At 58.9% G+C, this 108726-nt stretch carries 69 protein-coding genes, 1 tRNA gene and 1 pseudogene; 43 read left to right on the top strand and 28 right to left on the bottom strand.

Annotated features, from left to right (window positions below; genetic code table 11):
• Nucleotides 1-534 (bottom strand): carbohydrate binding family 9 domain-containing protein (locus F4Y00_02115; protein ID MYE03759.1); only part of this gene is annotated, 534 nt, incomplete at its 3' end.
• Between the two features lie 250 nt (nt 535-784).
• On the opposite strand from F4Y00_02115, the gene F4Y00_02110 reads away from it, so the two are divergent.
• Nucleotides 785-3124 carry a carbohydrate binding family 9 domain-containing protein gene (locus F4Y00_02110; protein ID MYE03758.1) on the top strand — a complete coding sequence of 780 codons (2340 nt, stop codon included), beginning with the start codon at nt 785-787 and terminating at the stop codon, nt 3122-3124.
• 83 nt (nt 3125-3207) lie between these two features.
• On the opposite strand, the gene F4Y00_02105 is transcribed toward F4Y00_02110, so the two are convergent.
• The 3 genes from F4Y00_02105 to F4Y00_02095 all read right to left on the bottom strand — a co-directional run bounded on the left by F4Y00_02105 (nt 3208) and on the right by F4Y00_02095 (nt 11570).
• The gene (locus F4Y00_02105; GenBank protein ID MYE03757.1) at nt 3208-4737 is read right to left on the bottom strand and encodes a SusD/RagB family nutrient-binding outer membrane lipoprotein; all 1530 of its coding nucleotides are present in this window, start codon (nt 4735-4737) and stop codon (nt 3208-3210) included.
• Nucleotides 4738-4789: 52 nt separating this feature from the next.
• Nucleotides 4790-7999, bottom strand: a complete 3210-nt coding sequence (locus tag F4Y00_02100) for a SusC/RagA family TonB-linked outer membrane protein (GenBank protein MYE03756.1) — start codon at nt 7997-7999, stop codon at nt 4790-4792.
• A 184-nt stretch (nt 8000-8183) separates the two neighbouring features.
• On the bottom strand, nt 8184-11570 hold the full coding sequence (locus F4Y00_02095) for a VCBS repeat-containing protein (protein ID MYE03755.1): 3387 nt from the start codon (nt 11568-11570) through the stop codon (nt 8184-8186).
• Nucleotides 11571-11846: 276 nt separating this feature from the next.
• Between F4Y00_02095 and F4Y00_02090 the strand changes: the two genes are divergently transcribed.
• The 6 genes from F4Y00_02090 (at nt 11847) to F4Y00_02065 (ending at nt 22191) form a co-directional block, all read left to right on the top strand.
• Nucleotides 11847-12926, top strand: coding sequence for a class I fructose-bisphosphate aldolase (locus F4Y00_02090; protein MYE03754.1), 1080 nt, complete (start codon nt 11847-11849; stop codon nt 12924-12926).
• A gap of 58 nt (nt 12927-12984) precedes the next feature.
• Nucleotides 12985-16569 (top strand): hypothetical protein, encoded by a 3585-nt coding sequence (locus F4Y00_02085; protein ID MYE03753.1) that lies wholly within the window; start codon nt 12985-12987, stop codon nt 16567-16569.
• Nucleotides 16570-16703: 134 nt separating this feature from the next.
• A complete protein-coding gene (locus F4Y00_02080) occupies nt 16704-17906 on the top strand; it encodes an SGNH/GDSL hydrolase family protein (protein MYE03752.1) in 1203 nt (400 codons plus the stop codon).
• A 1-nt stretch (nt 17907) separates the two neighbouring features.
• A complete protein-coding gene (locus F4Y00_02075; protein MYE03751.1) occupies nt 17908-21384 on the top strand; it encodes a c-type cytochrome in 3477 nt (1158 codons plus the stop codon).
• A gap of 146 nt (nt 21385-21530) precedes the next feature.
• Complete coding sequence (locus tag F4Y00_02070) at nt 21531-21815, top strand: hypothetical protein (protein MYE03750.1); 285 nt, start codon at nt 21531-21533, stop codon at nt 21813-21815.
• Between the two features lie 76 nt (nt 21816-21891).
• Nucleotides 21892-22191 (top strand): hypothetical protein, encoded by a 300-nt coding sequence (locus tag F4Y00_02065; protein MYE03749.1) that lies wholly within the window; start codon nt 21892-21894, stop codon nt 22189-22191.
• A gap of 176 nt (nt 22192-22367) precedes the next feature.
• On the opposite strand, the gene F4Y00_02060 is transcribed toward F4Y00_02065, so the two are convergent.
• The 5 genes from F4Y00_02060 to F4Y00_02040 are packed head-to-tail and all read right to left on the bottom strand — an operon-like array spanning nt 22368 to nt 32845.
• On the bottom strand, nt 22368-25541 hold the full coding sequence (locus tag F4Y00_02060) for a T9SS type A sorting domain-containing protein (GenBank protein MYE03748.1): 3174 nt from the start codon (nt 25539-25541) through the stop codon (nt 22368-22370).
• Nucleotides 25223-26464 carry a hypothetical protein gene (locus F4Y00_02055; GenBank protein MYE03747.1) on the bottom strand — a complete coding sequence of 414 codons (1242 nt, stop codon included), beginning with the start codon at nt 26462-26464 and terminating at the stop codon, nt 25223-25225. The genes F4Y00_02060 and F4Y00_02055 overlap by 319 nt, the downstream gene beginning before the upstream one ends.
• A gap of 13 nt (nt 26465-26477) precedes the next feature.
• On the bottom strand, nt 26478-27530 hold the full coding sequence (locus F4Y00_02050) for a PorV/PorQ family protein (GenBank protein ID MYE03746.1): 1053 nt from the start codon (nt 27528-27530) through the stop codon (nt 26478-26480).
• Nucleotides 27531-27545: 15 nt separating this feature from the next.
• Nucleotides 27546-29696, bottom strand: a complete 2151-nt coding sequence (locus tag F4Y00_02045; protein MYE03745.1) for a hypothetical protein — start codon at nt 29694-29696, stop codon at nt 27546-27548.
• Nucleotides 29697-29704: 8 nt separating this feature from the next.
• The gene (locus tag F4Y00_02040) at nt 29705-32845 is read right to left on the bottom strand and encodes a TonB-dependent receptor plug domain-containing protein (GenBank protein MYE03744.1); all 3141 of its coding nucleotides are present in this window, start codon (nt 32843-32845) and stop codon (nt 29705-29707) included.
• Between the two features lie 278 nt (nt 32846-33123).
• Here F4Y00_02040 and F4Y00_02035 point away from each other — a divergent pair, with 278 nt between their 5' ends.
• The 7 genes from F4Y00_02035 (at nt 33124) to F4Y00_02005 (ending at nt 48285) form a co-directional block, all read left to right on the top strand.
• On the top strand, nt 33124-34980 hold the full coding sequence (locus tag F4Y00_02035) for a family 10 glycosylhydrolase (GenBank protein MYE03743.1): 1857 nt from the start codon (nt 33124-33126) through the stop codon (nt 34978-34980).
• A 195-nt stretch (nt 34981-35175) separates the two neighbouring features.
• Nucleotides 35176-37104 carry a T9SS type A sorting domain-containing protein gene (locus F4Y00_02030; protein ID MYE03742.1) on the top strand — a complete coding sequence of 643 codons (1929 nt, stop codon included), beginning with the start codon at nt 35176-35178 and terminating at the stop codon, nt 37102-37104.
• A 71-nt stretch (nt 37105-37175) separates the two neighbouring features.
• Nucleotides 37176-40007, top strand: coding sequence for a TonB-dependent receptor (locus F4Y00_02025; protein MYE03741.1), 2832 nt, complete (start codon nt 37176-37178; stop codon nt 40005-40007).
• A gap of 40 nt (nt 40008-40047) precedes the next feature.
• The gene (locus F4Y00_02020; protein MYE03740.1) at nt 40048-43506 is read left to right on the top strand and encodes a hypothetical protein; all 3459 of its coding nucleotides are present in this window, start codon (nt 40048-40050) and stop codon (nt 43504-43506) included.
• Between the two features lies 1 nt (nt 43507).
• On the top strand, nt 43508-44548 hold the full coding sequence (locus tag F4Y00_02015) for a UPF0164 family protein (GenBank protein ID MYE03739.1): 1041 nt from the start codon (nt 43508-43510) through the stop codon (nt 44546-44548).
• Nucleotides 44549-44559: 11 nt separating this feature from the next.
• A complete protein-coding gene (locus F4Y00_02010; protein ID MYE03738.1) occupies nt 44560-46293 on the top strand; it encodes a hypothetical protein in 1734 nt (577 codons plus the stop codon).
• Between the two features lie 165 nt (nt 46294-46458).
• A complete protein-coding gene (locus tag F4Y00_02005; GenBank protein ID MYE03737.1) occupies nt 46459-48285 on the top strand; it encodes an AAA family ATPase in 1827 nt (608 codons plus the stop codon).
• Between the two features lie 72 nt (nt 48286-48357).
• On the opposite strand, the gene mazG is transcribed toward F4Y00_02005, so the two are convergent.
• Nucleotides 48358-49212 (bottom strand): nucleoside triphosphate pyrophosphohydrolase, encoded by an 855-nt coding sequence (gene mazG / locus F4Y00_02000; GenBank protein MYE03736.1) that lies wholly within the window; start codon nt 49210-49212, stop codon nt 48358-48360.
• A gap of 513 nt (nt 49213-49725) precedes the next feature.
• On the opposite strand from mazG, the gene F4Y00_01995 reads away from it, so the two are divergent.
• From F4Y00_01995 to F4Y00_01915, 17 genes and pseudogenes are all read left to right on the top strand, one after another.
• On the top strand, nt 49726-50187 hold the full coding sequence (locus F4Y00_01995; GenBank protein MYE03735.1) for a single-stranded DNA-binding protein: 462 nt from the start codon (nt 49726-49728) through the stop codon (nt 50185-50187).
• 3 nt (nt 50188-50190) lie between these two features.
• Complete coding sequence (locus F4Y00_01990) at nt 50191-50676, top strand: nucleoside 2-deoxyribosyltransferase (GenBank protein ID MYE03734.1); 486 nt, start codon at nt 50191-50193, stop codon at nt 50674-50676.
• 14 nt (nt 50677-50690) lie between these two features.
• Nucleotides 50691-51536, top strand: coding sequence for a site-specific DNA-methyltransferase (locus F4Y00_01985; protein MYE03733.1), 846 nt, complete (start codon nt 50691-50693; stop codon nt 51534-51536).
• Between the two features lie 53 nt (nt 51537-51589).
• Entirely contained in the window at nt 51590-52357 is a 768-nt protein-coding gene (locus F4Y00_01980; protein MYE03732.1) for a creatininase family protein, read from the top strand.
• Between the two features lie 229 nt (nt 52358-52586).
• On the top strand, nt 52587-53858 hold the full coding sequence (locus tag F4Y00_01975) for an HlyC/CorC family transporter (protein MYE03731.1): 1272 nt from the start codon (nt 52587-52589) through the stop codon (nt 53856-53858).
• A gap of 74 nt (nt 53859-53932) precedes the next feature.
• Nucleotides 53933-55414 (top strand): amidophosphoribosyltransferase, encoded by a 1482-nt coding sequence (locus tag F4Y00_01970; GenBank protein MYE03730.1) that lies wholly within the window; start codon nt 53933-53935, stop codon nt 55412-55414.
• A gap of 119 nt (nt 55415-55533) precedes the next feature.
• Nucleotides 55534-56727, top strand: a complete 1194-nt coding sequence (locus tag F4Y00_01965; protein MYE03729.1) for a DUF1214 domain-containing protein — start codon at nt 55534-55536, stop codon at nt 56725-56727.
• Nucleotides 56711-57991, top strand: coding sequence for a sulfotransferase (locus F4Y00_01960; GenBank protein ID MYE03728.1), 1281 nt, complete (start codon nt 56711-56713; stop codon nt 57989-57991). Before F4Y00_01965 ends, F4Y00_01960 begins: the two co-directional genes overlap by 17 nt.
• Before the next feature lie 16 nt (nt 57992-58007).
• Nucleotides 58008-59018, top strand: coding sequence for an SDR family NAD(P)-dependent oxidoreductase (locus tag F4Y00_01955; protein MYE03727.1), 1011 nt, complete (start codon nt 58008-58010; stop codon nt 59016-59018).
• Nucleotides 59015-60022: an SDR family NAD(P)-dependent oxidoreductase gene (locus F4Y00_01950; protein ID MYE03726.1), complete on the top strand. Its 1008-nt coding sequence runs from the start codon at nt 59015-59017 to the stop codon at nt 60020-60022. Before F4Y00_01955 ends, F4Y00_01950 begins: the two co-directional genes overlap by 4 nt.
• Entirely contained in the window at nt 59904-60476 is a 573-nt protein-coding gene (locus tag F4Y00_01945) for an SRPBCC domain-containing protein (protein MYE03725.1), read from the top strand. Before F4Y00_01950 ends, F4Y00_01945 begins: the two co-directional genes overlap by 119 nt.
• 307 nt (nt 60477-60783) lie before the next feature.
• Nucleotides 60784-61872: pseudogene (locus F4Y00_01940) on the top strand (DUF1549 domain-containing protein).
• A 93-nt stretch (nt 61873-61965) separates the two neighbouring features.
• Nucleotides 61966-63396, top strand: coding sequence for a DUF1553 domain-containing protein (locus tag F4Y00_01935; protein MYE03724.1), 1431 nt, complete (start codon nt 61966-61968; stop codon nt 63394-63396).
• Between the two features lie 18 nt (nt 63397-63414).
• Nucleotides 63415-64884, top strand: a complete 1470-nt coding sequence (locus tag F4Y00_01930; GenBank protein MYE03723.1) for a DUF1501 domain-containing protein — start codon at nt 63415-63417, stop codon at nt 64882-64884.
• A 112-nt stretch (nt 64885-64996) separates the two neighbouring features.
• Complete coding sequence (locus F4Y00_01925; protein ID MYE03722.1) at nt 64997-66037, top strand: proline racemase; 1041 nt, start codon at nt 64997-64999, stop codon at nt 66035-66037.
• A gap of 15 nt (nt 66038-66052) precedes the next feature.
• On the top strand, nt 66053-67036 hold the full coding sequence (locus F4Y00_01920) for a hypothetical protein (protein MYE03721.1): 984 nt from the start codon (nt 66053-66055) through the stop codon (nt 67034-67036).
• Nucleotides 67037-67176: 140 nt separating this feature from the next.
• Complete coding sequence (locus tag F4Y00_01915) at nt 67177-68982, top strand: DUF262 domain-containing protein (protein ID MYE03720.1); 1806 nt, start codon at nt 67177-67179, stop codon at nt 68980-68982.
• Between the two features lie 940 nt (nt 68983-69922).
• Here F4Y00_01915 and F4Y00_01910 read toward each other — a convergent pair.
• From F4Y00_01910 to F4Y00_01895, 4 genes are all read right to left on the bottom strand, one after another.
• Complete coding sequence (locus F4Y00_01910; protein MYE03719.1) at nt 69923-71317, bottom strand: hypothetical protein; 1395 nt, start codon at nt 71315-71317, stop codon at nt 69923-69925.
• 109 nt (nt 71318-71426) lie between these two features.
• Nucleotides 71427-71915, bottom strand: coding sequence for a hypothetical protein (locus F4Y00_01905; protein MYE03718.1), 489 nt, complete (start codon nt 71913-71915; stop codon nt 71427-71429).
• 21 nt (nt 71916-71936) lie between these two features.
• Entirely contained in the window at nt 71937-73196 is a 1260-nt protein-coding gene (locus F4Y00_01900) for an ImmA/IrrE family metallo-endopeptidase (protein ID MYE03717.1), read from the bottom strand.
• 68 nt (nt 73197-73264) lie between these two features.
• The gene (locus F4Y00_01895) at nt 73265-73525 is read right to left on the bottom strand and encodes a thermonuclease family protein (protein MYE03716.1); all 261 of its coding nucleotides are present in this window, start codon (nt 73523-73525) and stop codon (nt 73265-73267) included.
• Between the two features lie 443 nt (nt 73526-73968).
• On the opposite strand from F4Y00_01895, the gene ggt reads away from it, so the two are divergent.
• Nucleotides 73969-75648 carry a gamma-glutamyltransferase gene (ggt, locus tag F4Y00_01890; GenBank protein MYE03715.1) on the top strand — a complete coding sequence of 560 codons (1680 nt, stop codon included), beginning with the start codon at nt 73969-73971 and terminating at the stop codon, nt 75646-75648.
• A gap of 21 nt (nt 75649-75669) precedes the next feature.
• Here the strand turns inward: ggt and F4Y00_01885 are convergent, their stop codons facing one another.
• Both F4Y00_01885 and F4Y00_01880 read right to left on the bottom strand, forming a co-directional pair.
• Nucleotides 75670-77115, bottom strand: coding sequence for a T9SS type A sorting domain-containing protein (locus F4Y00_01885; GenBank protein MYE03714.1), 1446 nt, complete (start codon nt 77113-77115; stop codon nt 75670-75672).
• A complete protein-coding gene (locus F4Y00_01880) occupies nt 77112-78314 on the bottom strand; it encodes an ATP-binding protein (GenBank protein MYE03713.1) in 1203 nt (400 codons plus the stop codon). The genes F4Y00_01885 and F4Y00_01880 overlap by 4 nt, the downstream gene beginning before the upstream one ends.
• A 375-nt stretch (nt 78315-78689) precedes the next feature.
• Here F4Y00_01880 and F4Y00_01875 point away from each other — a divergent pair, with 375 nt between their 5' ends.
• The 3 genes from F4Y00_01875 (at nt 78690) to F4Y00_01865 (ending at nt 83032) form a co-directional block, all read left to right on the top strand.
• Nucleotides 78690-79652 carry a hypothetical protein gene (locus F4Y00_01875; GenBank protein MYE03712.1) on the top strand — a complete coding sequence of 321 codons (963 nt, stop codon included), beginning with the start codon at nt 78690-78692 and terminating at the stop codon, nt 79650-79652.
• Nucleotides 79653-79731: 79 nt separating this feature from the next.
• Nucleotides 79732-81501, top strand: a complete 1770-nt coding sequence (locus F4Y00_01870) for a hypothetical protein (protein ID MYE03711.1) — start codon at nt 79732-79734, stop codon at nt 81499-81501.
• Nucleotides 81502-82174: 673 nt separating this feature from the next.
• The gene (locus tag F4Y00_01865) at nt 82175-83032 is read left to right on the top strand and encodes a hypothetical protein (GenBank protein ID MYE03710.1); all 858 of its coding nucleotides are present in this window, start codon (nt 82175-82177) and stop codon (nt 83030-83032) included.
• Nucleotides 83033-83053: 21 nt separating this feature from the next.
• On the opposite strand, the gene F4Y00_01860 is transcribed toward F4Y00_01865, so the two are convergent.
• Nucleotides 83054-85750 (bottom strand): carbohydrate-binding protein, encoded by a 2697-nt coding sequence (locus F4Y00_01860; protein ID MYE03709.1) that lies wholly within the window; start codon nt 85748-85750, stop codon nt 83054-83056.
• A gap of 335 nt (nt 85751-86085) precedes the next feature.
• Here F4Y00_01860 and F4Y00_01855 point away from each other — a divergent pair, with 335 nt between their 5' ends.
• The 4 genes from F4Y00_01855 to F4Y00_01840 all read left to right on the top strand — a co-directional run bounded on the left by F4Y00_01855 (nt 86086) and on the right by F4Y00_01840 (nt 91687).
• Nucleotides 86086-88098, top strand: a complete 2013-nt coding sequence (locus F4Y00_01855) for a glycoside hydrolase family 3 protein (GenBank protein ID MYE03708.1) — start codon at nt 86086-86088, stop codon at nt 88096-88098.
• 65 nt (nt 88099-88163) lie between these two features.
• Nucleotides 88164-89990, top strand: coding sequence for a Na+:solute symporter (locus F4Y00_01850; protein ID MYE03707.1), 1827 nt, complete (start codon nt 88164-88166; stop codon nt 89988-89990).
• A gap of 27 nt (nt 89991-90017) precedes the next feature.
• A complete protein-coding gene (locus F4Y00_01845) occupies nt 90018-91208 on the top strand; it encodes a glycosyltransferase (GenBank protein MYE03706.1) in 1191 nt (396 codons plus the stop codon).
• 80 nt (nt 91209-91288) lie between these two features.
• A complete protein-coding gene (locus tag F4Y00_01840; GenBank protein ID MYE03705.1) occupies nt 91289-91687 on the top strand; it encodes a co-chaperone GroES in 399 nt (132 codons plus the stop codon).
• A 255-nt stretch (nt 91688-91942) separates the two neighbouring features.
• On the opposite strand, the gene holB is transcribed toward F4Y00_01840, so the two are convergent.
• A complete protein-coding gene (gene holB / locus F4Y00_01835) occupies nt 91943-93136 on the bottom strand; it encodes a DNA polymerase III subunit delta' (protein ID MYE03704.1) in 1194 nt (397 codons plus the stop codon).
• 210 nt (nt 93137-93346) lie between these two features.
• Between holB and F4Y00_01830 the strand changes: the two genes are divergently transcribed.
• Nucleotides 93347-93420: transfer RNA gene (locus F4Y00_01830), tRNA-Met, on the top strand.
• Between the two features lie 94 nt (nt 93421-93514).
• On the opposite strand, the gene F4Y00_01825 is transcribed toward F4Y00_01830, so the two are convergent.
• Nucleotides 93515-94684 carry a patatin-like phospholipase family protein gene (locus F4Y00_01825; GenBank protein ID MYE03703.1) on the bottom strand — a complete coding sequence of 390 codons (1170 nt, stop codon included), beginning with the start codon at nt 94682-94684 and terminating at the stop codon, nt 93515-93517.
• Nucleotides 94685-94823: 139 nt separating this feature from the next.
• Here F4Y00_01825 and F4Y00_01820 point away from each other — a divergent pair, with 139 nt between their 5' ends.
• On the top strand, nt 94824-95225 hold the full coding sequence (locus F4Y00_01820) for a DUF1761 domain-containing protein (protein ID MYE03702.1): 402 nt from the start codon (nt 94824-94826) through the stop codon (nt 95223-95225).
• Nucleotides 95226-95361: 136 nt separating this feature from the next.
• Here the strand turns inward: F4Y00_01820 and F4Y00_01815 are convergent, their stop codons facing one another.
• The 7 genes from F4Y00_01815 to F4Y00_01785 all read right to left on the bottom strand — a co-directional run bounded on the left by F4Y00_01815 (nt 95362) and on the right by F4Y00_01785 (nt 105747).
• A complete protein-coding gene (locus tag F4Y00_01815) occupies nt 95362-96597 on the bottom strand; it encodes a NupC/NupG family nucleoside CNT transporter (GenBank protein ID MYE03701.1) in 1236 nt (411 codons plus the stop codon).
• A gap of 160 nt (nt 96598-96757) precedes the next feature.
• Entirely contained in the window at nt 96758-97162 is a 405-nt protein-coding gene (locus tag F4Y00_01810) for a hypothetical protein (GenBank protein ID MYE03700.1), read from the bottom strand.
• A gap of 242 nt (nt 97163-97404) precedes the next feature.
• Nucleotides 97405-99270 carry a hypothetical protein gene (locus tag F4Y00_01805; GenBank protein ID MYE03699.1) on the bottom strand — a complete coding sequence of 622 codons (1866 nt, stop codon included), beginning with the start codon at nt 99268-99270 and terminating at the stop codon, nt 97405-97407.
• A 70-nt stretch (nt 99271-99340) separates the two neighbouring features.
• Nucleotides 99341-100954 (bottom strand): hypothetical protein, encoded by a 1614-nt coding sequence (locus F4Y00_01800; protein ID MYE03698.1) that lies wholly within the window; start codon nt 100952-100954, stop codon nt 99341-99343.
• Nucleotides 100869-101954: a twin-arginine translocation signal domain-containing protein gene (locus F4Y00_01795; protein MYE03697.1), complete on the bottom strand. Its 1086-nt coding sequence runs from the start codon at nt 101952-101954 to the stop codon at nt 100869-100871. The genes F4Y00_01800 and F4Y00_01795 overlap by 86 nt, the downstream gene beginning before the upstream one ends.
• A 2-nt stretch (nt 101955-101956) precedes the next feature.
• Nucleotides 101957-103408, bottom strand: coding sequence for a DUF1501 domain-containing protein (locus tag F4Y00_01790; GenBank protein MYE03696.1), 1452 nt, complete (start codon nt 103406-103408; stop codon nt 101957-101959).
• Nucleotides 103409-103416: 8 nt separating this feature from the next.
• The gene (locus F4Y00_01785) at nt 103417-105747 is read right to left on the bottom strand and encodes a DUF1553 domain-containing protein (GenBank protein MYE03695.1); all 2331 of its coding nucleotides are present in this window, start codon (nt 105745-105747) and stop codon (nt 103417-103419) included.
• Nucleotides 105748-106055: 308 nt separating this feature from the next.
• Between F4Y00_01785 and F4Y00_01780 the strand changes: the two genes are divergently transcribed.
• Both F4Y00_01780 and F4Y00_01775 read left to right on the top strand, forming a co-directional pair.
• A complete protein-coding gene (locus F4Y00_01780) occupies nt 106056-106538 on the top strand; it encodes a helix-turn-helix transcriptional regulator (GenBank protein ID MYE03694.1) in 483 nt (160 codons plus the stop codon).
• A 119-nt stretch (nt 106539-106657) separates the two neighbouring features.
• Nucleotides 106658-107026 (top strand): hypothetical protein, encoded by a 369-nt coding sequence (locus F4Y00_01775; protein MYE03693.1) that lies wholly within the window; start codon nt 106658-106660, stop codon nt 107024-107026.
• A 202-nt stretch (nt 107027-107228) separates the two neighbouring features.
• Here F4Y00_01775 and F4Y00_01770 read toward each other — a convergent pair whose 3' ends face one another.
• The gene (locus F4Y00_01770; protein MYE03692.1) at nt 107229-107816 is read right to left on the bottom strand and encodes a hypothetical protein; all 588 of its coding nucleotides are present in this window, start codon (nt 107814-107816) and stop codon (nt 107229-107231) included.
• Between the two features lie 67 nt (nt 107817-107883).
• Nucleotides 107884-108201, bottom strand: a complete 318-nt coding sequence (locus F4Y00_01765) for a hypothetical protein (GenBank protein ID MYE03691.1) — start codon at nt 108199-108201, stop codon at nt 107884-107886.
• Nucleotides 108202-108726 lie beyond the last annotated feature (525 nt).

Below are 108726 nucleotides of genomic sequence, written 5' to 3'. Positions count from 1 at the left end.
ACCTCCACCGCCACCCGGCCCGCCGCCGGTTGTTCCGGTTCCTGTCTGGAGCGCATCGAATTGAACGCCGGCCGCATTCACACCAAAAACATAGGCGGTGCGCCGGTCGAAATAAGCATCCACAGCTACCAGAAACCAGTCTGCCCGATTGAAATCGTCCCGCCGCCCCAACGCCCTTTCAATAGCCCCCGGCTCCTCGTCATGGAGCAATGCTCCGACGTAGAGATTATTCGCCCCATACAAGACACGAACTTCCGTTTCCTGAAATGCCGGGGCGCCGTCCACAGGTTCGTATTGCCTGAAACCGGATACGGCGACGGCCCTTTGCCAGATTGCTTCGTCCAGTATGCCGTCGAGGGCAATCTCTTCTTCGACAAACAGGGCCTGCATGACGCCCTCGTTTTCCCGCTCCAACGGAGGCGACGGCGCACTCGTCTGGGCTGAAACCTCAAGGGCGGGCAGCAGAGCGCAGGCGGCGAACACGGCCGCAACGAATGCCGAAACATGTGGGAAAATCAGTACATCACGTTGCATGAAAACACAGTTTGAACGAAAAAAGCCTGATATACCCTTGTATATACCCTGTTAGATGCACAACCTTCCCGGGAAAAGCTACGGCAGGCACAGAATACACAAGAGTTAGACCCCAAACACCTGTTCCGTATTCCATGAGCGGCAAAAAACACATATCCAGCTGTGTTTGCGTTATATTTTATAATTGTATTTCCTGTATTTCCGGCTTTTATCCGCACCTTTCTTCTCTGATCCTTTCCGGCTACCCTCCATGCACTACAGGATGCGCTTCGCAAGCCGTGCAATGCTCGCGGCCCTCTTCTTTCTTCTGACCTTGCCCCTTGCGCTTCCCGCCACGGCGCAGCAAGCGGAACAGACGGGCGCCTACGCTGCCAATAACAGCACAGCCGATAGCGCTCCGATCAGCGCCCCGGCAATACGCGCGGTTAAGAGCAACAGCGACACCCTGCCCGTCCTCGACGGCAATGTACTGGGCGACCCAGCCTGGTCCGACATCGAACCTGCCACCGGATTTATCCAAATCACCCCGAACGAGGGACAACCGGCTTCAGAGCAGACCGCAGTCCGCATCCGGTACACCGAACAAACCCTGTACGTCGGGGTCGTGTGCTACGACCGCGACCCGTCGCAGATCATCGTGTCGGACAGCCGCCGGGATGCGGATCCTCAGGAGGCCGACAGTTTCAGTCTCATTCTGGACACGTACCGCGATCGCCAGAACGGATTTATTTTCGGGACAAATTCCGCCGGGGTCGAATACGATGCACAGGTAACGAATGAAGGCCAGAACAGCGGGCGGTTCTCCCAGGGCCCGCGCAACCAAAGCGGTTCGGGCGGCGGGTTGAACGTCAACTGGGATGGCGCATGGACAGTCCACACCGAAACGGGAGCGTACGGATGGAGCGCCGAATTCGCCATTCCGCTGCGCACATTGCGCTTTGCGACCGGAGAGAATCAGGCGTGGGGCATCAACTTCGAACGCCGCATCCGGCGCCGGAACGAAACCGCCTACTGGGCCCCGCTTCCCCGGCAATACACGCTCACGCGGGTTTCGCTGGCCGGGACGCTGGAAGGTTTGGACATCCAGGCGCCGCGCAATCTGCAAATCATCCCGTACGCGCTTGGACAAGGCGCCCGCACCACCGACTCCTCGGAGTTGCCAACCACCTCGGAATACTCAGACCCGGAAGGGGACATCGGCATAGACCTGAAGTACAGCGTAACCCCAAGCATGACGCTCGACGTCACGTACAACACCGATTTTGCGCAGGTCGAGGTGGACGAACAACAAATCAATCTGGACCGCTTCAATCTTTTCTTTCCGGAAAAACGGCCCTTCTTCCTGGAAAACGCCGGCGTGTTTTCGGTGGGGGCGCCGGGGCAGATCGACCTTTTCTTCAGCCGGCGCATCGGTATCGGCGCGGGCGGCGTAGCGGTACCCATTCTCGGCGGCGCCCGCCTCTCCGGCTCCATGGGCGACTACCGGATCGGGGTGCTCAACATGCAAACCCGGCAACTGGGCGGGGAGGAGATTCCGGGGAATAACTTCAGCGTGGCGCGCCTCAAGCGCGAGTTTCCGAACCGAACCTTCGCCGGCGTGATTGTTACCAACCGACAGGGTGTGGGCGATCTGGCGACCGAGAACGATTACAACCGCGTAATTGCGCTGGACGGCCAGCTCGGTATCGGACAGTACGCCTTCGTATCGGGTTTCGGGGCGTTGTCGGCAACGCCGGATATGTCGGGGAGAAACTATGCGTTCCAGACGGTGGCCAACTACAATTCCGAAGCCTGGATGCTGAACGCAGGCTATACCGAAGTAGCCGACAACTTCAACCCGGAACTCGGTTTCATGCAACGGACATCCGCCTACCGGCGTTTTAGCGGCCTCGTTTTTTACCGGTTTCGTCCCGATTACCTCCGTTTTCACGAATTGCGCCCGCACGTCAGCTACTATGGTTATTGGGGCTTCGACAGAGTGTATGAAACAGGTTTTCTGCACATCGACAACCACTGGGAATGGGAAAACGGCTGGGAAATTCACACAGGCATCAACTTCACCACCGAAGGCGTCCGGAATGCTTTTCAAATCAGTGAGGGCGTGTGGGTACCGAGAAAATCGTACCATCACCGGGAAGCCATGATCGTCGGCATCACGGACGAGAGCCTTCCGCTCAGCCTGAGTACCCGGGTTATTGCGGGAGGATTTTTCGGGGGCGATCGCGTTACGATCCTGTCCACCATCCGCGCACGGGCCGGGGATGCATTCAACACGGAGATCGGCCTGAGTCAAAACTGGGTGGACCTGCCGGGCGGCAAATTCACCGCGAATCTCGTGCGTACCCGGCTTTCGTATTCCTTTACCCCGCGCATCTACCTGCAAACGCTGATTCAGTACAACAGCGCAGCAGAACTCTGGTCCATGAATCTGCGGTTCGGGTGGCTTCAGTCAGCGGGCACGGGCCTGTTCATCGTCTTCAACCATACGTCCGACTATGACCTGGACAGGGAATTCGGCGCCTTCGACCCGGAATTCACAGACCAGGCGATCATTATAAAATACTCGCGGCTGCTGAACGTGCTGCGGTGAGATAAAGGCGATATAAAAATGCCGGGGGCGCAACAGAGCGCCCCCGGCATTACGATAACACAAACTACGAACGCCTGTGTGAGCTACTTATCCCACCAGATGCGCGTAGTGAACTCGTCCGGACCCTGGCGGGATACGGCGGCTGAATAATTCTCCGGATTTGCCACGGCTTCCGCTTCCCGGTAACGCAAACGCCGGGGAATGGTGCCCCCGGTCACATTGCCGGGATATACCACAGGGGTCAATTCCGGATACCCGGTCCGCCTCCAGTTGGCATACCCCTCATATTCGTTCAACAGCGTCGCCGCCCAGATCTGTTCGTTGATTTGCCGCATGCCGGAGCCCCCATCGTAGGGATTGGCCGCAAGGTATGCATCGATATCCGCGTCGGAAATGGCCGCTTCCGCGCCGTACATGGACAGGTACTGCATGGCGGCGCGCACGCCGTTGGCGTAATGGGTCGCCGGATCCCCGCCATGCCAGCCCCGAACCGCCGCCTCGGCCTTGAGCAATTCCACCTCGGCATAGGTCATAAAGAACATGGGGTCGTCCCACCCCTGAATAACCGGGTTGGGCTGCATATACACATCCATGCCGCACGGGCTGGCGCCGCCGTCGCAGGAAACCCAGCTGGGATCGTTCTCGATGCCGTTCACCGGATCCGATGAGCCTGCGGCCTTGCCGTTGGGCATGCCCACCGGATCGGCGCCTGCGACAGGAATGGTGCCGTACACTTCGAGACGCGGATCGCCATACGCCACCATCCAGTCCACGAAGAATTTGGACAGTCTCGGCGAACGATCGGCCAGGAACACCTGTCCGTTTCCGTTTCGCCATCCGGATGGATCGTTATGCGGCACATAGGCAATATCGTCGTTGCTTTCCATGGTGCCGCCCGAAATGGCTTTGCTTACCCAACTCTGGGCGGCTCCGGGATCTACCTTGACCAGCCGCATCCCCAGTCGAAGCATGAGCGAATTGGCCAACTTGCGCCATTGGTCCACATTCCCCTGGTACATGAGGTCGCCATTCCCGTACGTGGGACCGCCCGGATTAAGCCCCGCAGCGGCAGCCTCCAGCTTCGCCAGCATGTCGGCGTATATTTCGCTCTGGGGATCGTACTTCGGCTGCGTAATGTCTTCGATAAAGCCCTTGCCCGCTTCGGAGTACGGAACGTCGCCGTACAGATCGGTCAGCCGGTGGTACATGATCACCCGCACAATCTGGGTGATGTGATGCATATTGGCCTGTTCAGGATCTTCACCGGTCTGCAACAGCAAATCCTCGACGTTCCTGGCGATGTTGGGATAATACCGGTCCCACATTGCCGCGGAATACGAACCGATATAGGTATACTTATCGCCTGCCCAATAGCCGGGTAAGGTGGCGAAGTGCTGAATCATTACCGAACTGTAGATCAGGTTCGTCCGCCAGTTTTCGTAGCGCTCGCCGCTGATCCTGAGCTGGATGTTCGTCAGTTTGAAGTTCGGATCAATCTGACTGGCTTGCGTCGGGTTCACGTTCATCTCCTCGAACCCGCTATCGCACGAGGCCAAAACCAGCAGGCAAGGAATCAGCAAGATGCCCGAAAAGAACTTCTTAGGGTTGGTCATGAATCTATTCTGGTATAGCGTGATCGGATAGCTTGGATACAGCCTCACGTTATTACAGCCTCACATTGACATTGAAGCCAATGCTGCGCGTCTGCGGAACGCCGGAGTGCTCCAGGCCGATGCCTTGGTGCGTGTTGTTGAAAATGGACTCCGGATCGAGGTTATCCACGTTGCTGTAAAGCAGCCAAAGGTTGCGGGCTACCAACGAGACCGTAGCAACCTTGATCGGCGTGTTGACGAGCAACCGCGCAGGCAAGCGATAACCCAGGCTCAACTCGCGGAGTTTGACGAAACTGGCGTCGTATACGAATTCCTCCCCGATGGTGCCGCCCCCAATGCGGGCCCAGTAGGTCTGGGGACTTACCCGGACGGTGTTCGTATTGCCATCGGCGTCCACGCCTTCGCCCACGATGAAGCCTTCCTCGCGGCCCTGGATCGTGTTCTTGTGCAAACCGTTTGCGTAACCGGCGCTATTGGTGACCGAGAAAATATCGCCTCCAAAGCGCATATCGATCAGCATGCCAAGGCGCAGCCCTCTCCAGCGCAGCGTATTGCTAACGCCTCCGAGCAGGTTGGGCGTGCCATTGCCGAGCACGCACAGATCGGACGTTCGCATGGGCAGCCCGTCGGCGTCGTGTACGATGGCGCCCGTGGCGTCGCAATCGGAGGCGTCAGGGCCGGACGGCACGTTCTGACGCAGGTACTTGCGGCCCTTGATGGAACCGTACGGCTCACCCACATCCGCCGTCACGAAGTTGCCGCGATGGCGGCTTTCCCCAAGCACGAGCGACGTCTGCCCTTCGATCAAGTCCACCACCTCGTTGGTGTTGCGCGAAAGGTTCACGTCCAGATCCCAGCGCCAGTCCCCCGTGCGATACGGCGTCGTGGTGAGCAACAGTTCCACGCCGCTGTTCTTGATCTCGCCGGCGTTGATACGCTGGCTTCCGAAACCGGAGGCGCTCGATATGGTCGTCGAAAGAATCTGGTCGATCGCGGACTGGGTATAGTACGTAAAGTCCACTCCCAGACGGTTGTCCATGAAGCGAATATCGAACCCGCCCTCGATACCTACGGTGGAGGAGGGCTTGAGAGTGGCCAGCGGAATCTGGCCCTGGGCGATCGCGCCGCGCGGCTGTCCAAGATGGCTTCCCGACAAACCGTAGGTCAACGCCAACTGATACGGATTGGTGTCGCCCCCGACTTCCGCCCAGGATGCTCTCAGCTTACCGAAACTGATCCAGTCCGGCAGATCCAGCGCATCCGAAAACACGAAACTCCCGCTGATGGACGGATAGAAATACGAGTTGTTGTCGATGGGCAGCGTGCTGGACCAGTCGTTTCGGGCCGTGGCCGTCAGGAAGAGGTAGTCGCTGTAGGAAAACTCTGCCGATCCGTACAGCGAATTGATCTGCTTCTCGTTAAAGCCGTACCCGTGGGAGCGCGTGTTCTGGTTGGTTACCGCTTCGAGGCCCGGCACGTTGAATCCGCCCCCTCCGCTGAGGGTCAGGTTCTCCCGGTTCCGGTACAGGATATTGCCGCCGACCGTCGCCACCAGTCCGATGTTTCCGGGAAGAGAACGGTCGATATTGAAAAGAAAATCGGTGTTGATCTCCGTGATGCGGAATTCCTGCTCGTTTTGACCACCCAACGGGCTGAAGGCCGTGCCCCATGGCGTAATGCCCGTACGGCGCGTGGCGTAGGTATCGCCGCCAAAGCGACCCGTCAGCGAAATCCAGTCCGCAAACTTGTAGGTCAGGGAGGCGAAACCAATGATCCGGCGATCTTCATCCGACGAAGTGAACTGGTGAGCCGCCCAGTAGGGATTTTGCTGGTAGATGTTGTCGAACAGCCCGCGATGCAGCTCGCTGCCGTCCACATCCGTTCCGGGATCCGTGCACGCTTCGTCCTCGGGCGGGCATTCCATCGTGGTTACGTCCACATTCGGCGCAAGTTGATACACCGAATAATTCGCGTTGCCCGGCGAATCGCTCAACCGCGGTCGGTTTTTTACATACTCGCGCACGAAGTTGAGTTTCGCGTCCGCGCTCAGTCGAGCGCCGAATTGCGACCCGCCACGCATGGAAAACGAGGTACGGGACAGCCCTGAATTGGGGCTAACGCCCTGGTTTTGCAAATGCGAGAATCCGAGACGCAGCGAACTGGTCTCGGTCGCCGTCGTAAGCGCAAGGCTGTTCGTGGTGGTAAGGCCCGTGTTATAAAAACTGTTGATGGCGTCGGCTGCCCGGCTGTACGGCTGATTGCTGCCGTCCCAGCTGACTACGCTGGAGCCGTCCAGCCGCGGACCCCAGGCCCGATCGACCGTGGCCAACGCTTCGTCCACGGAACCCGGCTTCTCCCCCGTCCATCTTCCCTCGCCCGTTTCACTCATGTTCCCCTGGCCATACTGATTTTGCCAGTCCGTGTTAACGAGCACCGACTCGAAGGTGGTGTTGCTGGAAAACTCGACCCCGAGGCCGAGACCGGGCGTTGCGCGTTTGGTCGTGATCAAAACAACCCCGTTCTTGGCGCGCGAACCGTACAGCGCAGCGGCGGAAGGCCCCTTGAGCACCGATATATTCTCGATGTCGTCCGGGTTAATGGAGCCGATGCCGTCGCCGCCATCCGAGCCGCCCCACATCCCGGCGGACCCGAGCGTGGAATTGTCGATGGGCACGCCGTCGACTACATACAGGGGCTGACTGTCTTCGCCCAACGACGACACGCCCCGGATAATCACCCTGCTCGATCCCGCGGGACCGCTTGCCGGTTTGGAAACGAGCACGCCGGATACCTTCCCGGCCAGCGCGTTCGCGACATTGTTCTCCCGCACTTGCCGCAACTCCTCGCCGGAAACCTGGCTCACGGCATATCCGAGCGCGCGCTCCTGCCGCTCGATGCCGAAGGCGGTAACTACCACCTCCTCAAGCAATTCGATGTCCTCGGCAAGTTGCACCGTCAGATCGACTTGTCCGTTCACCGGCACCGTCTGGGTAACGTACCCCACGAAAGAAAAGACCAGCGAGGCATTCGCATTGGACACCGTTATTCCGAACGTACCGTCTACGTCGCTGACGGCGCCGTTCAGGGTGCCCTCTTCAAGAATGTTCACGCCAGGCAGCGGCGCGCCGTCTTCGGCATCCAGCACAATGCCGTTCACGGTATGGACCTGTGCATTCGCCGTATGGACCCCCGGAAGCAAAAGCCCGGCGGATAGCAAAACGCATAGTACTGACCAGGTTCGGAAAGCATAGGTAACTTTCATGGCGAGAATGGATATCGTAGGTAAGGAGGTTACAACCGGATAAGCAGGACCAACAGACGCGATCTGGAAAACCGGAAAAGGCTCCTGTTGATACAAGGCTATAAGTAACACTTTCCCACAGAAAAATCAACTACCCTTGCACTCATTTCTCTCTAAAGTTGAATTTCTTTTTATGTTATCGTTATCAGCGAACGGCAGGCACCGGATCGGACACGAACACCTCCAAGGCCGCGTCATTCTGCGCAACAACCACAAGCGGATCCGTTGCGGTGATGACGCGAACCATGTCACGCACCACCCCGGGCGTTAAAAAACCGCTCCGGGACGCTGGAACGCTTTCCCAGGTCATCGCTCCGCGATTCAATAAAAGAAGCCCGCGCCCCCCATTGTAACGCCCCCATTGCACCCGCGCCTCGAAAGCATTTCCGGCAAGAAGCATATCCATTTGTCCATCGCCGTCCGCATCTTCGAAAAGGATGGCATGCACCGGGGCAAACTGCGCTTCAAGAGGCAATTCCCGAACCTGGAACCGGCCTTCCCCGGTGTTCTCGAAGATGCTGCTTGAAAAGCGGGACGCCTCCAGCGTGACCACGGGCTCCACCTCGGAAAAAACATCCTCCAGTGTGGCGCGGGCATACGAGGCATAGTCAGGGAATTGCCGGGCAAGCAACGGAATCTCCTCCAGCAATTCGTCTCGCCAGGGGACGGGATGCCTTTGCTCGCCGATGTAATATCCCATGACGAATTCGGAATGCCCGTCGCCGCCGAAATCCGCGGAATACACCGCGGCGGGTTGGTCCGGACCGGCCTGCATCTGCGCATTCAACCCTCTGTTGCCGGCAACCAGATCGATATCGCCATCGCCGTCCAGATCTTTCGCACTCAGGACATTCCACCAGCCTGCCGTACCGGCGAGACCTGTTTCGGAAACGGGTATCTCAGCCCATTCTCCGGTGTACCGGAATGCCCGGATCGGCATCCATTCTCCCGCCAGAAGCAGTTCGGCGCGCTGATCTCCATCTATATCCGTCCACAGCGCGTCGGTCACCATCCCCGGCGCCTGCAACCCTTCCGGCGTGACGTCCACGAACGTTCCTCCCGTATTCTCCAGGAGATAACTTGGCGGAGCAAGCGGGTAGCGGCCCGGAAACGCCCGCCCGCCTGCAAAAAGGTCGAGATCGCCATCCGCATCGAAATCGTGCGCCGCTACTGTACCTCCGCTGGTGTGTAAATCGGGCAAGGCTTGTTCGTCATAGACGTACCCGCCCGCGCCGTCATTGACGTACAGGCGATCCTGATAAACCGACATATCCTCCGCTTCGAACGATCCGCCGCTGACCACATACAGGTCCTGGTCGCCGTCGCCGTCCGCATCCAGAAAGAGCGCGTCCGTATCCTCATAGCCGCTATGCGCTTCGAAAGCCGCGCCCGGACTCCGGCGAAACGATCCGTCGGGGCGCTGAAAAAAGAGCGCACCGGACTGGCCTCGCGCCCCGCCTGCGAATACATCCTCCAGACCGTCCCCGTCCGCATCGCCGGCCGCCAATGCAGGCCCCTGGCGCGACAACATATGCGGGAGCAGGCGCTCGCGCTCGAAATCGACGAACGGATTCTCTTCATGGACGAACTGAAGTCCGCGGGCGTCCGGCGCTTCCATGAAGAATGGAGGGACCTGCAAGGCTTTCTGTGCATCCGGCGCCTCGAAATCGGCGTCCCGGCGATGCAGCGTCACCGTTTGATTCGCCGGCACGCCCTGCATCCGCTGGCGCGCGCCGTCCGGCCAGATCACCTCGAGATCAACCTGCTCCAATGCGCCCAGACCGAAAAAAAACACCGGCTCCACGGACGACAAATACCCCCGCACCGGGTTCATTTCCCGGTAAAAACGCTGTCCTTCCCCCGTTGCCGCGACCACAGCGCCGATCCCGAACCGGTTGCCTTCCGGGCCTTCAAGGCGAACCTTCAAATAATGCCCCGCGGCAAGACGGTCCGCATCGTTGCGATAAACAAAGGCTTCCGCATTGATGTTGTTGACCGCAAGGTCGAGATCCCCATCGCCGTCCAGATCGGCGTACGCCGCGCCGTTCGACAAGGTACCCTCGCCCATGCCCCAGTCCCGCGTCTTGTCCGCAAAGGCGATCCCCGATTCGTTTCGATAGATATAGTTACTCAACAGGGTGGAAGGCATTTGCCGAACCATTTCCAGCGAAGACAAGGCTTCCCCCCGGGCACTCGCCTCCGTGTATGCATTCACCAGCGTGACCCGAAGAAAATCGAGATCCGTGTAGTCGCGCATATAGCCATTCGTGACGAAAAGGTCGTTACGGCCATCGAGATCGAAATCGGCCAGCAACGCCGCCCAACTCCAGTCGGTATTCGAAACGCCCGCGATTTGTCCGATTTCCGCAAAAGTCCCGTCTCCCCTGTTCAGATGCAGCATATTGCGCATATACTGCTCGTGAAACCCCTTATTCCGAAAGTCTTCGTAAAACACATGATCTTCCGGCCCCTTCAGCACTTTCTGCCGGAAATGATCTTCGGCCAGCATATCCAGCGTCACGATATCGGGCAACGCATCGTTGTTTATATCGGCAATGTCGGCGCCCATGGACGAGTAGGACGTATGCGTCAGAAACGAGCGTACGGATTCGGTAAAGGTCCCGTCCCCGTTGTTCACGTACAGGTAATCATCCTCGATATAGTCGTTGGAAACGTAAAGATCGGGCCAGGCGTCCCGGTTCACATCGCTAACGATCACGCTGAGCCCAAACCCAAGGGGATTGCCGATGATGCCCGCCGCTTCGCTCACGTCCGTAAAAGATCCGCCGTCGTTCCGGTACAGTTTGTCGCCGGCAAGGGAGTCGCGGCTACTCCGCATATACTCCACATCGAAGCGGCTCAAACGCCGGATCGAATGATTCAGCAGATACAAGTCCAGGTCGCCATCCCGGTCGTAATCGAACAGGGCCGCGTGGTTCGAATACGCAGGATCGTCCAGGCCGTATTCCGCCGCTCGTTCGGTAAACGTCCCGTCCCCGTTGTTGACGTACAACGCGTTCCGGCGGCGATCCGTGCTCACCCGGCCCGATTTGCACACATAGATGTCCAGATGTCCATCCCCATTGACATCCCCCATCGTCACGCCGGTCGTCCAGCCGGATTCGCTTGCAAGACCCGCCTGCTCCGTGACGTCTTCGAACACCAGATCCCCCCGGTTGAGATACAGACGATCCTGATCGATGTTGGCGGAAAAATACAGATCGGGCAGGCCATCGCCATTCACGTCGCCAGCGGCCACACCCGCCCCATTGTAGAAGTATTCGTACTCCAGCACATTGAACCCTTCTCGCTCTTCGATCCTGTTCGTGAAGGCGATGCCCGTTTCGGCGGCGGACAATCGCGCAAAGAGCGGAGCAGCGACCTCTTCGTCCACAGGGCCGCCGCATGCACTAACCAGGCACAAAAGAAATGAAAGCGGAACAATGCCCTTCATGCGGAGCGCAGCCGTGGACCGGATCGTAAAATCGCAGCCGCGAACAGGGACCTTGGGGTGCGCATTCGAACAAAACATCGGGCCCGGGATATCCTGCAAACTCGCGGTCAACCGCACGTTTATGTTTTGAGAGAAGGCGCGCCCCAAGGTCCTCGCCCATGCGGATTTAATCAGAGGTTCCTTAAGACACAAACGTATTGCAGCGTATCCGGTTGCAATGCGACCCCGGTAGAGCGTAGCGCCGCGAGCGCTATATACCCCCACAATTCACACACAAAAAACGCCGGGTGAAGTATCTTATAGACTTGTTTTTTTGCCCGGATTCTTCCAAACCTTCCTTGTTCCGATCCCGTCATGAGTGACGTACTTACCGCCCGCACCGCCGAAATTCTCGGCGAAGAAGCCGCCCATCTGCTCGACCACGAGTGCACCACTATCCCCAAAGAGCATTTGCATCTGCCGGGACCTGACTTCGTGGACCGCGCATGGCTGGGTTCGGACCGCAAGCCGCGCGTGCTCGGCGCCATGCAGCAGCTTTTCAACACGGGGCGGCTCGGCGGCACGGGATACCTGTCGATTCTTCCGGTGGACCAGGGGATCGAGCACGGCGCCGGCGCATCGTTCGCCAAAAACCCGGCCTATTTCGATCCCGGGAACATTGTCGAACTCGCTATCGAGGGCGGATGCAATGCGGTGGCTTCGACGTTCGGCGTCCTGGGAGCCGTGGCGCGCAAATACGCACACAAGATTCCGTTCATCCTCAAATTCAACCACAACGAACTGCTCACCTACCCGAACACGTACGACCAGATTCTCTTCGCACAGATTGAGGATGCGTACGAAATGGGTTGTGTAGGCGTGGGCGCCACGGTGTATTTCGGCTCGGCCGATTCCAACCGGCAGCTTCAGGAAGTCTCGGAGGCCTTCTCTGCAGCGCATGAACTCGGGATGACGACCATTCTGTGGTGTTATGTCCGGAATTCCGCCTTCAACCAGAACGGCGTGAATCATGAATCCAGCGCCGACCTGACGGGACAGGCCAACCACCTCGGCGTAACCATCGAAGCCGATATCATCAAGCAGAAGCAGCCGGAGCAGAACGGGGGGCTGAAAGCGATGAATATGGGTGCATCGAGTTACGGTAAGCTGGATGAGCGCATGTTCACCGAACTCTCGAGCGACCATCCCATCGACCTGACGCGGTACCAGGTGGCGAACTGCTACATGGGGCGGTGCGGCCTGATCAACTCGGGCGGCGGTTCTGGTAAAAACGACTTGCAGCAAGCCGTACGGACCGCGGTCATCAACAAGCGCGCCGGCGGCATGGGGTTGATTTCCGGACGCAAGGCCTTCCAGAAACCATTGCATGAAGGCGTCGAGATTCTGAACGCCATCCAGGATGTATATCTTGACGAGGACGTAACGATCGCATAGGCCGCCGAAAACCACCGAAGCGGTTCCGGCAGCACGTTCCCGATATTCTTCCGATCTCATGACCAGGCGCCCAAACGCCTCGTTCCTTCCCCGGTTCACGGCAGGATCTGCCGTCCTGCCGGCTATTGCTGTTGCTGTCTTTATCGGGGCATGCGGCGGCCCGGACCTTCCGGAACCGGATTCCGAAACGTATCGCGAGACCGTCTCCGCCTTCTATACGGGGCTGGCGGCCATTGAATCGGGGATCGACCGGCAAGGTGAGGAAAAACTGCTGGAGGTAACGGAACTGGCGCCGGGAGAACCCGCCGCATGGGTCAATCTCGCACTGCTCGCGATGCGCCGGAACGAATATGCGCTTGCCTCGGAGTACCTCAGGGAAGCGCAAAGCCTCGCACCGGAGAACAGCGTCATATATCTTCTGCTCGGTCTGTTCGAAAAAAGTCAGGGCAACGTCACGGAAACCGCTCTCCACCTGCGGGAAGCCGTGGCGCTGGATTCGACGAATGCCAAGGCGTTGTATGCGCTGGCCGAACACCTGACGGATACCGGGAGCGACGAGGCGACGGCCTTGCTGGATGTGCTCCTGAAGGTGTACCCGGATAATGTGGCGGCCCTGCTCCGCCGCGCCGGTGCGGCAGCGGCTTCCGGCGACGCCGATGCATTACGGAACACGCTGGCGCATATCGAAACCCTGTCCGCGTCCTGGCCGGAAGAAGCCCTCGAACAACTGGCCGGCGCCAGGGCAGCGGGTTCCGATCCGGACGCGCCCGACTTCGCCGCAGCCACCACCCATATCGCTTTTCTGCGGAATGTGCTCCTGCGGGTTTCCTCGTACCGCCAGGACCTGCGGGCCATCCAGACGCCTGCCGAACAGGTAGGCGATCTCGTGACCGGCTTCCTTCGATTGTCGGCCCCGCCCCCCGCTATCGCCCCCCGCGACGAGCAGCTGACATTCACGCAGCAGGCGCTGTATGCCGAGGGTGGTCCCTGGCGCAGCATGGCTGTTTTCTCGCCGGCGGCAGGCCTCGATGGAAACACCGACGACATCGAAACGAATGTGCCCGGCATTGCGCTGGCCATTGCCAACGACCACACGGTGCACCTTCCAAACGACCAGGTGCTCGATTTTCCCGGAGGGGGCGCAGCGCCCGGACCGCATGGCATTGCCGGCATCGATTACGACTACGACTTTACCATGGACCTCGCACTGGCCGGAGCAGGCGGTTTACGCATTTTCCGGCAGGACAGCACAGGGACATTTGCGGAAACGACCTCGCAATCAGGGTTGCCTGCGACTATCCTTGACGCCTCATTGGCCGGCGTCTGGGCTGCCGACCTCGATCTCGAGGGCGACGTCGATCTGGTGCTCGCCCGCAACGAAGGCGCCAGCCTTGCCCTGCGAAACAATGGCGACGGGACGTTCGCACCCCTGGATCTTTTTGGGGACGTCGAAGCGTTGCGGAGCTTTGCCTGGGGAGATTTCGACGGGGACGGAGACCCGGACGCCGCGTTGGTGGACGCAAACGGAACGTTGCATCTTTTCGCCAACCGCCGCAGTGGGCTTTTCGAGCGGCAATCCTCAGAAACGGAACCCCTCCTCGCCCTTGAAGCAGCGGACCTGAACGGCGACGCTACCGTTGATCTTGCAGTGCTGCAAACGGATGGAACGATTCTGCAGCTTGCGACCACCGGAGAAGATGCAAGCGCCGTATGGTCTTCGGAAGAAATCGCTCGCTGGGAAGACATGCCTGCCGGCATTGCCCCCGGCGCCGGACAGCTTTTCACCGTGGACCTCGACAACAACGGCGGACTGGACCTCGTCGCGGCCACCCCTGCGGGCGCCCGCATCTGGCTGCGAGACGCGGACGAATCAAACGGCGGGCACCGGGGCGGAATCCTCCACCCGACGGATCACGCCATCCCTGCACACCTCTTTGCCGTCGCGGACCTGTCCGCAAACGGGCGGCTCGATCTGTTGGGATTTTCCGAAGAGGGACAGCCTGTACGGCTCGAGAACGAGGGAAGCATGCCCTACCACTGGAAACAGATGCATCTGCGCGCCGCCGAAGCAGTGGGCGACCAGCGCATCAATTCGTTCGGGATCGGGGGCGAGGTGGAAATCCGGGCCGGTTTGTCTTTCCAGAAGCAGGTCATTCAGGGTCCCGTCGTGCATTTCGGACTGGGTACGCATGCCGTCGCGGACGTGGCCCGTATCGTGTGGCCCAACGGCAGCGTACAGGCCGAGTTCGATCTGCTTTCCGGGGAAGTCGTACTCGCGCAGCAGCGGCTCAAGGGCTCCTGTCCGTGGCTTTTTGCATGGAACGGGGAGCGCATCGACTTCGTCACCGATTTCATCTGGCGTTCGCCGCTGGGGCTCAAGATCAACGCCCAGGAAACGGCGGGCGTCATGACCACCGAGGACTGGGTCAGGATACGCGGCGATCAGCTGGCGCCCCGCCCCGGCGAGAACGGAGCGCCCCCCTGGTACGACGTGCGCATCACCGCGGAACTGTGGGAAACGCATTTCTTCGATCATGTTTCGCTTCTGGTCGTCGATCATCCCGACGATACCGAGGTCTACATAGACGAGCGGTTCGCCTTCCCTCCCCCTGAAATGAAGGTGCACGTAACCGCAAAACCCCATCCGGTCACACAGGCATGGGACGATCTGGGCAATGACGTGACCGACCTGCTCCATGCGGAGGACGGGCGGTACCTCGCCACGTTCGGACACGGGCAGTACCAGGGCGTCACGCGGGATCACTATGTGGAACTGACGCTTGAAAACATTCCGGAAGATGCATCGCAGCAGGGGCCGATCTGGCTCGTGGGCTCCGGCTGGATTTATCCTACGGACAGTTCGATCAATGTAGCGCTCGGACAAGGATCGCATGTCCCCCCGCAGGGCCTGCGCCTGGAAGCCTTCGACGGAAACGGCGGCTGGCGAATCATCCATCCCAACCTTGGCTTCCCCGCCGGCAAGACCAAAACGGTCCTCATAGACATCACGGACGTTTTTTCGGACGGGCATGAAGCCAGTGCGCCGAATACTCCCGACAGTGTTCGCCTGCGCCTGCATACGAATCTCGAAATTTACTGGGACGCCTTTGCATGGGCCGTCGGCCGGCCCGATGCCGAGACCATGACCCGGCGTTTGGCCCCTGATGCGGCAGACCTGCGCTACCGGGGCTTTTCGGAAACGTACGAAGCGGATATCTTCTCGCCGGAACTGCCCGTCTACGACGAATTGGCCGCAACGGGTCAGGTCTGGCGGGATCTCGTCGGGTATCACACGCGGTTCGGCGATGTGCGCGAACTGCTCGCAGAAGTGGATGACCGGTACGTGATCATGAATGCGGCCGACGAAATGGCTTTCCGGTTCGAGGCCCCGCCGCCTCCGCCGGAAGGATGGACACGCGATTTCGTACTCATCGGGGACGGGTGGGTGAAGGACGGCGACTACAACACGGGCTTCTCAAAAACCGTGCTGCCGCTCCCCTCCCATGACGACGCGGCCTACGCCACGCCTCCGGGAAGGCTCGAAGACGATCCTGTGTATCGCCGCTTCCCGGACGACTGGGCAAACTATCACACCCGGTACGTCACACCGGAACGCTTCCACGAAGCGATGCGGGTGGAATAAGTCCGGTGGGATTGGGGCTATCCGGTTCCGGAAAAACGCCGTCACATCGCGCGGCCTGCGGGATACTCATCCTGTCCATTCCCTATCGCCGTATTCTTTTGCCGACCTGCGCCGCAACCTGTATTTTAGGCCGCATGAAACCACTGCGTACGTTTGCGGCGGCGCTTCTTATCGGAGCACTGCCTTCCCTGGTGATGCCCGGACCTGTCAGAGCGCAGGATCCGCCCCGCTTCGCCCTGCAAGACGGCGACCGCGTCGTGCTCGCGGGCGACGGCCTCATCGAACATGCCCAGCATTTCGGTTATATCGAGGCCGCGCTCACAGTGCGGCGGCCCGGCCTGACCTTCCGTAACGTCGGCTGGAGCGGCGACACCGTTTCCGGCGAGGCGCGGGACCACTACACCCATCCCCCTACAGGGTTCGACCACCTTGTGGAACAACTGACCGCCCCGCAGCCCACCTTGGCTGTGCTGGCGTACGGCGGCACGCTGGCCTTCGAAAACGACGACGCCCTGTCCGAAGCGGTCGACGGGTATCATACGCTCCTCGATACACTGGCCACCCGGGGCATACGCTGCGTACTCGTCTCTCCCATCCCGCATGACGAGCATATGTCGCCCAACCCGAACGTAGCAGTGCTGAACGAACAGCTTGCCGCCGTACGGGACGCCTTCAGAGAGATCGCTTCCGTACGGGAGTGCGGATGGGTCGATCTCTTCGACGCGATGGCGGAGGAATACGAGCACGCGGCGCAGCAAGGCGGCAGCCTCACCGGGAACGGCATGCGGCTGAACGAAGCCGGGTACCGGATGCTGACCCGCCGCCTCATCAAGGCGATGGAACCGCTGCATCCAGACCTTTCCGCCGATCTTGCGCTGGACATCGACTCCGGGGAAGTGACTGGCGGAACATCCTACGGAAGCAGCGAACAAGAAACCGGTGTCTATGCGATCGTCCCAAACCGCCTGCCTTACTCCTGGGAGGCCCGGAACGTAGTCGTCACGGGGCTGTCAAGGGGAACGTACCGCCTGACGGCGGGAGGACAGACCCCGGCCGTCGGCCCGGCCCGCGCATGGCAGGAAGGCATCGCCGTACACTATCCCGCAGAAACCGAACAACTGGCCGCCCTGCGCCGCGCCATCGTCGACAAGAACCGGTTGTATTTCCGCCAGTACCGCCCGCAGAACGAGACCTACCTCGTGGGATTTCGCCAATACGAACAGGGACAGAACGCTCCGGAACTCACCGAACTGGACCCGATCATTCACGAAAAGGAAAACGAGATCGGCAGGCTGCGCATGGCGCGCCCGCTCGTTTTCACGCTGACCCGCGAGTAACATGCGACGATTTCTTCTGGCCGCGGCCGGCCTTGTGATCGCTCCCTCGCTGGCTGCACAGCCCAACCTGACCAATATCCCGGATCCCGATCCTGCCGCCCAGATGGCTGCGCTGCACGTAGCGGAGGGATTCGAAATCAATCTCTTCGCCTCCGATCCCATGATCGACCCGCCTATCCAGATGGCGTGGGACGAACGGGGGAGATTGTTCGTGGCGACCAGCGCATCCTACCCGCAGCCCGTCCCGGGGCAAGCGGCCAACGACAAGATATTCATCCTGGAAGACACGGACGGCGACGGGCAGGCGGACCGCTCCATCCTGTTCGCCGACAGCCTGCTCACTCCCACGGGCGTGCTTCCCGGCGACGGCGGCGTATATGTGGCCAATTCCACGGAAATCCTGCACCTGCGCGACACGGACGGCGACGGACGGGCCGACCGCCGGCGCGTGGTGCTTTCGGGATTCGGCGCGGACGACACCCACCATATCATCCACCGCTTTTTGTGGGGGCCCGACGGGCTGTTTTATCTGAATCAGTCTGTCTATATATACAGCCACATCGAAACGCCCTGGGGCGTGCGCCGCCTCAGGCAGGGCGGCATCTGGCAATTCGAACCCTCCACCCTGAAACTGAATGTACTGGCGCGCGGCATGTGGAACTCGTGGGGATACGATTTCGACCGGTGGGGACAATCGTTCGCGACCGACGGCGCCGGCGGCGAGGGGGTGTATTTCATCTTTCCCCACGCGGCTTATCGGCCCGCCTACGGGGCCGAGCGCACACTCACAGGCCTGAATCCCCAGCAGCCCAAATTGTCGGGGCTGGCATTCCTCTCCGGAAGACATTTCCCCGACTCCCTGAGCGGCCAACTCATCACCAGCGACTTCCGTGCCAACCGGGTCAAACGCTTTGCGCTGACGGAGGACGGCAGCGGCTTTCTCTCCGAAGAGCAGGAGGACCTGATCTGGACGGATCACGTGGCGTTCCGGCCTGTGGACGTCAATGTGGGACCGGACGGGGCCCTGTATCTCGCCGACTGGTACAACCCGATCATCCAGCACGGCGAGGTGGATTTCCGGGATCCGCGGCGCGATCACAAGCATGGACGAATCTGGCGCATCACCGCCAAGGAGCGGCCGCCGCTGGAAGTGCCGGCCCTGTACAATGCATCGGTAGAAGACCTGCTGGCGGCGCTCCGCGCGCCGGAAGACTGGACGCGGCGGCAGGCCAAACGCCTCCTTCGCGAACGCGGCGCCGAAGTGGTCAAACCGGCGCTGGACGCGCATGTGCGCCGGATCGAACGCAATGCGCCGGGCGCCGCCCATGAACTGGTGGAAATACTCTGGACATACCAGGCCATCGGGGACATGGATCCGGACCTGCTCCGCGAAACGCTTGAGCTGAAGGATCACCGGGCACGAGCCGCCGCCGTGCGCGTACTGGGGCATTTTCAGGATCAGATCCCCGACACGGATGCATTGCTGGCCACATTGATCGAAGACGAACACCCCCGCGTGCGCAGGGAGGCCGTGCATGTACTGGGCGAACGGGGTATGGTCGGCGGCGCCGAAGCCGGAGCCCGCGCCGCACCCGTAGCGCTGCGGGTCCTTGACCGCCCCATGGACGATTTTCTGGATTACGCCTTGTGGCACGCTATCCGGAGGCTGGAACCGCACTGGATGCCGCGTTTCCAGGAAGACAGCACCTTTCTCAGTGCAGACCTGCGGCACATCGCGTTCGCCTTGCAGGCGGCGGAGGCGCCGGAAGCGGCGGCGCGCCTTGCGGAGCATTATGCGAATGGGGACATCCCCGAAGACATGACCGCAAGCGCGCTGGAAGCCCTTGCGGAGCGTGGAGCAACCGGAGAAATGGAAACGATTCTCGAGCTTGCGGTCCGCGAAGAAATACGCGGAGAAAATGGCGCGGTCGAGCACCTCGACGCGCTGCTGACCGCCTCGGAGGACGAGAATCGCCGTCCCGCCGACGTAACCGACCGGCTACGGATACTGCTCGCACACGAAGACCAGGAAATCCGTACGCGGGCGGCCCGCCTTGCCGGGGCATGGGGCGAAACGACGCTCATATCCTCCCTGCAAGACCTCGTGGAAGAAGAGGACGAAGCCGTGCAGGAAGCGGGACTGGAAGGCCTCGCCGCATTGCGGGACAGTACCAGTATCGCCTGGCTCGTGGCGCTCGTCGAAGATCCGGATCGCCCGCAGGCGTTGCGTCTCGAAGCAGCACGGCTCCTGCCTGCCGCCGATATCGATAAAGCCGCTTCGGTCGCCGTCTCTTTTTTGAATGCGGCGACGGACGATACAGACCCCTGGCCACTCTTCAATGCGTTCCTGATGCAGGAAGGAGGCCGCGACGCCCTGACGGAAGCCTTGAACGAAGATACGGGCGGGACAACGATTCCGGCGGCCTTTGCGCAGGAAGGATTGGACCGCATCCGGGGACGCAACAACAGCTACGCACCGCTCCGGGAGGCTTTTCGGGCCTCGGGGGCTGTCTCCACTGCACCCCGGGTTGATCCGGACCTGGGCGGCTGGGCGTTACAACGCCTCCATTACGATGTGAAAGGAAAAGGCGACCCTGCCCGAGGCGAAGCGCTCTACGGGCGGCTTCAGTGCGCCAGTTGCCATGTTATTGGCGGAGCCGGCGGGCTCGCGGGCCCGGATCTGTCGGATATCGGCGTGACGGCCCCCATCGACTACCTCACCGAATCCCTGCTGAGACCGGAGGATGCCGTCAAGGACGGGTATACCCTCGTGCGCATCGTATATACGGACGGCGGGATCATGATAGGAAACCTTGTCGGCGAAACGGATGCGGAAGTGCTTGTCCGCGACGCCGCGGGCAGCGTGGAGCGCATTCCGAAAAGCCGTATCCGGACGCAGGAAATCATTCCGGGATCGCTCATGCCGGCGGGGCTTACCGCATCGCTCGACTACGACGAATTCGTGGACCTGGTGGCCTTTCTGTCTGCACTGGGCGAAGAGGGACCGTACCGGGCGCCTGCATCGCCGGAAGACGAACAGACGGTCCGGCGCTGGCGCGTGCTGCAACCCTCCGACGAGGCCGCCGAAGGAATGCGGCAAACGGACGCCTCGTTCGCCGTAACCGCGCAAGGCGTGGCGTGGATGCCCATGCACAGTACAGTGGCCGGGAACTTGCCCCTCGCGGAACTACCTGAAGTGGGCGGATACAGTGTGGCTTACTTCGAGGTGGATGTCGAAACGTCCGGCCCGCTTGCATTGGCCGTGCATCTCCCAAACGACAGGCCGGAGGGACTATCGGCCTGGGTAGACGAACAGGCAGCGTTCCTCAGCGAAGGACGGATCGAATTCGTCGGCGAGTCGGGACGGCGCCGCATTACGCTTGCCATGGATCGCGCGCAACATGCGGAAGGCGCTCTGCACGTGAAACTGCTTACGGGCTCCGGAAGCGCAGAGGCATCCTTGGTAAAGGAATGGTAGGGAATGAAGTTATGTTCGGGCCGACAGGGTGTCTATAGAATAATCGCGGCAAAAAATTGCTTTTTTATCCCTTGCCCCTGAACAAGCCCGCTCGATGCTCGTAACTTATTACGCAAGAGCAAAACGGGAAGTCGGGGGATAATTCCATGGCCCATACGATGGAGTATCAGGAACTGCTGAAGCGCTTCGATATATTCGAAACCCGCTTCGATATATTCGAAACCCGCTTTGATAAACTTGAAACCCGTTTCGACACATTCGAAGCCCGGTATGCTACCAAAGAATTTGTCCGGGCAGAGATCGCCGAAGTCCGGGTAGAGGTCGCCGGAATCCGCACGGAAATCAAATCGGTCGAGAACCGACTGCTGAACCGGGTCTCTGTCGGCGCCATTTTGATCATAGCCGCCATCATAGGCGGATATTTCGTGTAAGGGTATCAAGGGAAATGCCCGCCGCGGCTTTTCTGCCTGAAATTATAGAACCAAAGACGGTAAGCCTGCGAAATCCATGACTCCGCCGGTTTCTATATATGAGATGTTCTCGCACATTCTCGTTGCCGCTGGTTTCATAACAACGACCGGCTCCATCGTGGCGGGTGGCGTTCTTCTTGGGCTGCTTGCATGGTTTGCCAGGAATGCGATCGACAATCAGGATACGCCGCGACGTTTGAGCGTTGTTGAACAGGATATGAGAGAGATAAAGCGCGATCTCTCAGACATAAATGCCAACGTCAAGGTTTTACTTGAGCGCACTCCTCCGCTTCCCGGGCAAACTATCGCTGGCAAAAAATCCACCCGATCAGAGTAATGAACCGGGTTTCCTGCGGCGCCATTTTGATTATCGCCGCCATCATAGGCGGATATTTCGTGTAAGGGTATCAAAAAAACAGCAAGAATGCAGCACGTAAAAAGGCCCTTCCCCGCAAGAGGAAGGGCCTTTCTTTATCCTTGCGAACAAGGATTAGATGATGGCGGGGTTGCGCATCACTTGATAAGCACCATCTGCTTCACCTGCCGGAAATCGGGAGTCTCCAGCGAGTAGAAATAGACGCCGCTTGCCGGCTGCGCCCCGGACGCCGTGCGTCCATCCCACTGCACCCGATACCTTCCGGGTTGCTGCACCGTCCCATTCACCAGCGTCGTGACGACGCGCCCCAGGCTGTCGAAGACGCGCACGGTAACCGTAGCGGCCTCCATGACCTCATACTCGATGGTGGTGGAGGGGTTGAACGGATTCGGGTAGTTCTGGTGCAGTACGAACCGGTCGGGCAGTTCGAATGGTTCGTCTTCCGTACCCACCGGCTCCATTCCGGTAGCCTCCAGCACGACGATTATCGGTTGGCCCGGATTGCTGGCGTACAGGTTCGTCAGCACGATCTCGTTGTGGCCGTCGCCGTCGAGATCGTCGGAAATGCGAAGCGGATAATAGCGTTCGACAAGTCCTCCTTCATCCGCCGAGTTGACCATCTCGGTCCAAGTGTAGCTCGTCGAGTCGGCGGGGCTTCCGGAACCGTTGTACTCGATGCGCATGACGGTCTCGGATGTACCGCTTGTGGCCACCACATCGAAATTACCGTCGCCGTCAATGTCGCCGATATCTCCTCCTCTCGCTCGAGACGTAGGATCATAGACGCCCACTTCCATGAAGCTGGCTCCCGTGATCGTGGACACGTCGTCCACATTATCCAGATAGTACAGCCGCCCGTTCGTCATGGGCGCGAGCAGTTCCATCCGTCCGTCGCCGTCCGCATCGTGGAACAGCAACTTGTTGGAATTGAACGAGCCTGGATCGTTCCGGTCGTCCGCCGAGTTGATTTCCGCTTCGAGCCGGTACGCATCGGCGCCGGTCGCCTCAACGATGGCCCACGAGAAATTGTCCCAGGTGTTGACCCAGATTTCCATGGCGCCGTCGTTGTCGAAGTCGATCGCATCTACATCGTAAACGCTCCCTCCTCCCAGCACCTGATTGCCGAGTTCGAACTCGATCGTGAAGGTGGCGAAACCGTCAATGCCCGCGTTCGGCGAAATGATGACCAGTTCACGATTGCCGCCCGTTCGGGACGTCGTGGCCAGTTCCTGCGCCCCGTCCCCGTCGAAATCGCCGATGACAAAGCCGGAAGGACGGAAATCCGCCGAACCGTCCCGCTCGTAGCCGTATTTCACGGTCGGCTCGTCAGGAAACGTCTTGTCGGCGTTCTGTTCGAAGATGAGCAGGTCGTCCGCCGCGTCGTTGATGGTCGGCACGCCGAAATAAATCTCATACAGGCCGTCCTCGTCAATGTCGCCATACGCAACGGGGGGCAGCGAATTGGAGGGTTCGTGCGTGAAGTGCCACACGTACTCGTAGTTGTCGTTGCCTGCGTTTTCATACAGGACCACGTCGAGCATGCCCGGATCCGGACCCTGGGGCGCCAGGGTTTCGTCGGTCGTGAACAGGATTTCCTTGTTGCCGTCTCCGTCGAAATCCATGCCTGTCAGCACGCTGCGGGCGCCGAAACCCTGCGTGGCGTCATCCTGATCCGGATAATGATCGAAGATATCCGGGTGATCGCGAGGATCCAGTGTCCAGGCTACCCGTACGTCGGGCGTGGTATTGATCTGAATGGACGACTTGCGCACGAATTTTTGCACGGAGGGGGGTATTTCGTTGAACTGGCATATATACGCCGTATTCCCGTCCGGGGAGAAAGCAATACCTCTGGGGCGCCCGTCCTTCCAATCCGGTTTGGTGTCTTCCCATTTGATGCTGTCGAGTGCCGTGGGAATCATGTCCACGGCAAGATCATCGATATCGAACGCGTAATGGGTTTGTATCGACCAGGACGTTGCGACAGAGTCACCGTTCGCATCTACGTAGGTGTTCGCCGGATCGTTTGGCGAACCGGCCCCCACCCACAGATTTCCAGCCGGATCGAAGCCGAACGACTCCGCGGAAACCCCCGGAATCACTGTGCCTAAGGAATCATACGCCGAAAACTCGTCGGGACGAGCGTATTCGGTGACTCCCCTGTTCGTATAACCCGCCCAGAAGATGCGGTGCCCGTCCGGAGAAACCGCAAAGTCACGCGAAAAACCCGGAGCGGCATCTACCGCATTGCCCACAATGGACAAATCGTCCGGATTCAGCATGATGATGGGCTGGGCAGGACATACAGCAGCCACGAAGATATTGTCGTTACTTGCGGCAGCCTCGGCGAGCGAACAAAAATCTTCAAAACGATTTTTGGCAAGCGCTACGCCCGTTTTGTAGTCCAGCTTGTACAGTGTTTTCCACTGGGATACAAGAATATTCCCATCCATATCCGTGGAAATGCCGCGTCCGCTTTTGCCCTCCCAGGCACTCCCGGTCCAGAAACCGCCCAGCGTATCGTCAATGGCCCCATCGCCTGAGGACACGAACTTGATGGGCGACAAGTCGGACACCGTGCCGTCCGCATTGAACACGTAAATGACACGAGTCGGTTGCCAGGCATTGTCCATCTGGGGAACCTGCACGCTGTCCTTGGCGCCGAACGGCTGTACCCAGATCTTTCCGTCCGGGTCCACAGCGACACCATGCACGCTGCTCCACTGAAGCGGATTTCCGTCGGCGTCTTCCGGACCCGCAGAAGATACGATGCCGTCGTAAGTCCATTGCCCGAAAGCCGTTGCCGGAACAAGCAGGACCACAAAAAGAGATAGTAGAAGTCGTTTCATCGTGAAAGGTGTGTAGGTGACTGAGGATGCTCTATGTAAAAAGTACAATTTGCTGTAATTACGTCGCAAGGCAGACAAGAAACCCCTCTGCCCGCATAATTGCAAACGCATACAGGTATTTACTGCATATAGCAAGGGAATTTTTATTCCGCCGCTTCCCGGCGCGTATTGATCCGGAGCAGACCCGGAGGCGTCGTATCCGTTCTTCCCTGCACCATATACAGGTTGGGAGAAGCGCCCCATGCGAACGCGGTCGCCGCCGGCATAAACAAGCCCGGATATAACACGTCCGCCTGGCCGTTCGGGGCTACCAGTAGCACGGGTTCCGCCGCGTTCGTACCGACGAACAGATCGCCGTTCGCAGCAAAGGCGAGCGCGAGCGCTTCCGCGCCGGTTTCTCCGGTCACATCGAAGTACAGTTCGGCTTCGCCGGCGCGCCCTCCGGAGACAGGCCAGCGCCATATTCCGCTGGCGTTATCCCGCGTGGCGGCCGCGTACAGATACCCTTCGAAGAAACGCAGGGCGCGCACGTTCGCCTCGAAAGGAAACGCTTCCACCGACTTGTCCGCGGCGATGCGGTAGATGTGGGCGTTGTTGCCGCCGGCCCACAGGTTGTTTTCCGGATCGAACGTAATCGCCGAGAGCCTGACGGAGTTGTCCGGAATCACGCCCCAGACCTCCTGTCTTCCTCCTTCCACGAATCGAAACACTGCGCGCACCGAGCGCACCGTGTACAGCATATCATCCGCACCGTACGCCATGCCCGTCCATATAAAGGTCGATTCGACGAACGGGCTGCGGGAACCGTCTGGCGCCATACGCAGCACTCCTACGGAGCGGTTGTCGGAATTCATGGACACGTACAGGTTGCCCGCAGGATCGGAAGCAATGGAAAACGGTTCCTCGAAGCCGGCGATATCGCCGAACGGCTCGACCGCGGCTTCGAGCCGGTAGGCAATGCCATTGCTGTAATTTTCCGCGCCCAGTACCGCCACCCGGACCTCGATGTCGGCGCCGGGCGTCGCGGGCGCCTTCACCTGAAGGCGCGTGGCCGAAGCCTCCAGCACCTCGCCGCGCACCTCGTTGAAATACACCAGGTTGTCCGAAGCCTGCGCCGAGAAGTTGCTGCCGTCGATCGTTACGACATCCACTCCGGCAAGCGCAAAGCCTTCGGGAGAGATGGAGGTAATGGCGGGATCAGGCGCCGAAGCCCTGTCCGGGTCGTACAGGCTGGGGGCAGGCCCGGAATCGCACCCCGCAATGACAGCGCCCAGAAGAAGAACCGCGATCCATGCATACAGTCGCCCGGCCGGTATGCATGGTATGCAAACCGGTTTTCTGCCAGAACGGTTGCTAGGGCGTGGCGCCGCGGATCCCGGGTTCATGGCACGCAGAGCGTTAGATGGACAACGAAAGGGAGATTCGGTGCACGGTGGAAAAAATATCGAAGGTGGTGGCGGAGTAATCCGCCGCGAAACCGCCGTTTCCGAACAAGCGCTGTACCCCGACACCGAGCGTGACGCCCTGTACATCCGTCGGAAATATGTATCCGGCCCGCAAGGAGAACGTTTGCAGGAACGAATATTCGCCGCCCACCTTGATCTGTTCGGAAAAATCACGCGGGTTGGACGCATCGAGAGAGATGCGCAGCGCATGCATTTTTCGGTTCCGCGCGCCGACCACGTCCCCTGTTCCCGCCCCGGTCAGCAAGTCCATGACATCCATCGAGACACCGATAGCAAGCGTAAGGGGCAGCTGAAAACTCTCCTCCTCGTACGATATTTCCTCCGAGAAATTTCGGGCGTTGACGGCAAAATTCAGACTGCGAAATCCGGTTTTGTACAGTACGCCGAAATCGAAAGCGTACACGCTGGCGCTATTATCGGAGCGAACGTATTCGTTTCCCCCGGCCGTAGCGTAGCCGGTAATGCTTTCGGCCAGATTCTCGGCAGCGTATTTGATCTGGCCGCCCACGGAGAAGCGATCACTCAAGGGCCGCGCGTACCCTAAGCCGAAAACCCAGGACGTGGGATTGAACGTACCGATGTCGAGAAATCCCTGGTCGTTATCGAACCGGATCGTTTCTTCGAGGTCTCCAAAATCGACACTCATAAAGGAAAAACCGAACACGCCCAGGCGCCCCCCACCGGGCCGGAGAGACAGGCTCCCGGCGTAATACTCGATCCCGGCAATCCACTCGGTGGTCGCCATCGATACGCTAACGAACGAACGCTGCCACGCCATGCCGGCCGGATTGTAGAACAGGTTCTGCCCATCGCCTTCCATCGCCGTCATGGCGTCGCCGAGGGCGGCGGCCCTCGGGCTGGGCGAAAAGCTGAGGAATTTCATGCCGGTCTGGGCAATTTTATCCTGCTGGGCGTGCGCACAGGGCGCGAACGCCGAAAAGACGAGCATGCAGCATCCGATAGCGATGAGTACCGATCCTTTCATGGCGTCGTGGCCTCTCTAACGGATGATGACGAACTTTTTGATCGCCCGCTCGCCCGTTTCCGTGTCGGTTATGACCGCGATATACAGTCCGGTGGCAACGATCTGACGGGACGCAGTGGTGTGATCCCAGAATTCGTCCCCGCTGCCGTCGGTGTGCTCGATGCGATCGACGAATTCCCCGAGCGTAGTGAATATTTCTATGATGCACTGCCCGGGAATGTTAAAGAAGGCCAGCTTATCGGTCTGGTCCGGGAATCGTACATCGGGCGAGGAAGCGATGTTGAACGGATTCGGTACAATCCGTATGTCGGACAACATTTCCCCGGCCGGACGTTTGAGCCGCGTGGGCGTGTAGGTCTGGGAAAAATAGCGGCTGCTCCGCAGCGGACCGGAGGGCGTAAGCCCGCTCGTATCGCCGGATTGGCTCACTCCCACGATGTAGTAATAGTAATCGATGCCCCGTATGGGGGTCGTGTCATCGAAAGAAGTGTCGCCGCTTCCGGCCGTGTGGATGAGCGTGTACGTGCTGTCGAAGCGCCCCCGGGCCCGGTAAATTTCCCAGCTTTCCGGCAGGGGTTCCGAAGCGTAAGGCTGCCAGGAAAGCGAAATACGGTCACCCCCGCCGTTTACTTCGAATTGAGCAGGAGGCGCCGGCGGACGCGGAATCGCATAGCCCGAGTTAAAATTGGCCTGCGCTCGCCGGAACATCTGAAAGAGCGAATCCCGGCTGGTGAAAACCCATTCGTTTTTCGTCATGGAATGGACGGAGCCGTCCACTTCGTAGGAAATCGCCAGATCGTCGTTGGCGCCCGATTCGTTGTAGGCCCGTCCGATGGCGATGTTGGCCTCCCGGCTGAGGCCCGCCGCCCCTTCCGCGATAACGATACGGACGCTTTCGCCGGGCCCCAGCGTATAGGGGCCGTATCCGTTCGCATTGGAAAATCCGCCGGGCGTCCCCAGAGAAGGATCAGCGGTGGGACTCAGAAACCCGTCCATACCGGAAGGCTCCACCACATCGGCATGGCGCGGAGACCGGTGCCCACTTGTAATGACGCCGTATTCCACCTCCATTTTCGCCGGATTGAACGCGTCGTTCTGCGACGTGTAGGGATCGTCCGAACCGACCCAGGTGGTCGTGGTCGGCTGGCTGGTATCGTCCGACGGATCGGAGGGCGACGTGTCCGCATGCAGCGTAACCACGCCAACGAACTGGGAAGCACCCAGACGTCCGAGCGTGTCAGTCGGCGCAATGTTCACCGCCGGCAAGGCCTGGGGCAGAATCGGGCCGCCCAGGTTATCATACGCCGTAAAGGCAGGAAATTTGCCGTGCCACACAAACTGCGCCCGGAAATCTTCCTCGGGTGGGTCGGGCTTTACGCCGTCGCCGCGCGTATCCAGCATGGCGTTCAGACCCCAACCGGTGCCGTTACCGATCACGTAGCGGGTTTCCTTCGCTACGGACAAGCGCCACTGGTAAAAGAAATACACCCCTTCAAGCGTCTGGTTAGGCAATTCGATGTCGGGGTCGCCGTCCGTATTCCCCGTATTCGTGAAGGTATATTCGAACACATGATAATTGTCGTGATATTCCTGGCTGAACTGCATGATTTTGCGTTCCATCGTAATGCCGAGAAGCGTGTTCGCCTCGTTCACGATCATCACATCGGGGAGCTGCTCCGGATCCACATTGTCGTTGGCCATTTCCGCTTCCGGTATGGAAAGGGCCCCATCCACGAACACCGCCGGAGGATCCCGGCGGCTTATCATTTCGAAACGCAACGGGAAAAATTCCCCGGAGCCTGAAACCCGGGGGCCGACATGCACCACGCGCGCCGGATACGTGGTGCCCAATTCGTCCGTTACGTTGGCGGCTGCGATCCATAGCGACTTGGCCGCCTGCATATCGGTAAAGCGGTAGATGCCGGGCCAGCGCAGGCCGTCCTGCTGGGTTCCTACGAAGCCGCACCCTTCGCATTCGCTCCCGATCTCGGAATACCAGTTGTGCATGGAGCCTGCGGACAGCCACTTGTTCGCAAACTGGGCCTGGGCTCCGTGCATCCCGCCCGCAAAGCCCAATGTGAGGAAAGCCAGACCGGCCGCACCGAGGTATATTCGATGCAGTCGGCTGCCTATGCCTAATTTGTAATGTATTGCCCGGTGTTCCATTGCAGCGGCTACAGCGTGATCCGGATGCCCCAGTAAAAGTCTCTGGGGTTCAGGAACGTCAAATAATTCTGATTCGGCATGTCGATGTACGCTTTGCTATCCAGCGCGTCATCGACCTTTTGCTGATCGGCAGGAGCCCACGCGCCATTCCGGTATTCGATCCAGCTTCTGGAATCGTATTCCCAGTAGATGACGCCGGGATCGGGCGCCGTCACGCTCGTGCGCTCAGGAATGCGTTGCATGGGCTGAAAGGGCGTGTCGTAATCGCGGTATGCGCCGATCTTGTCCTTGCCCGGAATGTTGGTGCTGTAATCGTCCGATTCGGGCAGGTGCAGCGACCGGAGATAGGCATTCTGGTCGTTGCCGTTCACAAATCCGGAAAACGACAGCGTCTTGCGATTGAGCAGATTGAAGACATCGACAAAAAACTGCGCCCGCCGCCCTCTGATATCGAACTGTTTCGAAAGACGCAGATTCAGGTTCCAGGAATCCCGGAACGAGACATTGTTCAACACGCCCGGGACGGCGCCTCCTCCCGTCCAGGTATATTTGCTGCCTTGTTGCCAACTGCCGATAAAACTGGCCCGCCAGCCGCCCAGGGGGTAAAACGCGCCCAAATCGGGCCCGAAGTCGCGGGGCGAAAGGAAATCGATATTCAAGCGCCCGTACGGTCTGGGCACGGGCCGGGAAGAAGCGCGCCGCCGCTCTGTGTCGCTTTCCTCGAATTCCCGCTGCGCCGTCGGGTTTTCGAAATTGCGCCGGAGACCGAAATACCCCGAGGTGAAAACCATGTAGGTATAGTTGACGAATCCCTGCACCCAGCGCCCGCGCGTCCGTGAAAGCGTAACCTCGAACCCCCGGATGTCTTCATAGGAGTTAGGTTCCGTTACGTCGTAATTGACCTGTCCGTCACGGCTGATATATTCGACCAGGTAGGGTTGCAGCGATACGTCCTTGTAATACCCGGCCAGACGGGCCAGAAACTGATCGAAGAAAGCCTGTTCGTATCCGAGTTCGTACGCGATCGTCTTCGGTAATGGATTGTTGGGGTTCGCCACCCGGCTGATTTGCCCGGTTTCCGTAAAGGGGCGAATCAGATAAATATTGTTGGGATCGGGAAGCGACCGGAAGTGTCCGTAATTGAAAAACAGTTTGCTGACGGCTGTCACTGGAAACGAGACTCCCATGCGGGGACTCAACTTGACGAGTCGGGCGGTCGGCTCCTTCGCAAGCAGTGAATCGATCTGAGAGGCGAATCGGGCCGAAAACGCATTGGTGAACGGATCGTCATAGGTAATCCAGTCTCCCCCCGCATTGAAATAATCGAGCCGCAACCCGAGGTTGGCGATCATTCCCCGGAATTCGAGTTTGCTCTGGGCGTAGGCAGCGCCCCGTACAGGGGTCTTCTCCCAGGTCGAATGCGAGTTGCCGCTGGGAAGAAATGCGTCGAACCGCCCGTAATTCACGCGGGTATCGGCGAGATTGAATTCCAGCCCCGTTTTCAATTGCAGAAAACGGTTCAACTGGCTCGTGTAATCGCCCTGCAGATTATAGGTGATGACGCGGCTGCTGTCGCGGGCATTGCTCATGCCGACGCCGGTCCTCATGCCGTCCACGCCGAAGGTGGGCTTGGGCTGGAAACCGAAAGGCGCTTCGTCGAAACCTACACCCCCGAACGTTACGACAGGCGTTTCGTCGCGCAGCGGACCGGGATTGGAATCGTAGTGGGATCCAAAGGTGTTGAATCGCACTTCGTAGAACGAAGCATTGCTCAATAAATGCGTGAATTTGGCGCCGGCCATCCACGTGTTCACCGTTGTGGGACCCCAATAATCGGTCGAGAAGGTGCGGGAATCAATAAAACTGACCCGGTTCAGTTGTGCGGCGATGCTGGAAGCCGAGCGGAAGATACCCGGCTGTCCGGCCCGGCTGCTCGCCGTGCCTGTGGTGCGCCCCTGCAAGCCTTCCACCGTCAATTTCATGGTGGGAGAAATGTTGCTTGTCAACTTTATGTGACCCGTATGCGCCCGGAACCGATCGGTGTGAAGCGGGATCAGGTACATATCCTGATCGGTTCGGAAAGAGGCATAGAAACGCAGGTCGCCCAGTGATTTTCCAACGATCGGAAGCGGACCGCCCACACCCACGTCTATGTTGTAGTCCGGCGTAACGATCTCCATTTCCTTCCGGTGCTGCCACAGAAACGCTTTCTGAAGCGCCTCCGGCGTCAGGTCGTTGTCGGGGTTATCGTCCCGCAGCAATTGATCGGATACGGCGACCCACCCCTCGAAATTGGGATATTGCTGCTGGGTGGCTTCATCCCATGCCCCGCTTTCCGTGCCAAGCCAGGCCACATCCGGGTCCATAAACGGACGAATCCAGTAGGCATTCAGGTCGTCGGCGCGGGCGCCGAAGTGTTTCTGGGCGGGAGGACTGTAGCGAACGATGGCGTCTACTTCATACCGGTTCGGGTTTCCTTCCCTGGTGATTACGTTGACGACTCCGGAACGCACGTTGCCGTATTCGGCATTGAAACCGCCGGTTTGGACCTGCACTTCCTGCACGGAAGTAAGGCTGATGTTGGTGAAGGGCGCATTATTGCGTTCGTCCCGGAGGCCGAGGCCGTTGACCATGAAGGCCAACTCGTCGGAGCCGCTTCCCCGCACGGACAACCCCTGTACGCCGGCCTGCAATCCCACTACGCTGGATATACTGGAGACGGGCAGCGCCTCGATCTGGTCCGAAGATACGTTCAGCTGACTGTTGGACACGTCGGCCTGCACGACGGGAAGATCGGCGGTGACCACCACCTCGTCGAGCCCGACAGCGGCCTCGCTCAACAGGAAGTCGATGACAGTCGTCTGGTCGATGTTGACCCGAACGTCCTGTATCGTTTGCGGCGTGAAACCGATAAAGGAGCCCCGGAGCGCATAGGTCCCGGGCGAAACATTCAGAATGACATAATATCCGTCGGCGTCCGACGCCGCTCCCCGGACCGTGCCGTCGATCACTACATTGGCTCCCGGAATCGGCTCTCCGGCCACGTCAGTGATACGCCCGGCGATTTTGCCGGATTGTGCAAGAGATGCTGAAGTGGTCAGGAGCGCCAGAAGTACGCTCAGCAGAAAGGAAGGAAGATAGTTCTTCATGCCCTTGTCCTTTCCGGGTCTACGTGGGTGTTTTTCCGGTGCGTATGGCGGTAAGAGACAACACCCCAATCTTTTTACGGGACGGATCGGCTCTTGTTACAACAGGAGTTACAATATAGCAGCGTTAACGAGATATACAACCCCGCCTGAATCATTCCATTTCGTCCATTAATTTTTCGAATAAACGTGCCGCCATGGGGCATGAATAAAGAAGCGCCGCCGGATATTTTTTGATATTTTTCGCGCACTGCCCGCCCAAACAATCCGGCACGCACGCCATGCTTTCCCGAAAACATATTTCCTGCGTCGCGGCGGCATTCCTCCTTGCGCTCACCGGCGTGTTCGTGCAGCCCGCATCCGCCCAACCGGCTCCAAAGCACGAGTTCCGGGGGGCATGGATCGCTACGGTCATCAATCTCGACTGGCCAGGTTCGCGCGGCACCTCTATAAGTAATCAACAGAAAGCGCAACTCACTACCATGCTGGACAAACTGAAGGAAGCAGGCATCAACGCCGTCTTTTTTCAGGTGCGGTCGGAGTCCGACGCCATGTACGAGTCGCCCTATGAGCCATGGTCCTACTGGCTTACGGGCAGGCAAGGCGTCCCTCCCAATCCTTTCTACGATCCCCTGACCTTCGCCGTAGAGGAAGCGCACAAACGCGGCATGGAACTGCATGCCTGGTTCAATCCCTATCGGGCCGTGCGCGGTTCGGGATATACAAACCATGCCTCGCACATCTCGGTGCAACATCCCGAATGGACGCTTACAATCGGGAGGCTGACAGTGGCAAACCCGGGATTGCAGGAGGTGCGTGACCGCATTGCCACCATCATTGCGGATGTGGTCCGGCGCTACGACATCGACGGGGTCCACTTCGACGATTATTTCTACCCGTATCCGCCCAACCAGATCAGGTCGGAGGACCGGGAAACCTTCAACAACGACCCGAGAGGATTTACCAGTATCGGCGCCTGGAGACGCGATAACATAGATCTTTTTGTGGCCCAGGTAGCGGACAGCGTGAACGCGATCCGTCCGTCCGTAAAATTCGGCATCAGCCCCTTCGGCATCTGGAAAAACGGGGTTCCGTCGGGCATCGTAGGGCTGGACGCGTATAACGTGATCTTCGGCGATGCAACGGCCTGGCTGGAAGCCGGAACGGTGGACTATATCGTCCCGCAACTCTACTGGGCATTCGGGGGCGGACAGGATTACGCCAAACTGGCGCCCTGGTGGGCCGCCCGCACCCGGGAAACGAATCGTCATCTGTACACCGGCCACGGCCTGTACCGGGCTGACAGGGCCACCTTCAGCGGCAATTTGTTTTCGACCAGCGAGGTGCCCCGGCAAGTCCGCTTTAATCGCGCCCGCGACGACATTCAGGGAAGCGTGTTCTTCCGGGCGAAAAACATCAGCGTCTTTTCGTCCAGGGGTTTTGCGGACACGCTGCGTACGAATCTATACTATACCCCGGCGCTCACACCGCCCATGGATTGGAAAGATATGTCCGCGCCCGATGCGCCCGGTACGCTGACATCCGCGAGAACCGGCGCAGACGAAGTAGTGCTTTCCTGGACGGCGCCCGCATCTTCCATGCCCGACGTGCGGCGCTACGCGGTGTACCGGGTACGTTCTCCTGCGCCCCCGCCCACCGCCTTTGCGATCGACGACCCGAACAACCTGATTGCCGTGACAGGGGAAACGTCCTTCACGGATCGTCCCGAAATGCTTGCCGGTGCGGATACTCTGCATTATTTCGTGACGTCGGTCAGCGCAAATTCCATCGAAAGCGCGGCAAGCAATGTGGTATCCCTTGACTCCGACCCGACCGGGGTGGAAACCGAAAAGCCAGAAGCGTTCGCCCTCTTCCAGAGTTACCCGAATCCGTTCCGGGAAACGGTGGAAATCCGGTTTTCGCTGCGGCAGCCTTCCCCTGTAACCCTGCGCATATACGATGCGCTGGGCAGAGAAGTCGCGGGGCTATCCGAGGGGAAATGGATGCCGGAGGGGCTCCATACCCTGCGTTGGGACGGCCGGGATGCGGCAGGGCGCTCCGTCGCTTCCGGCGCATACTACTATGTGCTCGATGCCGGAACACACCGGGCCTCGAAGGGAATGATCAGGGAGAGGTGACCAGGGTGGCAGCCCTTGCCGCGACAATACGTTCACTTCCTTTCCGGAATTTCCGCACCCTTTCTACTCCACCGATCCGTGGAAGTGGAACCCACCCGAAGGTAACATCTTGAAAACATGGGCGTCTCTCGCTACCTTATTGCGTTTGTAAATGCTACGCTCGTTCACCACCCCATCTCCGATCCATAGAGCCGCATGAAATTCGCTACTGCTTTCTTTTCATTCCTTTCCCTTCTCGTCCTGCTCGTTACTGGCGCCGGGGCAGCCTCGGCGCAAAACCTCGAATACTACTTTTCACCGGAAGGCAGCGCCTTTTCGGATCCCTTTGCCCCGGGTGTTCAGAACGGCGCCCGCGGGCTTTCCGGACCGTTCGACCTGGACGGAGACGGCAAGATCGAAATTCTGGTAGCCCAACACACTGCCGGAGGCCGGATTCATGTCATCGAAAATCAGGGGATGGATTCCTGGGAGCACGTTTACTCGACTGCCCTCCTCGACTCCACGAACTTTGATCGGAATGCGCGATACGCTACGGGCGCAGATCTGGACGGAGACGGACGGGGAGAAATCGTCTATGTGGCCGGATCGGATTATAGCAGCGACAACGCTGTGCTGACCGTGGGGGCATATGTGTGGGAATACGATGGACAAGGCTCGGATCATTACGGCGATTTCCCGGCAGCCATAGGCAATTTCTATGAACTCGACGGCCTTTCATCGGCCAATGCGCGCGCCGAGAACATGACGGCTCTCGACATCGACAACGACGACCGGCAGGAACTGCTTATCCCGGCAAACGGACCAAACACCCATGACGTGTTCTATGTGCTGTCCCTCACAGGAGATATTGAAACGGGACAGGCCGAAAACACCTTTGTGACCTGGAACATCGAATCGAGAGTGAACGCCCGCGACGAGGCGAATCTGCTGGGAGGCGGGAGTCCCAACGCCATACTTGCGGGTGACATGAACGGTGACGGTATGATGGATATCTCGTACCACCCATGGAACAACTACAACTTCTTTAACGGCACGGTAACCGGACCGGATACGGTGGTCCTGCCGGACGCCTCTACGCCCAATCCTTTTCTGCAGGCAACCGCCGGAATCGGCGACCATGCAGCTCTTTTTGGGGGAGTAATGGGCGATATTGACGGTGACGGCAACGATGAGGCCTTTTATACCAGGTGGCCCACCGGGGGCATCTCGGTAATCGACTATGACAACGACCAGAGCGTACTTTCGATTACAGAAAATGAATTATTCCTTGATGTCATCACAGATATCGGATGGGGAGGCATAGCCCTCGGCGATCTGAATAAGGATGGCAACATGGATGTGCTGGCGGGCGGCTCCGGGTACACCGCGGCCAGTTTCATGCAAAACGAGCCGTCCAATTTTCTGCATTTTGCGGCATACAATGGCGGCGACCCGACCAGTTCCGCCAGTTATACGTTGCATCTGATCGACACAAGCACCCCTATCGACTCGACGGGCTTCAACCGTGTCCACCGTGATTCGCTGGGCACAATGAGCAGTTACTATGAGGTAGCGCGCTCGAAACAAGGACGCACGGGATCCGACGCAGAAGACCCCGTCTTCCCGTCCGGCGTGGTCTTCCTCGGAGATGCGGACGGCGACGGTTTCCACGAGGTCGCCCTTTCCTTCCAGGGCATAGACGACAGCCTGCAGGTAATCGACGAGGTGTTTAACGTCAACTCGAACGTATTCGAGCGCACCGTGCGGGAAACCGTACCGGCCCCTGTGCGCGCTTTTGTACGCATCTACGAATTCGATGAGAGTTTCGTCGTCTCCGTGGAAGAGGATCCAAACACCCTTCCCACCGGCTTCGAGCTACACGAGAACTATCCGAATCCGTTCAACCCGAGCACGACCATCGGATACTCGATCCCGTCCGAAACGAATGTAACCGTGCGCGTATACGACATTACCGGACGCATCGTCAAAACGCTGGTCCACGGACAATCGCACGCCCCGGGTACCTATGAAATAATCTGGGACGGGACAGGCGACGGAGGCCAAACCCTGGCCAGCGGCACGTACTTCTATAGCCTGGAATATCTCGGACGCCGCGACGTCAAGGCCATGATCCTCCTCAAGTAACCCTTCCTGCATCGGGGCCTTCCGAACCTGTTCGGCAGGCCCGGCGCTCCCTTCCTCCCTACGCCGGAAACATGCGCAAGACGATCGGCTTCCCCTTTCTCTGTGTAGCGTTACTTCTCGCAGGACTCGGCGCGACGTCTCCTGCATACGGACAGGGAAAAATCGCCGGGCAGGTGACCGACGCCGGAAACGGCGAGCCGCTCATCGGCGTGAACGCCGTCATCGAGGGTACGACGCAAGGCGCCACCACGGACGCCAATGGCCACTACGTCATTCTGAACGTGCGCCCCGGCGAATATACGCTGGCCTTTACCTACATCGGGTTTGCGCGGCAGGTGGTCCAGGAAGTGCAGGTTTCCTCGGACTACACCACGCGTATCGACATCGAGATGGCGGAAGAGACCATCGAGGGCGAGGAGATCGTTGTCGTCGCCGACCGCCCCCTCATTCGCAAGGACCTGACGTCCTCACGAAAAACGACCATCGCCGAGGAAATCGAACTGTTGCCCGTAGAAGGTTTCTTCGGCGTCCTCGCTACCCAGGCGGGCGTCACGCAGGGACCCGGCGGCGCCTTCCACATTCGGGGAGGACGCTCCAACGAGATCGCCTATCTCGTCGACGGCATGTCGGTGGGGAATCCCTTCAACACGAACGGCCTCGCCACCGAGGTAGCAGCCGACGCCATCCAGGAAATGACCGTGATCTCGGGCGCCTTCAACGCCGAGTACGGAAAAGCCATGTCGGGGATCGTAAACCTCGTCACGAAGGAAGGCGGCGATTCCTTCGAAGGGTCCGTCAGCGTCTACGGCGGCGATACGTTCACAGGCGACAAGGCAGCCTACGGCACGCCCGATGGGCAGGACCTGAACGTATACGTGCTGGAAGGCTCGCTGAGCGGGCCGCTTTTTTCAGACAGGCTGCGGTTCTTCGTTTCCGGACGCCGGGATGTGGACCGGGGCCATATCTACGGATGGCGCCGCTTCCTCCCCTCCGACTCGGCGAATTTCAATGCGGACCTCGACCGTCTGGCCATGATCCAGGAATATCTTCCGGACTACGACGGCCCCAACTGGTACTACGAAATGCACGGACGCCCGTGGTGGAAATACGCAGCGGATACCACACAGGCCCTGCCGAACGAGCTTGTCTCCCTGAACCCGCGAGAGAGTTTCAACATCCTCGGAAAGATCACCTTCCGGCCCTTCCGGGGCACCAAGATCGAATACAGCCACCTGCGCGACGGCGTGCGGCAAACGCCTTTCGATTTCAGCTACCGGTATAATCCCGACGGCAACTCGCCCTACAGGGATCATAGCTGGAATCATGCCCTCCACTGGACGCACACGCTCAACGACCGGTCCTTTTACACAGCCCGGTTCTCGTACGCAAAAAACCGGTTCCGGCAGTATCTGTACGAGGATCCGCTGGATACCCGCTACGTCGTGGATCGCGACGGCATTGGCCAGGGAAACATGATCGGTTTTCCGGGAACCAACTTCCTGTTCGCCGGAAACGAAAAATCCCATATCTACGAGGATGCGGCGTCGCTGCGCGCGAAGCTCGACTTCACCCGCCAGTTCGGCCTGGTGCACGAGGCCATGGCAGGCCTGGACGTGGAATTACACACACTCGACCGGGAGAATTTCGTGGTCCTGTACGACGGCAACCGCTACCGCAGACCCACGGTAGTGGACATCGATAACCCATCACGGGACAAGTACGGCTGCACGGAATTCCTGAGTGTCGAGGGAGCGTACGAGGGCTACGACTGCGCGGAGCAGAACGCTACGCATCTTGCCGCCTACATCCAGGACAAACTGGAATTCACCGACTTCATCGTCAATGCAGGGATCCGCGCCGAGCATTTTATCCCTAACGGGCGATACATACCCGACCTGCTCGATCCGCAGAACGAACCCGAAGACGCCAGCCCCAAAACGATGGTGCTGCCGCGCATCGGCGTATCGTTCCCCATTACGGCGCGCGGCATCATCCATTTTTCCTACGGACATTTTGCCCAGATGCCAAGGCTGCGCAATATGTACATCAACCCGGAATTCGAATTTCCGGTGGGCAGCGTACCGACCTTCGGGAATGCGAACCTGCGCCCGGAGCGCACGGTGCAATATGAGATCGGCCTGCAACAGCAGCTCACCGAAACGCTGGCTTTCGACCTGACAGGCTATTTCAAGGATATCCGCGATTATCTGACGCGGCGTACGATCCGATACAGCACCATCCCGGGTGAAGACGTATACGGCATCTACACGAACCAGAATTACGTGAACGTGAAAGGCGTGACGTTCGCGCTCACGAAACGGCGCTCGCGCAACGGCCTGCTGTCGGCGAATCTCGACTATACCTACCAGATCGCCGAGGGAGACAACGACAACCCGAATGCGGCCTTCTTCAATTTTCTGTCCGGACGGGAAACGGAACTGGAAATCATTCCGACGGACTTCGACCAGCGCCACATCATTTCATCGGTCGTGACCGTTTCGCGGCCCGCCAGTTGGGGTATCTCGTTCATCGGACGATTCGCCACGGGATATCCGTATACGCCACTGATCATCGACGCGAACATCGACGATTTGCCGCGCAGCGGTCGCAAACCGACGCAATTAAAACTGGATGCCCGGATTTTCAAGACGTTTACCGTAGGACGTCTCGACCTGCGCGCCTTCGCCAAGATTTTTAATGTGCTGGACATACGCAACGAGGTGTTCGTGTTCAACGACACGGGGCGCGCCTCCTATTCGTTGAGCGAGGAACTGAACCGGCACGCCACATGGCGCCCCGGCTACGGCCTGCCCGGCGTACCCACCCTCGACGACTGGGAAACCCGGCCTCAATATTTCTCGGCCCCGCGCGAAATTCGCGTCGGCGTAACCATCGCCTTCTGAGCACACGAACCGCACTCCCGCGCAAGCAAACGCCACCGACATGCCCTTTCGCACGCTCTTCCTTGGCTGCCTGACCGCCGGCTTTCTTCTGCTCCCCGCAGCGCATAGCGCCCGGGCACAGCAGGTAGAGAGCCGTTCACGGGACTGGTCGTACCGGGAAGTCGGCCGGTGGCTGGAGCGGCTCTCGGTATCGGGCTCTCCGGCGGCAAACAACGTATGCCCGGACTTTACGAACCGGCGTGACGCCATCATGAACGGCAACAAGATCACGACCCAGATCACCAACTTCGGGTCGATCTCCTCGCCGGGCAATACAATTACCGATATCGTGTGGAACGGGTTGGGCTACGGGTACGAGTTCGGACCGTTCGTGGGCGCCGAGATCGTCGATCCGAACCGGGAAGACCCGCAAAGCGTGCCGAAACGCGACGAGAACGGCCGGATCGTTCTGGATGCGGCGGGTGATACAGTGTATGTGATGCATATCGTGTCCGACGGCCTCGCATCCAATGGAGGCGAAATCTCCCCGGACGGTAGGGAACGCTGGGGCTGGCAACCCATTCCCTGCGCTCAACCGGTGGGCAGTTTCGCAGGGATTCAGGTGGTCAATGCCGAATCGAGACTGATCCCGACGAGCGACGACCGGGACAAGGATCTCGACGGCAAGCCGGACCCGTGGCCGGAAGACTGGTACAACGTAAACCTCGCCGAATACGTGTGGCCCGGCGCGCTCCAGCAAGGGGCTTCCAATGCGGACAAGGAAGCCCTGTACTTCATGAACGACTACTCGAACAGGGAATACGCGTACCTGCCGTTTCCCGGCGATTCGACCCGCAAAGGCCTTGGGCTGGAGGTCGAAACACGGCTCTATCAGTGGTCTAACCCGCTGGCGGAAGACGCTATTTTTCTCGTCTACAAAATCACGAACAAGAGCGAGAAGAATCTTGAGCGGGTCCGCTTCGGCATGTGGGGCGATCCGCATGTCGGCGGCCCGAGTGACTGGCACGACGACCTTGCCGACTTCGATACGGACCTGAATATGGTCTACGCCTGGGACGACGACGGACGATCCGACGTGGCCGGGCGGCCGCCGGGCTATTTCGGGTACAAGTTCCTCGAAAGCCCCGGACGAGGCCGCGAATGCATCGACGGCAGCGGCGCGGATGCCGCCACGTGCGAAGCGTCCGGAGGCACGTTCTTTCCGGGGGACGGCGTGGACAACGACGGAGACGGCATGCTGGACGAATCATGGACCGACGGGCTCGACAACGACGAGGACTGGGACCCGGAAACGGACGACGTAGGAATTGACGGCGTGCCGGGCACGGGAGATCAGGGCGAAGGGGACGGCATGCCCACCGCGGGCTCCCAGTTCGATATCACCAAGCCGGGCGAACCGAACTTCGAATTCACGGACATCGACGAAAGCGACATGATCGGGCTTACGTCGTTCGCTTCCCCCCCATTCGGGGGCAACAATATTTCCAACGATCAGCGGGTGTGGGGCTTTGTGGAGCCGGGACGCTTTGACGACATCCCCACCGAACCGGGCGACTACGTATTCATCTACGGGGCCGGGGACTTCCCGCTGCGCGCCGGTGAAACGAAGCGTTTCTCCATTGCGCTCCTCGTAGGCGAAAATCTCGAAGACCTGCGCCTGAACGCCCGCACGGTACAGCAGATTTACGATGTAGGGTACCGGTTCGCAAAGCCGCCCCGAAAACCGCTCGTGCAGGCCGTACCCGGGGATAAAAAGGTGACGCTGTACTGGGGAACGCGGTCCGAGGACACCATTGATCCGCTCACGCGAGAGGCGGATTTCGAGGGGTATGTGATCTACCGCTCGACCGACCACGAATTTGCCGATCAGCAGACCATCACAGACGTAAACGGTACGAAATTTCTTTTCCGCCCGCTCACCGACGAACGGGGCGTCGAGGCAAAGTTCGACCTCGATAACGGGGTTACCGGGCCTTCGCCCATTCCGTTCGCCGATCGCGGCATCGCCTACGACCTTGGAGACGATACAGGGCTGTTTCATACCTACGTGGACTCGAACAACGTACGCAACGGACAGACCTATTACTATGCGGTCAGCGCCTACGACCGGGGCTATGCGGGCAACGACGTACAGGGATTCTCCGGCGGCATCCCCCCCACGGAAACGAGCAAGACCATCACGTACAACCCCACGACGGACGAGTATGTCTTCGATGTGAACGCCATGGCCGTCGTACCCCGTCCGCCGGCAGCGGGGTATGTGGCGCCTTCCATCCAACTCGATCATACGGAGGGCGTAGCTACCGGCGACCTGGAGATCGTGATCGTGGATGCGCCGGCTATAGCGGACGGCAACCCGTACCGGATCGACTTCGACAAGGATGGCGCCAGAACGGTCTACACGGTAACCAACGAACTCCCGCGTACGGTGACCGTGACCGCACGGCCGGGACAGTTTTCCGGACTGGGTCACAAAAATATCGTCGCGGATTCCTTCACGCTGCGCACGGAGGACGGGCGCATGCTGGAGGCCGGTTCGGAATATGTGCTATATCCCGAGGCAGGATCCGTCGAAATCCTGTCCGATGCGAATATCGAGGCTTTCCAGAGACTTGTCGCCTCGTTCCTGTATGCACCCATCTACCAAAGCGGCCTCCTGCAAAAAGAGGAAGGCAACCCCGTCTTCGAAGGACTGCATGTGTTCATACAGGATCACGTCCTGGAGATCGACGCCGAACAGACAGGGTGGACCCAGGGCAATGCCATGTTGCCGTTCGAAGTACGGGTGGCCTCCGCCGGACCGGGGCGGCGCGGACAACCCAGCGATTACGAGATACGGTTCGACGACGCCACTGTCATGCAGGCCTTTGTGACGAATCTGGACCTTCCCTTCGAAATCGTCAATCTGACCAAAGCGAACGAGTCGATCCGGGCATTCGTGCCGGACGCCAATCGAAACGGAGTCTGGGACCTGAATGAAGCCATCATTTTCGTGGAAAACATTGACGGACGCGACCTTGCCACCTGGCAGGTCCGCTTCCCGGTGGAGGCAGGAGGCGATGCCGAACCGCCCGGCGCCGGAGATGTGTTTTTCATCCGAACGAACAAACCGTTCGCCGACGAAGATACCTATACGTTCCGCACGGCGGCCGCCGGATCGGACCCCGCTCTGGCCAGGGAAGCGTTAGACAATATCTACGTGGTGCCCAATCCCTACGTCGCCACGAACGAGATCGAACCCAGAAACCCGATTGCAAATACCGAACGGGGCGACCGCCGGCTGTATTTCGCCAATGTGCCGAAAGAATGCACGATCCGCATCTACACGCTCGCCGGGGAACTGGTCGATACGATCGAACACAGCAGTGCGGTGGACGACGGCAAGGTCTTCTGGGACCTGCGCACCCGCGACAACATGAACATCGCCTACGGCCTCTACATCTTCCATGTGGATGCTCCGGAGGGATCGGCTATCGGAAAATTCGCCGTCATAAAGTGACATGAGATATTTCGCTGCGATAGCTGTTCTGCTGATGCTGCCCCTCGAAGTGCGGGGGCAGGAGAATGCCTCGGCGCCCCGAAACGAGACCATTACGAAAACGGGCTCGACAGCAGCGCAATTTCTGAAAATCGGCGTGGGCGCCCGGCCCATTGCGCTGGGCGGCGCGTTTGTCGCACAGGCGAACGACCTGTCGGCAATGTACTGGAATCCGGCGGGCCTCGCGCTGCTGCCCGGCGCCTCCGTGCAGTTGGCGCACACCCGGTATCTTGCCGACATCGCGTACAACTTCGCTGCTTTCGGCACATCGCTCGGCAATGTGGGCACGCTGGCCGCTTCGTTGATCTATCTTGATTCCGGGGATATGCTCGTGCGTACGATTGCACAGCCGGAGGGCACCGGGGAACGTTTCAAGGTGCAGAACTACGCAATCCAGGTGTCGTACGGGCGATCGCTGACGGACCGCTTCTCCATCGGCGGAAGCTTCAAGTTCATTCAGGAACGCATCTGGCACAGCACGGCGTCGTCCATTGCCCTCGATGTGGGTACGCTGTTCACGACGCCCTATGAGCGGCTGCGCCTCGGCGCCAGTTTCTCGAACTTCGGGCCCAAGATGCAAATGAGCGGGCGCGACATCGTGTTCAGTACGGACCCGACGCCAAATCAGGGCGGTGTGGTGGAGATCGTCAATTCCGAATATCTAATGGATCGGCATCCGCTGCCGCTCCTGTTTCGGATCGGCCTGTCCTGGGACGCGTTACGGACCGCGAGTCATACCATCGCGCTTTCCACCGACGCAACCCACCCGAACGACAACTACGAATACGTAAACTTCGGCGCAGAGTACGACTTCCGGAACCTGATCGCATTACGGGCGGGCTACCGTAACCTGTTCGAAGCAGACAGCGAACAAGGACTTACTATGGGAGGAGGTCTGAATCTTCGTATCGACAGGGCGCTCCGCGTCCGCATCGATTATGCCTGGGCGGATTTCGGGCGCCTCGAACAGACGCACTGGTTCACGGTCGATCTTGGATTTTGAGACGATCTTTTATGCGGCATCCCGCCAGGACACTCCGGAAAAAACGGCTGCGCGCGGATAGCTGCCGTGCACTGTCATTGTGTATGGCCGTCGTGCTGGGATGGATGGGATGGACCGCAGCCTCCGTGCCCGCCGCCGCACAGCAGGCATCTTCCCTGTTCGCCGATCTCGGAACCGACGCCGTAACGCTGGCGCCGTCCCCTCTCTCCAAAACGGGAGAACCGGCATGGGTCACCGAACCCATCCCCGCCGAGGCCACCGGCTTCGTCGTACAGGGCACTACTTCAGACCGAAATCTGACCGGATGGGTGCGCTTCGAAAACGGTCCCTGGCGCGCGCTGCGTGTCGTGTTTTCGGCCACCGGAGATACGTTCTTCGCCGGTTTTCACGGAGATGATGTGTTTACGGCGGGCCGGTTCGAGATCCGCTTCGAAACGCGGGCGGCCGTTCGCCTCGCCGCTGCGGGCGTCTTCGATAACCGCCAGGATGCGGACCGGGGGGAAGCCGTCGAGAAACGCGAAGGAGAACGGGGCGATCAAGGGGAAGCGCCCCCCGAAGAAACCGGCGAAGTCCGTCTGCAGAAATCGGGCATCATCCTCCCGCCCTTCATGTACGACAGAAAGGCATGGAACGCCGATCCCTTCCGGGGCAATCCCGTGGCGCTGGCCCGCCCCAATTACCGGAACATGGCCTTCCACCATGCCGCCGGTTTCTGGGCTACCACGCACGAAGAGGGACTGGAGCAACTGAAAGCCATCCAGAACCTGCACCAGAATATCCGGGGATGGAGCGACATCGGATACCATTTCGTACTGGACCAAAGCGGCCGGCTCTACCAGGGTCGGCCCTTTTTACGGGGTGACGCCTCGCTCGATTCCGTGCCCCCCCTGGCGATGGGCGCACATGTGGGCGGCCACAACACCGGAAATATCGGGGTGTGTATGCTGGGGTGCTATCATCCCCCCTATATCGCCCGGTGTATAGACACGCTGGCGCCGCCCACCTTCGATTCGCTGGCCGTCACCTTTTCGTTTCTTTCCGAAAGTTACGGGGTTTCGCCGGACAACCTGCGCGGACACGGCCAGTTTCCCGGCGCGGCTACGAGTTGCCCGGGGGAAAACAATCTTGCCATCTTCGATGATCTGGTCGAGCGCATCCGCACCCTGCTCGTAACGGGCAATGCCCCGCTCGGCCGCGCCGCGCTTGCCGTCCGGAGTGATGAAGACGGCGTGGTGCATCTGTCCTGGGAATTTCTCGATGCCGGCAACATCGCCGGCTATCGCATAGAGCGTGTGGAAGGTCCTGCTTCCGTGGTTATTTTCGAGGGGGACCAGTTGCATCCAGGCGATTTCACGGATGGGGGCGCGACCTGGTCGGGGCAGATATCGTACCGGCTCTATGGCCGCTCGGCAAGCGGACGGGAACAGTTGCTGGCTACGGTCGCCGCAACGCTCGAACGCCCGGAACGCCATGTGCTCACCGAGAACTATCCGGAACCGTTTTTCCACACCTCGACCATCCGGTATTATCTGCCCCGGGACGGCATCGTCCACCTGACCGTGTTCGATGCGCTTGGACGCAGCGTGGCGAATCTCGCCGAAGGAGCTGCCGAGAGCGAAGGGTGGCATCATATTCCCTTCGATGCAACCCGACTCCCGTCGGGTACGTACTTTTATCGTTTACGGATAGAAGGTTTTTCCGGCACGGCCTACGACCAAACGCATTCGCTTGTACGGATACGGTGAGTTCCGGCAAAGTCGCGCCCGTTTTCCAAGCCCTGTCCGAAGGCGCCTCCAAAGGTACACAGGCCCGGACGCGAGACCATGACCGATCAAAGCCACACGCCTTCTCCGGTGGAACGGCAGACCCCCGAATCCGGGGAGGCGACGGAGCATTCGTCGCCGGAAGGAATGCTGCGCAACGACGCTCCCCCAATCGAAACACCCGCCGGAACGGACCAGGCTTCCCTGCCCGACACCTGGTCCCGATATCCATCCTGGGCCCGTGATCTTGCGCGCAAGTACCTCACGAAGACGCTCACGCAGTTCATCCTGTACGGCAATGTCCGCGATCTCGTCCCGGGAGAAACCGAAGAAGGAAAGCCCGGATACGCCCCGCTTCGGGAATTTCTGATAAACGACCTGTTTGCAGCGCGGGACGTGGTCATTTTTTACGACCGTTCCGCTGGCATCCACTTTGCCGACGCCGCATCGCGAAAAGACTTCCACCGGGCCGTTTCGGGGTACGACGCCATTTTCGGCACCGATTATGCGCGCGCCCTCCCAAGAGACCCGGTCCGCGTGTTTTCCGTGCTGGAAAATTATTTTCGCACCCGCCTTGCCGACGGCCTGCGCATTGCCTGTATCGTGGATTTTGCGGAAACCATCGTTCCGATGGCCGAGGCTTCCATGTATTCCGCCGAAGATCGGAACGCGCTCGTGTTTCTCCAGAAATGGGCGCACGACCCCCTCTTCCTTGAAGGCGACTTCACCCTCTGCCTCATTGCGGAAAACCTCACGGACCTGAACCGGCAACTCGTGCAAAGTCCGTACACGGCGGAAATACGGATTCCCATGCCGGACGAAGAAGCCCGGCACGCCTTCGTGCGCTGGTCTCTCCTCGACCGGGCAAATATCTTTGCGCAACATTCGGAGGTCTCCCCGGAAGCCGTAGCCCACCATACCGCCGGACTGGGCTATATCCAACTCCGCACGATTCTTGCCGACGTGCTCGAAAACCGCACCCTGCTGACGTTCGAGGCGCTTTCCAGCATGAAAAAGGAGTTCATCGAAGCGGAAGCATACGGTATGCTGGAATTCGTGGAAACCGAACTCACGCTCGACATGGTGGCGGGGCACCGGGAAGCGAAGGCGCATCTCCGGCAGGCTGCCGACGCGTTGCGGGCCGCCCGCCCGGATGTGCTGCCTATGGGGTATCTGGTCAGCGGTCCCGTGGGAACGGGCAAAACCTTCCTGATCACCTGCTTTGCGGGCGAGATAGGCATCCCGATGGTCACGCTGAAAAACTTCCGCTCGCAGTGGCAGGGCGTCACGGAAGGCAATCTCGAAAAGATTCTCCATCTGCTCGAGGCCATGACGCCGGTGGCGGTAATGATCGACGAGGCGGACACGGCGCTCGGCAACCGCGACGCCCAGGGCGACTCGGGCGTTTCCAGCCGGGTATTCGGGCAGATCGCCACCTTCATGAGCAACCCGTCGCACCGGGGGCGCATTCTCTTCTTCCTCGTCACGGCACGCCCGGACCTGATGCCCATCGACCTGAAACGACAGGGACGCGCCGAAGAACACATCGCTCTTTTCTACCCGGAAGAGAAAGAAGAACGAGAAGAACTGCTCCGTGTCACCATGCAGCGGACCGGCGCCCGGCTGGACATGCGCGACATACCGGATGTACTGCTTGACAGTGACCGCCCGTTCAGCGGAGCAGACATGGAGGCGCTGTTTACGCGGGCAAAGTTCCGGGCGGGCGTGCAACGGACAGAAGACGGTATCGTGCTACCGAGCATGGCGACGGGCGTATACCCCATTACAAAAAAGATTCTCGAAGAAGCCGTACGCGATTTCATCCCGCCCGCCTACCCTGAGGAAGTGGAGTTGCAAACGCTGGTAGCGGTACTGGAATGTACAAGCAGAGCCCTGCTGCCCGAAAAATATCAAAAGATGGAACGGGCAGCCATCATCCGGCGCGTGCAGGAATTGAAGCGGCTTGTGGAATAACAGGTTGATCGGATTTCCGCCGCCAAATGCCCGGGTCGGCTACAAGGACGGTCAAGCCGAGCCGCTGCCGTCTTACGCATCCAGTCCCTTCGCCTCCTCCCAGAAGGCATCCATTTCCGTCAGGTCAGCTTCGGCAGGGGTCCGGCCCGACGCCGCCAGCCGCTCCTCGATATGCCTGAAGCGCCGTACGAACATATCGTTCGTACGGGAGAGCGCGTTTTCTGCATTGAGGCCGCTCATCCGCGCATAATTCACCAGGGCAAAGAGCACATCGCCGAACTCGCGCTCCCTTTCTTCGGGTGAAACGCCCGGGGCGTCCACCTCCGCAAATTCCCGGATCTCCTCGACGACTTTCTTCCAGGCATCCGCCCGCTCCGGAAAATCGAACCCCACGCCGGAGGCTTTTTGCTGGATGCGATGCGCCCTGAGGAGGGCGGGGAGTTGCCGGGGCACCCCCTCCAGCGCCGATTTCTTTGCCCCCTCCGCCAACTTGATCCGTTCCCAATTACGCATCACCGATCCCGAATCTTTCACCTGCGTATCCTCGAACACATGCGGGTGGCGCTTCACCAGCTTCGCGGTTTCCTTGCGGATAATGTCCGTGATCGAAAACCGCTCGTCTCCCTCGGCAATCACGCCATGAAACGCCACATGCAGCAGCAGGTCGCCCAGTTCCTCGCACAACCCGTCCAGGTCTCCTTCGTCGATCGCCGAAACGGTCTCGTAGGCCTCCTCGATCAGCAGGTGCTTTACGGATTCATGGGTCTGCTCCCGATCCCAGGGGCAATCCCGCCGCAGTTGCCGGACAATCGCGGAAAATGTGGCATACGCCGCCTGCTCTTCCTCGTCCGGCGTAAACGCAGGGTCAACGATGTGGTCGTATGCGTTTTTTTTCGTGGAGACTTTTTTCGCGGGAACCGAGGGCATATGTTCTTTGTACATATATTATTACCGGGACAAGGATACTCCCGATTATACGGATCGGCGTGTGCAAAGGATGCAGATGCTACAGGATACTCTGATCAAGACCCCTTCCCTCAGCGCTCCGCGTTCGTGCGTAAATGACGTCATGATTGCATCGTTAAAATCAGCGGATTCGGTGCGCCGCGGACAGAACGCACCCTTGGGCGGGCTGGGGACAGGCGTACACGATGTGGACAATTACCCGGTTTTTCACAAAATGTACACCGGGCGCGGAGGGCCAAGGCTTTTATCCACAGCCTGAAACGCTACGTGTCCAAAAAATGTGCGTAACTAATCGCCATGATCTCCGACCTTGTGCGTAACGTAGAGGTTCGGGATGCCCTTGCCCGAGCAGAGTATCCTTATAAAATTCGTTTCGGGGGTTATGTTTAAGGACAGCGCGGGTCTATAAGCACGAGCCTGCAACCACTGTGTCGTCGCCGGCATCGTACTCACTATACATACAGAGGTAGTCTTATGGCATATGCCATCAACAAAGTCATTCTGATTGGAAATCTGGGGCAGGACCCGGAAATGCGCTACACCGGAAACGGGACGCCGGTATGCAACATGCGGCTGGCAACCACCGAGCGCTACAAGGACGCAAACGGCGAAATGGTCGAGCGGACCGAATGGCACAACATCGTAGCCTGGGCCCGTCTTGCGGAAATCTGCGGCGAATACCTGCGAAAAGGATCCAAAGTGTATTTCGAGGGGCAATTGCAGACGCGCTCCTGGGAAGACCGTGACGGTAACACACGCTATACGACGGAAGTCCGCGCCCGCGAAATGATGATGCTCGACTCGCGGGGCGAGAACGGGTCGGGAGGCGGTTTTTCCGGAGGGGGAGCGAATCGATCCCGGAATGCGGCGGCCGCAAGCAAAGCCCCCGTCGAGGATACGGCAGGGTTCGAACCGGACGACGATCTCCCGTTCTGATCCATGCCGGAACGCGCCCGCAAGACGCTGTATCTCGCCAACCCCTACGGATTCTCGGCGCAGCAAAAGGCCGGACCGCTGGCTGATCTCGCGGCCGCGCTGAACGAAGCCGGTGCGGAAGTGTGGGAGCCCTTCGAACGCAACAATCAGATCGACTTCAGCAAGGAAGGCTGGGCCTACGAGGTAGGACAGGCCGATGTGCGGGACGTGCGCGAAGCCGACGGGATATTCGCTGTGGTAAACGGATGCCCCCCGGATGAAGGCGTCATGGTGGAATTGGGTCTGGCCATTGCCTGGGGCAAACCGACGTTTCTGTTCCGGGACGACTTCCGGCGCTGTACGGACAGCGAAACCTATCCGCTCAACCTGATGCTCTTCGCAGGGCTTCCGGCCCGGGGATGGGAACGCTGGTGGTACACTTCCATGGAGGAGATCGCCGACCCGAACAAGGCGCTGGTTCCGTGGCTGCGCGGAGAAACGTCCACCTGATACGAAACGTGCGGATGCGGGTGAACGGGCAGGACACACCGGTCATGGAATGCAAGGATAACCTTGCATTCATGCGGGAACTCGACGACGAGCAGATGAAACTGATCGTCACGTCCCCTCCCTACAATCTCGGAAAATCCTACGAAAAACGGGCGCCCCTGAAAGAGTACCTGCACCGGCAGGATCGCGTCATTTCCGAGTGCGTGCGGCTCCTGCACCCCTCGGGCTCCCTGTGCTGGCAGGTCGGAAACTATGTGGAGCAGGGAGAAATTATCCCGCTCGATACCGTGCTGTACCCCCTCTTCCGCAAGCATGATCTGAAGATGCGGAACCGCATCGTGTGGCACTTCGGGCATGGCCTGCATTGCTCGAAGCGGTTCTCCGGGCGCTACGAAACGATCAACTGGTGGACCCGGAGCAACGATTATACGTTTCACCTGGACCCGGTACGCATTCCGGCCAAATATCCGAACAAGCGGCATTTCAAGGGACCGAACATCGGGCGGCTTTCGGGCAACCCGAATGGTAAAAATCCCAGCGATGTGTGGCTATTCCCCAACGTCAAGAGCAATCACGTGGAAAAAACGATCCACCCCTGCCAGTTTCCCGTTGAACTGGTGGAGCGGCTCGTACTGTCCATGACCGATCCGGGCGATGCGGTTTTCGATCCGTATATGGGCGTTGGATCGTCGATCATCGCAGCCCTGATGCACGGCAGAAAAGCATACGGTTGCGACATCGTGCCCGAATACGTGGCGATCGCCCGCGAGCGGGTTCAGGCGCTGCACGACGGCACGCTCCGCACGCGCCCCATGGGGAAACCCGTGTACGATCCCGGCCAACGGCATAGCGGGCAGTGAAAAGCGTTATCCAAAGACGCTTATATTCTTCTCCGACGAACCGCCTTGCCCTTATGTCCATTCGCCCGTACATCCTTGCCGAAACAAACTGGAAGTCCGTTCGGCAAACCACATACGATGTGGCGGTCCTGCCCTGGGGCGCAACGGAAGCGCACAATTATCACCTGCCCTACTCCACCGATGTGGTCGAATGCGATCATATCGCCGCCGAGGCAGCGCGCAAGGCATGGGAAACCGGCGCCAACATCATTGTCCTGCCCACGATTCCTTTCGGCGTCAATACCGGGCAACTGGACATAAAGCTCGATATGAACCTCTACCCGAGTACGCAGGCCGCCATTCTCGGGGATGTTGTCGATGCGGTATCGCGCACCGAAATCCGGAAACTGCTTATACTCAACGGCCACGGAGGCAACGATTTTCGACAAATGCTCCGGGAAATCGGCGCCGCGCATCCAGAGATGTTTCTGTGTGAAATGCACTGGTTCCGGATTATGAACCTTGCGGAGTATTTCGAAATGCCGGTGGATCATGCCGGTGAAATGGAAACAAGCCTTATAATGTACCTTTGCCCTGAACTGGTGCTTCCGCTCGAAGAAGCCGGCGACGGTGCAGAGCGGCGGTTCAACATCGAGGGGTTACGGGAAAAATGGGTCTGGGCCGAACGACAGTGGTCGAAGGTAACCGACAGTACCGGGGTTGGAGACCCTTCGCGGGCCACTCCGGACAAGGGCGCTCGATTCTTTGACGATGTGACCACGAAAATCGCGGCGTTCCTGAAGGAACTGGCGGACGCCGATCTCGACGACCTGTACGAATAACCGACCGCCCCCGCTTGCTCCCGCATGACCTGCCTCACGCCTCCGCACCCGTTATTCCTGCGCGAATGTATGCGCAAATCCCTACTTTTCCATCTGTCATCAGGAACTTGCCGCCCCTCCGTTGGACCCTGACACTGCTTCGTTATTCATTCTCCTGCAGAACGCGCCTGTATTGCTGAGCGGGACATTCGTGGCCGCCTGCATAATCGCGCTGCTTGTACTCCTCCTGATGTCAGCGATCTTCTCCGGCTCGGAGGTAGCGCTTTTTTCGCTCACCGGCTCGGCGAAAGCATCGCTTGCGGAAGCGGGCGACCGCGCATCGAGGCGGGTGCTGAAACTTCTTGAACGCCCCCGGCGGCTGCTCATCACGATTCTGATCCTGAACACGGGAGCGAACGTGGCCGCCGCCATCGTAGCCGCCCTGTTGACCGCCAGGATCGCAACGGCAATGGGCTGGAGTTACGCCGTCACGGTCGTTCTGGAAGTCGTGGTGCTGACCTTCATCATCCTCGTCATGAGCGAAATCACGCCGAAATTGCTCGCGGTTCGCCATGCCGGGGCCTTCAGCCGGGCGGTTTCCGGACCGCTGGCGGCACTGCATCGCATCCTGTATCCCCTGTCCGGCTTCCTGGCCCGCTCCACACGATTCATGCGGGAGCGCCTTGAAACCGAAGGAACGCGCATCTCTCCGGAGGATCTGAAAACGCTCGCCGATGTGGGAGAGGCGCACGGCACCCTTGAAGAAGAGGAAAAAGAACTCATTTACTCGATCGTGGAGTTCGGGGAAACGTCCGTGCGGGAAATCATGGTGAGCCGCCTCGATGTGGTGGCGCTTCCGGTGACCTCCGGCATCGGGGAAGCCCTCAAACTGATCCGCAACACGGGGCATTCGCGTATTCCGCTGTACGCCGATCACCTCGACAATATACTGGGCATTGTGTACGCCAAGGACCTGCTACCCTATCTGCTGGGCGCCAATGGGGATACGCCTCTCGACTGGACGGAAGTAGCCCGGCCGGCCATTTTCGTACCTCCGGGCAAGAAGCTGGACGATCTGCTCAAGGATCTGCAAGCGAAAAAAACCCATATGGCTGTGGTCGTCGACGAATACGGAGGTACGGCAGGGTTGGTCACGCTCGAAGATATCCTGGAAGAAATCGTAGGAGAAATCCGCGACGAGCACGACGAAACCGAAGACCAACTGTACGAGCGGCTCGACGATGCTACGTACCTGTTCGATGCGCGCATCGACCTCGACGACGTGAACGAACTGCTGGACGCCTCGCTCGACACCGAAGCATACGACTTCGAAACGCTCGGGGGACTGATCTTTCACGAGACAGGAACGATCCCGGAAGAAGGCAACACGATGGAAATCGAGGGTCTTGTCATGCGGGTGGTAACGGTCGAAAACAACCGGATAGGCCGCGTACACGTGCGGCGCGCTCTGCTTTCAGGCAAGCGGGCAAGCGATGCAAACGCACCGGACAATCCGGCCTGAGCCATTGTATACCGCGCGGAAATTGCCTAACTTTGTACCGGGCACAGGCCCTCCCATCAATTAACCGGAGCCGAATGCGTCAGATACGAGAGTATTGCGGCATTTTCGGGATATTCAACGCCGAGGATGCAGCGCGGCATACGTATTACGGATTGCACGCTCTCCAGCACCGCGGTCAGGAGTCGTCAGGAATCGTCTCCTCCACCTACGACGAAACGAAGCAGCGCCGCGTCATGCAGGCCCACCGGGGACGAGGACTGGTGCTGGACGTTTTCGCCGATCAGTCCCTCTTCGAAACCAAGCTGCTCGGCACTGCCGCCATCGGACACAATCGGTACTCCACGATGGGCGCCTCGGACAACAAGGCGAACATCCAGCCGTTTGTTGTGCATTACAAAGGCGGCAACCTCGCCATTTCGCACAACGGCAATCTGTCGAACGCGCGCGAGTTGCGCCAGTCCTTCAGCGACCATGGCACCTTGTTCCAGACAACCAGCGACACGGAACTGGTCCTCCACCTCATCGCACAAAGCCGGCGAAGCAAGCAGATCAACCAGATCAGGGACGCACTCTCTCAACTGGAAGGAGCCTTTTCGCTCCTTATACTCACGGACGACAGCCTCATCGCCATCCGCGACCCGAACGGGTTCCGTCCGTTATCGCTGGGACGCCTGAACGAAACTTCGTGGTGCGCAGCCAGCGAAACCTGCGCCTTCGACCTGATCGGGGCCGAATATGTGCGCGACGTGGAACCCGGGGAGATCCTGGTGATCGACCGGGAAGGAGCCGAAACGGGGTCATTCCAGAGCTTCCATCTGCCCCGGTCGAACGAGATCAGCCAGTGCGTCTTCGAATACGTGTATTTCTCGCGTCCGGATTCTCGGATCTACGGGGAGATGGTGGACAAGGTGCGCCGGCAGATCGGCAAAGAACTGGCGCGCGAGGCGCCGGTCCCGTCCACAAAGAAAGGGGAAAGGCAGCCCATCGTCATCTCGGTGCCCGACTCATCCAATACCAGTGCGCTCGGGTATGTAAGCGAATGCCGAAAACAGGGCTATTCGGGCAAATTCGAGATCGGCCTCATCCGCAACCACTATGTGGGACGCACGTTCATTGCCCCCGGACAGGACCGGCGCGAAATGCGGGTGCGCTGCAAGTTCAACACGGTGGAGGGCGTACTTAAGGATCGCATCGTCGTCATTGTGGACGATTCCATCGTGCGCGGCACAACGGCCCGGTATATTGTCAACATGATCCGTGAGGCCGGCGCACGAGAAGTGCATTTCCGGGTGGCGGCGCCTCCTGTGATCAACCCCTGCTACTATGGCATGGATTTTCCCAGCCACGGCGAATTGTTTGCACACGAGTTCGGCTCCGACGAGGAGCGCGCGAAATGGCTCGGCGTCGATTCGCTGGCCTACCTGTCCGTGGAGGGATTGATGAAAGCCGTACGCAGCGCCAACCGGAGCGAGGCGGGCTACTGCAATGCCTGTTTTACAGGAAATTATCCGGTGCCGGTGCACGCCCCGGTCGTCAAGGAAGAAAACGAGTGGTAACGCTTCGCGACCACCTCTCCAGGGGTGTGCCGGGCGCGGTCGAACCGTGAGAGGTCTTCCGGCAGCCGGTCCCATACGGCACACCCGCCGCCCCATCGACTGATCCTGGAGAGAAAACGATGAGAAGGTTCGTGATCGGTCTGCTTGCGCTCTTTCGCCGGGTCTCTCTGGCGATGCGCAAACTCCGTGGGCAATCCGGGGACGATGCCGCTGCACAGCGAGTCGTCAGTGGCCAGGCCTGGGACGAGTTCTGCGACACACTGAAGGCAGCAGGCGCATCGCTGAACTTTCCGGGAGCGCCGCGCGATGCCTTCAATCAGGCCGAGGGCTATCGTTACCTCAGCCGCCTGACACGCGCAGGCCTCATGGCCTTTCTCGAGCACGCCGATCCGAGGGCGCCGGTCCTCCACCGCATCGCCCACGAAACGGTCAAACTCGGGGCCGACAACCCGGACAACCACTACCTGACCGCCGCCATCTCGGGCGCTTTCGAGTACCGGATCACCGGACGGCGCAACACCGTCGCCTACCTCGGATTCGGCACCCAGGCCGGGCATTACGGGCAGGGAGGCGGCATGCCTCCGACCGGCTACGTCGAAGCTGCGGAACTTGAGATCGACGACGACGGCCGCTTCGAACTGGTGCTCAGTTGCGAACGGCAGGAAGGAAACTGGCTCCCGATGACCCCCGAGAGCGGGGTCCTTATCGTCCGCCAGACGTTTTTCGACCGGCGTGCGGAAATCCCGGCCGAGTTGCACATCGAGCGCATCAACTGCTCCCCGGACGAGAAACGCCCGGCGCCGCTGACCGCAAAAAAACTCGACGAAGGACTGCGGTCGGCGAGCACCCTCGTTGCAGGCGCCTCTCTCCTGTTCGCAAAGTGGGCGCGCGACTTCCAGAAACACACCAATACGCTGCCCCGGTTCGACCAGGAGACATCGAACCAGGCCGGGGGCGACCCCAACATCGCCTACTACCACAGCCACTGGCAACTGGAAGAGGACGAGGCGCTGGTCATCGAGGCCACGCCGCCGGCATGTGAATTCTGGAACTTTCAACTCAACAACTACTGGATGGAATCGCTCGACTACCGCTACCACACCATCCATACCAACAAGCATATCGCGGAGTACGAGCGCGACGGTTCCGTCCGCCTCATCGTCGCGCACGAAGACCCCGGACTCCCCAACTGGCTCGACACCGCCGGGCACACCTCCGGGACCATGTGCTTCCGTTGGATCCGGGCCGAGGAGCACCCGACCCCTGTGACTCGGTGCGTCAAACTGCGCGAACTCCGTGCGCTCTGCCGTTGAGGAGATGGCGAAGCGGATTACCGAGACACCGACGGACTACGAGCGGCCGTACCGGCCTCTTCCCGTCGCGCTGCTGAATGCCGCCGGGCGCGTATCAGATCGTCTGGGAGATTCCGGCGGGCTCGACATCGACAAGATGATCGCCGCGGCGCGCAGAAAGACCGGCCTGTCGAACTTCGGTGACGAGTGGTTCATGGAAGCGTTGTCCGTACTCGTCCGCTCGATCAACGAGGAGGCCGATCTCACGCCTCTGGGCCGGTGGATCCAGAAGAAGCGGATCGAAGGGGCGCTGGCAACACGCCTGCGGGTCGAGGAACTGATCCGCAGGCGCCCGGAGATACGGGAAATCGACCTCGGCAGCATCCTCGTAATCGCCGGCCTCCAAAGAACCGGCACAACCACGCTGCATCGACTGATCGCCTCCCACCCGGATATACGTGCAGTTACAGCCTGGGAAGGACTGAATCCGCTGCCCCTCCCAGGCGAGAAGCCGGGCGACCCGCACGTCCGGATCAGACAGGCGCGTATCGCCGAACGCACCATCGCCTACCTGGCCCCCGCCTTCTTCGCCGTACATCCTGCTGAACACGATGCCCCCGAGGAGGATGTACTGCTGCTCGACGTGTCCTTCATGAGCCAGTCGGCGGAAGCGACCATGCATGTGCCCACCTACGCGCACTGGCTCGAGGACCAGGACCACACAAAAACATACGAGGAATTCCGAACCCTCCTCCGGATCCTGCACTGGCAACGTCCGTGTCGTCACTGGGTGCTCAAGACGCCCCATCACATGGAGTACCTCGACATCGTCCTCAAGGTATTTCCGGCCGCCACGATCGTGCAGACGCACCGGGACCCGCTCAAATCCATCCCCTCGTTCTGGAGCATGGTCGCCCACGGCAGGGGGATGTTCAGCGACCGCGTCGATCCTCGGGAGATCGGCGCACACTGGCTTGCGAAGACGTGCCGCCTGCTCGCGCGCACTGCCAGCGCGCGCGAAGCGGCGGATCCGCACCGCTTCATCGACATTTCCTACTACGATCTCGTCAGCGATCCGATGGCGCAACTTAGAAATATCTACGAACGGGCCGGTATCCCCTTCGGGGCAGACGCACTGCGCGCGACCGAACAAACTGCGAGCCGCAACGTCCAGCACCGCTACGGACGCCACATCTACGATGCAGGCCGTTTCGGCCTGACAAGGGAGGCGATCGAGCATCGCATGGCGCCGTACCGGCGCAGGCACGGCATTCCGTACGAGTAGGCGAGGAATAAAGCCCATGAACAAAATCTTCGAGGCCCTCCGCAGGGCGGTAAAAGACCGCATCGCCATCCGTCCGAACCTCGAGCCCCTGCCGGCTTCCGTTCGGATCGATGGCAAGACGTGTCTGGTGACAGGGGCTAACAGTGGGCTCGGCAAAGCCGTGGCCATCGATCTGGCCGCACGCGGCGGCCACGTCCTGATGGCCTGCCGGAGCGGACACCCTGATGCGGGCGAAGACGTCAAAGCCGCCTCCGGCTCCGACCGCGTCGAGATGTTGCGGGTCGATCTCTCCGACCTGCATTCGGTGCACCGGCTCTGCGATGAGTTGCGCGAGCGAGGAACGAGGATTGATATCGCGGTCCTCAACGCGGGCCTGATGCCGCGCCGCGCCCTCCGGACAGCCCAGGGTTTCGAGGCGATGTTCGCCGTCCACTTCCTCGCCAACCGCGTGCTGGTCGATCGCTGGTTGAAAGACGGAACGCTCCGCCCGGCGACGAGGATCGAGGCGGCGCCCCGCATCGTGCTCGTTTCGTCCGAGGCCCACCGCTCCGCCGAACCGATCGACTTCGAGCATTTCGGCGCGTTCGAAAACTACGGCCTGCGCGACGGACTCAAGCACTACGGCGCAAGCAAACTTGTCCTGTCCACGTTTGCAATCGAGCTCTCCCGCCGCCTCAACCAGGACGGCGGCGGGCACGTGGCGGTTCACTCGCTCTGCCCCGGCCCCGTACACTCCGCCATTGCCCGGAACGCCCCGATACTCCTCAAGCCGCTCATCTATCCGGTGATGAAGTTCTTCTTCCTCACGCCGGCCAGCGCCGCGGCGCCCGTGAACTACCTCTGTTGCGCCGACGACGCCGGTCAGCGCAGCGGCATCTACCTGCATATGCTGCGCGAGAAGCAACCGTCCGAACTCGCCATGAACCGGTCCAACGGCGCCAGATTGTGGGAGGCCAGTGAAGTGCTGCTCCACAGGTTCGCACCGCCCCCGGCGACTATACACGAGAGAGGACCCGCTACACCATGAAGCACCGACCGACATCCTCGCTCTCGAAGACACTCCACCACACAGCGGAACTCTTCACGCGTAAGCCGATAGCCGAACACGTCGACATGTCCGGCAAATATGTCATTGTCACTGGTGCAACGCCCGGATCGATCGGCTACGAAGTTGCCAAAACATTGGCCGGTTGGGGCGCCCGCGTCGTCGCTACCGGCCTGAAAAATATCGTTTCTCTCAGAGAAGCCCTCCGGAGAGATATGCATGACGGCAGTCAGTGCCCGAGCGACATCGAGGCGGGCCCGCTGGATCTCTCCGACTCGGCCAGCGTCGCGGACTTCGCCGCCTGGTACCGGGAATACTCCGGCGGACGACTGGATGTGCTGGTCAACAACGCCGGCATCCTCCTGAATGTGATCTTCCGCTGGCGTAAGCCCAAGTTCTCCGCCGACGGGTTCGAGATGCACTGGCGGACGAATTACCTCGGTGCGTTCCATCTCACGCGCCTGCTGCTGCCAATGCTCCTCGAGTCCGGCCGGCGTACCGGCGACGCACGGGTGATCAACGTCTCTTCTCACCATCACGACAAGGGAAAAAACGATCGCCCCTTCCGGAACACGGGCAGGCTTGATTCCTGGACCGCCTATGGCCAGTCCAAGCTGGCGCTGATCCAGCACAGTTTCGAGTTGCAACGCCGCTACAGGGCGGACTACAACCTGCGATCGGTTGCACTGCATCCGGGCTCTGTCTGCACGAACATGACCCTCGGCTGGCTGAACAAAACTCCCTGGCTGCGAACGATGAAGCCCCTCGTAATGCCGCTGGGCTCGCTGGTCCTCCTGACACCGGCCCAGGCCGCCCAGGCCGTCATTCACTGTGCAACAGGTCCTGTGCCGGAAGACAGTTATTATTATGAGCGCTTCCATCCGGTCGAGCCCGCCCCCGACGCCCGGGATGCAGCAGCGGCCCAGCGCCTGTGGGAAGAATCGGAACGCTGGTTCAGATCACTTGATCAGGAACAGGAGACATAGCATGTTCAAGTACGCCATCACTTCGGAACCGGTAGAAATCCATGCCCCGATCGACACGGTCTGGGATATCCTGGCAGATGTAGACCGCTACTGCGAATGGAACCCTTTTGCCCGGACGTACACACAGACCGACGTGCGCGTGGGCTCTTTTGTCGACTTCGACGTCAAACTGGGCCGCTATGACCGGAAGCAGACAGAACGGTTCGAGGAAGTCGAGCCGCCGACCCTCCTGTCATGGAGCACGAAGATCGGAAACGAGTTGCTGCTGAAAGCACTGCGGGAACAGCGACTCGAAAAACGGAGCGAGACCCGTTGCTCGTACTTCAACACGGATACGCTCGAGGGCCCGTTGGCGCCACTGGCCATCCTGCTGTTCGGCCGGGCCATGCGCCGAGGATTCGAAGATGTCGGCCGGGCGCTGAAGCGGACGGCAGAGGAACGGTACCGGGGGTAACAGCCCGCAGCGGGCCGGTATCAGCCGTCTGGTTCCGCCAGTTTGTCCCGTGCATCACGCGCCGGAATGCTCTGTCGGCGTGCTCCCATGCTTCGAGCGCGGCACGAGGACACAGTGCTCCGGGTGAGGCAGGGTACCGCAATGCCTGCTGCACAGGAAAGCATCCGTTGCTGGCGTACGCTCTGGTCTTCAAGGACGAAAACGAGTGAAAGCGAATTACGTATTTTTAACGAATTGCGTACCTTTTATCGGGTGATTGTACGACGGAAACGCCTGGAATAATATCCCACATCGAAATCCTTCATCGATGTTCTCCTCTCTACTTCGCCGCCGAAACCTTACGGTCGCCGCCGTGCTGGCGGTGGGCGCCATCGCCCTGTGGGCGTCCAGGGCCGGTGGAAGCGAGGTGGATTTCAACGAGGATATCCGTCCGATTCTCAACGAAAACTGCGTAACATGCCACGGCGGCGTAAAACAGCAGGCGGAGTTAAGCCTTCTGTTTCGCGATGATGCGCTCCAGCCTGCGGAATCGGGGAAGTACGCGATCGTACCGGGCCAGGCGGGAAAAAGCGAGCTCATTCGACGGGTCACGCATACCGATCCTGACGAGCGTATGCCTGCCGAGGGCCCGGCGCTCAGCGATCAGGAAATCAACCTGCTGAAACGCTGGATCGACAAGGGCGCCGCCTGGGAACCCCATTGGGCCTACGTGGCGCCGGGAACGCCGAATCTCCCGGAAGTATCCGATCCTGCATGGCCGAACAATGACATCGACCGCTTCATGCTGGCCCGACTGGACCGGGAAAACCTGCGCCCGTCGCCGGAAGCGGATTGCAGCGTGTTGCTGCGCCGCGTGAGCCTTGACCTGACAGGGCTGCCGCCCTCTCCGGAGGACACGGATCTCTTCTGCGAAGACCCGTCCGATATGCGGTATGAAGAAGCCGTGGACAAGCTGCTCGCCTCTCCACGGTTCGGAGAACGATGGGCGGGGTACTGGCTGGATCTGGCCCGCTACGCCGACTCGAACGGATACGAAAAAGACACCCCCCGCACGATCTGGAAATACCGCAACTGGGTGATCGAGGCATTCAACGAGGACATGCCGTTCGACCGGTTCTCGACGGAGCAACTGGCCGGTGATCTGTTGCCCGATCCCGACACGAAGCAACTCATCGCCACGGCGTTCCACCGGAACACGATGACCAATACGGAAGGCGGCACGGACGACGAGGAGTTTCGTGTCGCCGCTGTCATGGACCGCCTGAACACCACCTTCGAGGTGTGGCAGGGCACTACAATTGGCTGCGTGCAGTGCCACGGGCATCCGTACGACCCGTTCCGGGGCAAAGAATTTTACCAACTCCTGGCCTTCTTCAACAACACGGCCGATACGGATCGGGACAATAACGAGCCGAAGCTTTACGAATTCGACGAACGACCGGAAGAGGGCCACCGGCTGATTGCCGACCTGGAGAAGCTGGAAGAGGAGATGCATGCCGCCGTCAACCCCGACGATTTCGCGGCATGGACCCAACGCTTTGAGGAATACGCCCGCGATACGGACCGTCCTCCTTTTTTCGAGGAACGCGCCCTGTTCCCGCCGGTTATCCGGATCGCGCAGAAAGAAGCCGACCGGCGCAGCCCGAACGATATCTTCGTTCTGCGCAGCCTGTTCATCGACATGGAACCGGCCTTCGAGGCGATGCGTGCAGAGCGCTCCCGCCTGCAAGAAGCCATTGCCGAACTGGAACCGCTTACCACGCCTGTCATCCGGGAACTCCCGGCGGCCTCGGCGCGCACCACGCATATATTCGACCGGGGCAATTGGCTCGTACACGGCGAACCCGTCGAGCCCGATGTGCCCGATGCGCTGCCGGCCTTTTCGGAGGATGCTCCAAGAAACCGCCTGGGGCTCGCGCAGTGGCTCTTCGACCCCGCCAACCCGCTCACGGCCAGGGTCGCGACGAACCGTTTCTGGGAGCAGTTGTTCGGGGCCGGCATCGTCGAAACGGTTGAGGATTTCGGGACGCAGGGCGAACCGCCTACCCACCCGGAACTGCTGGACGCCCTTGCCCTGCAATTTTCGCAGGACTTCGAATGGAGTGTAAAGCGGCTGCTCAAGGAAATCGTAACCAGCGCCACCTATCGCCAGTCGTCGCATGTCTCGCCTGAATTGCTCGACATCGATCCGGACAACAGGTTACTCGCCAGAGGACCGCGTTTCCGGCTATCCGCCGAGCAGATCAGAGACCAGTCCCTCGCCGTCAGCGGACTGCTCAGCGACAAGATGCTGGGACCCAGCGTGTTTCCCCCGCAACCGCCGGGGCTCTGGACCAATCCGTACAGTGACCTCACGTGGGTAACGAGCGAAGGAGAAGACCGCTACCGCCGCGCGCTGTATACCTACTGGCGCCGAACCGTCCCGTACCCGTCGCTGCTCGCTTTCGACGCTATGAGCCGGGAGTTGTGCACTTCCCGGCGTATCCGCACCAATTCGCCGCTGCAATCGCTCGTGACGCTGAACGACCCCGTGTATGTCGAAGCGGCCGTGGCGCTCGCCCGCCGCATGCAGGAAGAAGGATACGACACGCCCCAAGACTGGCTGCGGCAGGGATATCGCCTTGCACTGCAACGGGACCCGCCTGAGGAAGCACTGGAACATCTGGTAACCCTGTACGAAACGGCGCTGGCCGACTACCGGCAACGTCCGGAAGCCGCCGCCGCGCTCGTTCATATAAAAGAGAACGCCTTCGCCGGATACGAAGAGACAGTGCAAACGGATTACGGCTCCGAACCGGCGTATGCCGTGCCCGGTCCGGCCTCCCCGGCAATGACAGGATCCGCTTCGCCGGAAGAAGGCGCCCTTGCCGTCGCGGCGAACGCTATCCTCAATCTCGACGCCTTCCTGACCAAAGAATAACTATGGGATATTCTGATCATGACTGATGCAGCGTACAGGGAGCGGCGTCTTGACGCGCTCCACCGGATCACCCGGCGTCACTTTCTGAAAACCGCCGCCGCAGGCTTTGGCGGTCTGGCCCTGCCGACCCTCGCCGGATGCGCCGCCGCCGATTCCGCGATCCAGGGTGCTGCGAACAGTGTCCGGGGGCTCCACTTCGCCCCGCGCGCAAAGCGGGTCATTTTCCTGCATATGGCCGGGGCGCCGTCCCAGCTCGAATTGTTCGACTACAAGCCCGAACTTCACCGTCTGGATGGGCAGTTGTGCCCGGAATCCCTGCTGGAAGGCAGGTTCTTCCCCTTCATCAAGGGGACTCCGAAGATGCTGGGGCCACAGGCTGCGTTTGCGCAGCGCGGAGAGAGCGGCGCATGGGTCTCGGACATGCTCCCGCACTTCGCAAAGGTGGCCGACGAGGTCACGTTCCTCAAGGCGATGCACACGGACGAATTCAACCATGCCCCGGCGCAACTCCTGTTGCACACGGGACATGCCCGCCCGGGGCGGCCGAGTATGGGATCCTGGGCCATCTACGGACTCGGTTCGGAGAACCGGAATCTGCCGGGCTTCATCGTGCTGCTCTCCGGAGGCAAGCAGCCCGACGGGGGACGCAGCGTATTCGGCAGCGGCTTTTTGCCCACCGTCTACGAGGGCGTACAGTGCCGCTCGCACGGCGATCCGGTACTGTATGTGGGCAATCCCCAGGGCATGAGCCGCGAACTGCGCCGGAAATCCATTGAAACGATCAACGCGATCAACCAGCGGGACTACGAGGAGGTCGGCGACCCCGAAACGCTGTCGCGTATGGCCCAATACGAAATGGCCTTCCGCATGCAGATGTCCGTACCGGAAGCCATGAACATAGAAGACGAACCGCAGTGGGTCCACGACATGTACGGCACGAAACCCGGCGCGGTCTCCTATGCGAACAATTGCCTGCTCGCGCGGCGACTGGTGGAACGGGGCGTGCGTTTCGTGCAGCTGTTCCACTGGGGATGGGATGCGCACGGCGCCAGTGCAGCGGAAGCACTCAACATCGGTTTCAAGGAGCGCTGCGACGAGACAGATCGACCCACAACGGCCCTCCTGCTGGACCTCAAACAGCGGGGACTCCTCGAAGATACGCTCGTGGTATGGGGCGGCGAGTTCGGCCGTACGCCGATGCTGGAAAACCGCACCGGGGACGACAATCCCTTCGTAGGCCGCGATCACCACACGGACGTGTACACCATGTGGGTAGCGGGCGGCGGCGTCAAGCGCGGGTTCACCTTCGGCGAAACGGACGAGATCGGATACTCGGCCGTGAGAGACCGCGTACACATCCATGACCTGCAGGCAACCATCCTGCACCTGATGGGCATGGATCACGAACGGCTGATCTTCGAACACCAGGGACGGGACTACCGCCTGACGGACGTACACGGAAAAGTGGTGCGGCAGATTCTGGCGTAAACAGTTCCGCCGACAGAACAGCTTTCGCCCCTCATCGGCACGTTACATGGAGTGAGGATCGCCGGATTGCACCCAAGCGCAGACCCGGCGATTTTTCGGTCATCGGCTCAGCATGCATATCGAAAACATTTCCCGCTGGAGACCGCCGCCGGAGTGGCCCCGGATCACCGTGATCGATGCGCATACGGCGGGCGAACCGCTGCGCGTGATCATCGACGGCTACCCTCCCCTCGAAGGTAATTCCATTCTGGCCAGACGGCGCCATGCGCAACAGCGCCTGGATCATCTTCGCCGGGCGCTCATGTGGGAGCCCCGCGGTCATGCGGACATGTACGGATGCCTGCTTACGGAACCGGTCACGGAAGAGGCGGATTTCGGGGTCCTGTTTCTGCACAACGAAGGCTACAGCACCATGTGCGGTCACGGAATCATCGCCGTGACCAGAGTAGCGCTCGAAACCGGCCTGCTTCCCGGAACCGATCCCGTAACCTGCGTGCGCATCGACACCCCGGCAGGCCTGGTTACAGCCTTCGGGCATTGGGAAAACGGACAGGTACGGCGCGTTTCCTTCGAGAATGTGCCGTCCTATGTGGACAGTCTCGATCAGACGGTGGATGTCCCGGGATTGGGCTCGGTACACTACGATCTGGCCTTTGGCGGCGCGTACTATGCTTTTGTCCGGGCGGAAGAGGTTGGTCTCGCCTGCGAGGGGCGCCACACGCCGGAGCTCATTGCAAAGGGAATGGCGATCAAGCACGCCATCATGGACAGCCGCGCCATCCGGCATCCCTTCGAAGAAGACATGGGCTTCCTGTACGGGACGATTTTCATCGGTCCGGCCGAACATGACGGCTCGCACAGCCGGAACATGTGCATCTTTGCCGAAGGCGAGGTGGATCGCTCCCCCACAGGTACGGGGGTCAGCGCACGGGCCGCCATCCATCATGCCCGGGGTGAAATTGCAACGGACGAACCGCTGGTCATCGAAAGCATCATAGGAAGCACGTTTACCGTGCGCGTCAAAGCCCGCACCACCTTCGGTGCTCACGAAGCGATTATCCCGGAAGTGTCCGGGGAGGCCTATATCACCGGCCGCAGCACATTCTGCCTGGACCCCGACGACCCCTTGCATCATGGCTTTTTGCTACGCTGACTAACCTGCCTCTGCATGTCCCGGATTCGTTTGTTGTCCCGCGAGGATGTCCGGCAAGCGCTGGATATGCCCACCGCCATTGCGCGCATGGGAGAAGCCTATGCCGCCCTGTCCGGCGGACGAGCCACGGTACCCGTACGCCAGAGCCTGCCCATCCCTGAACACAAGGGGCAGGTCCTGATTATGCCGGCCTGGTTGCCGCACACCGGGTTGGTCAGTGTTAAAATCGTCTCGGCGTATCCGGAGAATCGGGGCCGAAAGTTACCCTTCATCCAGGGCCTCGTGGTGGTGCTGGATGCTGAGGAGGGCCGCCCCCTCGCCATCATGAATGGCGAATATCTTACGGCGCTGCGGACTGGAGCCGGAGCGGGACTGGCCACGGATTTGCTCGCAAGAAAGGATGCCGGGGTGACGGCTGTTTTTGGCCCCGGCGTGCAGGGGCAGACGCAACTGGAAGCCGTATGCGCGGTGCGCGACATCCGGCGTACGTACGTTTTCGGAAGGACCCCCGAAAAAACCGGGGCGTTCGCCCGCGAAATGACGGCGCTGCTGAACCATGAGGTGCTCCCGGCGACCGAGCCGGGTCAACTGCGCGAGGCGGATATCGTATGCACCGCCACCTCGTCACGCACCCCGGTGTTTGCGCACGCGGATCTGGCCCCCGGCGTCCACATCAACGGCGTGGGCTCTTTTCGCCCCGATATGGCCGAAATTCCTGCAGAAACGATACAGGCGGCAAAAATCGTCGTGGATCAGCGCGCAGCCTGTCTGGCCGAAGCGGGGGACATTATACAGGCCCTGAACCGGAAACTCATCGACGAAAACCATATCTACAGCGAGATAGGCGAGATCGTCTCAGGAGATATGCCGGGGCGAACCTCGCCGGACGAAATCACCCTGTTCAAATCAGTGGGAAATGCTGCGCAGGACCTGGCGGCTGCCGCGCATATAGCCAAGGAGGCGGAGAAGCGCGGTTTGGGGATGGAGGTGGAGGTGTAGGGGAAAGCTCGCGTTTGAGCTGGATTTGTGCTGCATCGTCAGTTAATTGACAATCGAGCTCCGACTGCGTATTCTATTGCGCCAACCGCTATGCGAGGCGGCAGGCACCCGATGTGATAGTACTCTTAAAGACTGGCTGTATGGACACTAGTATTCTGACACCTAAAGGTTTATTTGGAAAGGATATTCGATACACAGTTCCCGATTTCCAGCGACGGTATGTGTGGACGCAAGAGGACCAATGGGAACCACTTTGGGAAGATACACGCAACACCGCCGAAGATTATCTGGAGAAATTAGGTGAGTCGAACGACAAGGAGAAGGAAATTCCGGCTGAGCAGAAAACCGCCCGCCACTTCCTGGGTGCCGTTGTCGTTCAACAAGTTAATACGGCAACCAAAGATATAGAGCGACGTGAAGTCATAGATGGCCAGCAAAGGCTTACGACGCTCCAACTCTTGCTGGATGCAATTCAGTATGTCTGTGAAAATCATGATGTGCGGGGCGTGGCAACACGTCTCTCCAAACTTGTTACCAACGATCAAGACTTGGTGAAAGATGATGATGAAATATTCAAGCTATGGCCAACAACGAGTGACAGAGAGGCGTTCAGGCGTACCATGCACAACGGTTTGGCAACCGATGGCCACGAAAATTCCCGTATCGTGCAGGCACATGAGTACTTCCAATTACAGGCAAAAGAATGGATCGGCTCAAACCCCGAGTCAATTCAAGGCCGTGCGGAAGCACTTGAGACAGCAGTAACCAAGATGCTTCAGATGGTGGTGATTGATTTGGGGTCTCAGGATGACCCGCACATTATCTTTGAGACTCTGAACGCGCGTGGCACACCTCTGTTGGAGTCCGACCTCATCAAGAACTACGTCACATCCAAAGCTGGACAAACTGTTCAGGATGACATCTGGGGGGATCTTGACGACGATTGGTGGCGAAAAGAACTCAGGCAAGGGCGCCTGATCAGACCGCGTATCGATGCCCTTCTCGACTATTGGCTAGAGATGGATACGAAAGATGACGTCACCGCTGGCAGAGTCTTCAACGTGTTCAAGAAAGTCGCAGACAGTCGGCAAATCGCAGATATTATGTCAGCTGTCAAAGCTGATCTGTCAAACTATCGCCGCTACGAGGAGGGACCTCGCAAGCCGATAGAAGAGGTGTTTCACTATCGAGCAAGCGTCATGCAGATGGGTGCATTTACCCCAGCGCTTCTAACCATTTTATCCAGGCCAGATAAAGCTCGCTTCGGAGCCTTGCAGGCGCTCGAAAGTTTTCTTGTTAGACGAATGGTGTGCCGGAATACTACCAAGGACTACAACAGGCTGTCGCTTGACCTTGTCCGCGCACTGCTGGACAAATGTGGGCCGGAGAGTGCCGATAAGGCAGTTGTCGGATTTCTAAGAGATCAGGAGGCAGATTCCAGGCGGTGGCCGACTGACGAAGACTTGGAAAATTCCCTCTGCACTTTGCCACTTTACCGACTCCTGACGAGGGGCAGACTAAGGTTGGTTCTGGAGGGAATCGAGCAAAAGTACCGCGAAAATCATTTTGCCGAAGAAACCGATGTGCCAAAATATCTGACCATAGAACATGTGCTCCCTCAGAGTTGGGAAACACATTGGCCGCTTCCGAATGGCGTTGATGAACTCGAAGCAAAACAAAAACGAAACTCACTAATCGACACAATTGGCAATCTCACGCTGATCTCAGGCCGTCTGAATTCGTCAGCAAAAAATGCGCCTTGGGAACGTAAGCGGGAAACGCTGGAAAAACACAGCGTTTTTTTCCTGAACCGGGTACTATTGGCCGAATCAAAGGATACTACTTGGGACGAGCAATTCATTGAGGCCCGCAGCAAGAAAATGGCTGAGATGGTGGCTGAGGTCTGGCCGGGACCAGATTCCTCCGCTTGGAATAGAGATTCATAGTCGCCGGACAGGTAGTAGGGTTAGGAATCTTCGCATAATTGTGTAACCGAATTTCATGTTTCGATCAGTACTCTGTCGCGATAGAGTATGACGAACCGGTTGAGTATGGCCTTCCAGTCTCGTATCGGTCAAAAACCCATGTAGAAACGTCTGATGTCTCTCCGTGAACTCGGTCAGGTTAACTACCTCCTGATCCAAGTAAACTATGTCCACCTTTGAATATTCACACTGTTTACAGGACAAGCCCCATCGACCTCTATTTGTCCGGCGAGGGAACATCAACTACAATGACTATATTGCGAACGCAATATCTTGATTCTTTTCTTGTAATTGTCTACATTTGGTCTATATGTACTGCCTCCATTGGCGATTGTAACCTTCGACACAGCCAGAAGTTACGGCCGACAAAACAACTAACTATGCCGCTCGAAACTGTAAATCCAAATAGCCAAGCTGTACGTGTCCACGCAAATTATGCTTGGTCTGAGAGCATTAAGTGGCATGTTATCCAAGGAATAATCCCGGGGACTCGTGCATACAGGGTGATTGCTGAGGGACTGCGTAACCACAAGCCATATTACTTGCTACTGAAAAAACACAGTGAATATACTTTTCTGGCAAGTATTATGATGCTATCAGAGTACGGTGAGGTGACACCTATAGAGTTATGGATAGATATAGGGGACATGGGCGGTTTTGCCTCTGTCTTGGAGCACCTATATCGGAATGCCCCTTGGTCAATTGCAAACACGGATTGGCCAATACTTTGGCGCCGTGCAAGCAGACAAACCTCTGATCACTCGCGTAGGTACGTGACGATTGATGATTTCATATAAAAAGCAAGGTCAAACAGTCTGTATGCGAGTAGAGTTGGTTTCATTTGATTGGGGACACTCTGGTGAAATATCGAGAAATGAAAATCATAACCAAGGTTTCCATCCTAAGTTGTCTCGATAAAACGACGCGCTTTTTCCTCATTTTCTGCGAGTGTAATAAATGTCCAAGAACCGAGGGGATGCCAATCAGGTACGTAGCTATCCAATTTCCCGTTTGGAAGAAGCCAATGGTGTGCTGCACCAGGCAGTGCCTTTGGGGCAATAGGATGTTTGGCTCGGTGGTTGTGATATACATCCAGGCCTTCAGTCCATGTCTCGGAGTGACCGGGCGTATTCACGACATGCCTAAATGGACGGGGCTCTGCCGTATTCCGATTATGGTTATAAGAGAATCCTTCGCGGACAAGGATCACTTTTTGAGACCCGAAACCAGCCACTATCCCCATGCGATTGAATTTCGAGATCGTACCGCTATTGTTGAACAGTACTGCGCTTACATTCTCTGCGCCTGGTAAATCGAAAAATCCTGAAGGAATAATCTTCTCACCGCGTTGATGCTTCGTCAACCTTCGGGGTGTGATTTTCAGATTTCCTGTGCTCTCATAATGCCAATCGTAATCGAACCCATAGAGATATACCGGCAAGGCCGAACGCGTAAAGACCATTGAACCAAGTTCTGCAAAGTCCTGAATAGCGAATAAAAGGGGCTTTCCTGAAACATTTCGCCTCTTCCAATACTCCTTTTTAAGCTTTGAAGTCAACGGACTTCCAAACTTGATCGGCATATATTCGCGAAGAAAATTGTGGAGTTCCTCTGGGGTGTTCCGAGACGGTGGTGGCACAATCGCTCCGGCCTCGTCCAAGGTCGGATTTGTAGTCAGTGCTTCGACCGTAAATTCTCTGGAAATGCCGACACATGTAAAATCGGGAACGGCATAATCCCTCTTGATATGGTAGCCCATCTCCACGAGCGTCGCAAAGATGTATAATTCCCAAAGTCGGGCGTTGAAGCCAATGGTCTGGAATTGCTCAACGAAGTTGCCGTCAGCATCTTCATACCAATGCATCATAGACTCAATGACACCGCGGGCTGGCGAAAATTCCTCCTGTTTGGATAACTTTATAAAATCCTCGCTGTATTGCTTGGATGGCCCGAGTGGAGCAAAAAAATCTACTGGCGTTCCAGCTTCATCGCCTTGGTAGTATTCCTCGTCGGGCGCCATGGACAAGCGCTCCATCTCCCTTCGCAATGCTACCTCGGAGCGACGTTTCGAGGGGCAGAAATCCTTTGTTTGCCCAATGCATCGAAAGCGGCCTTTCCGATCACGTCCCAGAACTATTCCGCCGAAGTCGTTATCTATTCGATCTCGGATGACGACACCCAGAACACGCTCCCGACCATGTTCGAACCACCCGAGTTCTTCTGCGATCTGACCGGCCAGCGGTTTGCGGCAGTAACCAGCCAAGATGTTGAAACGATCTTGAGAAATTGGGCGCATTGCTCCTTGTCTGTGAAATGCCTTCTATTAGCGAGGATTATCTTTGGAGATAAGCGGTCTTCAGGGTTCTATAATCGCTCCGTCTTGCACATCACGCCTGCCTCAATGTTCACAAATCGGCAAACGAATCGAATTTCATCCTGAATCGATTCTTTTCAAGGTAAGCCTTGGCCTCGTCGGCCTGCTCGACAGTAATAATCCCGGCTCTGATTGCCCGCAACAATATCTCTGGTGTGGTCAAAATCCGGTGCTCGCCGATACGTTCGCGGGCAATGCGAAGAAACAGGCCGCGCTCATCCGAAGCCAATAACCACCCCCGGTACTCGGCCGTTGCAAGACAGGCCGCTTCTCCGACACCCATCACTTCCGTCAAATCGGCGAAGATGCGTAACTCGCTCGGATCGGCGCCTTTCTGCTTTTGAAGCAGGCTAGCGTCAAACGCATCGGAGAGCAATGTTTGCTGATCTGGACGAGTGATTTCTTTATGCACTGCATCCGCTACAACAAAACGGTAACCGGAAATGGCACCCAGTATGTCTACCCGGTTCAGAAGAAGGAAATTGATAAGAACGCTGGCATCGACTGCAACGGTATGCATCTCCCCCCTCTGCCGTAAACTTCAGCATTCCCCGCGCATCACGTCGACAGGTTCGATTTCGCCTAAACCGGCTTTCTCCAGCAGCGCATCCGCATCGCGTTCGGGAGCTGCCAACTGGACGAGTTCCCGGAGTTTGCTCCGGGTAATTGCCTCGCGCCGCAGCGCCTCGATTCCCAGCGAGAGAAACCGCGAGTGAAATTGATTCCTTGCAGTCTTATGATCTGGTTCGGGAAGACCAAGAATCTCACTTATAACGCGGCCACGACCAACCTTATCCTCAGCAGCCAATCTCGTTCGCTCGCTCTCGTCAATTATGCGAAGGCCTTTCAGGCGATACAGCATCGCGGTGCGGCTCACGTTAAAATGATGGGCCAGTCGAACAAGATCATGCATTTGAATATCCTGGCTCCCCGGTTCCATACGCCCCTCCACATGCAGGGCAGACTCCCCATCATATACATCCATTTGGCCCCGGCTGGGGCGACCCTTGGCGAGGCCGTGCACGAAGGATCGGACAGCGTTCTGAGGCATCAGAAAAGAAGCGGCGAATGCATTGGCTCGCACTTCGTTGAGATTGGATCGGTCGCTCGAACGACTCAGCATGCCGCGGATTTCCCGATCAAGAAGCACATGAGCGTATTCGTGCGCACACGAAAAGCGCCTGCGCAAGACATGGTGCTGCCGATTAACCGCAACCAGCATGCCATGTCTGGCATCGATCAAAGTCAATCCGGATATATCGTCGGGCAAGTCCACCTGTGCAGTGCGGATACCCTGGCCCTCAAGAAGATCGACTACATCCGGCAGCGGAGCATCCCCAAGATTGAGGCGGTGGCGCTCCTTCGCTGCTACGAGCGATCCTTGCTGAACCGCATCCCATTTGGAATCCGGCGGAGGAACCGGATAGATCGGAATGGTAGCTAGCCCACGATCCAGACCAAGGCGACGTTCCAGATTGGTGATCTCACGCCCAAGGGTGACGCATTGGCGCAACGAATCCAGGACCTCTGTATCTGCCGAAACACCCGATTGCCGCCGAAAAAGCGCCATGACTGCCTCGCCCTCCGGATAATCCTCTTCGAGAAAGTCTTGAAGGTTCCGCCCATAGAGATGCGCGAGCCGATGAAGTTCCAGGCTCGACACCCCGCGCCGGCCCTGCTCCATTTGAGAAATGGTCGCACGGGAAATTTCGAGGTGGTCGGCCACCTCTTCCTGGGTCATCTGACAAGCTTCACGCGCTGCGCGGATTCGGCGGGCGAGCTCGCCTTGCGTGATAGCCACAGTTAATAGGTTTAGGCTTGGTGGGTTTGCAAGTTCCTACCGATCGTGGGCTGCTTCGTTCCATCACTTTAGCGACTGTACTGCTTCATGATTGCATTGACATGAGTACTGCCAACCCAAACATGCGCTACGCGACGCCCGTAAACATCGTGTGCATTCGTCTGAATAGTGACGTACTTGTTCAAAACAAGACGCGTAAGCGCATTCTTCGCTGCCGCATACCCGGGTGCCCCTCGTTCGGGGGTATTGACATTGGCAAGCCGGACTCGGGGATGACCACTAGATGTTTCAAAGGTATCCCCATCGATAACGTTGGTAACGTATTCCATAATTGCTTCCTCCTGGTTGACGAACTCGGCATGACCAATTCTCTTTTCTCATCCCGTGCTCAATTACATGGCCCGGATACTGTATCCGGACCGTACATGTGAATGATACAAAACAAAACATAAAATGTCAAATAATGGATTATATGAATTATTTCACGTCAAACGCGCCTGCCCAGACGTATCCCATCTCCCACCAATCCACCGCCACGAATGCGCCATTCCGCCCCCCTGCCTATATTGGCGGCATCACGCCATTCAGATCGAACCCGATGAACGGTAACCGGACCATGCCTTCGTTTCAGTCTCTGTGCTTCCGCATGGGGAGGCGCCTGTTTGCAACCGCGCTGGCTGCGACCCTCCTGTGGATAGCCGGATGCACGCGTCCGTCCGTACCCATCGCTCCTGTTGAAGCGCCCGCCACGCCGGTCGAATCGCGGCACGGCATGGTCGTTTCCGCGAAGATCAAGGCTTCCGAGGCGGGTGTCGAGGTGCTCCGGCAAGGCGGCAATGCAGTGGATGCAGCGGTGGCCACCGGGTTTGCGCTGGCGGTTACCTACCCTCCGGCGGGCAACCTCGGCGGCGGCGGTTTCATGGTGATCCGTTTCGCGGACGGGGACAAGGTTGGAGAATCAGGGAGCGGAGCGGGACATGGCGGGGGTGAAGCAGGACAATCTCCCACCCCGGCGGTAACCACCATCGACTACCGCGAGAAGGCGCCCGCCGCGGCCCACCGGGACATGTATCTCGACAACGAGGGACAGGCCATTCCCCAACTTAGCCGACTGGGATACCTTGCCTCGGGCGTGCCGGGTTCTCCGGCGGGACTGGTCATGGCGCATGAGAAATATGGCCGTCTCTCCCTGGCGGAGGTGATGGCTCCGGCGATTCGCCTTGCGGAGGAAGGGTTTGTGTTGAGCCGGCGGGATGCGGGGGGACTGAATGCGCAGCGCGACGTCTTTGCACAGTTCGAGAGCACCGCAAAGTATTTCACGAAATCCGCTCCCGACCAGCGCTATGAAGCAGGGGAGCGCTTTGTGCAGCAGGACCTTGCGGAGGTCCTCCGGCGAATCCGGGACCGGGGTTGGGCCGGATTCTACGAAGGCGAGACCGCCGAACTGATCGCCGCAGAGATGGCGCGCGGCGGCGGATGGATCACGATGGAAGACCTTGCGGCCTACGAGGCCGTGGAGCGCGCCCCGCTTTCGGGTACGTACCGGAGCTACCGGTTCTTTGCGATGGCGCCCCCGTCTTCCGGAGGCGTGGCCCTGGCGCAATTGCTCAATGCCGTGGAGCCATACAACATGGCAGATATGGGCCATCATACGGCATCCGCGGCCCACCTGATGGGCGAAGCAATGCGGCGCGTCTACGCCGATCGGGCGCAGTGGCTGGGCGACCCCGATTATTTCGCGGTCCCGGCAGCCGCACTCATCCGGAAGGAATACATGCAGCAACGCATGGCAGGATTCGACCCCGACAGAGCGGATTCCAGTGCAGCCGTGGCGTACGGGGACCCGCTTGCCTTCGAATCGTCCGAAACCACACATTATTCCGTAGTCGACGCGGACGGGCAGGCCGTCAGCGTAACCACCACGATCAACGGCAGCTACGGATCGAAGGTGGTGATCGACGGCGCCGGCTTCTTCATGAACAACGAAATGGACGATTTCTCCGCCAAGCCGGGAGCGCCCAACATGTTCGGGCTGCTCGGATCGGAGGCCAACGCCATCGAACCGGGCAAGCGCATGTTATCGTCCATGACGCCCACCATCGTGGAGGATCCCTCGGGAGAACTGTTCATGGTGATCGGATCGCCCGGAGGAGGGCGTATCATCACGACGGTATTCGAGGTGATGCTGAACGTCATCGACCATGAAATGAACATTCAGGAGGCGGTAGCGGCTCCCCGGATTCACCACCAGTGGTTGCCGGATGTGTTGTTCTACGAGGCGCAGGCGCTTTCCGAAGACACCCGACACGGGCTGGAGCGCCGGGGCTGGACCCTGAATAACAACGGCGCATGGGGACGAGCGGACGGCATTGTGGTGCGCCGGGACGCGGAAGGCGTGTTGTACCGGGGCGGCGCCGACCCGAGAGGAGACGATGCGGCGGCGGGATATTGAGTCGCATCCCCCGCAGCCCGCTCACCGAAAAAGCACCACCTGGCCGGTTTGGGTGGAATATCCTGCGGACAGGCGGTAGAAATACACCCCGTTCGGCAATCCCTCCGCCTCGAAGCTCGCCTCGTACAAGCCCGCCGGCTGCATCGACGAAACCAGCACCTCCACTTCACGACCTGCCGCATCGTAGACCACCAATTCGATAGAGGAGGGGCGCTGTAATTCATATCCGATGCGCGTCGTGGCCCGGAATGGATTAGGATAGGCGCCCGTTAACGAGAAGCGCTCCGGCACTTCTGCCTCGTCTTCAATACCGGTTACGACCGAGCTGAATGAGAAGACCGTTCGGTCGCCACTGACCGGGTCAATCCGGACCAGCGCCACCATACCTTCTTCATACGCACCTATATAATACGGCACCACAAAATTGCCATCGGTCTCTATCGCAAGATCACTGGGCAGCGAAAAAATTGGGCCGCTTCCGGTGGTATCATCCGATACGATCATGCGATCACCACTGACCGGATCAATCCGCATCACTGCTTTTCGGCGCCCATCCAGCGCCACTATGCTGCCGTTGGACTCTACCACAAGGTCTATGACATGCAAAAGATTTGGGCCGCTCCCGGTAGTATCATCCGATATGATCATGCGATCACCGCTGACTGGATCGACCCGCATCAGTACCCTGTGACGTGGGCCCCGTTCAGACATATATGCCACCACCAGACTGCCATCAGCCTCTACCGCAAGTCCACGAGCCAACGAAAGAACCGGACCGCTGCCAGTAGTGTCATCCGACATGATCATGCGGTCGCCAGTGACCGGGTGGACCCGTACCAGCGCATCAGTATCCATTATTACCAGACTGCCATCGGCCTCTATCGCAAGATCACGAGGCCAATCAAAGAATGGACCGCTTCCGGTTCGGTAATTCGATACAACCATCTGATCGCCAGTAACCGGATCCACACGAACTACCCCGTAATGGTAAATATCTGTCATCACCAGACTACCATCGGCCTCAACTGCAAGCCCTATTGGCTCCGACAAACCCGGACCGCTGCCAGTAGTGTCATCCGACATGATCGTACGGTCGCCAGTGACCGGATCAATCCGAAATATCGACCCGGGGCCCGACCGGGAAGTAACTCCCATCAACAAACTCCCATCGTCTTCTACCGCAAGGCCGCGAGGAGACAAAAAGGCTGGGCCCGTACCAATGTTCTGCCCAAGGAGCGGGGTCGAAAGAAAATCTCCAGAGAAGAACAGGACCGCACAGGTTGAGCAAGTAAGGGCGACATACTTTGAACATAGAGCCCTTTTTGCCTTGGCAAGCAAGTAGATCATGATTCGTCCCCGCCATTGTAACCGAAACCGCTGATATTCCTTGATCCCGATGCCAGGTTTCAGGATGCAGGTCATGCGGGTAATAAATAGCAGCGCACCCGGAAATTCAATCCCCATCACCTCAAAAACCAGGGAAGCACCTGATAATCCCTTAAGGCGAAGCGCTCGCCCCCGCCGTGCACCAGCACGCCGCCGCGGTTAGGGTTTGCGGGAATAGATGTCCACCAGTCCAGCGTGCGCATGGCGTCGTGAGCAACCGTTTGCCCGGATTTAATCTCCATCGGGATCAGCCGGTCCCCGGCATCGATCAGAACATCGATCTCGTGGCCCGTGGCGTCTCGCCAGAAGAAAAGCGGAGCGTCCCGGCGCATAGCGGCGAACGCCTTTATCAGTTCCGCCACCACGAACGATTCGAAAATGGCCCCGCGCAACGGGTGCCGCTCCAGTGTAGCGCCGTCGCGAATACCGAGCAGGTAACAAATGAGGCCTGTGTCCAGAAAATGTAACCGGGGGCGCTTGCGCAAACGCTTACGATAGTTGATATGATGAGGCGGAAGCGTAGCCGCGAGATACCCGATTTCAAGAGCCGTGAGCCAACGCCGGGCAGTGGTTTGGGTAACACCCGCATCGCCAGCCAGACTGTTCAGATTCAACTCGGAGGCGGTCCGGGCTGCTGCGAGTCTCATGAACGTCTCAAAAGCCCGCAGGTCCGCAACGCGCAGGACTTCGCGCAAGTCGCGTTCGACATAGGTTCGAAAATAGTCCCCGAACCATTCGTTCGCGGCAATACCCCGATCATGCACCGGCGGATAGAAACCGGCGGCGAGCGTTTCCCAAAGGCCGTCGGCGGGCAACGATCCGGCGGGGCGACCTGTTGGCGCATCCCGGTCCAGCGTGAATGGATCCACAGGAGGCAGCCCTCGTATCTCGGCAAGCGAAAAAGGATACAAACGCAACAAGGCGGTTCGGCCCGCCAGCGTTTGCGACACCGACTCCATGAGCAGGATGTTTTGGGATCCGGTGACAATGAAACGACCGGGACGGTCGTCGTCGTCAACGAGTACCTGTATATAGGATAGCAGGTCGGGGACACGCTGAATCTCGTCGAGAATCATACGATCCCCCTGCGCCAGAAAGCCTCTCGGGTCCGACAGCGCGCGTTCGCGCACATCGGGCGCTTCGAGCGAGACATAGAGATGCCCCGGAAAAACAGCCCGAACAAGGGTCGTCTTGCCCGACTGTCGAGGCCCGGTAACGGTTACGACGGGCCAGCTTTCGGCAGCCTGCCTGAGTGCGGGAGTGAGGTGTCTGGCAATCATAGAGGCTAATATACCACACACATTGGATCATGTCAATTTCAATATTAAATAATGATGTTGACAATAATCATTGGAGGATTATATACAAAAGCTGCCAAAGGGCTTCGTAGTCGGTCTCTGTCCAACATGACGTGTACGTTGTTTGGAACGTGATTCCCCATTAGTCACAAAAAGTTTACTAATTAACTCTAAATAATCACGGAATGAGTACAACTATCTGTATATAATTAATGGTGAGGGCTGGGTCAACCCACAACGGAGCGAACGCGATAAACACCCCCACAAACCCACTTACCAGGACGACATACCCCGACGAGACGGCGCACGTATAGAATTATCCGGTCTTTGCGAACCCTTCCCAACCGGAACGCTACGATGACAAGAAAAGCATTGCTAACCCTGATTCTCGGGGTGATACTTTTCCTTGCACATCCCGCGCATGCGCAGTTCATCGGAGACCGCATGCGGATCACGACCGAAAACGGGGAGGAGCTCATTGGGCGAATGAAGGGGTACGATAGCCATTCCCTTACAATCTTTACAAACTCGACAGAACAAAGCATAGCATATGCCGATATGGTGCGGCTGCAAAGGAGCCTGGGGGTCCGCTCGTATTATAGAGAGGGCGCCAAGATGGGTTTAGGCGTTGCTGCGTTTTTAAGCATATCTGCTGCAGTAGCCCAGGGCGACCCCTTTGCGGCATTGATTGCAACAAGTCTTGGGGGAGGAGTGGGCGGTCTAACCGGCCTGATCGCCGGCGCGACGATCAGACGCGAGAGATGGAAACCTTTGGATATTCCCGATCAGGACGCTACATCCATTATGCCGGTTATTGGCGTCCATTCGACCAGTCGTTTGGCCTTTGCAAACCGCATGCGGATAACGACCGAACACGGAGAGAATCTCATGGGGCTAATGAAGGTGTACGATGCTTATTCCCTAACAATCTTTACAGACTCGACAGAAATAAGCATAGCGTATACCGATATGGCGCGGCTGCAAAGAAGCCTGGGCGTCCACTCGTATTTTTTAGAAGGTATCGTGGTCGGTTTAGCCGCTGGCGCACTTGTGGGCATTGTCTCCGTAGCCGGCGACAAAGAGAATACCGAAGAATATCACTCTTGGGGAGCTGCCTTGGGGGACGCTCTGGCGGATCTGTATGAGATAGGTGCTTGGACCACGGGGAGCGGCCTGCTTGGCCTGATCGTCGGTATAGCAATCAGAACAGAAAAATGGGAACTTCTGGAGATTCCCGGTCAGAGCGCCGCGTCTGTTACGCCGGTTATCGGCGTCCAGCCGAACGGTCGTTTGGCTCTGGGAGCCCGGATATCGTTCTGAAACACAAAATACTCCGACATGCCAGGGCACGTATAGAACTGCTCTGCTTTTGCGAACCCTTCCCAACCGGAACGCTACGATGACAAGAAAAGCATTGCTAACCCTGATTCTCGGGGTGATACTTTTCCTTGCACATCCCGCGCATGCGCAGTTCACTGGAGACCGCATGCGGATAACGACGGAAGATGGAGAGAAATTCATCGGGCAACTGAAGGGCTATAATGCCGATTCCCTGACAATCCTTACAAACTCGACAGAACTAAGTATAGCGTATGTCGATATGGTGCGGCTGCAAAGGAGTTTGGGCGTCCGGGCACATTACAGAGATGGCGCCATAATAGGTTTAGGTATGGGTGTTCATTACGGCGGCGCGATCAGAGATCAGGGGATACTGACAGGCTTTTGGGGAGGATTGGGCGGTCTAACCGGCATGCTTGTCGGCGCGATGATCAGACGGGAGAGATGGATGCCTTTGGATATTCCAAACCAGGGCGCCGCATTTCTAATGCCGGGCATTGGCGTTCGCACGCACGGTCTTTCGGCCCTGGAAAACCGCATGCGGATAACGACTAAAAACGGAGAGGAGTTTGTCGGGCAACTGAAAGGATACGAAAGCCATTCCCTGACAATCGTTACAGATTCCACCGAACAAAACGTAGCGCATGCCGACATGGCGCGGCTACAAAGGAGCTTGGGGATCCGCCGGCATCATAGAGGAGGCGCTATGATGGGGTTTTCAGCGGGTTTATTGTCTGGCGTGGTCGTCTCAGATGGGAGGCTGGCACTTGGCTTAGGAGTTCTGGGCGGTCTAACCGGCGCCATGGTCGGTAGGAAAATCAGGCGGGAAGGATGGAAGCGTTTGGATATCCCCGATCAGGACGCTGGACCTGTTATGCCGATTATTGGCATCCACCCGGCCGGTCTTTTGACCCTAGACGAACGCATGCGAATAACAACTAAAAGCGGAGATAAATTCATCGGGCAGCTGAAGGGCTATAATGCCTATTCTTTGACAATTTTCACAGACTCCACCGAACAAAACATAGCGCATGCCGATATGGCGCGGCTACAAAGAAGTTTAGGAAGCCGCTCGTATTATAGAGACGGCGCCATGATGGGTTTTACAGTTGGTTTGTTGTATGGCATAGGCACCTCAGGCGTGGGACTGGCGGTTGGTTTTGGGGGACTGGGTGGTCTAACCGGCGCCATGGTCGGCAGGGAAATCAGTCGGGAGAGATGGAAGCGTTTGGATATTCCCGATCAGGGCACTGCGTTTGTTATGCCGGCTATTGCCGATCAGGACACCGCGTCTTTCATGCCGGATATTCCCGATCAGGGCGCTGCATCTCTTATGCCGAATAGTGACCTCCATCCGCCCGGACTTTGGACTCTGGAAGACCGCATGCGGATAACGATGCAGCACGGAGGAGAAATCACCGGGCGGATGAACAGATACGATGCCGATTCCCTGACAATCCTTACAGACGCCGCAGAACTAAGCATAGCGTACGCCGACATGATGCGGCTGCAACGGAGCCTGGGGGTCCGTAGGTATCCGATAGAAGGCCTTGTCATCGGTTTAGGCGCCGGCTCGTTTTGGGGGATTCGTACAGCGTTAAACATTGAATGTCGTGACGAATCCTGTCTCGGCGCCGCTATTGCGACATGGTTTTCGATTGTGATTGGAAGCGGGGGAGGCGCCTTATTGGGCCTGATTGTCGGCGCAATAATCAGGACAGAGAAATGGGAACGTCTGGATATTCCCGGCCAGGGCACCGCGTCTGCTATACCGACTATCGGCGTCCATCCGGGTGGTCGTTTAGCCCTGGGGGCTCGGATATCGTTTTGAAAAATTCACAAGTTCGTAAAACACCCCCACAAACCCACTCACCAGGACGACATACTCCGACGCGACGGTGCACTCTTAGAATTTTCCGGCCTTTACGAACCCTTTCCAACCGGAACGCTACGATGCAAAGAAACGCATTGCTAAGCCTGACCCTTGGAGTGATTTTTTTCCTTGCACATCCCGCACATGCGCAATTCATCGGAGACCGCATGCGGATAAAGACGGAAGATGGAGGAAAATTCATCGGGCAACTGAAGAGCTATAATGCCGATTCTTTGACAATCCTTACAAATTCGATAGAACTAAGCATAGCGTATATCGATATGGTGCGGCTGCAAAGGAGTTTGGGAGGGCGAGCGCGTTATAAGAACAGGGCCATGGTTGGCTTGGGCGCTGGTATGGTTGTGGGACTTGTCGCGGCAGGAGACATCACGGGAGCCTCCAGCCAATTTGCGACGGTGGCTGGAGTAGGTCTTTTGGGGGGATGGGTGGTCTGGTCAACGCGGGAATCAGGCGAGAGAGATGGGAACGTGTGGATATTCCCGGTCAGAACACCCCATTGATTATGCCGGAAATCGGCATCCAGCCACCCGAGATCCCCGCTCAAGACAGTGTATCCGTTACGCCGGGTATCGGCGTCCAACCGCCCGGCCCTTTGGCCTTTGAAAACCGCGTGCGGATAACAACTGAAAACGGGGAGAAACTCATCGGGCACTTGAAGGAATACGATGCCGATTCCCTGACTCTCCTTACGGGCTTTACAGAACAAAGCATAGCGTATACCGACATGGCGCGGCTGCAAAGAAGCCTGGGAATTCGCTCGTATTCCAGAGATGCCGCCATGACGGGTCTTGCAGTTGGTGTGGGGGGTAGCATAGCCGTCGCAGCCATCCTGCAGGACGGCTGGGCGGCAATATTGGGGATAGGTTTTTTCACGCCGGCACTCGGCTTGGGTGGCATGATTTCAGGCAGAGCAATCCGGCGCGAGCGATGGAAGCGTCTGGATATTCCCGATCAGGATGCTGCGTTCGTTATGCCGGATACCGACGATCGCCCAGGCAGTCAGGTGACCCTGGAAAACCGCATGCGGGTCACGACAAAAAACGGAGAGAAACTCATCGGGCAAGTGAAAGGATATGATGCCGATTCCCTGACCATCCTTACAGACTCGAAAGAACAAAGTATAGCGTATACCGATATGGCGCGGTTGCATAGAAGTCTGGGAGTCCGCTCGCATGTTCTAAAAGGTACTTTGATCGGTTTAGGCGCCGGTATGATTGTGGGGATTAGTGGAGCAAGCAACATCGAGTGCAATAACGAATCTTGCGTCGGCGAGGCGATAGCTGCGACAGGGATATTTCTGCTTGGAAGCGGAGGAGGCACCTTATTGGGCGCACTCGTCGGCGTAGCAAACCGGACAGAAAGATGGAAGCGTGTGGATATTCCCGATCAGAGCGCCGTCTCCATTACGCCGGTTATCGGCGTCCATCCGGGCGGTCGTTTGGCCCTGGGAGCCCGGATATCGTTCTGAGCCGAAAGGCCCCGAACCTCCCTACTGTTCCGCCACAATCCAGTCGATGAAGCAGACCGGAAATGGCCTGCCCGGTTCGTCCGCCGCAAACACAAAATACAGGTCGGTCATACCGCTGGCCTCGTCAAGCACTACTTCATAGGTCTGGAGACTGGTTTCGTTCGGTATCGGCACTTCGAACGTGCCGAGGACCTCTCCGTCCAGGCCGCCAGCGCGCAGGTCCAGCCGCCCTCCCGTGGTCAACTCGGCTACGGTTCCGATCTGTGCAGTGAGCGACCGGATACCGGTAAGATCGATATCCCGGAAAACGAAATACCCCCCGTCATTCCCTATCAGGACATTTCCTGTGGCGTCTTCCCCGAACGCCTCTTCCGGCATGGGAAACGCCATGACCTCTTCGCCCTCGTCATAGTCTTCCGCCTGCAACCTCGCATGCCGCAGGGTTACGACACTCCGACCGGTGAGGCTGGGCATACCCGACGCCCCGTGATCGGTGTACGAAGCCGCCAGGAAATAGCGCCCTTCTTCCTCGTCCGCATCGTGCCGGTCGGTGACATACGTGCCCTGCAACGGGAGCTCCGCCTCCCGCACAGCTGCGCTCTCCAAACCAAGGATGAAGTCCGCCATGCGGTTCGCTTCTTCGGCAGCAACCTGCGGCTGCGGCGCCATCGCCCGATCCCCCCAGACACCCATGCCGCCATTAAGGATTTTATCCGTGAGATATTCGCGCGAAGCATCGTTGTCCGGGTACTTTTGGGCGATGGCCGCAAAGGACGGACCTATGGACTCATCCGTTCGGAGATGGCACGCCCCGCAGTTATGCCGTTCTATAAGGGCCTGTCCGATAAGCCCTGAAGCCTGTTCCAGCGCCGCCTGATGGCCCTGAGCCTGAACCGTCAGATCGCTGCCCTGCGCCAGGTAATCGATGGTAAAGGCAACCTCCTCGGCAGCAATCTCACCATCTTCCAGGTCGGTCACGACCACGTTATACTCGATGGCCCTGCCATCCCAGAAAAACGTGTGGTTGCCGGAAAGTTCGAGGCGCACCTCCGGTATGTCGTTGCCGACGAGAATGTCGATGATTTCCGTACCCGTTAAACCCTCGCTATCGGTGACGGTGAGCGTTACCGGGTAGGTCCCCGGCTCCTCAAACGAGTAAACGGCCTCCTCGCCGGATATGTCATCCTGGTCTCCCTCGCGGCGCCAGGACCAGGTGAAAGGATCGCCGTCCGGATCGAAAGAATCGGCGGCGGAAAGCGTCACGGTAAGGGGAGCCGCGCCGACAGGACGATCCGCCGAAATGCGCGCAATGGGCCCGCGGTTATGGACCGCATACTCGATGCGGAACAACCGGGCGTCCGGATTATGCCCGTACCAGGTCTGGCCGTATTCGAGCATGTAGAGCGCCCCATCGGGGCCGAAGAGCATATCCATGGGGCGACTGAACTCGGTCGTCGGCATGAACCGCTCCATGTCCACATAGTCTCCGTCCTCATTCATCGTGACGACATTGATCCAGTTACGCATCCAGTCGTAGATAAACAGTTTCCCGTCGTAATAGCGCGGAAATTTGCGATCGGAACCGGCATAATCGTCATAATAATAGACGGGACCTGCCATGGCGTTGCGTCCGCCGTCCCCTGCGACCGGAAATTCCTCGGATGCCTCGTAAGGATACCAGATAAAGGCCGGTTGCGCCGGCGGAAGAAGCTCCGCTCCCGTGTTATTCGGGGAATCGTTTACGGGAGCGGCCGGGTCGAAAGGCTCGCCTGCCACCTCCGCCTCGAAATCGTAATCGTGGTACGCCTTGTTATTTCCGATGAAATGCGGCCAGCCGAAGTTACCCGCCTGCCGTGCCTGATTCACTTCGTCATGCCCCATGGGCCCCCTTGTGGCGGATGAATCGCCCGCATCAGGCCCCACCTCGCCCCAGTACAGATACCCTGTCCGGGCGTCGATATCGATCCGGAAGGGATTTCGGTTTCCCATTACGTAAATCTCGGGCCGCCCCCTCGTTGGATCGTCCGCAAAGAGATTGTCTTCCGGAATGCGGTAGGCGCCGTCGTCTTCCGGAGTAATCCGCAATATCTTCCCGCGCAGGTCCATGGTGTTGCCGGCAGATCCCTGTGCGTCCCAAGCCTTGCGGCCCTCGCGTTCGTCAATGGGATTAAATCCGTCCGAGGCAAACGGATTGGTGTTGTCCCCTATCGACACGAACAGATTGCCTTCGGGACCGAATTCCAGCGAACCGCCTACGTGACAGCACTCGTCGCGCTGAACGGGAATCTCCAGCAGGACCCGCTCGGACTCCATGTCGAGTCGGGAATCTTCAAGCACGAAACGGGCCACCCGTATCACAGCCTCGTCCGGAGCGGAATACGTAAAATAGACCCAATGATTGTCTGCGTAATCGGGATCGAGGGCTACGCCGAGCAGCCCTTCTTCAAACTCTATGAACACATCCAGTTCGGCGATCGTCTCGGTCAGGCCCGTCTGCGGATCATGGATATTCACTTCGCCGCGCCGCTGCACGAAAAGGATGCGGCCGTCATCGAGCAGTTCCAGTTCCATGGGCTCGTAGAGCACTTCGTCGAACACGACTTTCGTGAATCGTTCGGGAGCCGGCGGCTCGGACGAGTCCGCGCGATTTCCGGGATCGGCGCATCCTGCGAGAAAAGCGATCCATGCCAGCGCCGATATGGTTGTTCTGTTACGCATTGCGCCAAAACCGGGATTTTGCAAAAGAGAAGGGATTCGTAAAGACCGGACAGCGCGTTGCCTGTCCTGTCGTATGAACCGGGTGCCGCTTGCGCGCGACGTGCGCGCATAAGAATACGCACCGGATACCTGACGGTCAAGAATACACCCCGGAATCCGGCCTGTGCATTGAGCAGCCCGCGCCACAGAAGCCAAGGGATACTCTGATTAAGTCCGCAAAGCTCAGAGGCTGAGAGGGGTGGTTTTGATCAGAGTATCCCTATGTTTGTATTTGCCGCGAAATGGAAGCATATTCATGCGGTGCATAAACACTTCGCCCGCATGAAAAAACCGGTATGAAAAAACTTTTCAAAATCCTGGGGTGGATCCTGGCGGTCCTCCTTCTTCTCGTGGTCGGCCTGATTCTGGGATTTCGGGGCTACTACTCGCTCCAGTCCTCCGGCAATTTGTCGGAGGCCGGACCGGAGGCGTCCGTTATCACCGAAGCGGGGCATGCCTTCCGCGATCTCAACAAAAACGGACAACTCGATCCGTACGAGGATAGCCGACTGCCCGTCGAGACACGTGTAGAGAATCTGCTGGGACAGATGACTGTCGCGGAAAAAGCCGGATTGATGTTCCACGGGATGATCGTGATGAAGAACAACGGCGACCTGGCGGAACGACCCGGTCCCGGCAACCCCTTCTCCTTCATGATCCCCATTAACTCGGAGTTGGTGGCAGGCCGTCTGATGAACCATTTCAATCTGATGCAACCGGGTTCTCCCCAATTGACGGCAATCTGGCACAACAACCTTCAAAAATTGGCTGAGCGGACGCGCCTGGGTATTCCCGTCACGATTTCCTCCGACCCTCGGCACGGATTCGGGCAGAATCCTGCCGCCGCCATGTCCGCCTCGGCATTCTCCCAATGGCCCGAACCGGCAGGCCTTGCCGCCACACGGGATACCGCGCTGGTCCGCCAGTTCGGCGAGATCGCCCGGCAGGAATACCGCGCAATAGGCATTCGCACGGCCCTCCATCCCATGGCCGATCTGGCCACGGAACCGCGCTGGGGGCGGGTCGGCGGCACCTTCGGCGAAGATGCGGATCTGGCCAGCCGGATGGTCTACGCCTACATCAAGGGATTTCAAGGGGATACGCTCAGCGCCGAAAGCGTCGCCACGATGGCGAAACACTTCCCCGGCGGAGGACCGCAAGCAGACGGCGAAGACGCCCACTTCGACCATGGAAAGGAACAGGTCTATCCCGGCGGACAATTCGACTACCACCTGATTCCTTTCGAGCAGGGCGTGCTGGCAGCCCACACGGCGCAGATCATGCCGTATTACAGTATCCCTGTGGGCCAAACGAGCGAGGAAACGGGGTTTCCGTTCAACAAGGAGATCATCGATATCCTGCGCGACCGGTACGGATTCGAGGGGGTGATCTGTACGGACTGGAGCATTCTTACCGACAAAGGCCCGTTCGGTATGACCATCCTTCACGCGCCGGCGTGGGGAGTCGAGCATCTGTCTCCCGGAGAACGCTTGCTGAAAGCCCTGAACGCAGGCGTCGATCAGTTCGGCGGAGAGTGGATACCGGATAGTCTTGTCGGGCTTGTCGAAAGCGGGCAGCTCCCGGAAACCCGGCTGGACGATTCCGCCCGCCGCATCTTGAAAGACAAGTTCACGCTTGGTCTTTTTGACGACCCGTACATAGATCCTGACACGGCCGAAGAAATCGTCGGGCGGGCGGATTTCAGGGAAGCGGGTCTGCTTGCTCAGCGCAAGGCGATCGTACTGCTGAAGAACGCCGAAACGGGAGGCATGCCCGCGCTCCCTCTCGGGGACAGACCCAACCTGTACATCGAAAACATGGATCCGGCGGCGGCAGCAAACTATGGAAACGTGGTGTCCACCCCGGATTCCGCCGACTACGCGATTCTGCGGCTCAGCACCCCGTACCAACCCCGCTCGGGAAGTCTTCTGGAAAGTTTCTTCCACCAGGGAGACCTGGATTTCAAAAGCCCGGAAAAAGAACGCCTTCTCGGCATTCTCGATACCGTACCCACCATCGTGGACATGTACATGGAGCGGCCCGCGGTCATTCCTGAAATCGCCGAACGAAGCGTCGGCTTGCTGGCCAACTTCGGCGCAGAAGACGATGCCGTACTGGACGTGATTTTCGGAGGTTTCAACCCCACAGGGAAATTGCCCTTCGAGATGCCTTCGTCCATGGAAGCCGTGCGCAACCAGCATGAAGACGTACCCTACGATTCCGAAAATCCGCTTTTTCCCTTTGGGCACGGGCTGAGTTACGCCGCCGACTCTACCGCCGCCATGGAAACGGAGGCCCAGGAACTATAGGATACTCTGATTAAGCAGAGCGCGTAGTTGATTCGTTGATCCCTGGAACACAATCAGTACCCTCCATGCTCCTTGCTCCCCTCGACTGGCTTCTCATAGCAGGATATTTCGCGCTCTCGTTCGGGATCGCCGTGTATTATTTCCGGCGGGCCGGGCGAAATACCTCCGAATTCTTCCTGTCGGGCCGGAATATGCCCTGGTGGCTGGCCGGCACCTCCATGGTGGCCACCACCTTCGCAGCAGATACCCCCCTGGCCGTTACCGAACTCGTGGCCCAAAACGGTATCGCCGGTAACTGGCTCTGGTGGAACTTCGCCTTCGGCGGCATCCTCACCGTTTTCTTCTTCGCCCGCCTGTGGCGGCGCAGCGGCGTGCTCACGGACGTGGAATTCGTCGAGATGCGCTACGACGGCAAGGCCGCCGCCGTGCTGCGCGGCGTCAAAGCCATCTACTTCGGGCTCGTGCTCAACGGCATTATCATCGGGTGGGTGGCGCTGGCCATGGAAACCGTCATCGACATCGTGTTCCCCGGCCTGACCGTGTTCGGGCATGAATCGTTCCATATCCTCGGTGCAGAGATCGGGGCGCCGCTCGTCGTGGTGGTTCTGCTCATGCTCCTCGTGGGCGTCTATTCCCTCCTTTCCGGCCTGTGGGGCGTCGTCGTGACCGATGCGTTCCAGTTCGTCATCGCCATTGCCGGCAGCATCATTCTCGCCGTATTCGTACTGGACATGCCTGAAGTGGGCGGCATGACCGGCCTGATGGCGGCCCTTCCGGAAGAGACCTTCCGCATGCTTCCCACCCTCGGAAACGCCGCCGAGGGCGGAGCCGTGCTGACGCTGACCGCCGCGAGCTTCTTCGCCTATGTCGGGGTGCAATGGTGGTCGAGCTGGTATCCGGGCGCCGAACCCGGAGGAGGAGGCTACATTGCGCAACGCATGATGAGCGCAAAAGACGAAAAACATTCCCTGCTGGCGACGCTCTGGTTCACCGTCGCGCATTACTGCCTGCGCCCGTGGCCCTGGATCATCGTGGCCCTTGCCGCCCTGGTGCTGTACCCCGGCCTGGACGACCCGCGCGAAGGGTTCGTGCTGGCCATGCGGGACGTGCTCCCGCCGGGTTTGCTCGGTCTCATGCTCGCCGCTTTTCTGGCCGCCTTCATGAGCACCCTCTCCACGCAATTGAACTGGGGGGCATCGTACCTCGTAAACGACTTCTGGAAACGGTTCGTGAAACCGAACGCCGGCGAGAAGCATTACGTCCTCGTGTCCCGCGTGCTGACGTTCGCACTGGCCGGCGCGTCCGTCTTCATCACGGCGAACCTCGGTTCGGTGAGCGAAGCCTGGGGGCTGCTCCTGACCGCTTCCGCCGGACTCGGGCTCGTCCTGATTCTGCGGTGGTACTGGTGGCGAGTCAATGCATGGAGCGAACTGGCCGCCACGCTTTCCCCCGTTTTTCTGCTCGTGCTTGCCCTGATCCTTGGGACATTCGGCATCAGGATGCCCGGCCTGCAAGCCGAGTTTCCTAACAATCTTTTCGCCGTCACCGCATTCACCACGGTGGTATGGGTCACGGCCACGTTCCTCTCCCGACCCACACGAAACGAGGTGCTGGACCGTTTCTATCGCAGGATTCACCCCGGAGGACCCGGGTGGAAGCGTATCGCCGAACGCAATCCGGACGTACGCCAGGATACGGGCATGGTGCGGCTCGCGGGAGATTGCGTGGCCGGAATCGTGCTGGTCTATTGCGCCCTGTTCGGCACGGGGCACCTGCTGATGGGCAACACCGGATGGGTCTTGCTTTGCTTGGGCGGAATCACTGCCGCCGGCGCCTTTCTCTGGAGAAGTCTCAGCCGCCTTGACGCGTCCGCTGCCGCACAGGACGCCTGACCGTTTCGTTCATTCCGCCGCCCGGCCATGCGCCTGCTTGTCATCGTCAATGTCTTCGAACCGGACCTCGGGGGCGGCGTGCTCTTCAGCGACCTGTGCTACGGGCTGGCCGAGCGCGGTTTCGAGGTAACCGTACGGTGCGCCTCGTCCTACTATCCCGAATGGCGCGACAAATCGGGCGAAAACGGCTTGCGCATCCGGTCCGAAACGCGGCGCGGCGTACGCATCGAGCGGTTCGGCCTGTACATTCCCCGGAACCCGCAGGCGCTCCACGAACGGCTTATCTACGAAGGCTCCTTTGGCGCCTCGCTCATGCGACGCCTTCCCCGGCGCGGCGACTACGACGCCATGATGGTCTTCTGTCCCCTGCTGGGCGCGGTAGCCTACGCCGCCGCATGCCGGCGAAAAACCGGCCTGCCCCTGTGGCTGAACGTCCAGGATCTGCCTGCCGAAGCCGCACAGGCCGGAGGCATCGGCCAGGGAAGCTGGATGGTTCGCGTACAGGATGCGCTTTTCAACAAGGCCGATGTGTGGAGCACGATTTCGCCGACCATGATCGAGCGGCTGGAGCCCCGGCGGCGGCGCGATCAACCCCTCCTCTATCTGCCGAACTGGCTGCATGAATCCTTGGCAAGGCACCTGGAGACGGCGCCGAAAACGCAAGGCCCGGGTTCTCCCGTACGGCTCCTGTATTCCGGCAATCTGGGTACGAAACAGAATCTGCTCGAATTGTGCTGCATCCTGCACCGCAGCGACGCCCCGTTCGCGTTTCGGATCCAGGCGGAGGGCAGCAGCGCCGGGGCGTTGCGGAAATGGGCGGAAGAAACGGGCGATGAGCGTTTCGACGTACGGGGTCTGTCGGACGAAAAGGAACTGGCCCGGGCGCTCCACGAAGCGGATTTCGTGGTCATCCCGGAACGATCGGGCGCCGGGGGTTCCTTTCTCCCTTCCAAGCTGATTCCGGCGCTCGCGGCAGGAACGCCGGTCCTCGCCGTGTGCGACGCGGACAGCCCGCTGGGCACGGAAATGACAGCGCACCGGCCCGGCCCCCGGTTTGCATGGCCGGAAGCGGAAAACCTGCCGGCCTTGCTCAAGTCCGTGGACCAAAACGAGTATGCTGCATGGAAGGCAAACGCCGCAAAGCGGGCGGCGTTTTACGACCGCGACAGGGTCCTGGACCGGTACGCGGAGGAACTCCGGCGGATGGACAGGCGCTGAGTCCCTTGGGACAAAGCTGCACCGCATACCTAAGCATACCGGGTGGAACGATATGCCGCAACGCGCATACTTGCTTCGTTATGAGTGAACTGATTGTCGTAGGAGATCGCGTCCTCATCGCCCCCCAGGAGGGCGAAACGCAAACGGAAGCCGGTCTGGTGCTTCCGGCGTCCGTGGCCGAACGCCAGGATGTGCGGATAGGCAGGGTCGAGCAGGTCGGCCCGGGCTATGTGATGCCCAATCCCGATTATACGGGAGAGCCTTGGAGCACCGACCGCGATTCGGTGCGCTACCTGCCCTTGCAGGCGCAACCGGGCGATCAGGCCTTTTTTCTCAAGAAGGAAGCGGTCGAAATCAAGTTTAACGGGCGGGATTATCTCATCATACCCCACTCCGCCATTCTCGCGCTGGTGCGCCGGCAACCTGAAGACCTTGCCGGAGATATCGAGCAGATGGATATCGAAGATCTGCTGCGGTAGGCGCCGCGGATCGGGCGGGAAAGAAAAGCTTGGCGAGCCGGATTCGAAATTGTGCAAGTGTTTTTACCTCGTCGGGCGTAGCGTAGCGCTCTACACAATCTGTGGGCCAACATCGGTTTTTAAGGGCATTATTTGAATCATGCAATTTTTGCATAGAATATATTATATCTATGCAATAAATGCATGGATATGATTTTCTCTCGAGAAATAGAGCTTCTCTATACGATTGCGAAACAACCGGGAACGGGAAACAAACTATCCGGTCCTTCCAAGGGATGCATCCTTGCCGCCGTAGGCATCGCTCAGCGGCATATACAATTTGCCGGAATGCGGACCGCGCATGGCCTCGCCCAGCTCCCCGGCCAGCACGGTCAAGGTCAGGGCCACATGCACATTGCTCCGGACCAGCACGATCGCCTCTTCGACGACCGACGCCATGGCCTCGATATCGGCCTTGGGAAGGCGTTCCGTGAATCCGGCAATGGCTTCCGCCTGATCCACATTGACCAGCGGAGCCGCCCCGCCCATCGCCCGGTAGAGCATAAGGTCCCGGATCCATCGGAGGAGCAGTTCCAGCACATGCCCTACCTGATCGCGCCCGAACCGCGCGGTCCGCTCCACGATATCGGCTATTTTCCCGACGTTTCGGCTGTATGCCGCCCGGGAAAAGTCCAGCACCAGCTCCCGCAGCGCGCGCAAATCCTCGTTCTTCGCCAGGTCGAGTCCGGCGGTGTACGACCCGTCCGCCATGCGGGCAAGCGTTGCGGCAAGTTCCGGCGCTACGCCTTCCTTCCCGATGAGCGCCTGCTCGATGGCCTCGGGAGTGAGCGGATCGAACCGCAGGCGGCGGCAACGGGAAACAATGGTGGCGAGGATGCGATCCGCACGGCTGGTCGTAAGGATGAAAACGGTCTTCGGCGGAGGCTCTTCCAGCATCTTGAGAAACATGTTGGCGGCGTCCGTACGCAGGTGCTCCGCATCGCTGACCACGGCCACCTTGTAGCGGCCCTCTACGGGCTGGAAACTCATGGCCCGGCACATCTCTTCCTGAACGCGCGCCACGGTATACAGCGCCTGTTTGTTGGAAGAGCGGGTCGGGTCGTCCAGCGAGGGCCGGCGCACGAAGTCGACCGCCGCATACGGATTCTGTCCGATGAGCCGGATGCGTTCGCCAATATCCGCAGGGTCGGCATCCGAAGGATACGGCATCAGAATATGCAGGTCGGGATGCACCATCCGGTCCACTCTTCCACAGGATGAACAGGCACCGCACGCTTCGTCCCCGCCCTGCTCGCAAAGCAGCGCCTTGCCGTACGCTATGGCGGCAGCCCGCTTACCCACGCCCTCCGGCCCGTAGAACAGCCAGGCATGAGCCACCCGCTCCGTGGAGATGGTGCGGCGAAGCGCATCCGAGACGCGCTGCTGGCCTATGACGGAAGTCCAGGACATGTACTCTACTGCGGATCGGGAAACGAGAAGTTGCGGGCGGCAATTCGGGCCGCACAGGCCGGTGTGCCGGCGGAAGCGCATGCGCCCCGGAAATCCATGCGGCGAACACCCTCCAATGTACGAAGCGCATTCATGGCATATGCATACGGAAGCGCTCGAACTCTCTGCAGCGCGGCTCGTATAATGCGCCCCGGTCCGGTTTCCGGATCCGGCGCGGTAGCTCAGCAGGTTAGAGCGTACGACTCATAATCGTAAGGTCGAGAGTTCGAGTCTCTCCCGCGCCACTGTTTTGTTTGATCCGGGCGAGCAAGTATCAGGATTCCATTGCTCCAAAGCCGGCGCCCCAGCCCCCTCAAGGCAGCATAAGCCGACGGCGCCTCACAACACCTCATACGCCGGCATCCGATCAAAAATATCGTCGAGCAACTTGCCGTCTTCGCCTACAGGTTTCTGGCACCAGCGAAAGGTGTCGTGGCCATCCTTGTTTCCGAGGCGCTTCATCAGGTCCAGGGCATCCTGCGAAGCCGAGTCGAGTTGAAGCAGTTCGGCTTGTTTCGAGGACGGGATAGACTCCTCGCAGCGGAGAATGTGTACCCGTTTTTTAAGGCGATTCAGTTGATCCACAAGGCGGAGCACCGCATTACAGGCGGCATACACCTGGACGTTCATCGCCAATTCCATGACGCGGATGCCGCTTCGCCACTCCGCAACGCCCTGATCGAGATTTTCCGGCGGCAGCGTTCCCGAGGGAGGAGGACAGGTTCCAACCGACAGGATGACTACCGGTTGTCTGGGCGCCGAAACCGCTAACGCCTCCAAAAGCCCGATGAGCACGGGGTTGTTGGCCCACAAGCCGCCGTCGGCGTAGATCTGGTCTTCCAGCCCATCCGCTTTGATGGATGCGAGCGGAAGATAGATGGGCGCCGCGCTGCTGGCCAGACAGGCGTCCGCCAACAGGACATCGTTGTCCCGTTGTTTGTCGGGGATGTGCGGCGTCTTGAATATGCGCGGCGTGTGGTGCAGATAAGACGTGGCCGGGACACAGACCCCGATGCCGCGCCGCTCGTAGAGTTCACCGAACGTGAGTTCCCCGAACGTATCGCGAAGCGCGGATTCCAGTTTCTCGTTGGAATTTCCGGCCCGGCGGCGATGTCGCCACAACCAGTGGTAAAAGCTGATTCTTCGGGAGAGCTTGAGCGATTTGTCATAAGGCGGCACCGGATCTTTGAATATCTGCGGACCCGCCTCCTTGTACAGGGCCATAATCCGCTCGAGGGGAATGCCTGCTGCGATACCGGCTGTCAGAATCGCGCCGGTGCTGGTTCCCACGACCAGATCGAAGCCCTTGCCGATATCGAGTCCGTTCACTTCCCGGCGAGTGGCGAAACACTCCGCAAGCGTGTGCAGCACGTACGTCGCGTAGAGCCCGCGCATGCCGCCGCCGTTGATCGTAAGCACAGTGACAGGTTTCATACTCCCGGAAGATTCTCCAACGAACATAGCGGATAGTTGCCGGAAAGTATAATCCACTTCCTCATGCATCGTCAAGCCGCATCGGGATTTTCGTACCCGGGCGCATTATTCGACCCGCGAAGCGAACGTCCTCCCCCGCACCCTCGCTTTAAAATGAAGTTTTTGTTAGGTTGATGACGCGAATCACTGCCTCACCACCAATTTCCGCAGTACCATGGATTTCTCCTCGATAAACTACCTCTCCGTCGTCGTGGCGGCCCTCTCCAGCTTCGTCGTAGGCATGCTCTGGTATTCACCCGTCCTTTTCGGCAAGGCCTGGATGGCGGAGAACGGCTTTTCGGACGAAGACGTGCAGGGCGGCAATATGCTGCGCACCTACGGCACCGCCTTCATTCTGGGGCTGATCATTGCCTTCAACCTCGACATGTTCCTCGGGGCGGAGGCCACGTTTTCCTGGGGCCTGACCGCCGGCGCGCTCGCCGGAGTCGGATGGGTAGCCGCCTCAATCGGCACCATGTACCTGTTCGAGCAGAAATCCCTGAAACTGTTTCTCATCAATGCGGGATACCATGCCGTCAACTTCACCGTGATGGGCGGCATCCTCGGCGCCTGGTAGTTCCCGGGCCCCATCTGCGGACAGGATTCATAAGGGCATGCCGTTCGGAAGAACGCGGCTGCCCTGTATGCGAGCGGATACGGGACATCCGCCTGTCCGGGCCCGGAACCCGCAACGGTTTCCTTACCCGAAGCCGTTAAAGCAGTATCCCGGCCACGCACGCCGTCATCATCATGGCGAGCGTGCCGCCGATCATGGCCCGTATGCCAAGCCGCGCCAGGTCTGCGCGGCGCTTGGGCGCGATCCCCCCGATCCCTCCGATCTGGATACCTATGCTCCCGAAATTGGCGAAGCCGCACAGGGCGTAGGTAAGAATAAGCGTGCTGCGCTCGCTGAGCTCGACGCCCGAACCCGGTTGCTGCCACTCGATCATCTGCGTGTAGGCGATAAACTCGTTGAACACCATTTTCATGCCCATCAATTCGCCGGCGTGGAGCGCATCTATCCAGGGAATCCCCATCAACCAGGCAAACGGCGCAAAAACGTACCCGAAAATATTGGACATCGACCAGTCCCAGTTATCGTACCCGAAAAGCCCGCCTACCCATCCGCCCGTAGCGGACAACACGGCGTTGACCAGCGCCACCAGCGCCAGCACGGCGATAAGCATGGCCGCCACATTCAGGGTCAGTTTCAGCCCTTCGAGGGCGCCTTCCGACGCCGCATGCACGACATTCGCATGTTTTTTCTCTACCTGCACGGAAACATGCCCCATGGTAGGGGACTGTTCCGTTTCGGGGATCATCAATTTGGCGACCAGCAGCGCGGCCGGCGCGGAAACCACCGAGGCCGCAAGCAGATGCACCGCATCCACGCCCATGCTCACATAGGCCGCCATCACCCCCCCGGCAATGGTGGCGAACCCTCCCACCATCAGCGCCATCAGTTCGGATTTCGTCATGCTTTCCACGTAGGGACCCACGATCAGCGGGGCCTCGGTCTGTCCCACGAAGACATTCGCCGCGGCGGACACCGTTTCCGCTCCCGATGTGCCCAGCGTACGCCGCATGACCCACGCGAACGCCTCGACTACCTTCTGGAACAGGCCCAAGTGATACAGCACGAACATCAGCGACGAAAAGAAAATGATGGTCGGCAGCACCTTGAAAGCAAAGAAGTGATGCACGTACTCCTCTCCGAATACAAGGCTTGTCCCGGCATCGACAAACCCCAGAAGGGATTCGAAAAAATATCCCACCACCTGAAATACGGCGGCTCCGATCGGTGTTTTGAAAATGAAAAGGGCCAGCCCGAATTGCAGCAAAAGGCCGCCCGTTACAATGCGCAGGTCTATCGACTTCCTGCGCTCGCCGATCACCCATGCCAGCGCCACGAAGACGACAAGGCCCAGAAGACTGATCAGGCGCTCCATGACGTATCTGTGACAAACGTACCGGCAATGTCTTGCCGGCATGACAAAATGAACCACGCGGACGCATTATTCCGGCGTGACACTTTCCTGAAAGCGTCCGCGGCGTACCCCTGCAAGGATGCGCGGAAACGGAACGGCGCCGTCTCTCGGCAAGCGGGTTTTATTCGTCTTCCGAGGCAGCCCGCATGGCCGATATAGGCGCGTCCATGCCGTAGGAGACTACGTTCAGGGTTCCGGAAAACGAGTCGCCGTCCACCTGGACGCTGACCTGCATTCTACCGAAATCGGGCGTATTGAACTCGAAATCGAGCATGGATTCCGCGAACGTAATACCCGCCAGAGAAAGAGCTTCCGAAAAACCGTCCCCGATAATCGAACCCATGAGCCCTTCTTCGCCGTCCGTGAACGTGAACGTACCCTCATAATTGCCGTCGGGCGTTTCGACGACGTAGTCCCAGTTGCCGGCAAGAGGATGGGCCGTCTGGCCCGAACCGGCGCAACCGCTCAGGATCAGTACAACGGCCGCAAGACTCCAAAGAGAAAAAGAACGCATTCCTGTGATCATGATGTCCTTAAAAGATTGGGTGAAAAGGCTGGAGGAGGCCATAATGCCCCGTTGCAATGTAGGGCAATGCAAAGACTGGCGCAAAAACAATTGCGCGCCCCGGCGCCGGAACTCAAACCGATTGCTGGAGACATTACCTTCGCCCGGCACGGCCATATCATGAAACGCCGCAATCCGGACCGATAGCGCAAGCAGATTTTTCCGGACGGTCTACCGGGGATCGGGCATTTCCATACCTGGGTTCACTGTAGCGATACAATACGCAGGCCCTGCGTCCCGGCAGCAACGGCAATCCCCTCTTCGGCGCGGGCAAGCGCATAGACCCGGTCGGCGACACGCCACATACCGGTAACCTGCACCTCTTCGCCGGATATGTCGACAGCGAGCACTCTTCCGCTCAGATCGCCGACATACACCGTGTCGCCGTCCATCAGCAGAGACGTCGCATAGGAGGGGGTCCGAACGAAAGCCACCTCCTCTGGAGAAGAGCCGCTCACATCGATTACCCGAAGCCCGTCATCGCAAGCCGCAAACAGCCGGCCCCCGGACCGGACAAGCCGGTAGACCCGCTCAGGGGTTTCCATCCGTCCTGCAAGACGCGGCGCATCGGGGCCCTCCAGATCAAGCACATAGAGACCGTCGTTGAATGCGGCATAGGCCCGGCCCTTTTCAAGAAGTACGTCCCAGGCAGCGGGCGGAGTGCGCAGGAATTCCTTCTCTTGGGCATCATCCGCCCAATCCACGCCGAAAAAGCCGACTTCCTGCAAGGCGCCGCCGGAACCCGCCTCCAGAATCCGCACGCCCAACGGCTCCGCCGCCGCAATGACGCCGCCCCGGGCGGCCACGCCATGCGCCTTGCCGGTCATGCTGACAGACACCTGTTCTTCTTCATGCACCTGCACGCCATCCCGTCCCGCCGTCACCACGCGAGGGCCGTCGAGCACGATCCGCCCAACCCGGCCTTCGAACCGGCGTACAAGTTCGCTCCCGCCATCATACCGGTACACCCCATTTTCCAACCCGGCGACAAGCAACGCTCCCCCTGCCGAAACCACATCCAGTACGGTGTCCCCGTCATCGAGAAAACCGATTTCCCACGGATCGTTCGGCGCTGAAATGTCCACAAGACGTAACCCGGCCTCCTTTGCCGCCACGTAGGCGATATCCCCCTCCAGTCGGATACTCAATGCTCTGCCCGGCAACGGCGCAGCGCCGATCTCCAGGGGGTTTTGCGGATCGGTCAGATCGAGCACCCGCAGACCCGCTTCCTGATCGGCTACGAAGGCAAGATGTCCGCGCAACGCCACATCGGCCGGGGCGCGGAGTTTCTGGTAATACAACCCGTGGTTGCGGACACTGTCCGGCCAGGTAATGTCGACCGTACGGAGGCCTTTTTCGGGGATGGTGAAAGCCGCCAGTTCCCCATCCACAGCTACGTTCCACGCAGCCCCATGATCATAACTCGAAAAAGGCACAAAACTCACCTCTTCGGGCGCCGATGGATCGCTCACATTCACGACGCGCATGCTTTCGTACGAATCGGCGACATATGCATACGCTCCCTGGATCACGACGCCCACAGCCTCGTCGGGCGTGGGGAGCGCCGCGATTTCCACCGGGTTGGCCGGGTCGGAAACATCCACCACGCGCAACCCCTCTGACCGGGCCGCTACGAAGACATAGGGCTCGGAAACCTCCACGCCGTACGCCCGGTCATCGAAGCCCAGGCTGCCGACCTCAACCCCCTCAACCACATCGACGATCCGCAGCCCGGCCGTGTCGGCGGCCACATAGGCCCGGTCCCCGGAAAGCCGCACATCAAGGATATCCCCGGATAAAGAGACCGCATGCCGTTCGGAAGGGCGGGCCGGATCCGACACATCCACTACCACGAGATGGCGCCCGCGCCCGAAAACCGCCCGTGCCCCGTCCGCATCCACCGCATAGGTGAACGTACCGGCGCCGGCCTCGGCCACGAGTTCCATATTCCCCAACACGGAAGCCACGATCGCATCCGCCGATGTCTCCTGCTCGCCCCCGCTTTGCCGCACCAGCACCACAAGCACGCACAATACCACAAGACCCGCGATGAGCATCCATTTTTTCATGCGACCGCCCTATCCATGCAAAAACCGGTTATACAGGAGCCCATGTATGTTCGCCGCCCTGTCACCCGCCTCACAACGCCCCGCCGGTTGCTCCTTCCGCTGCCGTGGAATCAGGCACGGTGCTCAGGGTATTCCCGATATTCACCTCGATATCGCCCCGGGCGGCGCGCAGGGCATCGGCGCCGGAATCGGTCACGCCGCTTTGCCAGAGATATATGGATTGCAGCGCTTGCAGGTCGTACACATGTTCAAGACCAGCGTCGGTCACCCCCGTACCGTACAGATTCAGGTATTCGAGGTGTTCCAGACCGGCTACCTGTTCGAGCGCCGCATCGCTCACGCTCGTGCCTTCGAGATGCAGGCGAACAAGGTGCGGCATCTCTGCAAGAAATGCGGCGCCGGCGTCGGTCACTTGCGTATGTCCGATATCCAGCATAGCGATCTGTGGCGCCACGGATTGCAGGGCTTCCAATTCAGCATCCCCGAAAGCCCCGCGCACGCTGGTGGCGGCCACCTGCAGGAATGGTGCATCCGGCGCAATGCGCGACACGATCAGACCCGTTCCGGACAAGGCGGCAACCGCACTCGTATCCGCGTCCGGCACATCCAGCGCAAAAATGCCGGAACGACGCTCCGCGCGGGGCTGCGACACGCGGGCGAGAAAAGTGGTTACCGCCGTCGGGGTCTCTTCAATCTCCGCCACGCGCATATCGAATGAGGCACCGTTTTCGATCCACCACCGGATCACCTCGGTTTCACCCACATCGAGCGGCGGGCCTCCGTCGGGGGGCATGGCGTCCTCGTCGTACGACGGGAGCGTGATGCGGCGCACGATTTCGCTTTGCGCCGGATACCCGGAGACAAAAGCCGGGCCGTCTCGGCCCCCTTCTTCAATACCCTCAGGCGTATCGAGCCGCAAGGCCCCCTGGGACTTGCTGGGGCCATGGCACGAGATGCATCGCCGGTCCAGCACCGGCTGCACCAGATCGGCATACACGTACGCCGAATCCACATTGGCGATCAGCCCCTCGGGAGCGCCGCTGCGGACCCCGAAAAGGGACTTGACCGGCCCCGGAAGATAGTAGGTGAGATACCCGCTCCCACGCGCCAGACTGCCTCCGAAATGCCCGGCAAGCACGACCAGCACGATCAGCGCGGCCATGACCGTCCGGTATATCTTGCCCGCCTCCGGCAACCAGGCCGAAACAAACGCCAGGCCGAATGCCAGCACCGTCACGACGAGTCCCAGGCGCATGTGGAGGGTCAACAACCCCTCTTCATATCCTCCGGCAAGGGAAAGCATATAGCCAAGCGCGACCGCGGCCAGCGAGGACAGCGCCCCCAGCAGAAGCAGAAACGGGACTGCCGGTCGCACCTTCGCAATCCTATCGGAACGCGCTCCGAACAATTCGACGAATGCCGCCAGGAGCAGCAACGCGATCGGGAAATGCACGATGGCGGGATGGAACCTGCCGAAAAAGAGCACGAACCCCGGCGCATTGCCGCGATCCAGACCAAGCATCAAAATGAGGAGAATGCCTGCGAGAAGCAGCGCCGCACCCCATATCCAGCCTTTCTTGCGCATAATAAACGGATACTCAAACGCGATGAAGCTTGACAGGGTACGTCCCGGAGGCGTTCCACTGACATACGTACAGATTCTTGTCGTCGTCCACGCAGACATCGTGGCAATGCCTGAACACAGGTTCCGCCTGCACCATCAATTGCAAAACCCCGTCTTCGTAGACCGGTGCGGTACCGCCGGGATTGGACACCACGCGGTTGTTGCGATCCAGGATCGTTACGAAACCCGAATCCGGCGTCTGGTTCAGGTACCGGAGCCGCGACCAGCATACGCCCGCATACACGTTATCCCCGTCCGGCACGGCACGGCACACATAGGCGCCCGGCAGAAAAATGGTTTCAAGGTATTCACCGTCGAGCGTAAAGCGCTTGAAGCTGTTGTGGGCCCGGGACGTGCACAGAAGCGTCGGCGTACCGGAACGCGCATCGACCGCCACACCGTGGACTGTGGCGAACTGGTCGTCTCCATCACCTGCGCCGCCGAATTTGCGGATGAACTCTCCTGTCGGCGAATACTGCAAAATGTACTGGGAGCCATACCCGTCGGCCACGTAAATATCCCCGTTCGGTCCGACCGCGGTTTCGGTGGGTTTGAACGGCGCCTCCGCATCGTAGGCGTCCACGCTCGACGGGTGTCCGATGGTGAGCAACACGCGGCCGTCCAGCGTGGTCTTGTCGACAATGCCCCGGTCGAAATCGCAGAGGAACAGAAACTCTTCCCCGCCGGCGTCCCACAGCGTAAGGCCGTGCCCCCCGGGATATCCCGTGCCCCACGTATCGAGCAGGCCCCCGGACTTGTCGAAAACGATCACGTTGTTACGCACCTCGTCGGTTACCATGAAAAGCCGTCCGTCGCGGGACATGACCATCTCGTGGCAATTCTTCACCGGCGTGTTCGCGGGATCCAGGTCACTCCAGTCCGTCTCGACCCGGTACCGGAAATCCCCGTGTCCGAGGATATCGTCCGAAAGAGGCGGCCGCGTCATGATCTGCGGAGCCGCCCGGAACGAAGCCGCGGCAGGAACCACCCCACCCAATGAAACCGCACCGACCGCCGATGCTGTGGCTTTCAGAAAATGTCTTCTTGAAGAAATGGACATACTCAAGTCAGAATATCGTGAACGACGTGGCCATGCACATCCGTCAGCCGGAAGTCGCGCCCCTGATAGCGGTACGTCAACTTCTCGTGGTCAATACCCATGATGTGCAGAATCGTCGCATGCAGATCGTGCACATGGACAGGATTCTCCACGACATCGAACCCGAAATCGTCGGTCTTGCCGTAGGACATGCCACCGCGCACGCCGCCGCCGGCCATCCACAACGAGAAGCCCTTGATGTGGTGGTCGCGGCCTGATCCCTGGGCCATGGGGGTGCGCCCGAATTCGCCGCCCCAGATGACGAGCGTATCCTCGAGCATACCACGCTGCTTCAGGTCGATGATGAGCGCTGCCGAGGCGCGATCCACATGCTTCGCTGCCGCAGGCAATGCTTCCTTGATACTGCCGTGATGATCCCAGCCGCGATGATACAACTGGATGAATCGCACACCGCGCTCGGCCAGCCTCCGGGCCAGCAGGCAATTCGCGGCAAACGTGCCGTCGGCGCCTTCGGTCCCGTACAGGTCCTTGATGGCCTGCGGCTCGTCGGAGAAATCGACGAGATCGGGTACGCTGGCCTGCATCCGGAAGGCCATCTCGTACTGGGCAATGCGTGTCTGGATAGCCGGATCCTCCACAGAGGCATGCTTCGCCTCGTTCAGCGAACGGATCGTATTGACCAGTTCGCGCTGGCGGGAAATATCCACGCCATCCGGCAATTCGACATAATTCACCGGGTCGCCCGTGGACTGGAACTGCACGCCCTGGAAACGTCCGGGAAGAAACCCGCTGTGCCACTGTCTGGCGGCGATGGGCTGGCCTTGCCCGCCGCCCTCGGAGGTCATCACAATGAAACCGGGCAGGTTTTCGGACTCGCTGCCGAGCCCGTAGAGCATCCAGGAACCCATGGACGGACGCCCGGAAATCATCGACCCGGTGTTCATGAACGTATGGGCCGGATCGTGATTGATCTGCTCGGTCTGCATCGAACGAACGATGCAAATGTCATCGGCGATCTGGCCGATATGCGGAAGATACTCGGACATCATCTGCCCGGACTCGCCGAATCGCCGGAATGCCGCCTGCGGCCCCAGGCAGTTCAGTTGCTGGCCCTGAAGCTGCGCCAGTTGCTGGCCTGCCGTGATCGAAGCCGGCATGGGCTTGCCGTGCATGGCGGCAAGGGTGGGCTTGTAATCGAGGGTTTCCAGGTGGGACGGCCCACCCGCCATATACAGGTAGATGATGCGCTTGGCGCGCGGCGCCACATGCGGGGGGCTGATGATGCCGGGCCAGCGGTCTACGGTGGTTTTGGGGCCCAGGGATTGCGCACGCAAGGAAGCGAACCCCACGCCATTCAGGAGGGAAGCAAGCGCCATCGTACCCATGCCCTGCGCCGAACGCACCAGAAATTCCCGGCGCGTTTCCCGCTCTTTCAGTCGTCTCAGGAAATCCATGCCGCCATTCAGTATCTCGTGATGAATTCATGGGTGTTGAAGACGGCGCGGGCCACGCTGGTCCATGCCGCGCGCTGCACGAAGTCTCCCTCGCTGGAGGGTGCCTGTCCTACCGCCAGCAGTTGCGCCGCCTCGTCCGGGCGGTCGGCATACCATGTTTCCTCCTGCCGGACGAGTTCTTTCAGTGCGGAGACTTCCTCCGGTGTCGGGTCGCGGGAAAGCGCCTGCCGGAAAGCCCATTGCAACCGCTCGTCCACCGCAGGACCGGCGGCGTCTACGATGCGGTCGGCGAAAACGCGGGCCGCCTCCACGTAGGACGGGTCGTTCAGCAGCACGAGCGCCTGCAACGGGGTGTTCGAACGGGCGCGCTCCGCCGTGCATTCCTGGCGGTCCGACGCATCGAACGCCATCATCGAAGGATGCAGAAACGAGCGCTTCCAGTACGTATAGAGGCCGCGGCGGTACTGATTGCTTCCGTCCGACGCCTCCCATGTGGAAGCCGGACCCTCGGTGCCGAACGTGCGGATATCTTTCCAGTACCCTTCCGGCTGATAGGGTTTGACGCTCTCGCCGCCCAGACGCCGGTCCAGCAACCCGCTCACGGCCAGCGCATTGTCGCGGATCGTCTCCGCGTCGAACCGCAGCCTGGTCTGGCGGGCCAGGAGGAAGTTTTCGGGGTCGACCGTATCGAGCAGTTCATTGCTTCGGGAATCCTGCCGGTACGTCGCCGACATCACGATACGCTTCACGATATGCTTGACGTCCCATCCGCTATCCGTGAACTCGACAGCCAGCCAGTCCAGCAGATCCGGATGTGTGGGCCAGTCCCCCTGCGAGCCGAGGTCGTCGAGCACCCGGGCAATGCCGTTCCCGAAGAAACGCGCCCATAGATGATTCACGAACACGCGGGCCGTGGTCGGGTTTTCGGGAGCGACCAGCCAGTCCGCCAGATCGAGACGATTGGCGCGTCGTCCCTCCACCGCAAGAGCCGGCAGGATAGCGGGCACGCCGGGTTCCGCCACCGTACCGCGTTTGTCCTGCCAGTTGCCCCGCTGCAACAGACGCACCATCCGCGGCTCTATGGAGACGGTTTCAAGCACATGCGGAATGTTCGCCAGCAATTCCTCGCGCTGTTTCAGCACGGCCTCGACCGGAACCCCCTGGCGACGACCCTCCTCGATACGCCTGTCCAGTTCCCGGATTTCCTGCGTCTCGTCCCGGTCCGGGAGCGGCATTTCCGGCGGCAGCAGGTTCTCGTTAGGGAATACGCCCTCCTCCTTCACATCGGCGAAAAACGCCGCCATCCGGTAGAATTCCTGCTGCGTAAACGGATCGAATTTGTGATCGTGGCATTCGGCGCAACCGACCGTGGAACCCATCCATACGGTGGATACCGTACGCACGCGGTCGCCGGCGTATTTCGCCAGATACTCCTTGGGCTGCGCACCCCCTTCCTTCGTAGCCTGTCCAAGCCGATTGTAGCCCGCGGCAACGAGCTGCTCGGTCGTAGCGTGCGGCAGCAGGTCACCCGCCAGTTGTTCCCGGGTAAACCGGTCGAACGGCTTGTTCGTGTTGAAGGCATGGATCACATAGTCGCGGAACGGGGACACGTTACGGTGCAGGTCCGAGTGGTACCCGTCCGTATCCGCATACCGGATCAGATCGAGCCACATCACGGCCATGCGTTCGCCGTAATGCGTAGAGGCCAGCAGGTCGTCGACGAGGCGCTCGTACCCCGCATCATCGGGGTTTTCGAGATACGCCGCCACCATGTCGGGGGCCGGGGGCAAACCCGTAAGATCGAAGGAAAGGCGGCGGGCGAGCGTAACAGGGTCGGCCTGCGGCGAGGGTTCCAGATGCTCCTGCCGGAGGCGGGCGACTACAAAGGCGTCAATGGGATTGCGAATGCCTTCCCCCTCCGGTTCGATGGGCGGTTCCGGTCGGGTAGGCGTGATATATAACCAGTGCGGCTCCCATTCCGCCCCCTGCGCGATCCATCGTTCGAGCAAGGCCTTTTCGCGCTCGGTCAGCGGAGCGCGGGTGTCGCGCGGCGGCATGATCTTGTCGGGGTTCGACGCATGGATGCGCTTGACCAGTTCGCTGCCGCCGGGATCGCCGGGTACGATGGCGGGCCGGTCATAATCTTCCCGGCGGGCGATCGCCGTCTCGCGCAAGTCGAGCCGCAAGTTGCCCTCGCGCGTGCCGGGGTCGAACCCGTGGCACACGAAACATTTGTCGGAGAGGATGGGGCGGATATCGCGGTTGAAGGTAACCTCCTCCGGGAGGTCCGTCGAGGAACTGCACGCGGAAAACAGCACAGCGCACAGGATCGAAAACACTGCCCCCGAACGGCGCACAGGCGCTACGCCTCGGGTGCATCGACCGGAAGAAGGCGCAGGCTTGCCATGCCGGGGCCGGGTAATCGTACAGAGGAAGAAAGGGCCTGAAGCAACGGCCGATAACTCGAACACGGAATCGGTTGGAAAACGGGTGACGCGGGCGACGTGGATATCTCTGTAATATGCACGCCTTTCGAGAAAATATCAAACGTGCAGCGAAGTTGTCAAATACTCCTAAAAATGTAATGGCAATGGATTTATTGCGAAATATTCCTTGATATTGTGCGTGGAAAACAAGCAAAAATCGGATGTACAAACGATATGCGGTCGAAATGCTTAAACCGTCTTATTTACCCCCTCCCTCCCGGAATTCACACAAATCTGACAATAAAATCATTGAGAAGGCTTATGAAAATTTCCTCAAAACGGATGCGGCGCATGCGGAAAAGTTGGATATCCGACTCGCGCTCGATTATATCCATGAAAACCTTCTTTCGGATACCTTGTCCGTAAAGGATGTAATCGAAAAAAACAACATTAAGACCCACTGCTTCCACGACCGATTCGCGGACGAAGTTACGCTGAACGGCAATGCGCGAAGAACGCCCGGAGAATACATAACATGGGCGCGTATGCAAGTGGCACGGCGCATACTTGAACACGGCGCCTGTAATATGACGGACCTGGGACATGCGCTCGGATTCAATTCCTATACGACTTTCTGGCGGGCTTTCCGTAAACACCTCGGATGCAAACCGTCGGAAGCGGCGAAGGTGAACGGGAAGGATTGAGGAAATCGGGTGGCGTGACCCCGTCCATAATGCCCTGAAGGGCAAGTGCTGTTGGCAACTTCCGGATCGGATTTGTATGTTATGAACACCTGCTTTGCGTTTAACCAAACTGCTGAACCATGAAAAATCTACTTGCCTTATTGATCGCCGCCACTGTGCTTGTCGCACCAGCGCAAGCCGATGATGAGACCGAGGAGGTACAGCGTCCAGTCCAGGCGGTAGAGGTTCTTGGCGTGGATGTTATTCCAATCGAGCCGCTTGTGATGTCGATAAGGCTTCACGAGGGGAATGTCTCGGAGGAAGAGCCGGTCCAGTGCTGGCAAGGCCGAGATAAAAAATTCGACCGCCTGCAACTTATGCAGTACGGCATGATCTCTGGCCTTGTTTTCGATGTGGGTATATACGGTGTGTATGTGGGCGCAGGCTTCGTTGCGGCGGATTATCTTGAGTGCCGTATAAACAGGAAGTCAGTTAAGGCACAGGAATAGAGTCTCTTCACGGCCAACGGAAATCCAGTTGGAGCGAAGCACTGAGTTTCCAATATAGCCCCGAAGCCTGTCAAGAGGCGGCTTCCCGGCTGTCTCTTGACAGGCCCTGTTATACGGATCCAGTTCCCAACCGAAGGGATTTCTGGGGTAGGTTCCCCACTGCGAAGGTTCCCTCAAGGGAACAGGAGAGCAGGAAAGAAGGTCAACGTTTAGAAAAATCAAACGAAACACCTAAACGCCAATGCGTAGAAAACCCTTTATAGACAGAAGTAAACGGTTTTCTAAACCCAAAGGCGACATCTCCGGAAACAAAGGAATCAACGGGGTATTCAAGACCAAGTTCTATATTAATGACGGCGTTTTTATCTGTCGTTTTCAACAAGAAAGTATCTTCTCTGATCCTTAGCTTGGCATTCTCAATTCCTCCGGAAATCATACTATAAAAAGGCCACTTTTTACCATGGAAGTTTCTAATTTTAACACCCCCCATTACATTCCACAATTGAGGAGTAACAGGAATAATGGAATCATCATACTTACGATTATAAGAAACAAACATGAAGGGGCTTAGTATTTTATCGTATTCAAAGCTATAACGAACATACATCCCCCTCCAAAACACATTAGAAACATGAGTAGGAAGGTAGTTGTCTGCGGAGGCAGAATACATATTCACATAACCGACAGAAACGGAATATGAACCACCAAGACCACTGCGATGTTGGGCATGAACCATATTCACACTCAACAAGGAAACGATAAAGACAAAGAAAAAAGGGTATTTTGTCATGGTTTTAAGGGGTTTATGTAACGGAGAATCCATTACAGGTTAGCAAGGAATCAGATAAGTTGTGTAATTAACAAGCTCTTTTGCACGCCAGCCACAATCCGACTCCAACAGCAATTCCACCAAAAAAATTTCCAGAAGCAGCCACAGCAAGACCCGGAAGAAATCCAACTTCCCAACAAGACCAACATGCATTATTAACTCTTAATTTATTGTTGCCACAGCAAGCACCATCGTTATTACCACCACTCGGACCGTTACCCAAACCGCTTCCACCATTATTGCAATTTGCATTAGATGTTGAACCTTCACTACAATCTTCATATACAAGATTTATATCCGAAGTTTGCTTCTCTCGCGGCACAACTTCATCAGCAGCATTAGCCACTTGATATTAAACTACATGTGGACCTGCAAAAAGCATAAAGAGAGCGACAAACAAAAAGGCGATTTGGTTTTTCATGGCATTACCAGTTAGATAAACACGACACCCAGCCAAAACCAGGCACTGAACGAGAAGCACACGACCAAGGGTCTGCTATGGCTTCTGTGGATCTATTATAATGGTCTCACACAGCCCCGTGCATTTCAGATTCTCCCAAAAATTCGCATTGATATTTCAAATACTCCTAATAATTCGCATTGACAGGACTATCCGGACAAATATGCTGAACGAATTCGTCCGGAACGGGGGAGGTGGTTCGCGTTGATTGGACAGATTTTGGGGAAATTAAACAAAGGAAACCCCGGTGTCCGCCCTCCTTTTTGGGCGGACTATCGGATAAATACTGAGGGAACCTCTGATTAAATCGACAAAGTTCAGAGGCTGCTTAAGCAATGATTAGGTCCTCGAGCGCGCAACAAGATCATCCAACGCCGAACCGCAAAATCGCAACCGAGAACAGGGACCTTG

This window comes from Bacteroidetes bacterium SB0662_bin_6, from assembly GCA_009839485.1.
Taxonomy (GTDB): domain Bacteria; phylum Bacteroidota; class Rhodothermia; order Rhodothermales; family VXPQ01; genus VXPQ01.
The sequence above is the reverse complement of the archived record's forward strand: the minus strand, read 5'-3'. Positions and strand labels throughout refer to the sequence as shown.

What these genes read in the sequence shown, in the direction of transcription:
- F4Y00_02110 (MYE03758.1), top strand. Translation starts at nt 785, where the DNA reads ATGCACTACAGGATGCGCTTCGCAAGCCGTGCAATGCTCGCGGCCCTC.
- F4Y00_02105 (MYE03757.1), bottom strand. Translation starts at nt 4,737, where the DNA reads ATGACCAACCCTAAGAAGTTCTTTTCGGGCATCTTGCTGATTCCTTGC.
- F4Y00_02100 (MYE03756.1), bottom strand. Translation starts at nt 7,999, where the DNA reads ATGAAAGTTACCTATGCTTTCCGAACCTGGTCAGTACTATGCGTTTTG.
- F4Y00_02095 (MYE03755.1), bottom strand. Translation starts at nt 11,570, where the DNA reads ATGTTTTGTTCGAATGCGCACCCCAAGGTCCCTGTTCGCGGCTGCGAT.
- F4Y00_02090 (MYE03754.1), top strand. Translation starts at nt 11,847, where the DNA reads ATGAGTGACGTACTTACCGCCCGCACCGCCGAAATTCTCGGCGAAGAA.
- F4Y00_02085 (MYE03753.1), top strand. Translation starts at nt 12,985, where the DNA reads ATGACCAGGCGCCCAAACGCCTCGTTCCTTCCCCGGTTCACGGCAGGA.
- F4Y00_02080 (MYE03752.1), top strand. Translation starts at nt 16,704, where the DNA reads ATGAAACCACTGCGTACGTTTGCGGCGGCGCTTCTTATCGGAGCACTG.
- F4Y00_02075 (MYE03751.1), top strand. Translation starts at nt 17,908, where the DNA reads ATGCGACGATTTCTTCTGGCCGCGGCCGGCCTTGTGATCGCTCCCTCG.
- F4Y00_02070 (MYE03750.1), top strand. Translation starts at nt 21,531, where the DNA reads ATGGCCCATACGATGGAGTATCAGGAACTGCTGAAGCGCTTCGATATA.
- F4Y00_02065 (MYE03749.1), top strand. Translation starts at nt 21,892, where the DNA reads ATGACTCCGCCGGTTTCTATATATGAGATGTTCTCGCACATTCTCGTT.
- F4Y00_02060 (MYE03748.1), bottom strand. Translation starts at nt 25,541, where the DNA reads ATGGCGCTGGCCTGTCTCCGGAGGGCGCGCCGGCGAAGCCGAACTGTA.
- F4Y00_02055 (MYE03747.1), bottom strand. Translation starts at nt 26,464, where the DNA reads ATGAACCCGGGATCCGCGGCGCCACGCCCTAGCAACCGTTCTGGCAGA.
- F4Y00_02050 (MYE03746.1), bottom strand. Translation starts at nt 27,530, where the DNA reads ATGAAAGGATCGGTACTCATCGCTATCGGATGCTGCATGCTCGTCTTT.
- F4Y00_02045 (MYE03745.1), bottom strand. Translation starts at nt 29,696, where the DNA reads ATGGAACACCGGGCAATACATTACAAATTAGGCATAGGCAGCCGACTG.
- F4Y00_02040 (MYE03744.1), bottom strand. Translation starts at nt 32,845, where the DNA reads ATGAAGAACTATCTTCCTTCCTTTCTGCTGAGCGTACTTCTGGCGCTC.
- F4Y00_02035 (MYE03743.1), top strand. Translation starts at nt 33,124, where the DNA reads ATGCTTTCCCGAAAACATATTTCCTGCGTCGCGGCGGCATTCCTCCTT.
- F4Y00_02030 (MYE03742.1), top strand. Translation starts at nt 35,176, where the DNA reads ATGAAATTCGCTACTGCTTTCTTTTCATTCCTTTCCCTTCTCGTCCTG.
- F4Y00_02025 (MYE03741.1), top strand. Translation starts at nt 37,176, where the DNA reads ATGCGCAAGACGATCGGCTTCCCCTTTCTCTGTGTAGCGTTACTTCTC.
- F4Y00_02020 (MYE03740.1), top strand. Translation starts at nt 40,048, where the DNA reads ATGCCCTTTCGCACGCTCTTCCTTGGCTGCCTGACCGCCGGCTTTCTT.
- F4Y00_02015 (MYE03739.1), top strand. Translation starts at nt 43,508, where the DNA reads ATGAGATATTTCGCTGCGATAGCTGTTCTGCTGATGCTGCCCCTCGAA.
- F4Y00_02010 (MYE03738.1), top strand. Translation starts at nt 44,560, where the DNA reads ATGCGGCATCCCGCCAGGACACTCCGGAAAAAACGGCTGCGCGCGGAT.
- F4Y00_02005 (MYE03737.1), top strand. Translation starts at nt 46,459, where the DNA reads ATGCTGCGCAACGACGCTCCCCCAATCGAAACACCCGCCGGAACGGAC.
- mazG (MYE03736.1), bottom strand. Translation starts at nt 49,212, where the DNA reads ATGCCCTCGGTTCCCGCGAAAAAAGTCTCCACGAAAAAAAACGCATAC.
- F4Y00_01995 (MYE03735.1), top strand. Translation starts at nt 49,726, where the DNA reads ATGGCATATGCCATCAACAAAGTCATTCTGATTGGAAATCTGGGGCAG.
- F4Y00_01990 (MYE03734.1), top strand. Translation starts at nt 50,191, where the DNA reads ATGCCGGAACGCGCCCGCAAGACGCTGTATCTCGCCAACCCCTACGGA.
- F4Y00_01985 (MYE03733.1), top strand. Translation starts at nt 50,691, where the DNA reads ATGCGGGTGAACGGGCAGGACACACCGGTCATGGAATGCAAGGATAAC.
- F4Y00_01980 (MYE03732.1), top strand. Translation starts at nt 51,590, where the DNA reads ATGTCCATTCGCCCGTACATCCTTGCCGAAACAAACTGGAAGTCCGTT.
- F4Y00_01975 (MYE03731.1), top strand. Translation starts at nt 52,587, where the DNA reads ATGTCAGCGATCTTCTCCGGCTCGGAGGTAGCGCTTTTTTCGCTCACC.
- F4Y00_01970 (MYE03730.1), top strand. Translation starts at nt 53,933, where the DNA reads ATGCGTCAGATACGAGAGTATTGCGGCATTTTCGGGATATTCAACGCC.
- F4Y00_01965 (MYE03729.1), top strand. Translation starts at nt 55,534, where the DNA reads ATGAGAAGGTTCGTGATCGGTCTGCTTGCGCTCTTTCGCCGGGTCTCT.
- F4Y00_01955 (MYE03727.1), top strand. Translation starts at nt 58,008, where the DNA reads ATGAACAAAATCTTCGAGGCCCTCCGCAGGGCGGTAAAAGACCGCATC.
- F4Y00_01950 (MYE03726.1), top strand. Translation starts at nt 59,015, where the DNA reads ATGAAGCACCGACCGACATCCTCGCTCTCGAAGACACTCCACCACACA.
- F4Y00_01945 (MYE03725.1), top strand. Translation starts at nt 59,904, where the DNA reads ATGAGCGCTTCCATCCGGTCGAGCCCGCCCCCGACGCCCGGGATGCAG.
- F4Y00_01935 (MYE03724.1), top strand. Translation starts at nt 61,966, where the DNA reads ATGCATGCCGCCGTCAACCCCGACGATTTCGCGGCATGGACCCAACGC.
- F4Y00_01930 (MYE03723.1), top strand. Translation starts at nt 63,415, where the DNA reads ATGACTGATGCAGCGTACAGGGAGCGGCGTCTTGACGCGCTCCACCGG.
- F4Y00_01925 (MYE03722.1), top strand. Translation starts at nt 64,997, where the DNA reads ATGCATATCGAAAACATTTCCCGCTGGAGACCGCCGCCGGAGTGGCCC.
- F4Y00_01920 (MYE03721.1), top strand. Translation starts at nt 66,053, where the DNA reads ATGTCCCGGATTCGTTTGTTGTCCCGCGAGGATGTCCGGCAAGCGCTG.
- F4Y00_01915 (MYE03720.1), top strand. Translation starts at nt 67,177, where the DNA reads ATGGACACTAGTATTCTGACACCTAAAGGTTTATTTGGAAAGGATATT.
- F4Y00_01910 (MYE03719.1), bottom strand. Translation starts at nt 71,317, where the DNA reads ATGCGCCCAATTTCTCAAGATCGTTTCAACATCTTGGCTGGTTACTGC.
- F4Y00_01905 (MYE03718.1), bottom strand. Translation starts at nt 71,915, where the DNA reads ATGCATACCGTTGCAGTCGATGCCAGCGTTCTTATCAATTTCCTTCTT.
- F4Y00_01895 (MYE03716.1), bottom strand. Translation starts at nt 73,525, where the DNA reads ATGGAATACGTTACCAACGTTATCGATGGGGATACCTTTGAAACATCT.
- ggt (MYE03715.1), top strand. Translation starts at nt 73,969, where the DNA reads ATGGTCGTTTCCGCGAAGATCAAGGCTTCCGAGGCGGGTGTCGAGGTG.
- F4Y00_01880 (MYE03713.1), bottom strand. Translation starts at nt 78,314, where the DNA reads ATGATTGCCAGACACCTCACTCCCGCACTCAGGCAGGCTGCCGAAAGC.
- F4Y00_01875 (MYE03712.1), top strand. Translation starts at nt 78,690, where the DNA reads ATGACAAGAAAAGCATTGCTAACCCTGATTCTCGGGGTGATACTTTTC.
- F4Y00_01870 (MYE03711.1), top strand. Translation starts at nt 79,732, where the DNA reads ATGACAAGAAAAGCATTGCTAACCCTGATTCTCGGGGTGATACTTTTC.
- F4Y00_01860 (MYE03709.1), bottom strand. Translation starts at nt 85,750, where the DNA reads ATGCGTAACAGAACAACCATATCGGCGCTGGCATGGATCGCTTTTCTC.
- F4Y00_01855 (MYE03708.1), top strand. Translation starts at nt 86,086, where the DNA reads ATGAAAAAACTTTTCAAAATCCTGGGGTGGATCCTGGCGGTCCTCCTT.
- F4Y00_01850 (MYE03707.1), top strand. Translation starts at nt 88,164, where the DNA reads ATGCTCCTTGCTCCCCTCGACTGGCTTCTCATAGCAGGATATTTCGCG.
- F4Y00_01845 (MYE03706.1), top strand. Translation starts at nt 90,018, where the DNA reads ATGCGCCTGCTTGTCATCGTCAATGTCTTCGAACCGGACCTCGGGGGC.
- F4Y00_01840 (MYE03705.1), top strand. Translation starts at nt 91,289, where the DNA reads ATGAGTGAACTGATTGTCGTAGGAGATCGCGTCCTCATCGCCCCCCAG.
- holB (MYE03704.1), bottom strand. Translation starts at nt 93,136, where the DNA reads ATGTCCTGGACTTCCGTCATAGGCCAGCAGCGCGTCTCGGATGCGCTT.
- F4Y00_01820 (MYE03702.1), top strand. Translation starts at nt 94,824, where the DNA reads ATGGATTTCTCCTCGATAAACTACCTCTCCGTCGTCGTGGCGGCCCTC.
- F4Y00_01815 (MYE03701.1), bottom strand. Translation starts at nt 96,597, where the DNA reads ATGGAGCGCCTGATCAGTCTTCTGGGCCTTGTCGTCTTCGTGGCGCTG.
- F4Y00_01810 (MYE03700.1), bottom strand. Translation starts at nt 97,162, where the DNA reads ATGATCACAGGAATGCGTTCTTTTTCTCTTTGGAGTCTTGCGGCCGTT.
- F4Y00_01805 (MYE03699.1), bottom strand. Translation starts at nt 99,270, where the DNA reads ATGAAAAAATGGATGCTCATCGCGGGTCTTGTGGTATTGTGCGTGCTT.
- F4Y00_01800 (MYE03698.1), bottom strand. Translation starts at nt 100,954, where the DNA reads ATGTCTGCGTGGACGACGACAAGAATCTGTACGTATGTCAGTGGAACG.
- F4Y00_01795 (MYE03697.1), bottom strand. Translation starts at nt 101,954, where the DNA reads ATGTCCATTTCTTCAAGAAGACATTTTCTGAAAGCCACAGCATCGGCG.
- F4Y00_01790 (MYE03696.1), bottom strand. Translation starts at nt 103,408, where the DNA reads ATGGATTTCCTGAGACGACTGAAAGAGCGGGAAACGCGCCGGGAATTT.
- F4Y00_01780 (MYE03694.1), top strand. Translation starts at nt 106,056, where the DNA reads ATGTACAAACGATATGCGGTCGAAATGCTTAAACCGTCTTATTTACCC.
- F4Y00_01775 (MYE03693.1), top strand. Translation starts at nt 106,658, where the DNA reads ATGAAAAATCTACTTGCCTTATTGATCGCCGCCACTGTGCTTGTCGCA.
- F4Y00_01770 (MYE03692.1), bottom strand. Translation starts at nt 107,816, where the DNA reads ATGACAAAATACCCTTTTTTCTTTGTCTTTATCGTTTCCTTGTTGAGT.